This is a genomic window from Devosia sp. P3_B2, from assembly GCF_056402875.1.
The window spans coordinates 55,778-157,057 of record NZ_JBFUGO010000013.1 but is presented as its reverse complement, the minus strand read 5'-3'; the positions used below and the strand labels follow the sequence as shown (position 1 = coordinate 157,057).

105 protein-coding genes and 1 pseudogene (1 of these 106 running past the window's edge) are annotated in these 101,280 nt (G+C 65.0%); 60 read left to right on the top strand and 46 right to left on the bottom strand.

What is annotated here, in order from left to right; all coding sequences use genetic code 11:
* From AC1DV8_RS19280 to AC1DV8_RS19270, 3 genes are all read left to right on the top strand, one after another.
* The coding region (locus AC1DV8_RS19280; protein WP_477158557.1) for a low affinity iron permease family protein at positions 1-285 on the top strand (285 nt) is incomplete at its 5' end.
* 50 nt (positions 286-335) lie between these two features.
* Positions 336-1,115, top strand: coding sequence for an exodeoxyribonuclease III (gene xth / locus AC1DV8_RS19275; RefSeq protein WP_477158556.1), 780 nt, complete (start codon positions 336-338; stop codon positions 1,113-1,115).
* A gap of 142 nt (positions 1,116-1,257) precedes the next feature.
* Positions 1,258-1,872: a general stress protein gene (locus AC1DV8_RS19270; protein ID WP_477158555.1), complete on the top strand. Its 615-nt coding sequence runs from the start codon at positions 1,258-1,260 to the stop codon at positions 1,870-1,872.
* A 239-nt stretch (positions 1,873-2,111) separates the two neighbouring features.
* Here AC1DV8_RS19270 and AC1DV8_RS19265 read toward each other — a convergent pair whose 3' ends face one another.
* From AC1DV8_RS19265 to AC1DV8_RS19255, 3 genes are all read right to left on the bottom strand, one after another.
* Positions 2,112-2,342: a hypothetical protein gene (locus tag AC1DV8_RS19265; protein WP_477158554.1), complete on the bottom strand. Its 231-nt coding sequence runs from the start codon at positions 2,340-2,342 to the stop codon at positions 2,112-2,114.
* A 246-nt stretch (positions 2,343-2,588) separates the two neighbouring features.
* Positions 2,589-3,239: a hypothetical protein gene (locus AC1DV8_RS19260; protein WP_477158553.1), complete on the bottom strand. Its 651-nt coding sequence runs from the start codon at positions 3,237-3,239 to the stop codon at positions 2,589-2,591.
* Positions 3,239-3,592, bottom strand: coding sequence for a hypothetical protein (locus tag AC1DV8_RS19255; protein WP_477158552.1), 354 nt, complete (start codon positions 3,590-3,592; stop codon positions 3,239-3,241). The genes AC1DV8_RS19260 and AC1DV8_RS19255 overlap by 1 nt, the downstream gene beginning before the upstream one ends.
* Before the next feature lie 121 nt (positions 3,593-3,713).
* Here AC1DV8_RS19255 and AC1DV8_RS19250 point away from each other — a divergent pair, with 121 nt between their 5' ends.
* The gene (locus tag AC1DV8_RS19250; RefSeq protein WP_477158551.1) at positions 3,714-4,040 is read left to right on the top strand and encodes a helix-turn-helix domain-containing protein; all 327 of its coding nucleotides are present in this window, start codon (positions 3,714-3,716) and stop codon (positions 4,038-4,040) included.
* Here AC1DV8_RS19250 and AC1DV8_RS19245 read toward each other — a convergent pair.
* Entirely contained in the window at positions 4,037-4,540 is a 504-nt protein-coding gene (locus AC1DV8_RS19245) for an SH3 domain-containing protein (RefSeq protein ID WP_477158562.1), read from the bottom strand. The genes AC1DV8_RS19250 and AC1DV8_RS19245 overlap by 4 nt on opposite strands.
* 493 nt (positions 4,541-5,033) lie before the next feature.
* Here AC1DV8_RS19245 and AC1DV8_RS19240 point away from each other — a divergent pair, with 493 nt between their 5' ends.
* Entirely contained in the window at positions 5,034-5,804 is a 771-nt protein-coding gene (locus AC1DV8_RS19240; protein ID WP_477158550.1) for a hypothetical protein, read from the top strand.
* A 64-nt stretch (positions 5,805-5,868) separates the two neighbouring features.
* On the opposite strand, the gene AC1DV8_RS19235 is transcribed toward AC1DV8_RS19240, so the two are convergent.
* A complete protein-coding gene (locus AC1DV8_RS19235; protein WP_477158549.1) occupies positions 5,869-7,557 on the bottom strand; it encodes a recombinase family protein in 1,689 nt (562 codons plus the stop codon).
* A 187-nt stretch (positions 7,558-7,744) separates the two neighbouring features.
* Positions 7,745-8,752, bottom strand: coding sequence for a hypothetical protein (locus AC1DV8_RS19230; RefSeq protein ID WP_477158548.1), 1,008 nt, complete (start codon positions 8,750-8,752; stop codon positions 7,745-7,747).
* Positions 8,753-9,272: 520 nt separating this feature from the next.
* Between AC1DV8_RS19230 and AC1DV8_RS19225 the strand changes: the two are divergent.
* Positions 9,273-10,163 (top strand): annotated as a pseudogene (locus AC1DV8_RS19225) (YifB family Mg chelatase-like AAA ATPase); the annotation flags it as partial.
* A 33-nt stretch (positions 10,164-10,196) separates the two neighbouring features.
* On the opposite strand, the gene AC1DV8_RS19220 reads toward AC1DV8_RS19225, so the two are convergent.
* From AC1DV8_RS19220 to AC1DV8_RS19210, 3 genes are all read right to left on the bottom strand, one after another.
* Positions 10,197-10,721 carry a tetratricopeptide repeat protein gene (locus AC1DV8_RS19220; RefSeq protein ID WP_477151699.1) on the bottom strand — a complete coding sequence of 175 codons (525 nt, stop codon included), beginning with the start codon at positions 10,719-10,721 and terminating at the stop codon, positions 10,197-10,199.
* Between the two features lie 87 nt (positions 10,722-10,808).
* A complete protein-coding gene (gene cfa / locus AC1DV8_RS19215; protein ID WP_477151698.1) occupies positions 10,809-11,924 on the bottom strand; it encodes a cyclopropane fatty acyl phospholipid synthase in 1,116 nt (371 codons plus the stop codon).
* A gap of 101 nt (positions 11,925-12,025) precedes the next feature.
* Positions 12,026-12,940 (bottom strand): phosphotriesterase family protein, encoded by a 915-nt coding sequence (locus tag AC1DV8_RS19210; RefSeq protein WP_477151697.1) that lies wholly within the window; start codon positions 12,938-12,940, stop codon positions 12,026-12,028.
* 158 nt (positions 12,941-13,098) lie between these two features.
* Here AC1DV8_RS19210 and AC1DV8_RS19205 point away from each other — a divergent pair, with 158 nt between their 5' ends.
* Positions 13,099-14,331, top strand: a complete 1,233-nt coding sequence (locus AC1DV8_RS19205; protein ID WP_477158547.1) for a GGDEF domain-containing protein — start codon at positions 13,099-13,101, stop codon at positions 14,329-14,331.
* Positions 14,332-14,335: 4 nt separating this feature from the next.
* On the opposite strand, the gene AC1DV8_RS19200 is transcribed toward AC1DV8_RS19205, so the two are convergent.
* On the bottom strand, positions 14,336-14,554 hold the full coding sequence (locus AC1DV8_RS19200; protein ID WP_477158546.1) for a helix-turn-helix domain-containing protein: 219 nt from the start codon (positions 14,552-14,554) through the stop codon (positions 14,336-14,338).
* On the bottom strand, positions 14,554-15,090 hold the full coding sequence (locus tag AC1DV8_RS19195) for a hypothetical protein (RefSeq protein ID WP_477158545.1): 537 nt from the start codon (positions 15,088-15,090) through the stop codon (positions 14,554-14,556). The genes AC1DV8_RS19200 and AC1DV8_RS19195 overlap by 1 nt, the downstream gene beginning before the upstream one ends.
* Before the next feature lie 112 nt (positions 15,091-15,202).
* Here AC1DV8_RS19195 and AC1DV8_RS19190 point away from each other — a divergent pair, with 112 nt between their 5' ends.
* The gene (locus AC1DV8_RS19190) at positions 15,203-15,601 is read left to right on the top strand and encodes a chlorophyllide reductase (protein WP_477158544.1); all 399 of its coding nucleotides are present in this window, start codon (positions 15,203-15,205) and stop codon (positions 15,599-15,601) included.
* Between the two features lie 64 nt (positions 15,602-15,665).
* On the opposite strand, the gene AC1DV8_RS19185 is transcribed toward AC1DV8_RS19190, so the two are convergent.
* The gene (locus tag AC1DV8_RS19185; protein WP_477158561.1) at positions 15,666-16,616 is read right to left on the bottom strand and encodes a phytanoyl-CoA dioxygenase family protein; all 951 of its coding nucleotides are present in this window, start codon (positions 16,614-16,616) and stop codon (positions 15,666-15,668) included.
* A gap of 169 nt (positions 16,617-16,785) precedes the next feature.
* On the opposite strand from AC1DV8_RS19185, the gene AC1DV8_RS19180 reads away from it, so the two are divergent.
* The gene (locus AC1DV8_RS19180) at positions 16,786-17,646 is read left to right on the top strand and encodes a cupin domain-containing protein (protein WP_477158543.1); all 861 of its coding nucleotides are present in this window, start codon (positions 16,786-16,788) and stop codon (positions 17,644-17,646) included.
* Between the two features lie 35 nt (positions 17,647-17,681).
* On the opposite strand, the gene AC1DV8_RS19175 is transcribed toward AC1DV8_RS19180, so the two are convergent.
* The gene (locus AC1DV8_RS19175; RefSeq protein ID WP_477158542.1) at positions 17,682-18,272 is read right to left on the bottom strand and encodes a hypothetical protein; all 591 of its coding nucleotides are present in this window, start codon (positions 18,270-18,272) and stop codon (positions 17,682-17,684) included.
* A gap of 167 nt (positions 18,273-18,439) precedes the next feature.
* Here AC1DV8_RS19175 and AC1DV8_RS19170 point away from each other — a divergent pair, with 167 nt between their 5' ends.
* Genes AC1DV8_RS19170 through AC1DV8_RS19160 form a run of 3 tightly spaced genes read left to right on the top strand, consistent with a single transcriptional unit; the run spans position 18,440 to position 20,092 of the window.
* A complete protein-coding gene (locus tag AC1DV8_RS19170) occupies positions 18,440-18,916 on the top strand; it encodes a MarR family winged helix-turn-helix transcriptional regulator (RefSeq protein ID WP_477158541.1) in 477 nt (158 codons plus the stop codon).
* Positions 18,913-19,473 (top strand): DinB family protein, encoded by a 561-nt coding sequence (locus AC1DV8_RS19165; protein WP_477158540.1) that lies wholly within the window; start codon positions 18,913-18,915, stop codon positions 19,471-19,473. Before AC1DV8_RS19170 ends, AC1DV8_RS19165 begins: the two co-directional genes overlap by 4 nt.
* 1 nt (position 19,474) lies before the next feature.
* The gene (locus AC1DV8_RS19160) at positions 19,475-20,092 is read left to right on the top strand and encodes a DUF1294 domain-containing protein (RefSeq protein ID WP_477158539.1); all 618 of its coding nucleotides are present in this window, start codon (positions 19,475-19,477) and stop codon (positions 20,090-20,092) included.
* Here AC1DV8_RS19160 and AC1DV8_RS19155 read toward each other — a convergent pair.
* Positions 20,089-20,538: a MarR family winged helix-turn-helix transcriptional regulator gene (locus AC1DV8_RS19155; protein WP_477151687.1), complete on the bottom strand. Its 450-nt coding sequence runs from the start codon at positions 20,536-20,538 to the stop codon at positions 20,089-20,091. The two genes, AC1DV8_RS19160 and AC1DV8_RS19155, sit on opposite strands and share 4 nt — an antisense overlap.
* A 113-nt stretch (positions 20,539-20,651) precedes the next feature.
* Here AC1DV8_RS19155 and AC1DV8_RS19150 point away from each other — a divergent pair, with 113 nt between their 5' ends.
* Positions 20,652-21,095 (top strand): organic hydroperoxide resistance protein, encoded by a 444-nt coding sequence (locus AC1DV8_RS19150; protein ID WP_477158538.1) that lies wholly within the window; start codon positions 20,652-20,654, stop codon positions 21,093-21,095.
* A gap of 207 nt (positions 21,096-21,302) precedes the next feature.
* Here AC1DV8_RS19150 and AC1DV8_RS19145 read toward each other — a convergent pair whose 3' ends face one another.
* Together AC1DV8_RS19145 and AC1DV8_RS19140 are read right to left on the bottom strand one after the other, a co-directional pair.
* Complete coding sequence (locus AC1DV8_RS19145) at positions 21,303-22,532, bottom strand: epoxide hydrolase family protein (protein WP_477158537.1); 1,230 nt, start codon at positions 22,530-22,532, stop codon at positions 21,303-21,305.
* A 159-nt stretch (positions 22,533-22,691) separates the two neighbouring features.
* On the bottom strand, positions 22,692-23,405 hold the full coding sequence (locus AC1DV8_RS19140) for a helix-turn-helix transcriptional regulator (RefSeq protein WP_477158536.1): 714 nt from the start codon (positions 23,403-23,405) through the stop codon (positions 22,692-22,694).
* A 142-nt stretch (positions 23,406-23,547) separates the two neighbouring features.
* Between AC1DV8_RS19140 and AC1DV8_RS19135 the strand changes: the two genes are divergently transcribed.
* Both AC1DV8_RS19135 and AC1DV8_RS19130 read left to right on the top strand, forming a co-directional pair.
* Positions 23,548-23,898, top strand: coding sequence for a VOC family protein (locus AC1DV8_RS19135; RefSeq protein ID WP_477158535.1), 351 nt, complete (start codon positions 23,548-23,550; stop codon positions 23,896-23,898).
* Positions 23,899-23,927: 29 nt separating this feature from the next.
* Complete coding sequence (locus AC1DV8_RS19130) at positions 23,928-24,191, top strand: ArsR/SmtB family transcription factor (RefSeq protein WP_477151682.1); 264 nt, start codon at positions 23,928-23,930, stop codon at positions 24,189-24,191.
* Here the strand turns inward: AC1DV8_RS19130 and AC1DV8_RS19125 are convergent.
* Genes AC1DV8_RS19125 through AC1DV8_RS19115 form a run of 3 tightly spaced genes read right to left on the bottom strand, consistent with a single transcriptional unit; the run spans position 24,188 to position 26,913 of the window.
* Positions 24,188-25,315 (bottom strand): epoxide hydrolase family protein, encoded by a 1,128-nt coding sequence (locus tag AC1DV8_RS19125; protein WP_477158534.1) that lies wholly within the window; start codon positions 25,313-25,315, stop codon positions 24,188-24,190. The genes AC1DV8_RS19130 and AC1DV8_RS19125 overlap by 4 nt on opposite strands.
* Before the next feature lie 50 nt (positions 25,316-25,365).
* Positions 25,366-25,911, bottom strand: a complete 546-nt coding sequence (locus tag AC1DV8_RS19120) for a DUF1697 domain-containing protein (protein ID WP_477158533.1) — start codon at positions 25,909-25,911, stop codon at positions 25,366-25,368.
* Positions 25,912-26,913, bottom strand: a complete 1,002-nt coding sequence (locus tag AC1DV8_RS19115; RefSeq protein WP_477158532.1) for an aldose epimerase family protein — start codon at positions 26,911-26,913, stop codon at positions 25,912-25,914.
* A 75-nt stretch (positions 26,914-26,988) separates the two neighbouring features.
* Between AC1DV8_RS19115 and AC1DV8_RS19110 the strand changes: the two genes are divergently transcribed.
* From AC1DV8_RS19110 to murJ, 8 genes are all read left to right on the top strand, one after another.
* A complete protein-coding gene (locus AC1DV8_RS19110) occupies positions 26,989-28,023 on the top strand; it encodes a LacI family DNA-binding transcriptional regulator (RefSeq protein WP_477158531.1) in 1,035 nt (344 codons plus the stop codon).
* Between the two features lie 69 nt (positions 28,024-28,092).
* Positions 28,093-29,556, top strand: coding sequence for a xylulokinase (xylB, locus tag AC1DV8_RS19105; protein ID WP_477158530.1), 1,464 nt, complete (start codon positions 28,093-28,095; stop codon positions 29,554-29,556).
* Positions 29,553-30,857, top strand: a complete 1,305-nt coding sequence (gene xylA / locus AC1DV8_RS19100; protein WP_477151676.1) for a xylose isomerase — start codon at positions 29,553-29,555, stop codon at positions 30,855-30,857. The genes xylB and xylA overlap by 4 nt, the downstream gene beginning before the upstream one ends.
* On the top strand, positions 30,857-31,309 hold the full coding sequence (locus tag AC1DV8_RS19095; protein ID WP_477158529.1) for an N-acetyltransferase family protein: 453 nt from the start codon (positions 30,857-30,859) through the stop codon (positions 31,307-31,309). The genes xylA and AC1DV8_RS19095 overlap by 1 nt, the downstream gene beginning before the upstream one ends.
* A gap of 10 nt (positions 31,310-31,319) precedes the next feature.
* Entirely contained in the window at positions 31,320-32,948 is a 1,629-nt protein-coding gene (locus AC1DV8_RS19090) for a glycoside hydrolase family 43 protein (protein ID WP_477158528.1), read from the top strand.
* Positions 32,949-33,083: 135 nt separating this feature from the next.
* Entirely contained in the window at positions 33,084-35,759 is a 2,676-nt protein-coding gene (gene mutS, locus AC1DV8_RS19085) for a DNA mismatch repair protein MutS (protein ID WP_477158527.1), read from the top strand.
* On the top strand, positions 35,740-38,541 hold the full coding sequence (locus AC1DV8_RS19080; protein WP_477158526.1) for a [protein-PII] uridylyltransferase: 2,802 nt from the start codon (positions 35,740-35,742) through the stop codon (positions 38,539-38,541). Before mutS ends, AC1DV8_RS19080 begins: the two co-directional genes overlap by 20 nt.
* A 195-nt stretch (positions 38,542-38,736) precedes the next feature.
* A complete protein-coding gene (gene murJ / locus AC1DV8_RS19075; RefSeq protein ID WP_477158525.1) occupies positions 38,737-40,299 on the top strand; it encodes a murein biosynthesis integral membrane protein MurJ in 1,563 nt (520 codons plus the stop codon).
* A gap of 3 nt (positions 40,300-40,302) precedes the next feature.
* On the opposite strand, the gene AC1DV8_RS19070 is transcribed toward murJ, so the two are convergent.
* Positions 40,303-40,872, bottom strand: a complete 570-nt coding sequence (locus tag AC1DV8_RS19070; protein ID WP_477158524.1) for a helix-turn-helix domain-containing protein — start codon at positions 40,870-40,872, stop codon at positions 40,303-40,305.
* Between the two features lie 105 nt (positions 40,873-40,977).
* On the opposite strand from AC1DV8_RS19070, the gene AC1DV8_RS19065 reads away from it, so the two are divergent.
* The 9 genes from AC1DV8_RS19065 to AC1DV8_RS19025 all read left to right on the top strand — a co-directional run bounded on the left by AC1DV8_RS19065 (position 40,978) and on the right by AC1DV8_RS19025 (position 48,115).
* Positions 40,978-42,165 carry a glycine C-acetyltransferase gene (locus AC1DV8_RS19065; RefSeq protein WP_477158560.1) on the top strand — a complete coding sequence of 396 codons (1,188 nt, stop codon included), beginning with the start codon at positions 40,978-40,980 and terminating at the stop codon, positions 42,163-42,165.
* Complete coding sequence (gene tdh, locus AC1DV8_RS19060) at positions 42,162-43,184, top strand: L-threonine 3-dehydrogenase (protein ID WP_477151669.1); 1,023 nt, start codon at positions 42,162-42,164, stop codon at positions 43,182-43,184. The genes AC1DV8_RS19065 and tdh overlap by 4 nt, the downstream gene beginning before the upstream one ends.
* A gap of 62 nt (positions 43,185-43,246) precedes the next feature.
* Positions 43,247-44,290, top strand: a complete 1,044-nt coding sequence (trpS, locus tag AC1DV8_RS19055; protein ID WP_477158523.1) for a tryptophan--tRNA ligase — start codon at positions 43,247-43,249, stop codon at positions 44,288-44,290.
* A gap of 85 nt (positions 44,291-44,375) precedes the next feature.
* Complete coding sequence (locus tag AC1DV8_RS19050) at positions 44,376-44,852, top strand: universal stress protein (protein WP_477151667.1); 477 nt, start codon at positions 44,376-44,378, stop codon at positions 44,850-44,852.
* Between the two features lie 78 nt (positions 44,853-44,930).
* Positions 44,931-45,488 carry a NifU family protein gene (locus AC1DV8_RS19045; protein ID WP_326867316.1) on the top strand — a complete coding sequence of 186 codons (558 nt, stop codon included), beginning with the start codon at positions 44,931-44,933 and terminating at the stop codon, positions 45,486-45,488.
* Between the two features lie 229 nt (positions 45,489-45,717).
* On the top strand, positions 45,718-46,323 hold the full coding sequence (tsaB, locus tag AC1DV8_RS19040; protein ID WP_477158522.1) for a tRNA (adenosine(37)-N6)-threonylcarbamoyltransferase complex dimerization subunit type 1 TsaB: 606 nt from the start codon (positions 45,718-45,720) through the stop codon (positions 46,321-46,323).
* A complete protein-coding gene (rimI, locus tag AC1DV8_RS19035; protein WP_477151665.1) occupies positions 46,320-46,796 on the top strand; it encodes a ribosomal protein S18-alanine N-acetyltransferase in 477 nt (158 codons plus the stop codon). Before tsaB ends, rimI begins: the two co-directional genes overlap by 4 nt.
* 87 nt (positions 46,797-46,883) lie before the next feature.
* A complete protein-coding gene (locus AC1DV8_RS19030) occupies positions 46,884-47,318 on the top strand; it encodes a Fur family transcriptional regulator (RefSeq protein WP_477151664.1) in 435 nt (144 codons plus the stop codon).
* Positions 47,315-48,115 (top strand): lysophospholipid acyltransferase family protein, encoded by an 801-nt coding sequence (locus AC1DV8_RS19025; RefSeq protein WP_477151663.1) that lies wholly within the window; start codon positions 47,315-47,317, stop codon positions 48,113-48,115. Before AC1DV8_RS19030 ends, AC1DV8_RS19025 begins: the two co-directional genes overlap by 4 nt.
* Before the next feature lie 2 nt (positions 48,116-48,117).
* Here AC1DV8_RS19025 and AC1DV8_RS19020 read toward each other — a convergent pair whose 3' ends face one another.
* Together AC1DV8_RS19020 and AC1DV8_RS19015 are read right to left on the bottom strand one after the other, a co-directional pair.
* Positions 48,118-48,489 carry a VOC family protein gene (locus AC1DV8_RS19020; RefSeq protein ID WP_477158521.1) on the bottom strand — a complete coding sequence of 124 codons (372 nt, stop codon included), beginning with the start codon at positions 48,487-48,489 and terminating at the stop codon, positions 48,118-48,120.
* Positions 48,486-49,673 (bottom strand): trans-sulfuration enzyme family protein, encoded by a 1,188-nt coding sequence (locus tag AC1DV8_RS19015; protein ID WP_477158520.1) that lies wholly within the window; start codon positions 49,671-49,673, stop codon positions 48,486-48,488. The genes AC1DV8_RS19020 and AC1DV8_RS19015 overlap by 4 nt, the downstream gene beginning before the upstream one ends.
* 94 nt (positions 49,674-49,767) lie before the next feature.
* Between AC1DV8_RS19015 and miaB the strand changes: the two genes are divergently transcribed.
* The 4 genes from miaB (at position 49,768) to AC1DV8_RS18995 (ending at position 53,809) form a co-directional block, all read left to right on the top strand.
* Entirely contained in the window at positions 49,768-51,180 is a 1,413-nt protein-coding gene (gene miaB / locus AC1DV8_RS19010; protein WP_477158519.1) for a tRNA (N6-isopentenyl adenosine(37)-C2)-methylthiotransferase MiaB, read from the top strand.
* A gap of 27 nt (positions 51,181-51,207) precedes the next feature.
* Entirely contained in the window at positions 51,208-52,242 is a 1,035-nt protein-coding gene (locus AC1DV8_RS19005) for a PhoH family protein (protein ID WP_477151659.1), read from the top strand.
* Positions 52,242-52,715: an rRNA maturation RNase YbeY gene (gene ybeY, locus AC1DV8_RS19000; protein ID WP_477151658.1), complete on the top strand. Its 474-nt coding sequence runs from the start codon at positions 52,242-52,244 to the stop codon at positions 52,713-52,715. Before AC1DV8_RS19005 ends, ybeY begins: the two co-directional genes overlap by 1 nt.
* 164 nt (positions 52,716-52,879) lie before the next feature.
* Positions 52,880-53,809, top strand: coding sequence for a hemolysin family protein (locus tag AC1DV8_RS18995; protein WP_477151657.1), 930 nt, complete (start codon positions 52,880-52,882; stop codon positions 53,807-53,809).
* A gap of 141 nt (positions 53,810-53,950) precedes the next feature.
* Here the strand turns inward: AC1DV8_RS18995 and AC1DV8_RS18990 are convergent, their stop codons facing one another.
* Positions 53,951-55,003, bottom strand: coding sequence for a serine hydrolase domain-containing protein (locus AC1DV8_RS18990; protein WP_477158518.1), 1,053 nt, complete (start codon positions 55,001-55,003; stop codon positions 53,951-53,953).
* A gap of 157 nt (positions 55,004-55,160) precedes the next feature.
* Between AC1DV8_RS18990 and lnt the strand changes: the two genes are divergently transcribed.
* The 4 genes from lnt to AC1DV8_RS18970 all read left to right on the top strand — a co-directional run bounded on the left by lnt (position 55,161) and on the right by AC1DV8_RS18970 (position 59,573).
* Positions 55,161-56,774 (top strand): apolipoprotein N-acyltransferase, encoded by a 1,614-nt coding sequence (gene lnt, locus AC1DV8_RS18985; protein ID WP_477158517.1) that lies wholly within the window; start codon positions 55,161-55,163, stop codon positions 56,772-56,774.
* Between the two features lie 133 nt (positions 56,775-56,907).
* Positions 56,908-58,173, top strand: a complete 1,266-nt coding sequence (gene metK, locus AC1DV8_RS18980; protein WP_477151654.1) for a methionine adenosyltransferase — start codon at positions 56,908-56,910, stop codon at positions 58,171-58,173.
* Positions 58,174-58,299: 126 nt separating this feature from the next.
* The gene (trmB, locus tag AC1DV8_RS18975) at positions 58,300-59,010 is read left to right on the top strand and encodes a tRNA (guanosine(46)-N7)-methyltransferase TrmB (RefSeq protein WP_477158516.1); all 711 of its coding nucleotides are present in this window, start codon (positions 58,300-58,302) and stop codon (positions 59,008-59,010) included.
* Between the two features lie 158 nt (positions 59,011-59,168).
* Positions 59,169-59,573 (top strand): winged helix-turn-helix transcriptional regulator, encoded by a 405-nt coding sequence (locus AC1DV8_RS18970; RefSeq protein ID WP_477158515.1) that lies wholly within the window; start codon positions 59,169-59,171, stop codon positions 59,571-59,573.
* A gap of 125 nt (positions 59,574-59,698) precedes the next feature.
* Here the strand turns inward: AC1DV8_RS18970 and AC1DV8_RS18965 are convergent, their stop codons facing one another.
* Entirely contained in the window at positions 59,699-60,055 is a 357-nt protein-coding gene (locus AC1DV8_RS18965) for a hypothetical protein (protein WP_477158514.1), read from the bottom strand.
* 328 nt (positions 60,056-60,383) lie between these two features.
* Here AC1DV8_RS18965 and AC1DV8_RS18960 point away from each other — a divergent pair, with 328 nt between their 5' ends.
* Together AC1DV8_RS18960 and AC1DV8_RS18955 are read left to right on the top strand one after the other, a co-directional pair.
* On the top strand, positions 60,384-61,022 hold the full coding sequence (locus AC1DV8_RS18960) for a ferredoxin reductase domain-containing protein (RefSeq protein WP_477158513.1): 639 nt from the start codon (positions 60,384-60,386) through the stop codon (positions 61,020-61,022).
* Positions 61,023-61,136: 114 nt separating this feature from the next.
* The gene (locus tag AC1DV8_RS18955; RefSeq protein ID WP_477158512.1) at positions 61,137-62,732 is read left to right on the top strand and encodes a hypothetical protein; all 1,596 of its coding nucleotides are present in this window, start codon (positions 61,137-61,139) and stop codon (positions 62,730-62,732) included.
* Here the strand turns inward: AC1DV8_RS18955 and AC1DV8_RS18950 are convergent.
* A complete protein-coding gene (locus AC1DV8_RS18950) occupies positions 62,729-63,040 on the bottom strand; it encodes a hypothetical protein (RefSeq protein ID WP_477158511.1) in 312 nt (103 codons plus the stop codon). The two genes, AC1DV8_RS18955 and AC1DV8_RS18950, sit on opposite strands and share 4 nt — an antisense overlap.
* Positions 63,041-63,161: 121 nt before the next feature.
* Between AC1DV8_RS18950 and AC1DV8_RS18945 the strand changes: the two genes are divergently transcribed.
* Positions 63,162-64,682 (top strand): MFS transporter, encoded by a 1,521-nt coding sequence (locus AC1DV8_RS18945; RefSeq protein ID WP_477158510.1) that lies wholly within the window; start codon positions 63,162-63,164, stop codon positions 64,680-64,682.
* 55 nt (positions 64,683-64,737) lie between these two features.
* Here AC1DV8_RS18945 and pnp read toward each other — a convergent pair whose 3' ends face one another.
* From pnp to AC1DV8_RS18915, 6 genes are all read right to left on the bottom strand, one after another.
* Positions 64,738-66,870 carry a polyribonucleotide nucleotidyltransferase gene (pnp, locus tag AC1DV8_RS18940; protein ID WP_477158509.1) on the bottom strand — a complete coding sequence of 711 codons (2,133 nt, stop codon included), beginning with the start codon at positions 66,868-66,870 and terminating at the stop codon, positions 64,738-64,740.
* Between the two features lie 342 nt (positions 66,871-67,212).
* A complete protein-coding gene (gene rpsO / locus AC1DV8_RS18935; RefSeq protein ID WP_055874294.1) occupies positions 67,213-67,482 on the bottom strand; it encodes a 30S ribosomal protein S15 in 270 nt (89 codons plus the stop codon).
* A gap of 132 nt (positions 67,483-67,614) precedes the next feature.
* Entirely contained in the window at positions 67,615-69,351 is a 1,737-nt protein-coding gene (locus AC1DV8_RS18930; RefSeq protein ID WP_477151645.1) for a sensor histidine kinase, read from the bottom strand.
* A 105-nt stretch (positions 69,352-69,456) separates the two neighbouring features.
* Positions 69,457-70,353: a tRNA pseudouridine(55) synthase TruB gene (gene truB, locus AC1DV8_RS18925; protein ID WP_477158508.1), complete on the bottom strand. Its 897-nt coding sequence runs from the start codon at positions 70,351-70,353 to the stop codon at positions 69,457-69,459.
* The gene (gene rbfA / locus AC1DV8_RS18920) at positions 70,350-70,757 is read right to left on the bottom strand and encodes a 30S ribosome-binding factor RbfA (protein ID WP_477151643.1); all 408 of its coding nucleotides are present in this window, start codon (positions 70,755-70,757) and stop codon (positions 70,350-70,352) included. Before rbfA ends, truB begins: the two co-directional genes overlap by 4 nt.
* A gap of 9 nt (positions 70,758-70,766) precedes the next feature.
* Positions 70,767-71,549, bottom strand: coding sequence for a TetR/AcrR family transcriptional regulator (locus tag AC1DV8_RS18915; protein WP_477158507.1), 783 nt, complete (start codon positions 71,547-71,549; stop codon positions 70,767-70,769).
* Between the two features lie 200 nt (positions 71,550-71,749).
* Between AC1DV8_RS18915 and AC1DV8_RS18910 the strand changes: the two genes are divergently transcribed.
* The 4 genes from AC1DV8_RS18910 to AC1DV8_RS18895 all read left to right on the top strand — a co-directional run bounded on the left by AC1DV8_RS18910 (position 71,750) and on the right by AC1DV8_RS18895 (position 76,371).
* Positions 71,750-72,676, top strand: coding sequence for an ATP-binding cassette domain-containing protein (locus AC1DV8_RS18910; protein ID WP_477158506.1), 927 nt, complete (start codon positions 71,750-71,752; stop codon positions 72,674-72,676).
* A gap of 238 nt (positions 72,677-72,914) precedes the next feature.
* Positions 72,915-73,664 (top strand): ABC transporter permease, encoded by a 750-nt coding sequence (locus AC1DV8_RS18905; RefSeq protein ID WP_477151640.1) that lies wholly within the window; start codon positions 72,915-72,917, stop codon positions 73,662-73,664.
* Positions 73,665-73,724: 60 nt separating this feature from the next.
* On the top strand, positions 73,725-73,937 hold the full coding sequence (locus AC1DV8_RS18900) for a hypothetical protein (RefSeq protein WP_477158505.1): 213 nt from the start codon (positions 73,725-73,727) through the stop codon (positions 73,935-73,937).
* 190 nt (positions 73,938-74,127) lie between these two features.
* The gene (locus AC1DV8_RS18895) at positions 74,128-76,371 is read left to right on the top strand and encodes an ATP-binding cassette domain-containing protein (protein WP_477158504.1); all 2,244 of its coding nucleotides are present in this window, start codon (positions 74,128-74,130) and stop codon (positions 76,369-76,371) included.
* Positions 76,372-76,518: 147 nt separating this feature from the next.
* On the opposite strand, the gene AC1DV8_RS18890 is transcribed toward AC1DV8_RS18895, so the two are convergent.
* Positions 76,519-77,172, bottom strand: coding sequence for a hypothetical protein (locus AC1DV8_RS18890; protein WP_477158503.1), 654 nt, complete (start codon positions 77,170-77,172; stop codon positions 76,519-76,521).
* 100 nt (positions 77,173-77,272) lie between these two features.
* Here AC1DV8_RS18890 and AC1DV8_RS18885 point away from each other — a divergent pair, with 100 nt between their 5' ends.
* The 3 genes from AC1DV8_RS18885 to AC1DV8_RS18875 are packed head-to-tail and all read left to right on the top strand — an operon-like array spanning position 77,273 to position 78,607.
* On the top strand, positions 77,273-77,584 hold the full coding sequence (locus AC1DV8_RS18885) for an ArsR/SmtB family transcription factor (protein ID WP_055874328.1): 312 nt from the start codon (positions 77,273-77,275) through the stop codon (positions 77,582-77,584).
* Complete coding sequence (locus AC1DV8_RS18880) at positions 77,581-77,928, top strand: SRPBCC family protein (RefSeq protein ID WP_477158502.1); 348 nt, start codon at positions 77,581-77,583, stop codon at positions 77,926-77,928. The genes AC1DV8_RS18885 and AC1DV8_RS18880 overlap by 4 nt, the downstream gene beginning before the upstream one ends.
* A 40-nt stretch (positions 77,929-77,968) precedes the next feature.
* On the top strand, positions 77,969-78,607 hold the full coding sequence (locus AC1DV8_RS18875; RefSeq protein ID WP_477158501.1) for an ATP-dependent Clp protease proteolytic subunit: 639 nt from the start codon (positions 77,969-77,971) through the stop codon (positions 78,605-78,607).
* Here AC1DV8_RS18875 and AC1DV8_RS18870 read toward each other — a convergent pair.
* The 8 genes from AC1DV8_RS18870 to AC1DV8_RS18835 form a co-directional block, all read right to left on the bottom strand.
* Positions 78,598-80,502: an ABC transporter ATP-binding protein gene (locus AC1DV8_RS18870; protein WP_477158500.1), complete on the bottom strand. Its 1,905-nt coding sequence runs from the start codon at positions 80,500-80,502 to the stop codon at positions 78,598-78,600. The two genes, AC1DV8_RS18875 and AC1DV8_RS18870, sit on opposite strands and share 10 nt — an antisense overlap.
* 67 nt (positions 80,503-80,569) lie before the next feature.
* Entirely contained in the window at positions 80,570-80,815 is a 246-nt protein-coding gene (locus tag AC1DV8_RS18865) for a hypothetical protein (RefSeq protein ID WP_477158499.1), read from the bottom strand.
* A 3-nt stretch (positions 80,816-80,818) separates the two neighbouring features.
* Positions 80,819-83,506 carry a translation initiation factor IF-2 gene (gene infB, locus AC1DV8_RS18860; RefSeq protein WP_477158498.1) on the bottom strand — a complete coding sequence of 896 codons (2,688 nt, stop codon included), beginning with the start codon at positions 83,504-83,506 and terminating at the stop codon, positions 80,819-80,821.
* Positions 83,507-83,627: 121 nt separating this feature from the next.
* Positions 83,628-84,245, bottom strand: a complete 618-nt coding sequence (locus tag AC1DV8_RS18855; RefSeq protein ID WP_477151632.1) for an RNA-binding protein — start codon at positions 84,243-84,245, stop codon at positions 83,628-83,630.
* A 19-nt stretch (positions 84,246-84,264) separates the two neighbouring features.
* On the bottom strand, positions 84,265-85,863 hold the full coding sequence (nusA, locus tag AC1DV8_RS18850) for a transcription termination factor NusA (protein ID WP_477151631.1): 1,599 nt from the start codon (positions 85,861-85,863) through the stop codon (positions 84,265-84,267).
* Complete coding sequence (rimP, locus tag AC1DV8_RS18845) at positions 85,864-86,493, bottom strand: ribosome maturation factor RimP (protein WP_477151630.1); 630 nt, start codon at positions 86,491-86,493, stop codon at positions 85,864-85,866.
* Between the two features lie 125 nt (positions 86,494-86,618).
* The gene (locus AC1DV8_RS18840) at positions 86,619-87,590 is read right to left on the bottom strand and encodes a ketopantoate reductase family protein (protein WP_477158497.1); all 972 of its coding nucleotides are present in this window, start codon (positions 87,588-87,590) and stop codon (positions 86,619-86,621) included.
* 55 nt (positions 87,591-87,645) lie between these two features.
* Positions 87,646-87,777, bottom strand: coding sequence for a hypothetical protein (locus tag AC1DV8_RS18835; RefSeq protein WP_477158496.1), 132 nt, complete (start codon positions 87,775-87,777; stop codon positions 87,646-87,648).
* Here AC1DV8_RS18835 and AC1DV8_RS18830 point away from each other — a divergent pair.
* A complete protein-coding gene (locus AC1DV8_RS18830) occupies positions 87,776-88,765 on the top strand; it encodes a potassium channel beta subunit family protein (protein WP_477151628.1) in 990 nt (329 codons plus the stop codon). The genes AC1DV8_RS18835 and AC1DV8_RS18830 overlap by 2 nt on opposite strands.
* A gap of 56 nt (positions 88,766-88,821) precedes the next feature.
* On the opposite strand, the gene AC1DV8_RS18825 is transcribed toward AC1DV8_RS18830, so the two are convergent.
* The gene (locus tag AC1DV8_RS18825) at positions 88,822-90,396 is read right to left on the bottom strand and encodes an MFS transporter (RefSeq protein WP_477158495.1); all 1,575 of its coding nucleotides are present in this window, start codon (positions 90,394-90,396) and stop codon (positions 88,822-88,824) included.
* Positions 90,397-90,643: 247 nt separating this feature from the next.
* On the opposite strand from AC1DV8_RS18825, the gene AC1DV8_RS18820 reads away from it, so the two are divergent.
* Positions 90,644-91,066, top strand: coding sequence for a YciI family protein (locus AC1DV8_RS18820; RefSeq protein ID WP_477151626.1), 423 nt, complete (start codon positions 90,644-90,646; stop codon positions 91,064-91,066).
* Here the strand turns inward: AC1DV8_RS18820 and AC1DV8_RS18815 are convergent.
* Positions 91,063-91,314 (bottom strand): hypothetical protein, encoded by a 252-nt coding sequence (locus tag AC1DV8_RS18815; RefSeq protein ID WP_477151625.1) that lies wholly within the window; start codon positions 91,312-91,314, stop codon positions 91,063-91,065. The genes AC1DV8_RS18820 and AC1DV8_RS18815 overlap by 4 nt on opposite strands.
* Positions 91,315-91,510: 196 nt before the next feature.
* Between AC1DV8_RS18815 and AC1DV8_RS18810 the strand changes: the two genes are divergently transcribed.
* Both AC1DV8_RS18810 and AC1DV8_RS18805 read left to right on the top strand, forming a co-directional pair.
* Complete coding sequence (locus AC1DV8_RS18810) at positions 91,511-92,569, top strand: LacI family DNA-binding transcriptional regulator (RefSeq protein ID WP_477158494.1); 1,059 nt, start codon at positions 91,511-91,513, stop codon at positions 92,567-92,569.
* A gap of 42 nt (positions 92,570-92,611) precedes the next feature.
* A complete protein-coding gene (locus AC1DV8_RS18805) occupies positions 92,612-92,893 on the top strand; it encodes a hypothetical protein (RefSeq protein ID WP_477151623.1) in 282 nt (93 codons plus the stop codon).
* Here the strand turns inward: AC1DV8_RS18805 and AC1DV8_RS18800 are convergent.
* A complete protein-coding gene (locus AC1DV8_RS18800) occupies positions 92,890-93,471 on the bottom strand; it encodes a TetR/AcrR family transcriptional regulator (RefSeq protein ID WP_477158493.1) in 582 nt (193 codons plus the stop codon). The genes AC1DV8_RS18805 and AC1DV8_RS18800 overlap by 4 nt on opposite strands.
* Positions 93,472-93,556: 85 nt before the next feature.
* Here AC1DV8_RS18800 and AC1DV8_RS18795 point away from each other — a divergent pair, with 85 nt between their 5' ends.
* Positions 93,557-94,048, top strand: a complete 492-nt coding sequence (locus AC1DV8_RS18795) for a cupin domain-containing protein (protein WP_477151621.1) — start codon at positions 93,557-93,559, stop codon at positions 94,046-94,048.
* 2 nt (positions 94,049-94,050) lie between these two features.
* Here the strand turns inward: AC1DV8_RS18795 and AC1DV8_RS18790 are convergent, their stop codons facing one another.
* A complete protein-coding gene (locus AC1DV8_RS18790) occupies positions 94,051-95,775 on the bottom strand; it encodes a GGDEF domain-containing protein (RefSeq protein ID WP_477151620.1) in 1,725 nt (574 codons plus the stop codon).
* 248 nt (positions 95,776-96,023) lie between these two features.
* On the opposite strand from AC1DV8_RS18790, the gene AC1DV8_RS18785 reads away from it, so the two are divergent.
* Positions 96,024-96,398, top strand: a complete 375-nt coding sequence (locus AC1DV8_RS18785) for a YciI family protein (protein ID WP_477158492.1) — start codon at positions 96,024-96,026, stop codon at positions 96,396-96,398.
* An 11-nt stretch (positions 96,399-96,409) separates the two neighbouring features.
* Positions 96,410-97,639: an RNA polymerase sigma factor gene (locus tag AC1DV8_RS18780; protein ID WP_477158491.1), complete on the top strand. Its 1,230-nt coding sequence runs from the start codon at positions 96,410-96,412 to the stop codon at positions 97,637-97,639.
* A 7-nt stretch (positions 97,640-97,646) separates the two neighbouring features.
* Here the strand turns inward: AC1DV8_RS18780 and AC1DV8_RS18775 are convergent, their stop codons facing one another.
* Positions 97,647-98,600, bottom strand: a complete 954-nt coding sequence (locus AC1DV8_RS18775) for a 2-hydroxyacid dehydrogenase (RefSeq protein WP_477158490.1) — start codon at positions 98,598-98,600, stop codon at positions 97,647-97,649.
* 244 nt (positions 98,601-98,844) lie between these two features.
* On the opposite strand from AC1DV8_RS18775, the gene AC1DV8_RS18770 reads away from it, so the two are divergent.
* Positions 98,845-99,327: an SH3 domain-containing protein gene (locus AC1DV8_RS18770; protein WP_477158489.1), complete on the top strand. Its 483-nt coding sequence runs from the start codon at positions 98,845-98,847 to the stop codon at positions 99,325-99,327.
* 162 nt (positions 99,328-99,489) lie between these two features.
* On the opposite strand, the gene irrA is transcribed toward AC1DV8_RS18770, so the two are convergent.
* The gene (irrA, locus tag AC1DV8_RS18765; protein WP_477151615.1) at positions 99,490-99,936 is read right to left on the bottom strand and encodes an iron response transcriptional regulator IrrA; all 447 of its coding nucleotides are present in this window, start codon (positions 99,934-99,936) and stop codon (positions 99,490-99,492) included.
* 178 nt (positions 99,937-100,114) lie between these two features.
* Here irrA and fabA point away from each other — a divergent pair, with 178 nt between their 5' ends.
* Together fabA and fabB are read left to right on the top strand one after the other, a co-directional pair.
* Positions 100,115-100,618, top strand: coding sequence for a 3-hydroxyacyl-[acyl-carrier-protein] dehydratase FabA (gene fabA / locus AC1DV8_RS18760; RefSeq protein ID WP_477151614.1), 504 nt, complete (start codon positions 100,115-100,117; stop codon positions 100,616-100,618).
* 49 nt (positions 100,619-100,667) lie between these two features.
* A protein-coding gene (gene fabB, locus AC1DV8_RS18755) for a beta-ketoacyl-ACP synthase I (RefSeq protein ID WP_477158488.1) crosses the window boundary here: on the top strand, positions 100,668-101,280 show its 5' portion. The gene runs 611 nt beyond the window's last position; the window shows 613 of its 1,224 coding nt (coding positions 1-613); it begins with the start codon at positions 100,668-100,670; its stop codon lies off the right edge, out of view.

The following is a 101,280-nucleotide window of genomic DNA, read 5'->3' as shown; positions in this document are numbered from 1 at the left end:
GCTGCGTTGCAATTCAACGAAGGCTTCATGTTCGGCTTCAACATTTTCCTCTCGGTGGCGGCCATCGTCATCAGTGGCGTTATCCTTGTGGCCGGCGCGCGCAGTGAGGCGGCCCTGCACGTGAAGCTCGACTACCTGATCGAGCACTCGCCGGCGACGAACAAGGTTGTTGGGCTTGAGCACCTCGATGCCCGAGAGATCGAAGAAGAGCGGAGTCGGGTCGAGCGCGAAGCGGCCGAAGCGATCGAAGACGCGATCGAAGACGCTGGGCTTACGCGGCGCTGATCAGTCCGACTGCGCCCGCCACTTCGCCCCAATTGGAAAGATCCTCGCCAATGACCTCGATAGCCACCTTCAACGTCAATGGTGTCAACGGTCGACTGCCGGTCCTGCTGAAATGGCTGGCCCAAACCGACAGCGACGTAGTGTGCCTGCAAGAGCTGAAAACGTCCGACGAGAAGTTTCCTGAGCAAGCCATCGAAGAGGCTGGGTTCCATTCGATCTGGCACGGGCAGAAATCCTACAACGGTGTCGCCATCCTGGCTCGCGGGACCAAACCAATCGAGCGTCGCCGGGGGGTGCCCGGCGACCCAGATGATACCCACAGCCGCTATCTCGAGGCCGTGGTAGGCAACCTCATCGTCGGCTGCCTATACCTGCCTAACGGCAACCCGGCACCAGGGCCGAAATTCGACTACAAAATGCGCTGGTTTGAACGCCTGATCGATCATGCAGGCACGCTGCTGGCGGCCGGCGCACGGACGGTGCTCTGCGGTGACTTCAACGTTGTGCCGACGGACATCGATGCCGTGGTGCCAGCTCGATGGATCTGGGACGCCGTAACGTTCCCGGAAGCGCGAAGTGCCTACGCGACGCTACTTGAGCAAGGCTGGATCGACGCTCTCAGGGTCATCCACCCGGCGAAAGGCATCTACACTTATTGGAACTTCTCGTACCGCGGTGGCTACGACCGCAACTCAGGGTTGCGCATGGATCACGTGCTAATCAGTCCGTCGCTCGATGGCTCATTGCTCGACGCTGGCGTCGACGTAGAGACCCGCGGTTGGGACAAGCCGAGCGACCACGCGCCAGCGTGGATCAAACTTGCGATATGAGGGTCGGGATGATTCCCGGTCTCCTGGAGGCCGGGGCCATTTTCCCGAATTAGGCTGCCCTCGGATTCAAGGAACGCATGCTTCCCAGCCTCGTTGAGACCCCAGTTCCAATCCGGGACCCTCAACTAGGAGAACAAGAACAATGCGCACGATCACAGGGCTATTCGACACCCATGACCAAGCCGACCGGGCGGTCCGGTCGCTGAAGGATGCCGGCGTCAACGGCGAGGACATCTCGATCGTCGCCAACAATGCCGACGGCACCTACGACACCGACAAGGGCGACGATGTTGCCGAGGGCGTCGGCGCAGGAGCTGGCGTGGGCGCGGTTGTCGGTGGCACCGGTGGACTGCTTGCCGGGCTCGGCATGCTGGCCATACCGGGTGTAGGTCCCGTAGTGGCGGGCGGCTGGCTGCTGGCTACGGCGATAGGTGCCGCCGCTGGTGCAGCTGTTGGCGGTGCAGCGGGCGGACTGATTGGTGCTCTGACCGATGCGGGCGTCGATGAGCGCGACGCTCACGTTTACGCGGAAGGCGTGCGCCGTGGCGGCATTCTGGTGACAGTCCGCGTCGACGATAGCCGGGCTGATGCAGCCACTGCGATCCTCAAGGACTCGAGCGTTGTGGACATCGAGGCGCGCCGCCGCGACTACGAAGCAGAGGGTTGGGAGGGCTTTGACGAAACTTCCGACCCGTACCAGGCCGATCAGGTCCGCGACTATCGCGCCGGCCTAGTTCCGCCCGTGTTGCGTAGCTAAGCGATACGAAAGGCCCCGCAGGCGCTAGGTTGCGGGGCCGTTACGCTCGAAGTTGGGAGGCGGCCGGTGCGTCCCTTGCAACTTATCTCGTATGCCTCGCCTTTGATATATCGCCCCAGTCGCGGAACATCGGGATCCGCTAGGTGTGGAAGCCGTAGCCGATGGTCGGAATACCAGCGGGATCCCGGTACCAGGATAACACCCTTGTGGCCGCCGATGAGGTTGACGATGCCCTCGTCCTAGTGCTGCGGAAGAACTTCGCCCGGCGAGAAAGTGATGGGGCCGCGCGTAGTGTTGATCTCTATCAGCACGATATCGGAGCCGTTCTGAATGCAGGCCGAGCCGTCTAGGTAGAGCTCCAGCGCCTCGCCTGACCTTAAGTCAAACGGAGCGAGCACCGGAGCTGCGCTGAACAACCACGCCCTACTCGCGATGGCATCCAGATCCTCAAGCCCGTAGTCGAGTGCCATAACGATATGCTCTGGTCGCCGCGCATAGCTGTAGGTAGCCGCGACCATTTTCGCAGTCGTCGCGTCCGTTGAAACGACCGCCGGTGATTGTAAGCGTTTCGGTGCTCATGTTCCGCGCCACGAGTCTGTTGTAGACGCCCGCACCGTCCGCCAGGGTTTCGATGCGCATGCGGTCGCCAGCTTGGCTCGCTAAGGGAACGAGACAGAGTGTAGCCGTTAACGAGCCGATGGTGAGAGCTTTCATCGTCAATGTCCTGGATAGCGAGCCCAACCACCGACCGGCAGGCACTGTATAGTAAGGTAAAGGTCCCGGAAGAGCGCCTCGGCGACGGAACGAAGTTCGACGGGCATCCGTCGAGCAGCCTCGCCCGGCCCTTCGACTATTGTGCCGACGCCAAGTATCGCGGCCAGATCTCGCCGTAGGTCGTTCTCCGCTCTCCCAAGGTGACAGTGGCTCAATGGCTTGAAGACAGGCGACGGCAGTTCAACACGGCCACGCAACGACGAGGGTCGCCCGATCGAGCTTGTCGTGGCTAAGGCATCAGCGAAGCCGCTCGCCGGCTGCAGCCACTCACGCGGGTACCGGTCCACTAACCAGCCGTCCATCGGCACTTCGATTCGAGCGTGCCGGCCCCCGAGTTGAAGCCAGCGCAGCCAAGCGTTATGCACGACACTGGCCACATCGCAGATGCCTTTCTCGCGCTGCCGAACAGATGCGCGGATGAGCCCTTCAGTCATGAAGAGCATCAGCCCTGCGTGAGCTTTGGCGCTGTCCGCTGCAGCCGCGCGAGTATCGGCTTCTTCGGTGTCTGCGGTGTGGACGTAGGCGATGGGAGCGAGAGCCCGCTGTAGCGCCGTCGTAAGTTCGGCAATCATGTGGTCGCCATCACGGACCATCAGTTACCGCTGACCATCTGAAGCGCCATGACGGCCTCACCCATTTTCTCGGGCGTGTCAGCCAACCCATTTGGCGTGCAGATAAAGGTCGGGATGTCTTCTCGACCCACGCTCTCCATTGTGGCAACCCAAAGCTGACCCACCCGATAGTCACTCGAAAACAGGTACGGTTCTGTACGCTTGCCAGCCTCGACCAGTGCATCTTTCAAGCAGGTCACCGCTGCTTCGGAAAACATGGCCTCAAGCTGGGTAATCATCGACGGGCCGACCTGGTTGGCCGGCATCGGCCCGAACTGCGCAAGGGTCGGGCTCGACACGAGCACCGCAAAAACTGAACTAAGTAACGCCTTCATTTGCACCTCCAGAGTGATGATCGTGTATATCACATACACGAACAAACATCTCAAGGAGTACTAGGTATCCCTGACGCGGTTCAGCACATCGCCCTAATGTTGAGGCGAAGGGGCTGGGTGCGTGACCGATCTGAAAGAGCGTTTTGGCAATCGTCTTGCCTCAGCCAGAAAGCGACGGAATCTTACCCAAGAAGCCCTCGCAACGACGTCTGGGCTAAGCGTCGACACCATCAAGCGACTTGAAACCAGCCGCATAGGCGCGAGCTTCGACGTAGTGGCTCGCCTGTCTGAGGCTCTGGAGGTCGATCCATCAGTGCTTTTTGAACCTGATCAGCCGACCAAACCGCGAGAAGTGCTCGTACGGCTCACGGACGATCTGTCGTCGATGTCGGACCGAGAACTCGAGTGGATACGAACCGTCATCGTGGAACTTCGAAAGCGACCTTAGCGCCGGGTTACAAAGTCGGCGATCATTGCCTCGGTCACATCGCCGGGGTAGCAGATTGGGCTATATCCGCCTGGCTTGCTGTATGCGCTCCGCCCCCCGCACTGGCCACCCTTCCTCATGCGATTATACGGGCAAGGGCATGGGCCTGGGTAGGCCGCCAAGCTTGCTCGGATAATTGACTGAACGACCTCGCCGCGATCGTAGGCCTGAGTGGGCGTTGCTGCTTCCGATCTTGCGATCGCCACCGGCTCGCTGGGCCGTTTGTCGGACAGGAAGTCACTGTGCAGCCAACCCAACGAGCCATTGTCCAGGGCAACACCGACCCACTGCCCGGCTCGGTGCGTCGGGGCGACGGCGGTCCCGCGCGCAATCTTCAGCAGTACGGCACCCGAAGTAGACGGCGTCGACCTGACGTTAAGCGTGTCGGCGACAACGAAAAGTGGCCCGGGGTTGGCAATCCGTTGAAATGTGCCATCGCCCGCAGCAGGTGAGGGGCTCATAGCCGCCCGCCGAATGTTTGACGAGGTTGGTCGCGGAGCGCTGCGTTGGTCATTGTCATCCGTGATGACGCTCCAGACGAAGACGACTGCCAACAAGGACAGTATCCATCCCCATCGGGACTCACGCATAGCCATTCTGCTCGCCCCCGGGGAAGTTCAGCACTTGCTTCGGCAATAGTCGAGGCTCGAAAATGGGCGGCGGCCTTGGGCTATGTCCACGCGGCCGTTGACACCCCTAGCGGCTGCACCGTAGCAGACATTCCATTGACGCTGGCTGTCGCCAGATCCGCAAGCATACATATGAGTATGCGAGCCGGCCCTCCGCCGGATCAGCCCTCAATCTTCGTGATGAACAGCTTGCCGGCCAGTCCGCCGACCCCGAGCCGCTGCCATCGTTATTCTCAGTCGCTCAAGCAGCCACGTGAAGACTTGGCCTCACCATCATCGCCTGGCGCAGGCTTCGCCCTGCAATAGTACAATACTGGAAAATCATATGCTCTATTCGCCTGTCCGCATCAAACGAGCTCTGATCGAAAACACCGTCAACGAGATCAGCAAGTACTACACCCGAAGAAAATCTTACGATCGTAAGGTTCTAGACCGCATCGCGTCTGATTGCCTCTATACGATCACGCTGAAGTCAGACGAGCGTCGCGCACGGGCCTGGAAGGCACAGACTGGCGCTTTCCGTCCTGTGAATGAGGAGCAGTACGACCCGAAGCCGTATATCGATGTCAGCTTCGAGCTCAACGAGATCAACTACATCGTGAATGTAGCGAACTCGCTGGTATACGGGAGCGCGTGGCGGGAGTTTTCCCGAAGGGATCAGCTCCCGGTGGCCGGCTTCTTCATCGATTTTGATGGGTCACGTTACTGGAAGGAGGCCCCACCGCTAAGGGACCTTAAGGGTCCTCATGCGCACGGCTTCATGGGGTATCCAGAGAGTCACATAGACCGAGCACAAGAAGTGCTTCCGACCTTGATGAAGACCATCTCCGCCAGGAGCCGAATGCTCTTCGACAAGTACGAGATTTCTCGGTTCGACCCGGCACGGGTGACGATGGAACTCGGCAATCGGTCGGCGCTGGAGAACTACATCGGATACAGCGCCAAAGGAGTTTGCCACTTGATGAACGACCGCTATCGAAGCGGCGCGAACATGTGGTCGGGCGAGCTGTACCGCATCTATCCGAACCCGGCTGGCGGCAGCTACGGGTATCCGCGTCCACCAGTCGAGCCGCCCAAGTGCAAGGAACCGTTCTAACCAATCGGCATTGGAGCCGCCGCTCGGCTCGGAGTCTAACGCGAAGGTCGCCGCGTCCGAGACATCAGCGCTCCGACACCTTCGCGAGCTTCGCCTGACAAATCTCGTCAGACCATTCGGAGACAGACATCGTCCCATCGGACTTGTTGACGACTACCCGACGCTCGACACCACCGAGTAGTGAAACTCGAAAGCTTGCACGAGAACGGTTCTGGCGGTCGACAACCCTCATTTCAACGGGCCCAACGATTGTGTTGAGCAACGGGAGAAGGAGAGGGCTTGATGGTTCTTCTGCCTCCAGCTTCAGCGATCGAACGATTGCCTTGATTGCTGCAGAAGCCCGTATTCGAACCTCCTCGTTCTCGAGTGAGGCCGGTTGGACAGCGCTGATCAGCTCGTCGATGTTTTCGACGCGTGCCACGGACTGCAGCGAGGCGAAATGAGCGCGGAACTGGTCGAGACGAGCTTCCTCCTCCCGAATTTGGCGAAAGAGCGCGTCGGCCTTTTGACGATAGAACTCCTCGCTAAGCTCTTCGGCCGAAGCGAGGTCAAATGTTCGGTCGCGCTTGTGACGCAGCTCCGCGAGGCGGGCCTCGCTTTGACGGATCGCTTCAGCTTTCGCCAAGCTCTCCAAGGACCCTTCGCCGCCAATCAGCTCTCGCAGTCCGACCTCTCTAACGTACGAGAGGAAGGCTGTCTCGAAGTGCTGGTAGTTCCAGCTTTTCGCCCTGCACCCGGTGCCCTTTATTGCTGAGCTGCAGCGAAGGATTACTGATCCCTTAGGTTTGGGACCCTTATCGAGAAGGTGCATCGGTGATCCGCAGCGTGCGCATTTCGCCACGTGGGTGAAGAGATTTTGCTGTCCGACACCGCGCCGTCCGGCGGAGGACACACGCCGACTTATGCGAGCGCCTTGTGCCCTCTCGAACAGCTCTTCATCGACAATTTGGGGGAAGTAACCTGTTATCGGATCGTCGATCGGTTTGCGACGACCGTCGACCATCATGTGGGGTTGCATCTCGCCCAATACGGCGCGGTTACCCAGTATCTTGCTTACGGAGCTGGTGCCCCAGGAAGAAAGACCTTTGAACGAGGCCTCGCCGAGGCGGTTTAGTCGACGGGCTATGGTGAATGCTCCCGCCCCCTCAGCCGACCAGGTGAATATCTTCCGGATGGTGGCTACGCGATCATCGATCAGTAAAAAGGAGCCTTTGTCAGAGGAAAGCTGCAGCCACATGGGGCATTTGCCGGTCAGCTTTTTGCTCTTGGCGTCGGCCCGCTTAGCTTCCCATGCCTTGGCGAGGCGCATGCTCTTGATTTCAGATTCTTCGTGGGCTCGGCTCATCACGAAAATGGACATGATCAGCTGCATTTCATCAACATCAGCTCCGTACACGCGCTCATCCGCGAGTGTAACGATATTGATCCCAGCTCTGATCAGATCGAGAAAGAGGAAGAGTGACTGAACCACCGTTTGGCGGCTGAGGCGGTCCAGGGATTCAATGAGGAGGAAGGATCCCTTAGGCACCCTTCCGTCTGAGACGGCGTCTAGAAACTCCCGGAGCTTGCCACTCGTTGCGTTGTCTCCCCGGAACGCCGAGACACCTTCGTCCCTCAGTCGAAAAGCAGTATCAAGTTCTAATCCGATCTTAGATGCGTATTCAGCTGACAGCTGGAGTTGGCGGTTGAGCCCATCACCCTTTCGCTGAATGTCCGTTGAGATACGGATGTATGAATACGCTCGGGGTTTCATTGGTGACCTGCGGCAAGGGGCCGATGAGCTTGCGAAAGAAGCTGGCGGCCATCAACCAGGAAGAAGTCGGAGACTCAGTGGAGTGACGCGCTCCATTGCCGAGTCTCCAGGGTGGCCTGCCGCGAACGATTGCTAGGCAGACCACCCGAACGGTTGATGACGGTTGCGTTGTGCAGGGTGGCCAGTACTAGGCCGTTGACTTGATCGCTGCTGAAAGAGCGACGATCTGCGTCTCGTTACGCCCATCGTTGGCCTCTGAAGATGGGGCGCCGCTAGTTGGAGAGCTGCCGCTTTCGATGTCAGGACTCCACGCATCTGGATGGTAGTACAGCCCGTCGATCTTGGGATGCCGGCAGATGGCCTCGTCGGCGCGGACCCTCTGGATGATCTTGTGGAAGCGATCGGAAACCTTAGTCGCCATGCCGGCTTCTACCCGGTTTTGAATCTCGAGGTTCGTCAGGGCGCCGTTGGTGTTCCTCAAAGTGTCCACAATTGCCGCTTCCGTGGGGTTCAATGGATTCCGACCATGTGACCTCTGCCAGCCACTCTCGCCAAAGTAGAAGTTTGAGTCGTCGGAATTGTGCGGTCGAAGCTCAAGGTTCAACTGCCCTTTCTCCGATTTGAGCCACAGCAAATTGGCATAGCGCAGGAGGCGTTCTTCGCGGTTCCTAAGCGTCCTTGAGCTTGAGATCCCTTCGGGGAGCGCCACGATCAGGCTCGATTTGGGCGCGGCAGATGCCATCACTACCTCAAGCCAGTCGAGCGTTTCCTTCCGACCGCCAAAGATGCTGCCGGTGATGCCGTCGATAAGGACCAGACCGCCGTTCGGCATTGCTTCGCGGATCAACGAATGCAGCGAGTTCGGGCCAATGTACCGTGGATGATGGATCGAGAGCAGATCGCCCGCTTTCAAGCCAACCTGCTGAAGATGTTCCGCAGACGCCTCGGCGGACTTTGAATAGTTGATGTACGCGACGTTCTGGGGCTCAGCGATGCCGCCGAAGAGGGGAGTGCCATTGCTGAAGGCTGCGGCCATGTCGAGAAGAAGCTTGGTCCGATCTGATGCCGAACACTCGCCGCCCAGAACCCACCGCCCCGACTCCATTGTTCGTTCAACGAGCCAGGTCGGGGGCTCAGATTCCGCTGCACCCGGTTTCTCGATTTCGAGGTCGAGGGTGGGGATACTGTAGAGCATGATAAGGTCTTTCATGTTGATGGACAGAATTTTTCGAATATCGCGATAATCTGTCCACGCGGTTGCGATAGTCGCTACCACTGATCGTCAGTAGTCGACGAGCTCTGATGTATGCTGCAAGTATTGGAGAAGCAACCGAACACAGGAAGAAAGCAAAGAAAGTTCTCGGCGTCTCATATGTATCATGTATATGATCTGTGAATCGGTTCAACTCGTTAGATGTATGATGGATATGATCAAGCGTGGAAAAATCTTCTAATTTTGACGGTCCGCGGGAAATGCGTTGGGCTGCTCGTCCATGGATTTGACCGGGTGTCTATGACAGCGCCCGGAATGCGGGCGGAACAACCGCGACGAGCATGACCGGCCCTGTGCCGACGCTCGATACCCGCGGGGCCGAACGCGCGTAGTTGCCGACAACAAGATCACACGGCGTAGTCGCACTGATTGCTTGAGAATTGTCCACAACACGTTCACGTTGTGCGGCATTTCGCGGGCGCCGCCATGGTCGGGAATGCCACACAACAGGCTGATGATCGGGCCGCCCGGTGCCGGCAAGTCCATGCTGGCGGCCCGGCTACCCTCGATCCTGCCGCCGCTCAACCCGCGCGAGCTGCTTGATGTGTCGATGATCCAGTCGATCGCTGGCGAACTGGCCGGCGGTGCCCTGTCCGATCGCCGCCCGTTCCGCGCCCCGCACCATTCCGCCTCGATGGCAGCGCTGGTCGGCGGTGGCCTGCGGGTGCGTCCGGGCGAAGCGAGCCTCGCCCATAACGGCGTGCTGTTTCTCGATGAGCTGCCTGAATTCTCGCCATCGGTACTCGACAGTCTGCGCCAGCCGCTTGAAGCAGGCGAGACCGTGATCGCCCGCGCCAACGCGCATGTCAGTTTCCCCGCCCGCTTCCAGCTCGTGGCCGCGATGAACCCCTGCAAATGCGGGCTCGCCGGCACGCCCGGCCACACCTGCAAGCGCGGCGACCGCTGCGCGCTCGACTACCAGGGCCGCGTCTCCGGCCCCTTCCTCGATCGCATCGACCTGCGCATCGACGTCCCCGCCGTCTCCGCCGCCGACATGATCGGCCCGGCGACTGCCGAACCCTCCGCTGCCGTCGCCGCGCGCGTCGAGAAAGCCCGTGAACGCCAGCGCCAGCGCTATCTTGAAGCCGGCCATCCCGACGTCTTCACCAACGCCGCGGCCGGCCCGTCACTGATCGAAAAGCTGGTCGACCCCGACAAGGATAGCCAGACCCTCCTCCTGCAGGCCGCCGAACGTTTCAACCTTTCGGCCCGTGCCTACCACCGCGTGCTGAAGGTGGCGCGAACGCTCGCAGACCTCGCGGGCGCCGAAAAGGTCGCGCGCCCGCATTTGGCCGAAGCCCTGAGTTATCGATTGAACCTGGCCCTGGGGTAGGGCCTCCGCCTTGTCACGGCGGAGGCATGGTCGTCAGCTCTTGGCGGCGATGAATTTCGCGAGGTCCTCGTATTCCTCGCAGGTCTTGTTGCCGCACAGCTTTTCGAGTTGCGCCAGCATCTGCTGGGCCTTCTTCATCTGGCCGACCTCGACATAGAGCTCGCCCAGATATTCGTGCGCCCCCTTGTGGCCGGGGCTGAGCTTCAACGCCTTGAGATAGAAGCCCTGGGCGTTCTTGTAGTCGCCGGTCTTGCGCAGCGAGTAGCCGAGCAGGTTGTTGGCTTCGGCACTGCCTGGATCGGCGCGGACGATCTGCTTGAGCATGCTGACCGCCGATTTCCACTTCTTGGCGCGGATCAGCACCCGGGCGTCGTCGAGCGACGGAACGCGCACCACTTCCGAGGTGCCATCGCTGCCGCCACCACCGCCACCGCTGTTCCCGCCGCCGCCACTACCGCCACCATCGACGGCGTAGACCGGCGCGGCTGCCAGCATGCTGGCGACGAGCGTCGCGCCGGCCAGAATCGTCAAGCTTTTCGTCAGATATTTGAATGGCATATGGATCTCCTGGGCCATGCTCCCCTCGCCGCCGCAACCGGTCGGCTAACAGGAACAACACCCAAGATTCGAGTTTATTCCGCCGCCTCAAGAGATCCGGCGGTAGCCGCCCGGAATGCCGTCCGGGCTCAGCACCAGCTGCCACAGATGGATGTTGCGGGCCCGGAACATCGCCGCGAACACGTGCAGGTAGAACCGCCACATCCGCCAGAAGCGGTCGCCGTACTTGTCCTTGAGGCTGGGCCACGCCGCATCGAAATTGGCCCACCAGGCCATCAGCGTCCTGTCGTAGTCGGCACCGAAATTGTGCCAGTCCTCCATCACGAACACCCGCTCGCTGGCGGCCGCGATCTGCTTGATCGAGGGCAGTATGCCGTTGGGGAAGATGTATTTCTCGGTCCACGGGTCGCCGTGGGTCGAGGTGAAATTGTTGCCGATGGTGTGCAGCAGGAACAGCCCGTCGGGCACGAGCAGCGACCGCACCTTACGGAAATAGGCGTCGTAGTTCTTGTAGCCCACATGCTCGAACATGCCGATCGAGATCACCCGATCGAACTGCCCCTCGAGCGCCATGTAGTCCATCAGCCGGGTCTCGATCGGCAGGGCGCCCTTGGTCGCCTCGGCATAGGCTGCCTGCTCTTTACTGATGGTGATGCCGACGCCCTCGATGCCGTAGCGCTCGGCCGCGAATTTCAGGAACCCGCCCCAGCCTGAGCCGATATCCAGCACTTTCATGCCGGGCTGCAGCCCGACCTTCTTGCAGATCAGGTCGAGCTTGGCTTCCTGCGCCGCGTCCAGCGTCGTCGCCTCGGCCCAGTAGCCGCACGAGTAGATCATCCGCTTGTCGAGCATCGCCGCGTAGAGATCGTTGCCGATGTCGTAGTGCCGCTCGCCAACCTCGGTGACGCGGGCGCGCTGCAGGTTGAGCAGCCTCCCACGCACAAAGCTCAGTGCCAGCCCCAGGTCCGGCTTCAGGTGCGCGTAGATGTCGTATTCGAGCAGCTTGTAGATGAACTGATCCAGCGCATCGGTGTCGAACCAGCCATCCATATAGGCCTCGCCGAACCCCAGCGTGCCGTGACTGATGGCCCGGGCCCACAATCGGTCGTCATGCACCGTGACGTCGAACGGCCGGCTGCCGCCGAGCTCGATCCCCGCTTCCTTGAGAATGGAGGTGAAATAGGATTTTGGCCCGGCGCTCATCACGGAACCCCATTAGTTATGATCCTAACGAAATTGTACCGCCGCCGGGAGACCCGGACAAGGGGCAGCAGCGCTGCCCTGCTATTCGCCATCCTCGCTGCTCAGCGGGCAAACGCCTCGAACGGGTTGCTCACGGTCAGCTGCCGGACGGTGGCATCGTCGACGCCCTCCGCCTGCAGCAGCGGCAGCATCACGTCGCTCAGGTGCGTATAGGGGGTCGGCGTGCCGCCGCCGGGCAGGGCCGGGTCGTACCAGCCGCGATCGTGGCTGAGCAGCAGCCGGTGGCCCAGACCGGCCTGCAGCGCGCGGAGGATCAGCTCGCTTACCGTCGCATCGGGCGCCCGTCCGACATGGTCGTACTCGATCCAGGCGCCACGCTGCGCCACGGCGATGTTGAGCCCGAAATCCTTTTCTTCCTGGCTGTGGATCGAGATGAAACGGTCGGCGCGATAGCCTTCGGCCTCGATGATATCGAGCTGGTCCATCACCACGCTGGCCTTGATGGTGTGGCTGCCGATCACCGCACCGGTGCGCTGGGCGGCTCGCGCCGCAGCCCTGAGGATCTTCGCCTCCAGCGGCGTGATGCCTTCATCGCCTGCCGAAACCTTGATCCAGGCTGCCTTCACCCCGGTTTCACCGACACCTTCGGCGAGATCGCGATACATCCGGTTCTCGAGCTCGGCCTCGCTGGCGTCGCGCACCCAGTCGGGGATCCACGGCTCGCGATAATTGCCGGTCGGCACGACGATCGGAAAGCCGGTGGCCTGGCTGACCGCCAGGTCGATATCCACCCTGAGCCCCACTCCGCCGGTCGAGCATTCGACCAGCGCGGTGATGCCGCGCGCCCTGATCGCCTCGATCTCCGGCGCCATCACTTGCACGACGTTGGCGGGGTCCGCCTCGGCGTAGCCGGGCTGGTCGGGGGTCCTGAGGTCGACGAACACATGTTCATGCGGCAGGATCATGCCGAGTTCGTCGGCCCGCTTCGGCCCGAGCGTGGTGTGCAGCAGTTTCATCGGCTCTCTCCTCGGGTGCCAAGTCTGCGCGTGTGGCCGCGCTTGGCAAGGCGCTTCTGACAATCGGCGCTACGGCAAACGCTCAGCCATTTCCTTATTATTCCTTAACGCCACGAACCGCAGAATGCGGCCAGTAGAACTTCGGCACGAGGACCAAGGTGGCATCCGACGCCTCCACTGTCGCGGTCACTGAGGCTCTGGTCGAGCACCAGCTCGAGAGAAGCGGGCCACGCCTCGCTTTCGAACCAGCGCTCGAGGCACGTTTCGAGGCCGAAACCGGCCTGGCACGCTGCCGCATGCTCGCCTGGCAAGGCATCCTCGGCACCCTCTGCCTCATCGCCTATCTCGCTGCCGACTGGCTGGTGACCCCGGATGTTTTCGGCTTCGCCGTTGGCCTGAGGCTCGGCCTATTGCTGCCTCTCGTCGGGCTCGCGCTGCTCCTGCTCGGCCGCAACCCGCCCGCCCCGCTCCGCGAAGGGCTGGTCACCCTCATCCCGGTCCTCGCCGCGCTGACGACCTTGGTGATAGTCGAGGCGAGCGAGAGCCCGCTGCGCGAAATCCAGCACAACTCCATCATCCTGGTGGTGCTGTTCATCGCCATGGTGATGCGGGTGCGGTTCGTCTACGCCGTCGCCGGGTGCCTGTTCACCTTCGGCTTGATGCTGTCGGAAATGTTCCTGACGCGCGACCACGAGTTCGCGCAGTTCATCGCCGAGGTGGTGATCTTTTTCGCCGCGGTGGTCATGGCGCTGACCGCTTCCTGGCACCTCGAGCGCGAGTCTCGCCGCTCGTATCTCCTCGCGCTGCGCGAGCACCTCGCCAACCTGACGCTTTCAGAGCTGTCGCTCAGCGACCCGCTGACCGGGGTCGGCAACCGCCGCGCGCTCGAGCGCGAGATCGCGGCCATCGTCGAAGCTGCACAGCCCGGCGAGGACATCGCCATCGCACTCATCGATATCGACTACTTCAAGCCCTACAACGATGCGCTTGGGCATCTCGCCGGCGACCAGTGCCTCAAGCACGTCGCCTCGCTCCTCCAGTCGGGGCTGCGAAATGCCGGCGACAAGGCCTTCCGGTTCGGCGGCGAGGAGTTCCTGGTGCTGATGCGCCGCACCGAGCTGTCGCAGGCCGTCGGCGCCGCCGAGCGGCTGCGGCGCCTGGTCGAGGCTGCGGCGATCGTCCATCCGGCTCGGCCGGCCCCGCAACTGGTCACGGCCAGCTTCGGCGTCGCCTCGGCACGAGTGGCCGGCCTCGAGTTCCAGCAGCTCATCGGTGAGGCCGACGCGGCCCTCTACGACGCCAAGGACCATGGCCGCAACCGGGTCTCGCCGCCCTTCCTTACCAGCAAGGGCGACGACCTGCTCCGCTTGCGCCGGCGCAAGGCGTCGTAGGAGATCACTCCTGCGGTTCGCCGGGTACGTACTTGAGCAGGTCGCCCGGCCCGCACTCCAGGTAGCTGCAGATCGCCTCCAGCGTATCGAAGCGCATGCCCTTCACCTTGCCTTGCCTGAGCAGCGACAGGTTGGCCTCGGTGATGCCGATATGCTCGGCGAGGTCCTTCGATTTGATGCCACGCTCGGCCAGCAGCACCGCGAGATTGACCTTGATCGGCATCAGATGAACTGCGCGTTTTCTTCGGCCAGCGCCGCCGCCTCGCCGAGCGCCCAGCCCATCAGTGCCATCACCGCGCCCAGGAGCAGCATCAGCAGCATGTCCGAGCTGATGCTGATGGCAAACTGCCGCTGCCCCGCTCCATTCCAGCTCAGGAGCACGCTCAACGCCGTGCCGGCCAACACCTTCAGCACCGTGCACAAGAGGACGGCCAAGCCGAAATCACGGATGCCGCGAGCCGCCGCGGGCACGAAGGGTACGCCGGCGCCGAAATGACCGAGAGCAGTGGCGAGCCGCACCAGCCCCCAGCTCAAGGCCAACGGCGACAGCGCCGAGATGATGGCCGCACCGACCCGTTCGCCGACACCTAGCTGTACGGCCGTCGCTGCGAGGCCGGCGCTGCGGGCAATCTCGGCGTCGGTGGCAAAGCCCCAGTAGGCGGCTGCCAGCGCCGGCAGTACGCCGGCCAGCACCAGCGCTGCCATGCGCGTCACCGCGCTCAACCGGGCGACCCGCCGCCGCCTTGCATCAGTCCTCATGCTTCACCCCTACGTCATCTGGATGCACAATCTACGATAAGAAATTATCGTTGTGCAATAACAAATCGTCGTCTATCGATGTCGCCGTTCGTGAACCATTGGAGTTTTCCACATGCAGCAGCATTCCTCTCGCCTCATCCGGCGCATCATCGTCGCCGGCCTGCTTGTAGCCGTTACCTTGCCGGCGGTTGCGGCGACGTCGTCGACCTCGGGCGGTCAGATCTCCGTCGCCCAGGTGATGGATATTCTCGATCGCGCCGGAAGCGACGGCCATGCCGCGCAGCTGCTGCAGGCCTATCTGGGCGGGCTGGGCGAATCTGCCGGTGTGCTGATCTCGGCGACCGACGCGGCGGGCAGGCCCTATGTCACCTGCGAGCGCTCGATGGCGCTCGATGCCGGGCTGGTGAAAAAGGTGCTGGCCAAGGCGGCGCCCGACAAGCGCAGCTGGGGCGAGACGGCGGCCACGCCGCTGATCGTCAACGCTCTCGTCACCCGCGCCGGCTGCCACTGAAAGACGAGGGCTGGCGGCAGGATATCTTCCTGCCGCCAGCCCATCCACTGTCGATCCTCGGCGCTTAGCTCCAGCTGCGCAGACCGAGCAACTTCTCGCCCAGCTCGCTGAGCTTGGCCGTCCGGGCATTCTTCTTTTCCCACTCGCGCGGATCGCCCGGGAAGGCGTCGCGCTGCGGGTGGTCGAGTTCGCGCCACAGCCGCACCCGTTCGGCCCGCTCGATCACGTCTTCCTCGTTGGCCGGGAACATCGAGATGTACTGCGCCATGCGCACCCGGTTGCCCGAGTTGATCGAGTGGTTGGGCCTGACGCCGTGAGCGAGCAGGGTGTTGAAGATCATCAGGTCGCCCGGCTCCATCTCGATATTGGTGATCTTCAGCCCCGTGGTGTCGGGATGCATCGGATCGCGGTCGGCCGGCTGCGTCTTCACCCAGTTGTCGAAATCGTAGAACAGCTCCGGAATGCACTGGAAGCCGCCGATATCGCCGTCCTGCTTCACGAGGCTGAGCACCCCCTGCACGCCGATCGGCAGCGGATCGAGCGACGTATCGCTGTCCCAATGGATGAAGCCGTTCTGGTTCGGGCCTGGCACTTTCTTGGGCGGGTTGAGGTTGGCGCGGTCGATCGAGACCCACAGCTCCTCCATGTCCCAGATATCAACGAAGGCGTCGTAGACCCGCTGCTGCTGCCGGTTATCCCACAGGTACTGGTGGTTGTAGATCTCCACCATGCCGGTGCCGTTTAGCTCCTTCATGATGTGGTCGCGCCGCTGCGGCGTGTACCAGGTCGAGGGATCGTTGGGGTCCTTCTCCTCAAACTGCCAGAGCAAAGCCTTCAGCCGCTCGACATGATCCGCGTCGACCGCATTGCGAACAATCACATAGCCCCGCTCCTGCCAGTGCTTGAAGTCCGCCTCGCTGAGCACCCGCAGCGGCAGCGTCTTCCGGATGTCCTTGAGCTGCGTGGTGACCTTCTGCGTCGTCGGGTGCGAATCCCGCTTGACCCCAGCCGCCATGCCTTGCGGCGCCATGCCCTGAGCCATCGACATCATAGTCCTCCATCTGATGTTCCCCCTCGGGGATCGGTTTCGATGGAGAGAGGCTAGGGCCGCCACGCCCCGGCATGTTGCCGTGCACCGGCCAGTTCTGATACTATTCTGGCGCTGGTGGTGGGTGATCTGCACGATGAAGCCGCTTCTCGAGAAGGTGACGCCGCCGGAAGGCGCTTCCTGGGCGTGGCTCGACCGCCGGCTCGATGACGCCATCCCGTTCCAGTGGCACCATCACCCCGAGTTCGAGCTGACCCTCACGCTCAACTCGGTCGGCCAGCGCTTCATCGGTGACCACATCGGCGACTACGGCGATGGCGACCTGGTGCTGATCGGCCCCAACCTGCCGCACACTTGGGCGAGCCGCGACAAGCTCGATCCCGCCGCCCCGCATGTGGCGCGGGTGATGTGGTTCCACCCGGACTGGGCCGAGGGCCTTACCAAGCTGCTGGCCGAACTCCGTCCCGTCGCCGACCTGCTGGCGCGGGCGCAGCGCGGGCTGAAGTTCTCGACCGCGGCCTCCGAGGCGATCCGCCCGACGATCGACGCGCTGTTCGCCCGCCCGCCGGCCGACCGGCTCAGCGTATTGATCGACATCCTCCGCCGCCTCGCCGAGGACGGCGCCGCCACCCCGCTCGCCAGTCCGGCCGCTGCGGCGCCGCATCACTCCGCTGACCGCACCCGTATCGACCGGGTGCTCGACGTCATCCACACCCGCTACATGGAGCCGCTGTCGATCGACGCGCTCGCCGACATCGCGGCGCTGTCGCCCTCCGGCCTGCACCGGATGTTCGTCCGCCATGTGCGGAGCCCCGTCTCGGCCTATGTGACCCGGCTCCGCATCGGCGAGGCCTGCGCGCTGCTGTCGGGCACATCACGGCCGATAGCCCACGTCGCGTCCGACGTGGGCTATGACTCGCTGGCCAATTTCAACCGTCAGTTCAAGGCGGCCAAACAGATGACGCCGCGGCAGTACCGCGCGCGTTTCATGCGCTGAGGTCCCGACATCGACGGCCGGGACCTCGCCTCCGGTCAAAGGCCGATGACCTTGGCCGAGCACGCCGTGCCGGCTTCGACGCCGCCCGGCAGCACGTTGGAGAGCTTCAGCGCCTTGCCCGGCTGCAGCGTCTTGCCGAGGCTCGCAACGCCGCTGATCCCCGCCGCCTTCCACTTGAACTGTGTGCCGGCCGGCAGCGCCACCACACCGGCATTGGCGATGCGCAGATCGTCCGGGAATTCGCTCGGCGTCCCCGAGACGACGCACTTGAGCGCCGCGCCGAGCTTCACGTTGGCGCTGAGCTGGCCGCCCTTTGCCTTGCCGCCCTTGCCAGGCGCGCCGTTGCCCATGTCCATGCCCAGATCGATGACATCGAGCGGCGGATTGAGCACTTCGAAGAGGTCTTCATTGATGGTGACCTCAAGCTCGGGCTGCGGGTTGAAGATGTCGCCGAAATCCGGCGGATCGTTATCGGGCATCGCATCATGGAAGATGTCGATGGCATGCGAATCGTCGCCCGAACCCGATCCGTCGAGGCCCGGGATGTGAATACCACCCGCCGAGGCGAGGCTGGTGCTGAGGAAGATCGCCACGAGGGCGAGGCTTGCCGATTTGGTCACGTTCATTTCAGTCTCCTGTCCGGGAGGGGACGGCGCCAGTCCTCCGGTCGCCGGTCCAGCATTCCCGGTGGATGACTGGACGGCGGCCTTATGACGGGCTTCCACTGAACCGCCTTTGAGCGCACCATTTAGTGCGCGTTCATAATTGTTGTCAGATTGCAATGATTCCAGATATGCAAGTAATAGCTGCCGCCGACCCCCAAAGCCCGATGGCGCAGTTCCTGCGGCTGATGTCGGCGCAGCTGCTGTCGAGCACCGCGCGGAACCTCCGCAACGAGAACATGACGCTGGCCGAACTGGCGGCGCTCTACCTGCTCGATCGCGACAAGGCGCTGCGGATCAACAGCCTCGCCACCGCCCTGGCGCTATCGCTGCCGGCGGCGAGCCGGGTCGCCAGCACGCTGGTCGACCGCGGCTTCGTCGCCCGCGCAGAAGACCCGGATGACCGCCGCGCCAAGGTGCTCACCCTCACCGCTGAGGGCACCGAGCTGCTCAACACCCTCAGCGGCAACCTCGTGGGCGAGGTGTCGCGCGTCCTTGCCACCGCCAACACTCCAGTCAGCAACCGTCTGGCTCAGCTGTTCGGCAGCATGGTCGCCGATGGCATGGCGGCCCCGACCAAGCCCACCGAGCCGGGAGGCAAGCCATGAGCATCGCCGGCCGCATCATGCGCAAGCTCGCGCAGAACAACCGGCTCGCCAATCACCGGCTGCTCACAGCCTGTCTCGCGCTGCAGCCGGGCGAGTTCGAAGCGAGGCGCGTGAGCTTCTTTCCCTCGCTCAAATCCACCCTCAGCCATATCCTCACCGTCGACTGGTTCTATGTCGATGCGCTGGAGGGCGGCACGCTCGGGCCGAAGGCCTGGGACCCGGAGGAACCGTTCGACGCCATCGCACCGCTGGCGGCGGCGCAGTTCGCTGTCGACGAGCGCCTCCTCGCCTTCTGCACCGGCCTAACCGACGAACGCCTCGCTGCCCAAACCCATGTCCACCGCACCAACCGCATCCAGGTTGAGCGCACCGACGATCTGCTGCTGCACCTGTTCATGCACCAGACCCACCACCGCGGTCAGGTCCATGCCATGCTGTCGGGCAGCTCCGTGAAGCCGCCGCAGCTCGACGAATTCCTCACCGCCAGCGACTTTCGCGACCGCATCGAGGACGTCGCGGCGCTTGGGTGGAGCGAAGCGGATCTCGCGGGACTGTAGGATGGGGCGGCAGACCGGCGAACTTGTGCAATGGAACGACGACCGGGGCTTTGGCTTCATCGCCGCCGATGACGGCCGGCGCTGCTTCGTTCACATCAAGGCCATCGGCCGTATCGCGACGCGCCCGCGTGTCGGCGATCGGGTGTCTTTCACCCTCACCCAGGGCCGAGACGGCCGGCCGGCTGCCGACGACGTGAAGATCGCAGGCGCCAATCCGGTGAACCTGGCCGCCAGTCGGCGTGGTGCGCCATCCGTTCGGCAGCCATCCGGCAATTGGCTGTTCGCCACTGGAGCCGCTCTCATCGTGCTGCTCGCTGTCGCCGCCGTCCTTCTCGGCCGCGCCCCGGCTTGGCTGCCAGCCGCTTACCTCGCTCTCGGCGTCACCAGCATCATCGTCTACTGGTTCGACAAGCGAGCCGCCCAAGCCGATCGCTGGCGCGTGAGCGAGCGGTCGCTGCACACCATCGATCTCATTGGCGGCATCGCCGGCGGCCTCGTCGCGCAGCAGCTACTGCGTCACAAGACCAGCAAGCGAAGCTTCGCCGTCGTGACGGCCATGATCACCGTGTTGCACATGGCGGTGCTAGCCGGTCTGCTGGTCCTCGCCCCGTTCGGTTAGGCGACGGACCGGTCGAGTTTTTCGCGCAAGTCCACCAGCCGCCGCCGCAGCCCGTCGACTTCCTCGCCTGGGCTATCGGACGCATCGAGGATCTTGGCCGGAAAACCCTCCGCCACGCTCCGCAGCCCGTTGCCCTTCTCGGTCAGCCGGATCATCACCTGCCGCTCGTCGCGCTCGTCGCGGCGGCGGCTCACCAGCCCCATCGCCTCGAGCCGCTTCAGCAATGGGGTCAATGTCCCCGAATCGAGCAGCAGCCGCTCGCCAATGGCCGAGACGGTGAGCCCGTCATCCTCCCACAGCACCAGCAGCGCCAGATACTGCGGGTAGGTCAGCCCGAGCTGGCTCAGCAGCGGCTTGTAGAAGCGGTTGAACGCATGCGCCGCCGAATACACCGCGAAGCAGAGCTGCCGGTCCAGCCGTAGGTCCTTTGCCGATGCGTTTGCCACATTCGTCTCCATACGATGATAGATAGTGCACAATTGAATTGCGCACAATCTAATTGTCGTCTATGTACTCCGACGTTCCGCCTTCCTCCTCTCTTCGACAAGGACTTTTCACCATGCAGGTCAAATACACCGCCCACGCCACCACCGGTTATGCCGGCCGCACCGGCACCGCCGCGACCGATGACGGCAAGGTTGCCGTCTCGCTCTCCGTTCCCAAGGAGATGGGTGGCGACGGCGGCCCGGGCACCAATCCCGAGCAGCTGTTCGCGCTGGGCTACTCGGCCTGCTTCATGGGCGCCATGAAGGGCGCTGCCGGGCGCCTCAAGGTGAAGCTCCCCGAGGACACCACGGTCACCGGTGCGGTCAGCTTCTACGATCGCGAAGATGGCGTCGGCTACGGCATCAAGGCCGCCCTCACCGCCAGCGCGCCGGGTCTTGACCAGGCGACGCTCGAAGAAGTCATGGCGCTGGCCCATGACATCTGCCCCTATTCCAACCTCATCCGCTTCCCGCACGATGTCGAGCTGACGGCCGTCGGCGAGCTCGAGGCGGCGTAACTGAAAGGGCGGGGGCTTCCCCCACCCACCGGGTTACCTTCTCCCCTTGTGGGAGAAGGTGGCGCGCAGCGCCGGATGAGGGGTCCGCAACCTGAGGGTTGCGCGATCGGAGCGTAGCGACGAGCAATTGGAGTTCGCGGAGAGAGACCCCTCATCCGCCCTTCGGGCACCTTCTCCCACAAGGGGAGAAGGTACGCTGCCGCCCCTTTAGATTAGTCCGCCGAAGAACGTCCGGATATCGGCGACCAGCAAATCTGGTGCGTCGGTCGCCGCGAAGTGGCCGCCTGACGGCATCTCGGTCCAGTGCACGATGTTGTTGGCGCGCTCGGCAAAGCTGCGGACCGAACGGAAATCCCACGGGAACACTGCGACCCCGGTCGGCGTGTCGTTGCGCTCCTCGCGATAGCCAGAACCGGAGCGTGCATCCTCGAGGTAGATATTCCCGGCCGAGCCGCCCGACGCCGTGAACCAGTAAATCGAGACGTGCGCCAGGTAGCGGTCGCGATCGACATACTGCACCCCCTGACCCTCGAAACCGAAGAACAGCTCGGTGTTCCAGGCCAGCTGGCCGATTGGCGAATCGACGAGGCCGTAGCCCAGCGTGCCCGGGCGTTTGCTCTGTATGTCCTGGTAGCCGTTGTACTTCATGAACATGTCGAGATTGGCCCAGCCCTCCTTCTCGAACCGCGTCAGCTTCTCCATCTCGCCCGGTGCGCCGGTCGGGAAGGCGAAGATCTGCTGCAGGTGCGTGCCGACGAGGCCTTCCGGCTTCAGGATGCCGAGCTCCTTGCCGACCAGCGAGCCGACATCACCGCCCTGCGCGCCATAGCGGGTGTAGCCGAGCCGCTTCATCAGCGTGTCCCAGGTCTTCGCCACCTTTGCGGTGTCCCAGCCGGGCGCCGCCAGCGGTGTCGACCAGCCGTAACCGGGCAGCGAGGGGATGACGAGGTCGAAGGCCAGCGCCGGGTCGAGCCCATGCGCCCGCGGATCGCTCAGCGGCCCGATCACCTCGAAGAACTCGATGACGCTCGATGGCCAGCCATGTGTCAGGATCAGCGGAAAGGCATTGGGCTCCTTCGATTTGATGTGAAGGAAGTGGATGGTCTGCCCGTCGATCTCGGTGAGGAACTGCGGGTAGCTGTTGAGCTTGGCCTCCCAAGCCCGCCAGTCGAACTTGTTCAGCCACTGGTCGGCGAGTTCCTTGATGAACGCGACCGGCTGCCCGCGGCTCCAGTCGGTGCTCGTCGCATGCGGCCAGCGCGCCATGGTCAGGCGCTCCTTGAGGTCGGCAATGTCCTCCTCGGACACCTGGACCTTGAACGGGGTGATGCTCATTTCGTCTGCTCCGGTTGCGTGGGAAACGAAGGCGCCGAGCGCCGGGACGACTGCCGCCGCAGCTGCGGCCTTCAACAAGCTCCTGCGATCAAGTTCGGTCATTTTCGGCTCCTGTTCCGCGCCGGCCCACCATGGCCCGGCGTCTCCAAAAGACCTTGCATCACCCCTGCTGACAGACCGTGGCAGCATCGTTATCCCGCTGTGACGCAAACAAAAATCCCCGCGCAGGGCGGGGATCTGAAGCCAAGTCCTTCGATAGTGTCAGCCACCCGGCGACGAGGCCCAATCCGGGTGCAGCCGCGCCCACTCCTCGCGCCATTCCTTGGCGAGCTGCAACCGCCGCCGCCCATAGCGCTGCTCGGTCTCCGCCGCCGACACGATCCGGTCGGTGCGGAAATTGCGGAACGCCTCGCGCATGCAGCACCAGCCGACGACGATTTGCTTGCCCTCGTAATAGGCGAGCTGCACCGGCCAGATGTCGCGTTCCGATTGTTTGCCGCTCTCGTCGGCATAGCCGATATGCAGCGCCTTCTCGTTGCGCATGGCGGCGCGCACCAGCCCAAGCACCGGCGTCGGCTCCTGCGGACCGCGCATCAGCACTGGCCACAGCCCGGTATCCTTGATCCGGTCGCGGAGGTCATCGGGCGAGGCGGTGGCGATCTTGGCCAGTGCGTTCTTGGCCGCGCCCGCCAACCCCGCATCGGGCTGCGCCTGCACCCAGCGGCCGCCGAGCACCAGCGCCTCGAGTTCCTCGGGCGTGAACATCAGCGGCGGCAGGAAGAATCCGGGCTTCAGCATATAGCCCACCCCGGCCTCGCCATCGATCGGCGCGCCCAGCCCGATGAGCGTCTGCACGTCGCGGTAGAGCGTGCGGACGGATACGCCCTGTTCCTCGGCCAGCGCCGCCGCGGTGACCGGGCGACGGTGACGGCGGAGTGCGTCCATGACGGAAAACAGGCGTTCGGTCTTGTCCAAGCGGTCATCTCCCAAGGGTCCTTCGTTCTACCGAAATTCGGCTCGCTACACCATGTGAGGGGGCTCCTGCCAGAGGCTGTCAGCAGCGATTGACATTTCGGGATATCCCGAAATAATGTGTCCGCAACGACAGGAGATCGTGATGAGCGGCAAGCCCCACAGCCTCAACGGCATCGGTCACTTCGATATCGCCGGTCCGGATTTCGGGGCGCTGCAGAGCTTCTATTCCGGCGTGCTCGGCTGGCAGATAACGCCGCGCGGTCCCGGCTATGGCATGGTCGCGACCCCCGATGGCGGACCGGACGGCGCGCTGGTCGAGGCCGAAACCCCGTCGCTCACCCTCGGCATCGTGGTGCCCGACCTTGCCCAGGCGCTGGCCGCCGCGGAAGCCAAGGGCGGCGCCATCGCCATGCCGGTGGTCGACAATGGTTGGGTGAAGAAGGCGCAGGTCCGCGACCCCGCCGGCAACCTCCTCACCCTCATCCAGGGCTGACGGCGATCGACAGTTTCGACCTCGACGAAGTGCTGCGCGCCCTATCGCATCCCGACCGGCGCGCCTTCGTTGCTGCCTGCATGTCCGAGGCGAAGGCGGCGGGCGATCTCGCCGCCCTCTCCGAGCTGTCGCTGGCAACGGTATCCGAGCATCTCAAGGTGCTGCGGAAATCCGGCCTGCTGCTGCTCGAAAAACGCGGCCGCTTCTGGTTCTACCGCACCGATGCCGCCGTGGTGGAACGGGCGGCGAATGAGGTGGCCGAGCTGACGGCCACCCCGGCGGGCAAGCGCTAGCCGCGCCGCGCGATCTCGCGATGGAATGCCCGGATGTCCCCGGCGAGCACATCCGGCACCTCGAGAGCCGGGAAGTGCCCACCCTGCCGGGCCTCGTTCCAGTGGACCAGGTTCTGGAGGTTCCTTTCGCCCCAGGCGCGCGGCGCCGGCAGGTCGGCCTCGGCCGGCACCAGTACGCCCTGCGGCACGTCGTGCCTGGGCATCGGCAACATGATCTCGTGGTCGGCGAAGGCTTCCTTGTAGAGGCGGACCGACGAACCGATAGTCTCGGTGAACCAGTAGACCGACAGCAGTGTCGCCAGCGTTTCGAACGGGAAGACGCTCTCGATGTCCCCGCCGGTGTCGCCCCAGCGGTGGAATTTCTCGAGGATCCACGACGCCAGCCCGGCGGGCGAATCGTTGAGGCCCACCGCCAGTGACGTCGGCTTGGTGCCGTGCACCAGGGCATAGGCCCCCTCGGCGAAGCCGGTATAGGCGACCTTCTGAAAATACTCGGCCTCCTCCGACGTCGGGTCGTCCGGCTTTGGGTAACCCGAAAAGACGTTGCAATAGTGTGCGCCGAGCAGCCGCTCGGGGTGGTGTCGCACGAGGCTCAGCATCGCGCCGGTGCCGAGGTCCGAGCCCGAGGCGAGAAAGCGCGGGTAGCCGAGCCGGTCCATCAGCTTGGCCCAAAGCTGCGCCGTCCGCGTCAGGTTCATGCCCTTGTGCCGGGGCCGGCTGGAAAAGCCATAGCCCGGCAGCGAGGGGATGATCACGTTAAACGACACGCCGTCGGTGTCGGCGGTCAGCCGGTCGACCAGCGGCAAGAGCTCGACGAAATTGCTCGGCCAGCCGTTGGTGAGAAGCACCGGCACCGGGTTGCTGCCCTTGCCCCGTGCGTGGACGAAATGCACCGTCTCGCCATCAATCTCGGCAGTGAACTGCGGGTAGCGGTTGAGCCGCGCCTCGGCGGCCCGCCAGTCGAACTCATTGCCCCAGTAGTCGACGAAGCGGCGAAGGAAGGCGAGGCTGGTGCCATACTCCCAGCCGGCATCCTCGACCTCGTCAGGAAAGCGGGCGTGCTGCAGCCGGCTCCTGAGGTCGGCGATATCGGCGTCGGCAATGGCGATGGTGAAAGGGGTCAAGGATCGTCTCCACGTTGCGGTACGCGGAGATCGATGCGCGAGGCCTGCTGTCAGATGCTGTCAGCAGCTTTCGCCAGTGCCGCCGCTTTGGCCGCCAGCGCGGCAAACACTGTCCAGTTGCGCTGCGTCATCCTGGCCCCGAGCGCCTTCTCGATCTGCAGCTTCGAGCCGGTGATCCCCTTGGGGTACGCGACGATCAGGTGCGCACCCACCGTCGCCACCAGCTCCGGTCCAGCCCAACCGATCACCGGCGCCCAGTCCGGCGCCTTGTGGAAGGAAGAGACCCCGAGTTCGCTCGGTCGTTCCGTAGCCACCTCGGGAAACGGGTTGGCCTTCACCACCGCCGCCATCGCCTTCGGCGTCAGCACGAACGCCTCGTTAGCCGGACCGAGCCCGAAACCATCTACCGCGCCCTGCACGATCTTCCGCGCCTCGGCCAGCGTATGCCCCGAGCGGAAGATGATGTTGCCGGTATTGCCCACCGTCGAGACGTCGTCGAGGCCCGCCGCTGCGCAAGCGTCGCGCAGCGCGGCCATCTTCATCTTGGCGTGCGTCACCGGTCCGATTGCACGGATCAGGGCGACGTACACCGCCATTTACGCGATCTCGATGTCGACGCGGTGGCTGTAGTCGCGGTCCGGCCCGTAGATCGTCGAGGGGAAATGCGGGTGGTTCACCGAATCGGGCAGATCCTGGTCCTCGAGGCAGAAGCCGCAGTGGTTGCCGTACGTCTTGCCCTCGGCTGCAGCCTGCGTCGTCACCGAGTTGTAGACCTGCAGGCCCGGCCGATCGGTATAGAGCTTCAGTGTCAGCAGCCCGTCCGGCCCGGTCACCACCGCCACCGGATCCGCGAACTTGCGATCGCTGTTCAGCACCACGTTGCCGTCATAGTCGATCGGCTTGCCGCTGGCGTCGCGCATGTTGCGGCCCTGGCGGAAATCCCACTCCGTGCCGTCGACCGGCAGGATGGCGCCGGTCGGGATCAGCTGCGCGCCAAGCTCGGTATAGGCGCTGGCCGCGATCTTGAAGTTGTGGTCGAGCACATCCGGCCCGGTGCCGAGGTTGAAATACTGGTGCTGCACCACGTTGATCGGCGTGCGCCGGTCGGCCTTGGCCGCGATATCGAGGCGCAGCCGGTTGCCGCTGAGCGTGTAGGTCGCGGTGAACCTCACGTTCCCCGGAAAGCCCATGGCGCCATCGGGTGATTCGAGGGTGAAGCGCACGGCATTGTTGGCGCTGTCCGCCTCGCCTTCCCACACCAGCCGGCCGATGCCTTCCGGCCCGCCATGCAGCGTGTGGCCGTGGAAGTTGCCCGGCAGCGTGTAGGTCTTGCCGTCGAGGCTGAACGTCGCATCCTTGATGCGGTTGGCAACGCGCCCCGCGAGCGAGCCAAAATACGGCGAATGCGCCGGATAGCTGTCGAACTTGTCGAAGCCCAGCACCACGGAACGCAAGCCCCCGGCCACCGGCACGCGCCAGTCACGCACCAATACGCCCCACGAAATGATGTCGACTTCGACGCCGGTGTCGCTCTTGAGCTTGAACTGTTCGACCCGCTTGCCTTCGAAGCTGCCGAACTCTTCCACCGTGACGCTCATTGCCGTTATCTCCTCTTTCGTGCGACGGGTTGATAGCCGCAATCTTGAGGAAGCGGAAGCGGGGGAGGAGGCGAGATGGACGAAGTGAAGCGCCGCGCCACGGTGCATGATGTCGCTCGCGAGGCTGGCGTGTCGCTGGCAACGGTCGATCGCGTCCTCAACGGCCGCCCCGGAGTACGCACGGAAACCGCCGACAAGGTCGCCGAGGCGATCAAGACGCTCGACTTCCGCCGCGATATCTCCGCGTCACTGCTCGCGCGGGCTCGCGACCTCGGCGTCACCTTCCTCATCCCCGATGGCCGCAACGAGTTCATGCTCGGCCTGGTCGATGCCATCCACCGCCGCGCCCGTACCACCAAGGGCGAGCGCCTCTCGATCACCACCAGGCTGGTGCATGCGTTCGACCCCGCCGCCCTCGCCAGCGCGCTCAGCGGACTCGACCCCAAGACCTGCGATTGCGCCGTGGTCGTCGCCACCGAGGATGACAAGGTGCGCCGCGCCATCGACCAGGCCTCCCGCCGTGGCATCGCAGTCGTAACGTTGGTCTCCGACCTCCCCGGCTCGGCCCGCCGCCACTTCGTCGGCATCGACAACAACGCCGCCGGCCGCACGGCCGCTTCGCTCCTCGGCCGCTTCGCCGCCCCCGGACCTATCGGCCTCATTGCCGGCTCCCTCAGCCTCGCCGATCACCACCAGCGCCGCGAAGGCTTCGAGGCGGTGCTTCTCTCCGAGTTCCCCGGCCACAAGATCATCGGCCCGCTCGAGGGTTTTGACGACGACACCAAGACCGAGGCCGCGGCGCTCGAATTGCTGAGCCAGCCGCTCAGCGGTATCTACAACATGGGCGGCGGCTACTCCGGCCTGCTGCGTGCGCTCGACAAAAATGGGATGACCGGCAAGGTCCGCGTCGTCGCCCACGAACTCACCGAAGCCACCCGCGCCGGCCTCAGTTCCGGTGCCATCGACGTGGTCATCGACCAGAACCCGGATGGCGAAATCGCCGCCGCGCTCGCCGTCGCCCGAGCGCTGGCGCTGGGCCAGGATGCCGAGCGCCGTCCGGCCCCCATTGAAATCGGGCTCTATCTGCGCGACAATCTCCCCAGAGGGTAATCAATCAATAGCTACGCCCCGGGAGGACTTCAACATGTTCTGTCTGCACGGTCTTGAGGTACGTGCCTCATGACCTATCTCGGCATCGATATCGGCACCTCCGGCGTCAAGGCGCTGCTGATCGACCGGGCCGGCTCGCCGATTGGCGAAGCCACCGCCAAGGCGGTCGAACCCACCCGCCCACATCCCGGCTGGTCAGAGCAGAATCCCGCCGACTGGTGGCACGCCACGCTCGAAGCCATCGACAAGCTGTCGAAGGCCCACCCGGCCGAAATGGCCAAGGTCCGCGGCATCGGGCTCAGCGGCCACATGCATGGCGCGACCCTGCTCGACAAGGATGACAAGGTCCTCCGCCCCTGCATCCTCTGGAACGATGGCCGCTCAGCTGCCGAGTGCGCCGAGATGGAAGCGGCGCTCCCCGCGCTCCGCGATATTGCCGGCAACATCGCCATGCCCGGCTTCACTGCGCCCAAGATCGCCTGGGTCCGCAAGCACGAGCCGGAGATTTATTCGAAGCTCGCCAAGGCGCTGCTGCCCAAGGCCTATATCCGCCTGCTGCTCACCGGCGAGCGTGTCGAGGAAATGTCCGACGCCGCCGGCACACTGTGGCTCGATGTCGGCAAGCGCGACTGGTCCGATGAGCTGCTGAAGCTCACCGGCCTCAATCGCTCGCACATGCCGCGGCTCGTCGAGGGCTCCGCGCCGTCCGCCAACCTCAAGCGTGAGTTCGTCAACCGCTGGGGTATGTCCGGCGAGGTAGTCGTCGCCGGTGGGGCAGGGGATAACGCCGCTGCCGCCTGCGGCATCGGCGCCACAGAGCCTGGCGAAGGCTTCGTCTCGCTCGGCACCTCGGGCGTGCTGTTCGTCTCGAACGACCGCTTCCGCCCCAACACCAAGGGCGCCGTCCACGCTTTCTGCCACGCCATCCCGAATACGTGGCACCAGATGGGTGTCATCTTGAGCGCCACCGACAGCCTCAACTGGCTGGCCAAGATCACTGGCCAGGACCCGGCCAAACTGGCCGGTGCCGCCGAGTCCGGGTTCAAGGGTCCGGGCGAGGAAATCTTCCTCCCCTACCTCTCGGGCGAGCGCACGCCGCACAACAACGCCGCCGCCCGCGGCAGCTTCACCGGCCTCAGCCACTCCACTGATCCGGCGCTGCTCGCACAAGCGGTGATGGAGGGCGTCGCCTTCGCCTTCCGCGATTGCCAGCGCGTGTTGAACGATGCCGGCACGACGATGGGCCGGCTGCTCGCCGTCGGTGGCGGCTCGAAATCCGAACTGTGGCTGAAGCTCATCGCCACCAATCTCGACACCGAGATCGCGCTCCCCGAGGACGGCGATTTCGGCGGCGCGCTGGGCGTCGCCCGCCTCGGCCTCTGTGCCGCCGAGGGCGCCGATCCCACCGAGATCATGACCATGCCGGCGATCAAGCGGGTGATCCAACCCGACGCCAAGCTGAAGACCGCCTATTCCGATCAATATGCGCGCTACCGCGCGCTCTACCCCGCCATCGAGGAGGCCCGTAAGTGACTGATTTCTTCAAGGGAATTTCGCCCGTCAAGTTCGAAGGACCGACGTCCAGCAACCCGCTGGCGTTCCGGCACTACAACAAGGACGAGATTGTCCTCGGCAAGCGGATGGAAGATCACATCCGCCCCGCCATCGCCTACTGGCACACTTTCGCCTGGGAAGGCGGCGACCCGTTCGGCGGCCGCACTTTCGATCGTCCCTGGTACGACAAGGGCCTCGAGGGGGCCAAGATCAAGGCCGACGTCGCCTTCGAGATGTTCGACCTGATGGACGCGCCGTTCTTCTGCTTCCACGATGCCGACGTCGCCCCGGAAGGCGACAGTCTCAAGGAGAGCAACAAGAACCTCCGCACCATCACCGACATCTTCGCCAAGAAGATGCAGTCGAGCCGCACCAAGCTCCTCTGGGGCACCGCGAACCTCTTCTCCAACCGCCGCTACATGGCCGGCGCCGCCACCAACCCCGATCCGGCCGTGTTCGCCTATGCCGCCGGGCAGGTGAAGGAGATGCTTGAGATCACCCATGATCTCGGCGGGTCGAACTACGTGCTGTGGGGCGGCCGCGAAGGCTACGAGACGCTGCTCAACACCCGCATCAAGGAAGAGCAGGATCACGCCGCGCGCTTCCTCGGCCTCGTCATCGAGCACGCCAAGAAGATCGGCTTCAAGGGCCAGATCCTGATCGAACCCAAGCCGCAGGAGCCGACCAAGCACCAGTACGACTATGACGTCGCTACGGTGTACGGGTTCCTCAAGACCTACGGCTTCGAGAAGGACGTGAAGGTCAACATCGAGGTCGGTCACGCCTTCCTCGCCGGCCACAGCTTCGAGCACGAGCTTGCCGTCGCCGGCGGCCTCGGCATCCTCGGCTCGGTCGATGCCAACCGCAACGACCTGCAGTCGGGTTGGGACACCGACCAGTTCCCCAACAACCCCGGCGAAATGGCGCTGGCCTTCTACCAGATCCTTAAGGCTGGTGGCCTCGGCAAGGGCGGCTTCAACTTCGACGCCAAGGTGCGCCGCCAGTCGATCGATCCGGCCGACCTGCTGCACGGCCATGTCGGCGGCCTCGATATCCTCGCCCGCGGCCTCAAGGGCGCCGCCGGGCTGCTGGAAGACGGCACCTACGACAAGGTCATTGAGGCCCGCTATGCCGGCTGGAAGTCCGCGGAAGCACAGAAGATGCTGACCTCCGACAGCCTCGCCGATATCGCCGCCCGGGTCGAAGCGCAGGGCATCAACCCACAGCCGAAATCCGGCCAGCAGGAATACCTCGAGAACCTGGTCAACCGGTTCGTTTGATGGCGGAGACGGGTTCCATCCGGCCACTGACCCCTCATGATCGGCCCGCCTGGGCCGATCTCTGGCGGCAGTACCTGGCCTTCTACGAAACCGTCCTGCCCGAGGAGATCTATGCCTCGACCTGGTCACGCCTTCTGGCCGACGACGAGCCGGTATGGGGTGCACTCGCCCTCGCCGGCGAGCGCCCGGTGGGTCTCGTCCACTACATCTACCACCGCACCGCCTGGGCGCTGGCCGACAACTGCTACCTGCAGGATCTGTTCGTGGCGCCGGACGGGCGCGGCCTAGGTCACGGTCGCGGCCTCATCGCCTATGTCGCCGACCAGGCGAAGCAGGCGGGCAGCGGCCGGGTATACTGGCTGACCCACGAGTCCAACACCACTGCCCAGGCCCTCTACGATCGCGTCGCCTCCCGTTCGGGCTTCATCCAGTATCGCCTGCCGCTCAGCTGAAACGAGTCACATGCCCACCATCCGCAATCCCATCCTCCCCGGCTTCAACCCCGATCCCTCGATCCTGCGCGTCGGCGGGGATTACTACATCGCCACCTCCACCTTCGAGTGGTACCCGGGCGTGCAGATCCATCATTCCAATGATCTGGCCAACTGGGAGCTGGTCACCCGCCCGCTGACCCGGGCCAGCCAACTCGACATGCGTGGCGATCCGGATTCGTGCGGCATCTGGGCGCCGTGTCTCAGCCATGACGGCGAGCAGTTCTTCCTCATCTACACCGACGTGAAGCGCAAGGACGGCTCGTTCAAGGACGCGCACAACTACCTCGTCACCGCTCCCTCGATCGAAGGCCCGTGGTCCGACCCGGTCTACATGAACTCCTCCGGCTTCGACCCCTCGCTGTTCCACGACACCGACGGCAAGAAGTGGTTCGTCAACATGCTGTGGGACCATAGAACCCGCCCGCTGCTGTTCGCCGGCATCGCGCTGCAGGAATACGACCACGCGCAGAAGAAGCTCGTCGGGCCGATCAAGAACATCTACCAGGGCACCGACCTGAAGCTGGTCGAGGGCCCGCATCTCTACAAGCGCAACGGCAAGGACGGGCAGCCCTGGTACTACCTGCTGACCGCCGAGGGCGGTACGGGCTACGAGCACGCCGTCACCTTCGCCCGGTCGCGCAATATCGATGGGCCGTACGAAACCCACCCGATCCAGCACATTCTCACCGCCAAGGACGCGCCGCTCAACGCCGTGCAGCGGGCCGGCCATGGTGACATCGTCGAGACGCCGGATGGCAAGACCTTCCTCGTCCATCTGATGGGCCGCCCCACCACCCAGAAGCGCCGCTGCGTGCTCGGCCGAGAAACCGGCATCCAGGAGGCCTATTGGGGCGCCGACGACTGGCTGTGGGTGAAGAACGGCCCGGTCCCCTCGCTCGAAGTCGAAATCCCCGGCACTCGCGATGACGTCGGCTACTGGGCCGAGCAGCGCTACAGCTTCGACACGCTGCACCAGGACTTCCAGTGGCTCCGCACTCCGGAGACGGAGCGCATCTTCAAGGTCGGCGACAACAAGCTGACCCTCTTCGGCCGCGAGTCGATCGGCAGTTGGTTCGAGCAGGCGCTGGTCGCCCGCCGCCAGACCCATTTCTCCTACGACGCCGAAGTCACCCTCGACTTCTCGCCTGTCGACGAACGCCAGTTCGCCGGCCTTACCGGCTACTACGGCCGCTACAACTTCCACTACCTCACCGTCACCGCGCATTCGGACGGCAAGCGCGAGCTGCTGATCATGAGCTCGCTCGCGTCGCACCCCGACGGCCGGCTTAGCTACCCGGCCGCCCCGGTTCCGCTGCCACAGGACGGCCCGGTGCGTCTCAAGATCGAGATCCGCGGCCCAAAGCTGCAGTTCTTCTACGCCGCAGGCGACGCCAGGGCCGCCGGCAACTGGCAACCGGTCGGCGGCACGCTCGACGCCTCGCTCCTCTCCGACGAATGCGGCGGCCACGCCGAACACGGCAGCTTCACCGGCGCCTTCGTCGGCATGGCGGCATCGGACTTGAACGGGACGGCGAAGGAAGCGGTGTTCTCGGACTTCGTCTACCGGCCGGTGCGGGATCCGAGCGACCGGTACTGACGATCACCAAGTCCGGTGCGGGTACGTGTCCCGCACCGACGGTAAGTGGACTTGGGGAAGCAACCCGCGACTCAGTTGCCCGCCACCCCCAAACCCCCTAACGTCCCGGCCTCCCTGTCTCCGCCGCCGAGCCCGATGGACCAAGCGCCCTATAACGCCCCGAGTGCTGCCGACAGCGCGCCTATCACGCCAATGATGTCGCAGTTCCTCGAGATCAAGGCGGTCAATCCGGGCTACCTCCTGTTCTACCGGATGGGCGATTTCTACGAGATGTTCTTCGAGGACGCCGAGATCGCCAGCCAGGCGCTCGGCATCGTCCTCACCAAGCGCGGCAAGCACCAGGGGCAGGACATCCCGATGTGCGGTGTGCCGATCCACGCGGCGCAGGATTACCTCAAGAAGCTCATCGGCCTCGGCCATCGCGTCGCCATCTGCGAGCAGGTGGAGGACCCGGCGGAAGCCAAGAAACGTGGCTCCAAGTCGCCGGTGAAGCGCGACGTCGTGCGTCTTGTGACTAGGGGAACAATTACCGAGGACGACCTCCTCCCCACCCGCGGCTCGGCCTATCTCACCTCCCTCAGCATGGTCCGCCACGGCGAGACCGATTTCGCCCTCGCCTGGGCCGATGTTTCGACCGGCGAAACCGCGGTGCTCGACGTCTCGGTCCTCGCCCTCGCCGATGAACTCGCCCGCATTGCCCCCGCCGAACTGCTGCTCACCGAAGCAACCCGCACCGCCCTCGCGGATGCCAAGATTCCGCTCCCCGACGCGGCTCTCGTCAGTCTCGACACATCCGCCTTCGACAGCGAACTCGCAGTTAACCGGATCACCGCCGCCTTCCCCGCCGGCGAAGTCGACCCCACCGCCTACTCCCGCGCCGGCCGCGCTGCTCTCGGCGCTCTCCTCGACTACATCAGCGATAGCCAGAAGGGCGTCCCCGTCGCCCTGCGCCCACCCGCCGCGGAGCGCCTCTCCGCCCACATGGCGATCGATGCCGCGACCCGCGTCTCTCTCGAGCTGCTCGAAACCCAGCGCGGCCAGGAGAAAGGCTCGCTCCGCCACGAGATCGACCTCGCGGTCACCCCGCCCGGCTCGCGCCTCCTCGCCCGCCGCCTCGCCGCGCCGCTGCGCGATGCCAACCAGATCAACGCCCGCCTCGATGCCGTCGAAAGCCTCGTCGCCGATGGCCTCCTCACCCAGCGCCTGCGCGGCGATCTCAAGTCGGTCCCCGATCTCACCCGCGCCCTCACTCGCCTCGCGCTCGGCCGCGGCGGCCCCCGCGATCTCCGTGCCACCGGCGGCGCCATCGCCGCCGCCATCGCCCTCGCCGATCGCCTCGCCACCCTCGACCGCCCGCCCGCCGAGCTCAAATCCATCGCCGTTCGCCTAGCCGACGCCCCCGCCGCACTGGCGGCCGAGCTCACCGCCGCCATCGACGACGAACCGCCGCTGCTCGCCCGCGACGGCGGCTTCGTCAAGCGCGGCTATGACGCCCCGCTCGATGCCGAACGCGCCCTCGCCTCGGAGACCCGCGCCGTCGTCGCCGCGCTGCAGGCCCGGCTGATCGACGAGACCGACGTCCGCTCGCTGAAAATCCGCCACAACGGCGTCCTCGGCTATTTCGTCGAAGTCCCCGCCGGCCATGGCGGCAAGCTCCTCGAGCCGCCGCACCGCGACACCTTCATCCACCGCCAGACCATGGCCAACGCCATGCGTTTCACCACCGCGGAACTGGCCGAACTCGAAGGCCGCATCGCCAAGGCGCACGACGCCTCGCTCGCCATCGAATTGACCATCTTCACCCGCCTCGCCGAGGCCGTCGCCGCCGAGAACACCCGGCTGCGCGCCATCGCCGACGCGCTGGCCGAACTCGACGTCGCCGCCGCCCTCGCGCAGCTGGCGATGACCCGCAATTTCTGCCGCCCCACCATCGACGACAGCCTCGCCTTCTACATCGAGGGCGGCCGCCACCCGGTGGTCGAAACCAATGTCCGGGCCCAGCACGAAGTGTTCGTCGAAAACGGCTGCGACCTCACCGGCGGCGCGCTGTGGCTGGTCACCGGCCCCAACATGGGCGGCAAGTCCACCTTCCTGCGCCAGAACGCGCTGATCGCCATCCTCGCGCAGATGGGCAGCTATGTGCCCGCCTCCGCCGCCCACATCGGCGTCGTCGACCGCGTCTTCTCGCGCGTCGGCGCCAGCGACGATATCGGCGGCGGCCGCTCCACCTTCATGGTCGAGATGGTCGAAACCGCAGCCATCCTCAACCGCGCCACCCAGCGCTCCCTCGTCATCCTCGACGAGATCGGGCGTGGCACCGCCACCTTCGATGGTCTGAGCATAGCCTGGGCCGCCGTCGAAGCACTGCACGATCAGACCGGCTGCCGCGCCCTGTTCGCGACGCACTTTCATGAGATGACTGCGCTTTCGAAGACCCTGGCGCGCGTCACCAACCACACCATGAAGGTACGCGAGTGGGAGGGCGAAGTGGTGTTCCTGCACGAAGTCGCCGACGGCGCCGCCGATCGCAGCTACGGCATCCAGGTGGCCAAGCTCGCCGGCCTGCCTGAATCCGTGCTGAGCCGTGCACGCCAGGTATTGGGCGTCCTCGAACAGCGCTCTTCCGGCGGAAAAGCCGTCGTGCTAGACGATCTGCCGCTCTTTGCGCATCAACCGCCCACCCCGAAGGCGGCCGTTAATCCCATCCATGACATGCTCGATCAGGTGCGCCCCGACGACCTTACGCCCCGCGCGGCCATCGACCTGATCTACGAGCTTAAGAAAATCCGCGATGCAGCTCGCCGAAATTGACGTCCGACCGCGAAAACCGGCCTTCCAGCTTACGGCCGCCGACACCATCCTGGGCGATATCCGCCGGCTGACCGCCGGGCAGGACCCCAAATCCGCCGCCGCCCGCAGCCTCGTGCTGGCGCATGTACGCTCCGTCCTCGCCGCGGCGCGAGTTGGCGCCGAGGCCGAGCTGATGGCCACCGGCAAGGGTACGCGCTGCGCCATGAACTTGAGCGCCGCTGAAGACGAGATCATCCGCGCCGTCCACTATTTCGCGGTCCGCGACGTCTACCCGGTCGACAACCCCTCGGGCGCCGAGATGATCTCGATCGCCGCGGTCGGCGGCTATGGCCGCGGCACGCTGGCGCCCGGCTCCGACATCGATCTGCTGTTCATCCTGCCCTACAAGCAGACGCCCTGGGGCGAGCAGATCACCGAATACATCCTCTACATGCTGTGGGATCTCGGCCAGAAGGTCGGCCACGCCGTCCGCTCGGTTGATGATTGCATCCGCATGGCCCGCTCCGACATGACGGTGCGCACCGCCACCCTCGAAGCCCGCTATCTCACCGGCGACCGCAAGCTCTTCGAAGAACTGATCCATCGCTTCGAAACCGAGATCATGCCCAAGACCGGGCCCGAGTTCATCGCCGCCAAGATGGCTGAACGCGACGAACGCCACCGCCAGATGGGCAATACCCGCTACGTGGTCGAGCCCAACATCAAGGACGGGAAGGGCGGCCTCCGCGACCTCCACGCCCTGTTCTGGATCGGCAAGTACTTCTACCGCGTCAAATCCAGCGCCGAACTGGTCGGCAAGGGCGTGCTCAGCGGCGAGGAATACCGGCTGTTCCAGCGTGCCGAGGATTTCCTCTGGGCCATTCGCTGCAACCTGCATTTCCTCACCGGCCGGCCCGACGAGAAGCTGACCTTCGACGTGCAGCCCGATCTCGCCGCCCGCCTCGGCTACAGCGATCGCGCCGGCATGCTCGGGGTCGAGCGCTTCATGAAGCGCTACTTCCTCGTCGCCAAAGACGTCGGCGACCTCACCCGCATCTTCTGCACTTCGCTGGAGTTCGATCACGCAAAGCCCCTCGATATGGTCGGGCGCGTGCTCGCTCCGTTCAAGCGCGGCAAGGTGGCGATCAAGGGCGAGACGGATTTCGTCATCGAGGGCGGCCGGCTAAACGTTGCTGGCCCCGACGTCTTCCAGAAGGACCCGCGCAACCTCATCAAGGGCTTCATGCTGGCCGGGCGGCACGATGCGCACCTCCACCCCGACGCCATCAAGCTGATCCGCCGCTCGTTCAAGCTGATTGGCCATGACCTCCGGAACGACAAGCAGGCCAACGCCTGGTTCCTCGAGATCCTCACCGCCCCGACCTATGTCGAGCGCATCCTGCGCCAGATGAACGAAGCCGGCGTGCTCGGCCGCTTCGTGCCCGAGTTCGGCAAGATCGTCGCGCTGATGCAGTTCAACATGTACCACCACTACACGGTGGACGAGCACCTGATCCGCGCCGTCGGCGTCATGGCCGACATCGCCAACGGGGGCCTCCGTGAACAGCTGCCGCTGACCCACGAGCTGCTGCCGCATCTCAACGACACACGCCTGCTCTACGTCGCGCTGTTCCTCCATGACATCGCCAAGGGCCGCCCCGAGGACCACTCGATCGCCGGCGCCCGCATCGCCAAGAAGTTCTGTCCGCGCCTCGGGCTCGATGCGGCCGAAACCGACACCGTCTCCTGGCTGATCGAACATCACCTGTTGATGAGCGAGATCGCCCAGAGCCGCGATATCCAGGACCCCGAGACGGCCCGTTCCTTTGCCGATGTGGTGCAGTCGCCGCAGCGCCTGGCGTTGCTGATGATCCTCACCGCCTGCGACATCCGCGCCGTGGGCCCGGGTGTCTGGACCGGCTGGAAGGGCTCGCTGCTCCGCTCGCTCTACTATGCCACCGAGCCGCTGCTCTCGGGTGGCCACAGCCAGGTCACCCAGCGCGATCGCATCGAGGCGGCTAAGACCGTCTTGCGCGGCGCGCTCTCTGCCTGGCCGGCGCCGGAAGTCGAGACCTATCTCGGCCGCCATTACGACCACTATTGGCTCCGTGCCGAGCCGGAGCTGCAGGTCGAACACGCCCGGATGATCCGCGTCGCTGACCAGGCTGGCCAGATGTTCGCCGGCTCGATCCGGATCAAGTCGTTCGAGTCGATCACCGAGGTCAGCTTCTACACCCCCGACCACCCGCGGCTGCTTTCGCTGATCGCCGGCGCCTGCACCATGGCCGACGCCTCGATCATCGGCGCCCAGATCTTCGGCACCCGCGATGGCCGCGCCGTCGACACCTTCCGCCTCCGCCGCTCGTTCACCTCCGATGAGGATGAGAAAGTCCGCGCCACCCGCATCATCGATACGGTGAAGCAGTTGCTGCAGGGCAAGCGTCAGGTGCTGATCGACCTCGGCAAGGAAAGCCGCCACAACAAGCGGCTGAAACCCTTCACCCTGCCGGCGCAAGTCGCCGTCTCGAACACCATCTCGGAGAAGTTCACGGTCATCGAGGTCATGGGCCTCGACCGCACGGGCCTGCTCCACCAGCTCACCCGCCAGATCTCCGACCTCAACCTCACCATCGGCTCGGCCCATATCGGCACCTACGGCGAAAAGGCCGTCGACGTGTTCTACGTCACCGACCTCACCGGCCACAAAATCGAGTCCAAAACCCGCCAGAAAAAAATCCACGACGCGTTGCTGGCGGTGTTCCAACCCATCGAGGAAAAGGCGGGCAAGGTGGCTAATGGGTGACGTGCACCGGGATAGCCCGGCGCTCACAAACACCCCCCGCCCTGTCCCTCCCCCTCAAGGGGGGAGGAGACCCTCCGAATCTGCCTTCGCGGCCTTGCACTCAGTGCAAGTGTTGGCGTCTCCCTCCCCCTTGAGGGGAGGGGACAGGGGTGGGGGTACTCTTCCCGCACCGCCCTCTCCGCTGGAGGACTTGCGTTGAGCCTCTACCGCAACTTCCTCTCCGTCGGCGGGCTCACCCTCGTCTCGCGTGTCTTCGGCTTCGCCCGTGATGCGCTGATGGCGGCCGTGCTCGGCATCTCGCCCGTCTCCGACGCCTTCAACGCTGCATTCCGCTTCCCCAACCTGTTCCGGCGGCTGTTCGCCGAGGGCGCTTTCAACACCGCCTTCGTGCCGATGTTCTCCACCGCGCTCGAGACCGAGGGTAACGAGGGCGCGAAGGAACTCGCCGGCCGGATCATGAGCTGGCTGGTCGCGGCGATCCTCGTCGTCACCATCCTCGTCGAGATCTTCACCCCGCAGATCATGGTGTTGTTCGTTCCCGGCTTTGTCGGTGACGCGGAGAAGTTCGACCTCACGGTCTTCCTCACCCGGATCATGTTCCCCTATCTCGCCTGCATGTCGCTGATGGCGGCCTATGCGGCGATCCTCAACAGCCTCGGCCGGTTCTTCGCCGCTGCCTTCGCGCCGATCGTGCTCAACATCGTCAACATCGGCGCGCTGATCCCGCTCGCCATCCTGACGCTCGAGGCGCCCGACACCGCGTTCTGGGTGGCGATTGCCACCATGCTCGGCGGGATCGCGCAGCTGGCGCTGGTCTACTGGGCCATCCGCCGCGCCGGGTTCGTCCCGAAACTGCGCTGGCCGCGGTTCGACACTGAGGTTCGTCGCTTCTGGGTGCTGGCGGTGCCGGCGATCATCGCGGGCGGCATCACCCAGATCAACATCTTCGTCGGTACCATCATCGCCTCGGGCGCCAACGAGGTGATGTCGATCATCTACAACGCCGACCGGCTCTACCAGCTGCCGCTCGGCATCATCGGCATCGCCATCGGCACGGTGCTCTTGCCCGAATTGAGCCGCCACCTCGGCGCCGGTCGTGAGCTCGAAGCGCGCCAGAGCCAGAGCCAGTCGCTGTTCCTCTCGATGCTGCTCTCGATGCCCGCCGCCGGTGCGCTGATCGCATTGGCCCTGCCGGTGGTCCGGGTGCTGTTCGAGCGCGGCGAGTTCGGCGCAACCGACAGCGTCAACGTCTCGCACGCGCTGCTCGCCTTCGCCGTCGGGTTGCCAGCCTTCGTGCTCATCCGCGTGCTGCAGCCCGGCTTCTTCTCGCGCAAGGACACCAAGACCCCGACCTGGTTCGCCTTCGTCTCGCTGATCATCAACATCGTGCTGTCGCTGGCGCTGTTCCCGACGCTGAAGCATGTCGGCATCGCGCTCGCCACCTCGATCGCCGCCTGGGCCAATGTCGTGCTCCTGGCGATCTTCCTGGGCCGCCGCGGCCACTTCACCATCACCGCCGCCGAATGGCGCCAGCAGGGCATGATCCTGCTGCTCACGCTGGTAATGTCTGGCGCGCTCTATGGCCTTGTGGTGCTGCTGGGGCCAGTGTTCGACCCAGGTTATTCATTCCTAGCCCAGGCGCTGGCGCTGTTCGCCCTCTGCGTGTTCGGCGCGGGGCTCTACTTCGCGCTCGCGCACATTACCAGGATACAGCCTCTCGGAGGGCTGCTGCGGCGCCTGCGGCGGCACAAGGCCTGAGGCCTACTCGTACACCACCACCATCAGCGCCCGAGCCGGCTCACGCCCCTCATTGGCAATCTCGTGCTCGACATCAGCCCGATACCGAGCGGTTTCCCCCGAACCGAGCACCTGCTCCCCCAGCGCCGTCTTCACCCGCAGCCCATCGGTCTGCGCCGTCAGGTGCTCGTAGGTCCCGGCGGCGTGCGGCGCGCTATGCAGCCGGCTGCCAGGGGCGATCTCCACTTCATACCACTCGACCCGCCCGGCCATGGCCGTCGGGCTCAAGATCCGCAGCCGCCAATGCCCCTCCGGGCTGTTGATCTCAGGCGTCAGCGGCACGGTCACCACGTCCACCGGCGCCGCCCGGCGATGCGCCACGCCGCCCGCGATCAGGTCGGCGAGGTCGATCTTCAGCGCCTGGGTCAGCCCCCACAGCACCGCGAAGGTCGGGTTCGATTCGCCCCGTTCGATCTGGCTCAGCATCGAGCGCGACACGCCCGAAAGCGCCGCAAGCCGCTCCAGCGTCAGGTGCCGCGCCTTGCGTTCGCGCTGGATGATCGGGCCGATATCGGGAGCTTCGGTGCTTGCCATGCCGCCTTTATCTCCGAGCAGATTGGCCGTGCCAAGCGGAAATTCCGCGCTCACTTGACTATTCGTCCGTTATAGCGGAATTTCCTCCATATCGGAGGAATGACCATGCAAGCCGGCTATCTCGACCACCTGAACACAGTCCTCGCCGACATCGAGACCCAGGGCCTGCTGAAGCGCGAGCGGCAGATCACCTCGCCGCAGGGCGGCCGGGTCACGGTCGCCGGCCGGCAAATGGTCAACCTCTGCGCCAACAACTATCTCGGCCTCGCCGACCATCCCGCCATCGCCGACGCGGCCGCCGAGGCGCTGGAGCAGTACGGCTTCGGCATGGCCTCGGTGCGTTTCATCTGCGGCACGCTGGACCTGCATCGGGAGCTCGAAACCGCTACCGCCCGCTACCTCGGCAAGGACGACGCGATCCTCTTCGCCGCCTGCTTCGATGCCAACGGCGCGCTGTTCGAGACCCTCCTCACAGAGGACGACGCCATCATCTCCGACAGCCTCAACCACGCCTCGATCATCGACGGCGTACGGTTGTCAAAAGCCAAGCGCTACCGCTTCCAGACCTCCGACATGGACGATCTCGAGACCCAGCTGAAGCAGGCCGTCGCCGACAATGCCCGCTTCCGCCTGATCGTCACCGACGGCGTGTTCTCGATGGACGGCTATGTCGCGAAGCTCCCCGAGATCCGCGCCCTGGCCGACAAGTATGGCGCCATAGTTGCGGTCGATGATTGCCACGCCACCGGCCATCTCGGCCCTCAGGGTCGTGGCACCGGCGCCCTGACCGGCGCAGAGCCCGACATCATCACCGGCACCTATGGTAAGACCCTCGGCGGCGCCATGGGCGGCTTCATCACCGGTCCGCAGCCGGTGATCGACCTCCTCCGCCAGCGCGCCCGTCCGTACCTCTTCTCCAACGCCCTCGCCCCCGCCGTAACGGCTGGTTCGCTCAAGGCAATTGAAATTGCACGATCTGCCGACGAACTCCGCTCAAACCTGACGCGTCTAAGCCATAGATTTAGAGCCGGTTTGACCGAAGCCGGCTTCGATCTGCTCCCCGGAGTTACCCCGATCATTCCCGTCATGCTCGGCGAAGCCACCCTCGCTCAGAACCTCGCCGCCGCCCTCGATCGCCGCGGCGTCTACGTCGCCGGCTTCTTCTATCCCGTTGTTCCCAAAGGCAAAGCCCGCATCCGCACGCAGATGTCCGCAGCGCTGTCTGACGCCGACATCGACTTCGCCATCGCCGCATTCACTGAGGCCGGCCGCGAACTGGGGATCATCTCGTGAAAGCCCTCGTCAAAGCCAAACGAGAGCCCGGAATCTGGCTCGAAGACCGCCCAATCCCGGATATCGGCCCCGACGATGTGCTTGTAAAGGTTCACAAAACCGGCATCTGCGGCACCGACATCCACATCTACAACTGGGACGACTGGGCCCAGAAAACCATCCCCGTCCCGATGATCACCGGCCACGAATACTCCGGCGAAATCGTCGCTCTGGGCGCCGACGTAAGGAACCTGAGTATCGGTCAACGCGTCTCTGGCGAGGGCCACGTCGTCGGCATGAAGAGCCGCGCCAGCCGCGCTGGGAAGTTCCACCTCGACCCCGACACCAAGGGCATCGGCGTCAATCTTCCCGGGGCTTTCGCCGAGTTCGTGCGGATCCCGGCCTTCAACATCATCCCGCTCCCCGACGCCATCGACGACGAGATGGGCGCCATCCTCGATCCGCTCGGCAACGCCGTCCACACCGCCCTCGCCTTCGACATCGTCGGCGAGGACGTGTTGGTCACCGGCGCCGGCCCGATCGGCATCATGGGCGCCGCGGTCGCCCGCCATGTCGGGGCCCGCCACGTCGTCATCACCGACGTGAACCCGGAGCGCCTAGCGTTGGCTGCAGAAGTCGCCGACGTCGTGCCGGTCAACATCACGACGCAGAACCTCCGCGAGGTGATGGACAAGCTCGGCATGAAGGAAGGTTTTGACGTCGGCCTCGAGATGAGCGGCGCCCCCGCTGCACTGGACCAGATGATCGACCACATGGTGATGGGCGGCCGTATCGCGCTGCTCGGCGTACCGGCGCGGCCGTTCATCTTCGACCTCGGCAAGATCGTGTTCCGCATGATCACGCTGCGCGGCATCTACGGCCGCGAGATGTTCGAGACCTGGCACAAGATGCTGGCCATGCTCGAGTCGGGGCTCGATGTCCGCAAGGTCATCACCCGCCGGATGAGCGCCGACGACTATGCCGAGGCGTTCAAGCTGGCGGCCGGCGGCGAGAAGGGCAAGATCGTTCTCGAGTGGTAGGTGGCTTGCGCGCGGGGGCGCTCATCGGCGATAAGCCCAGCTTCACACTGGATTTATCGGTTATGGCTTTCACTCCGCGCGTCTTTTCCGGCATCAAGCCGTCCGGCGACCTGCACCTGGGCAACTATCTCGGCGCCATCCGGCGCTTCGTGCCGCTGCAGCAAACGCATGAGACGATCTACTGCGTCGTCGACATGCACGCGATCACGGTGTGGCAGGACCCCGAAGACCTGCGCCGCTGGACCTACGAGATTGCCGCGGCCTACATCGCGGCGGGGCTCGATCCGAACAAGTCGATCATCTTCAACCAGAGCCAGGTGGTCGAGCATGCCGAGCTCGCCTGGATATTCAACTGCGTGGCGCGCGTCGGCTGGATGACGCGCATGACCCAGTTCAAGGACAAGGCCGGTGCCGAGGGTGGCGAGAACTCCGAAGCCGTCTCGCTCGGGCTGTTCGCCTATCCCTCGCTGATGGCGGCCGACATCCTGCTCTACAAGGCGACAGCCGTGCCGGTGGGCGATGACCAGCGCCAGCACCTCGAGCTGACGCGCGATATCGCCAAGAAGTTCAACCACGATTTCAAAAAGCAGATCAAAGGCCTGGGGGTGAAGGACGACTTCTTCCCCTTGACCGAGACGCTCTCCACTGGCCCCGCGATGCGCGTCATGTCGCTCAAGGACGGCAAGAAGAAGATGTCGAAGTCGGACGCCTCTGACATGTCGACCATCTACATGATGGATGACGCAGACACGATCAGTAAGAAGATCAAGCGCGCCACCACCGACGCCGACGCGCTGCCGACCGAGGCCGCGGGCCTCGCCGGCCGGGCCGAGGCCGAAAACCTCGTCGCCATCTATGCGTCGCTGGCCGACAAGTCGGTGGACCAGGTGCTCGCCGAGTTCGGTGGTTCGGGCTGGGGCAAGTTCAAGCCGGCGCTGGCCGATCTCGCGGTATCGGTGCTCTCGCCGATCGCCACCGAGATGAAGCGGCTCGTCGCCGACAAGGGCGAGATGGACCAGATCCTCCGTCGCAACGCCGATCGCGCCCGCGCCATCGCCGTGCCGATCATGGACGACGTGCGCAAGATCGTCGGCTTCGTCCGCTGATCTCGCGCACCGCTTGCGGCCCCGCCGCGCATTTGGAACAATGCCGCATCTTCCGAGCTGAAGGTGCGGCGCTTTGGCTGACAGCATGAGCGAATACAAACGCAAGTTTCTCGTCGTCATCGACGAGAGCAAGGAAGCCGATCGCGCCATTACATTCGCCGCGAACCGGGTGAAGCGCACCGGCGGCACGGTGGTGCTGCTCTCGGTCATCGACAGCCAGGATTTCACCCAGTTCCTCGGCGTCGAGGAAGTGATGCGCGCCGAGGCCCGCGAGGAAGCCGAGCGCATGCTCGACGCCAAGCGCGCCCGCATCGGCCAGATCGGCGAGGGCATCCGCACCGAGACGGTGATCCGCGAGGGCGACCTCGTCAGCGAGATCGAACGGCTGGTCGCCGAAGATCCCGGTATCGCCATCCTGGTGATCGCGGCGGCCGGCGGCAAGGAAGGCCCCGGGCCGCTGGTCAGCGCCTTTGCCACCCGCGCCGGCCAGGCCGCCCTGCCGGTGATCGTCACCATCATCCCCGGCACCATGACCGACGAGCAGATCGTCGCGGTGACCTGACGCGCCGCGCCAAGGCCTTGCGTTTCGGGCTCCAAAACACTACTTTGGAATTGTTCTAACACGAGTCCAAAACGCCCGATGTTCATCCAGACCGAAGCGACGCCAAATCCGGCGACCCTGAAATTCCTGCCCGGCCGTGATGTGCTGGTCGGTGAACCGCGCGATTTCCGTCAGGCCGAATCGGCGGCGATTTCGCCGCTGGCCGCCGCCCTGTTCGACGTCCCCGGCGTCGAAGGCGTGTTCCTCGGTTCCGACTTCATCTCGGTCACCAAGGACACGGCCGAGTGGAGCCACATCAAGCCGGCGATCCTCGGCGTGATCATGGAGCACTTCCTCTCCGGCAAGCCCGTGCTCGCCGACGGCACCGCCGAAGTGGTGGCCGGCGAAGAGTTCTTCGAGGAGGGCGATGCCGAGACCGTCGAGGTGATCAAGGAACTGCTTGCCACCCGCGTGCGCCCCGCCGTCGCCATGGATGGCGGCGACATCACCTTCAAGGGCTTCAAGGAGGGCACCGTGTTCCTCCACATGCAGGGCGCCTGCTCGGGCTGCCCGTCCTCGACCGCGACGCTCAAGTCCGGCATCGAGAACCTGCTCCGCCACTTCGTCCCCGGCGTCGAGGCCGTGCAGCAGGTCTGAGCCTCGGTTCAGCGGTAGAGTTTCCGATCGCCCGGCCCCCATGCCGGGCGATTTGCTTTTAAAGCACTCGTTCTGCCACTTACCGGATGTCATCCCTGCGGAAGCAGGGACCCAACTCACGTCCTGCGTCCGCTGCCGCTTGGGTCCCAGCTTTCGCTGGGATGACATCGAGTGTGGGGAGAGGTCCGATGGTGATGACAATCCCTGCGCCAACGCCTATCTCTCCGACATGTCCAGCGTCCTTCTCGCCATCGATACCGCCGCGCCGCGCCTGCAACTGGCGCTGCTACTGGGCGAGCGCGCCGATGCGCTGGTCGAGGACATGGCGCAGGGGCAGGCCGAGCGCATCTTTCCCGCGATCGACGAACTGTTGGCGCGCAATAGCGTCGCGTACAAAGACCTCACCCGGATCGCTGTCACCACCGGCCCGGGCTCGTTCACCGGACTCCGCATCGGGCTGAGCGCCGCGCGCGGGCTTGGACTGGCGCTGAGCATCCCTGTCATCGGCGTGCCCTCACTGCTGGCGCTGTCGCTCGGCACCCAATGCGACGCCACCGCCGTGCTGCTCGATGCGCGGCGCGATGAGGCGTATTTCCAGCTCTTCAGTGGTCCCGGCATTCCAGTAGGCGAGCCACAACTGCTGCCGATGGACGACGCGCGTCGACGCGTCCCGCCCGGCGCCGCCCTCGTCACCTCGCCGCTGGTCGATATCGCAGCGCTGGCGCGTTTCGCCGCCACCGTCGATCCCGGCAACTATCCACCCGAAGCGGCCTATGTTCGCGATGCCGATGCCAAGCCGCAGGAAAAGTTCCGCGTTGCGAGGGTCGGGCAATGAACTTCTGGCTCTCGCCCACCACCCTCCATGTCGAGCCGGCCCGTGGCGGCGATGCGGAGACGATCGCGCGGCTCCATGCCGAAGGGTTCTATCGCGGCTGGACGCGGGAAGAATTCGCCGCCTATGTCGCCGGCAAGGACACGCCGGTCTACGTCGCTTGCGACAGCCGGCGCCGCATTGCCGGGTTCGCCATGCTGCGGCACCTGGGCGAGGAGGTGGAACTCATCTCCATCGCGGTTGATCGCAAGTGGCGGAACAAGGGCGTCGGCCTGATGCTGATGCGGGCCCTGTTCGACGCCGTGCTGATGAGCCCCGCCAAGCGGATGCTGCTGGAGGTGGCCGCCGACAACACACCGGCGCTGAAGCTCTACGGCAAGCTGGGCTTCAAGACCGTCGGCGAGCGCAAGGGCTACTACCCGCGGCCCGACGGCACACCGGCGACCGCTATTGTCATGGCGCGTGATCTTGGCTAACCGAGTTCAGGAGCGTGATCAGGAAAAGTTGCAGACTTTTCCGGTTCGAGAGCGCGACCAAGGAAAGACCTTAACGGGGGACGCCCGATGAGCAAACCCGGCATTCAAACTCTCGAAGAGCAGTGCGCCCAGAAGGGCATGCGGATGACCGACCAGCGTCGCGTCATTGCGCAGGTCATCGAGCAGGCGCTCGATCATCCTGATGTCGAGGAACTCTATCGTCGGGCCTCGGCGATCGACGTGCGGATTTCGCTCTCCACCGTCTACCGCACCCTCAACCTGTTCGAGGAAGCCGGGCTCGTCACCAAGCACGACTTCAAGGATGGACGGGCGCGCTTCGAGCTGATCCCCGACGAGCACCACGACCACCTGATCGATATCCGCTCGGGCAAGGTGATCGAGTTCCGCAACGAAGAGATCGAGGCCATCCAGGAAGTCATCGCCAAGCGGCTCGGCTACCGGCTGGTCGACCATCGGCTGGAGCTCTATGCTGTGCCGCTCAAGCCGGACGAGGCCAAATGATCCTCCGCAGCCTGTTTTTCATCTTCTGCTACGTGCCGTTCCTCATCGTGTTCGTGCCGCTGCAGTTCCTCGTCTCGCGCAGCCCATGGTTCAACAACCGGATTCCGCGCTGGTTTCACTGGTTCGGCTGCACCTTCCTCGGCATGAAGGTGAAGGTGATCGGCGAGCCCTCGCACGACCGTGCCACGCTGATCGTTTCCAACCACGTCTCGTGGACCGACATCATCGCGGTCGGCTCCAAGGCCGACGTCACGTTCGTTGCCAAGTCCGAGATCCAGAAATGGTTCTTTGTCGGCTTCATGGCCTCGCTGCAGCGCACGCTCTACGTCGATCGCAAGAAGCGCAGTGACGCCAAGCGGGTGAGCGAGGAGATGGGCAAGCGCATGGCCTCGGGCGGCGCCGTGCTGCTGTTCGCCGAGGGCCAGTCAGATATCGGCACCCACGTGCTGCCGTTCCGCTCGGCGCTGATCGGCGCCGCGCAGCACGCCATGGAAGATGCTGGCGCCGGCGAAGTGATGATCCAGCCGCTGACGATCGCCTATACGAAGCTCCAGGGCCTGCCGGTCGGCCGCACCGACCGCTCGTTCATCGCCTGGATCAAGTCCAAGTCGGTGAAGCAGAACATCAAGGAAATCCTGACCGGCGGCACCCGCGAGGTCACCCTCGCCTTCGGCACGCCGCGTCCGCTCAGCGCCGGCACCAACCGCAAGGAACTAGCCAAGCAGACCGAGAACGAAGTTCGCCGCATGCTCGTGGCGCTGAACCGCGGCACGCCGCTGCCGGTGGCGGCGGAGTAGGTTCAGTCCACCAAGCAGAAGTGGTTGCCCTCGGGGTCGGCCAGCACGGTGTAGCCGTCGGCTTCCCGCACCACGCCGGCACCGAGGCCAATGAGGCGGGTGCGTTCCGCGGCGGGGTCGGTCACCTTCACGTCGAGATGGATGCGGCCCTGGACCCGGCCGCGKTCGATCTCGTGGAAGCAGAGCGTCGGGCCGGGGCCGTCGACCATCACCACCGGATCGGTGTCCGGGGTGAGGCCGAGCGCCGCGAGGCGGGCGATCTCCTCGTCGTCATAGGCCCGCACCGCGTAGCCGGTCAGGACTTGAGCCCAGAACCGGGCAAGGGGCGCAGCGCGTTTGCAATCGAAGACGATCTCCTTCAGCAACCCGCTCATCCGAGTGCGCTCTCGAAATCGGCGATGATCGTATCGGCATCCTCGATGCCAACCGAGACCCGGAACACACCTTCGCCGGCCCAGTCGCGGTAACTCCGCTCGTCGGTGATGGCGAAGGACGAGCGCAGGATGTCCTCGGTGGGGATGTAGAAGCACAGCGACTTGGTCTTGCCCAGCGACACCGCGTAGCTAACGAGTTCCAATCGCTCCGCCAGTTGCCGGGCCATGCCGGCGCTATCCGACTTCACCGAAAAGCTCAGCAGCCCGGAGAAATTGCGCATCTGCCGGCGCGCCAGTTCCGCCTGCTCGTGGCTTGCGAGGCCGGGCCACAGTACCCGGCGCACCTTCGGGTGCTGCTCCAGCCACTCTGCCACCGCCCGTGCGTTTGCCTGGTGCTTCTCCATCCGGAGGCCGAGCGTCTCGATGCCGCGCAGGATCAGATAGGCCGAGAACGGCGACAGCACCGCGCCGTGGTGGATCAGCACGTCCTTGCGCAGCGCGGCGATGTCGTCGGCCCGGCCGATCAGCGCACCGCCCAGCGCATCACCGTGACCGCACAGGTACTTGGTCAGGGAGTGGCAGACGTAGTCGGCGCCGAGCGCGATCGGGTTGGTGCCGACCGGGGTGGCGATGGTCGAATCCACCGACAGTTCTGCGCCGCCGGCGTGGGCAATCTTCGCTACGGCCGCGATGTCGGTGAGCCTGAGGATCGGGTTGGCCGGCGTTTCGATATGCACCAGCCGGGTGTTGGGTCGCATCGCCGCCGCGACGTTCTGCGGGTCCGAGCTGTCGGCGAACGACACTGCAACCCCCTGTCGCGGCAGGGCGTGGCGCGCATACTCGGCGACGCCAGCGTAGCAGACGTCCGACAGCACCAGATGGTCGCCAGCCTTCAGCGTCCCGGCAAACAGCCCGGTGATTGCCGCCATGCCGGAGCCAAAGCTCAGTGCCGCTTCGCCGCCCTCGAGCAGCGCCAGGCGCTTCTCCAGCAGCTCCAGCGTCGGGTTGCTCCAGCGGGTGTAGAAATGCGGGGCGTCGGCCTGGAGGTCCGAGGCGGAGAAGCCAACGGCGTCCGGATGGGTGAAGTAGGTCGTGGACAGCACCGGCGCCGGCGCCAGCGGCTCGCCGACGACGCGGGCGCCGTCGCCGCCATGCAGGGCGAGAGTATCGAGGTTCTTGGTCATGGGCGTTCTCCAGGCCGCGGAGGTTGCCCCAATCGGGCGTCTGCTGCCACCCCGGCTTTTGCACTCCCCGCCACTTCGGTGTATTCAGCCGCCCATGACCGAGCACACGCCCAAGAAGCTGTTCATCAAGACCTACGGGTGCCAGATGAACGTCTACGATTCCGACCGCATGGCGGATGCCTTGGCGCCGCACGGCTACGAGCCGGTGCAGGTGATGGAGGACGCCGACCTGGTCGTCCTCAACACCTGCCACATCCGCGAAAAGGCCTCGGAGAAAGTGTTCTCGGAACTCGGCCGGCTGCGCGACCTGCGCGAGGAGCGCCGGGCCAACGGCCAGGACCTGATGATCGGCGTCGCCGGATGCGTGGCGCAGGCCGAGGGCGACGAGATCGTTCGCCGGGCGCCTGCCGTCGACCTGGTGTTCGGGCCGCAATCCTACCACCGCCTGCCCGAGCTGATCGCGCGTGCCCACAATGGGGCAAAGGTCGTCGACACCGACTTCCCCGAGGAGGACAAGTTCGAGCATCTGCCGGCGGCGAAGAAGGAAGTCACGCTGGCGCGCGGGCTCACCGCCTTCCTCACGGTGCAGGAAGGTTGCGATAAATTCTGCTCGTTCTGCGTGGTGCCCTACACTCGTGGCAGCGAAGTTTCGCGCCCGGTCGAGCAGGTGCTGCGCGAGGCGCAGAACCTTGCCGAAGCCGGCGTGCGCGAGCTGACGCTGCTCGGCCAGAACGTCAACGCGTATCACGGCCTCGATGCCAAGGGCCGCAGCGTCGGCCTCGGTGAGCTCTGCTATCGCTTGTCGCTGATCCCGGGTATCGCCCGCATCCGCTACACCACCTCGCACCCCCTCGACATGACCGACGAGCTGCTCGAGGCGCATCGCGACCTCGATGCACTGATGCCTTACCTGCATCTGCCGATCCAGTCCGGGTCCGACCGCATCCTCAAGGCGATGAACCGCCGCCACACCCGGGCCGAGTACATGCGCGTCATCGAGCGCATCAAGGCGGCGCGCCCCGACATGGCGCTGTCAGGCGATTTCATCGTCGGTTTCCCCGGTGAGACCGATGCCGATTTCGAGGACACGATGCAGGTCGTCAGGGATGTCGGCTATGCGTCCGCCTACACGTTCAAGTACTCGATCCGTCCCGGCACGCCCGGTGCGACGATGGAGAACCAGGTCGCCGAAGCAAAAAAGACCGAGCGCCTGCAGCGCCTCAACGACCAGATCAACACGCAGATGCACGCGTTTCATCAGTCCGTTGTCGGCCGCACCTTGCCGGTGCTGATCGAGAAGGCCGGCCGCCAGCCCGGCCAGATCGGCGGCCGCTCGCCCTACCTGCAGGCGGTGCACATGGAAGGCGCGACCCGGCTGATCGGACAGATCATTCCGGTGGAGATAGTCGCAGCCCGGAATAATTCCCTCATTGGCAAGATTGTCACAGTTGCGGAACCGAATCCTGCTAGCGTTATTGAGTCTCGAGCCACCGCGGCCCATATCTGAGGCTGCCATTACGGAGCTACCAGAGATTTGAGCAGGCATTTGCCCCCGTCTTCCGACCACGGCCCATCCTCCCAGCTTGAACTCGCCTTCGAAGACAACAAGCTCGCCGCGCAACTCTACGGCGATTTCGACCAGCATCTTGCCCTGATCGAGCAGCGCTTGTCCGTGCAGGCGACGCCGCGGGGTAACCACGTCATGCTGAAGGGCGGCGCGACCTCCGTCGATCAGGCGCGACGCGTCCTCGAGTCGCTTTACGAGCAACTCGAAGAAGGCGGGCCAATCGAGGTTTCAACCGTCGACGGCGTCATCCGGATGATCGAGACCGAGGACAGCCAGCTGAGCCTGCCCACGCTCGAGAAGAAGGGCAGGGTGCGCATGGCGCAGATCGCGACCCGCAAGGCGACCATCGTTGCCCGCACCCCGGCACAGGATGCCTACATGCGCGCCATGGACCGCTCCGAGCTGGTGTTCGGCGTCGGTCCGGCCGGTACCGGCAAGACCTATCTCGCCGTTGCTCACGCCGCGACGCTGCTCGAGCGCGGCGATATCAACCGCATCATCCTGTCACGCCCGGCCGTCGAAGCCGGCGAGCGCCTCGGGTTCCTCCCGGGCGACATGAAGGACAAGGTCGATCCGTACCTCCGTCCGCTCTACGACGCGCTTTACGACATGATGCGGCCCGAGCATGTGGAACGCTGCATCACCTCGGGCATCATCGAAGTAGCGCCGCTCGCCTTCATGCGTGGCCGCACGCTGGCCAACGCCGTGGTCATCCTCGACGAGGCGCAGAATACCACCTCGATGCAGATGAAGATGTTCCTGACCCGTCTGGGCGAGAACTCGAAGATGATCGTCACGGGCGACCCGACCCAGGTCGACCTGCCGCGTGGCGAAAAGTCGGGCCTGATCGAGGCGGTATCGCTGCTCGACGGCATCGAGGGCGTGCATATCTCGCGCTTCAACGACAAGGACGTGGTACGTCACGCGCTGGTTGGCCGGATCGTCCGCGCCTACGAGGCCGACACCGCCCGCCGGCTGGCCGAGAACAACACGAAGGCCTGATGCAAGCCCCATTATCAATCGCCTTCGCGGTCAACGCGGAGGGCTGGCCCGAAGACCTCGAGGCCATCGCTGAAACCGCTATCCGCGAAGCGCTGAAGCAGTCGGAGGCCAAGGTCGCCGGCGTGGCCGAGGTGTCGGTGGTGCTCACCGACGACGCCGAGCAGCGCGAGCTGAACCATCAGTGGCGCGGCTTCGACAAATCCACCAACGTGCTGAGCTTCCCGCAGATCGAGCCGTTCGGTCCGGTCGCTGGATTGCTCGGCGACATCACGCTGGCGCGCGAGACGGTGGAGCGAGAGGCGGCCGAGATGGGCATCACCTTCGAGGCCCACTTCACCCACCTCGTGGTGCATGGCTTCCTGCACCTTCTGGGCTACGACCATATCGAGGAAGAGGACGCCGAGGAGATGGAGGGGCTCGAAACCGAGATCCTCGCGACCCTCGGCATTGCCGATCCCTACGCCGATAGCTAAATTACACCCTCCGATGAATTGAAGGCCGCACGCGGCCATACCCGATGAACGACTCCGACAGTCCGTCCGCGCCGCCCAAAAAACCGGCGCCCGCCAAATCCAACGGCGAACCTCCTTCTAGTCCCGCCCCCGCGGCCACGTGGGGGCAACGTCTGTGGCACTCGGTGCGCGGCCTCGTCGCCATGCGCACGGTTTCGCTGCGCGACGACCTCGAGGTCGCCCTCGAATCCGAGAACAACGGCGGCACCGCCGATTTCACCCAGTCCGAGCGGACCATTCTGAAGAACGTGCTCGACCTCGCCGAAAAGCGGGTCGAAGACGTGATGATCCCCCGCGCCGACATCGAGGCGATCGAAAACACCGAAACGCTCGGCGTGCTGGTCAGCCGCTTCCGTCAGGTCGGCCACTCGCGCATGCCGGTCTATTCGGACAGCCTCGACAACATCACCGGCTTCATCCACGTGAAGGATGCGCTGCGCCGCATCACCGAACCGGTGGTCGATCCGGAGGCCGCGGTGCCGGTCAAGCTGGTTTCGCCGCCGCTCCGCTCGAAGCTCGAAAAGCTCGATATCGTGCGCCAGGTGCTGTTCGTGCCGCCGCTGATGCCGGTGGGCGACCTGCTGCAGCAGATGCAGCTGAAACGCGTCCATATGGCGGTGGTCATCGACGAATATGGCGGCACCGACGGCCTCGTCACCATCGAGGACCTGCTCGAAGCGGTTGTTGGCGAGATCGAGGACGAGCACGACGACGACGTGGCGCTGGTCCGCAAGATCAACTCCAACGTCTTCATCGCCTCGGCCCGTGCCGAACTGACCGAGGTGCGCGATGTCATCGGCCCGGATTTCGATCCGGGCGCCCACGCCGACGAGGTCGATACGCTCGGTGGTCTGGTCTTCGAACTGGCCGGCCACGTCCCGGCCAAGGGGGAGCACGTAAACGGCATCAAGGGCTTCGAGTTCGAAGTGCTGCAGGCCGATAGCCGCCAGGTCAAACGCGTCAAGATCAAGCGCACGAAGCAGCCGAAGCCACGGCCGCCGAAACCGCCGGTGACGAAAGCGCCCGAAGGCACGCAGGCTCCGGCCGCGGAGTAGCTTCGCGAGCTACCAGCCCCACCGCCGTCATTTCCGCGAAGGCGGGAACCCTAGTGCGATATCGCAGCGCCAGGTGGGACCGAGGCATCCCACTGGGTCCCCGCCTTCGCGGGGATGACGGCGGTGGGTTGGGTAGCCTGGCTAGCCGGCTCGCACCACATTCCCCACCACGATCTCGCGCCAGATCCGCGCGGGCGTCACCCAGCGCTCGAACAGGTTGTAGTCGCCGGCATTGATGACGCAGGCGATGCCCGCTTCTGGCGCCAGCCAGAGGCGTTGGCCGCCATTGCCGAAGGCGCCGATCCAGCGCAGCGGCTTGTCGTAGCCGGGCGCCGGCGCCTCGTGGACGTACCAGAGACGGCCGTAACCGAGCCCGTCCCAGGTCTGCACCGCCGGCGTCCAGGACGCCTCGATCCACGCTTCGGGCACCACCTGCCGCCCCTCGAACCGGCCGCCATCGACCAGCAGCATGCCGATCTTCAGCAGGTCCGGGGCGGTCAGCCTCAATCCGGACGCGGGCGACGCCACCCCGTCGCTCCCGGCCATCCAATAGAAATCGGTGATCCCCAGCGGCGCGAACAGCGCTTCGCGGGCGAAGTCGGGCAGTTTCATGCCGGAGCCGCGTTCGATCAGCGCGCCGATCAGCGCTACGGCGCCGCCGGAATAGATCCATTTCTCGCCGGGTGCGCCGATGATCGGTCGGTCGAGGATGAAGCGGTAACGGTCCGGCGCCATCTCCATGGCGATCTCGCTGTTGGTCGGGTCGGTGTAGGGTTTGTTCTCGTCCCACTCCATGCCCATGGTCATGTTGAGCGTGTGGGCCACCGTCACCTTGCGCCGCTCCAGGTCGACGACGAGGTCAGGGTATTCCCTGAAGGCGTCGATCACCGGCGCGTCCAACGGCGGCACCAGCCCACGCTCCAACGCTATGCCGTAGAGCAGGCCGACGATACTCTTGGTCACCGAGCGGAGGTCATGCAGCACCTCAGGGCCGAACTGCACCCGGCCGAGCGGATCGCCCCAGCTCTCGTCCTCGCCCTCGAAATACTGTTCGAGCACCAGCTCGCCGGCGCGGCTTACCAGCAGCGCGTGGATCGGCAGCAGCAGCCCCGACTCGAACCCCGCAGCGAGCTTCCGCTCCAGATTGGCGGCAAACCCTGCCGCTTCAGGCGTTACCCTGGTCCAGTTCGTCACTGCCGTCTCCCTTGTTCTTTCGCTCGCGATGCTGCGGGGCACGTCGAGCCAGTCGCTTGATCTCAGTTGCGCCGGCCTCGGCTGCGACGCCGTTGCCGTCTTGACCCCACGCTTCGACCCCGCGACCTTGCCACATGCCCTGTGATTCGAGCGCCGCATGACCTGGCTCGCCGAGACCGTGATGCTGAGCCACGGCTGGCGGCGTTTCTTGATCCTCGTTGCGGCGGGGGCGCTGGCTGCGGCGTCGGTGCCGCCATTCTTCCTGCTGCCGGCGCTGTTCCTGGCGCTGCCGGTCTGGGTCTGGGCCCTCGATGGCGCCGAACGACGCAGCGGCTGGCGACGGCTGTTCGGTCCGGCATTCCAGATCGGCTTCGGCTTCGGGCTCGGCTACTTCACAGTTGCGCTGCACTGGCTCGGCGCGGCGTTCTTTCAGGCAGGCGGCTTTTTCCTCATTCTGATGCCGTTCGCCATCGTCGGGCTCGCGGCCATCCTCTCGACCTTCTGGGGATTGGCCAGCGCGCTGGCGCACATGCTGTGGTCGGGCGGTGCGTTCCGTATCGTTACCCTCGCCAGTCTCCTGGCGCTGGCCGAGTGGGGTCGCGGCCACCTGTTCTCCGGTTTCCCCTTCGACCTCATCGGCTATGCGCTGACCGCCAATGACGAGATGCTGCAGCTCGCCTCGGTGATCGGCACCTACGGCCTCACCTTCCTTGCGGCGCTCATTGCCATGACCCCGGCGCTGATCTGGCCGGCCGACCAGCGCGGGCTGGTGCGACGGCTGATACCGTTCTTCCTCGCCGTGGGGGTGATTGCGGCGCAGGTGGCATATGGCAACTGGCGGCTTACCAGCACGACGCTTGTTGCGCGTACCGATATGAAGGTGCGCATGGTGCAGCCGATGATCCTCGATCACGCCGATTGGAGCGTGGCCGACCCCGATGCCATCATCAACCAGCTGATCAGCCTGTCGGAGACCAAGCTGACCCCTTCGGATCCCGGTCTATCTGGGGTCACGCACCTGGTGTGGCCGGAATCGGTGTTTCCGTTCTTCCTCACCAACTACCCGGACGGCATCGCCCGTATCGCTCGCATGCTCCCCGACAGCACGCTGCTGCTCACCGGCGCACCACGCGAGCCGCTGGATGAGGACGGTCTGCCGATCCCCGATAATCCGGGCTTCAACTCGATCCTTGCCATCGACACGGCCGGCGAAGTGGTCGCCAGCTACGACAAGTCGCATCTGGTGCCGTTCGGCGAATACCTGCCGTTCCAGAGCTTCTGGCGGCTGTTCGGCATCAACCAGTTCGTGCCGGGCACCAATGGCTGGGCGGCCGGTGATGGCCGCCGGCTGATGACGCCGCCGGGCACCCCGCCCTTCCTGGCGCTGGTTTGCTATGAAGCGGTGTTCCCAGGCGATATCGGCGACCCGTCCGAAGCGCAGTTCATCCTCAACGTCACCAACGATGCCTGGTTCATGGGCTCGATCGGTCCGGCGCAGCACGCCCACCATGCGCGGATGCGCGCCGTCGAGACCGGACTGCCGATGCTGCGGGCTGCCAACACCGGCGTCACGCTCAGCGTCGATCCGCTCGGCCGCATCGTCGCGCAGCTTGCGGAGAACCAGATCGGCGTCCTCGACGTGGTTCCATCCGAGCCACTGCCCGGCGGCACCATCTTCAATCGCATCGGCGACCTGCCGTTCTGGCTGGCGGTGGGGCTCGGCATTTTCGGCTCGCTTATTGCGGCGCGGCGGCCGCGCCGGGTCGCATGATTTTTCTCCGCAGCCGCTCCACGGAGACATAAAGCTTCCTTTATATCACTTGACCCAGCGAGGACCGAGTGGCAGAACACAAGCCCAACTGTGTGATTTTCGCACTTTTTGAGCACTTTTCGGGGGTTTCGCCTTGGCTCGGTCTTCCTACCTCTTCACGTCAGAATCGGTTTCCGAGGGTCATCCCGACAAGGTCTGCGACCGGATCTCCGACGAGATCGTCGATCTGGTGTTCCGTGAAGCGAAGAAAGCCGGCATGGATCCTGCCAAGGTCCGTATCGCCTGTGAGACCCTCGCCACCACCAACCGCGTCGTCATCGCGGGCGAAGTGCGCGTCCCGGAGACGCTGCTGAAGAAGGGCAAGGACGGCAAGATCCTCATCGATGCAGCCGGCCATCCGGTGGTCAATCCCGCCAAGTTCAAGTCGACCGCCCGCAAGGCGATCAAGGCAATCGGCTACGAGCAGTCGGGCTTTCACTGGAAGACCGCCAAGATCGACGTGCTGCTGCACGGCCAGTCGGCCGATATCGCGCAGGGCGTCGATGAATCCGGCAACAAGGACGTCGGCGCCGGCGACCAGGGCATCATGTTCGGCTATGCCAGCCGCGAGACCCCCGAGCTGCTGCCCGCACCGATCTACTACGCGCACAAGATCCTCGAGGCGCTGACGGTCGCCCGCAAGGCAGGCGAGGGCGCCGCCATCAAGCTCGGGCCCGACGCCAAGAGCCAGGTCACCATCCGCTACGAGAACGGCCACCCGGTCGGCGTGACGCAGATCGTGGTCTCCACCCAGCATGTCGATGCCAGCCTCTCGTCCGAGGATGTGCGCAAGATCGTCGAGCCCTATGTCCGCGCCTCGTTCCCCGATGGCTGGATCAGCGCCGACACCGTCTGGCACGTCAACCCGACCGGTAAATTCGTTGTCGGTGGGCCCGACGGCGATGCCGGCCTCACTGGCCGCAAGATCATCGTCGACACCTATGGTGGCGCAGCTCCGCATGGAGGCGGCGCCTTCTCGGGCAAGGACCCGACCAAGGTCGACCGCTCGGCCGCCTATGCGGCGCGCTATCTGGCCAAGAACGTCGTCGCCGCGGGCCTTGCCGATCGCGCCACGATCCAGCTCAGCTACGCCATCGGGGTCGCCAAGCCGCTGTCGATCTATGTCGACCTCCACGGCACCGGCAAGGTGGATGAGGGTAAGCTCGAGACCGTGCTCGGTGAGGTGTTCGACCTTAGCCCGCGCGGCATCCGCACCCATCTTGATCTCAACAAGCCGATCTACGCCAAGACCTCGGCCTATGGCCATTTCGGCCGCAAGCCGGGCCGAGACGGCAGCTTCTCATGGGAGAAGATCGACCTGGTTCCCGCGCTGAAGGCCGCGGTCAAGGCCGCTGCCTGAGGTCCTCAGGAGATCGCTACCTCCACGATGTCATCCCCGCGCAAGCGGGGATTTCTCTTTATGACCGCCCGTGCCGAACGGAGATTCCGCTTTCGCGGCAATGACTCCGTGTTAGTGGGACGCCCCATGACCTCCAAGACCCACCATCCGCTGAACGTCTCCGGCGAGCCTCGCGCCTTTTTCGGCCGCCGCTCCGGCAAGCGCCTGCATAAGGGGCAGGACCTGCTGTTCAAGGAGTTGCTGCCAGCACTCGAGATTGCGCCCGGCAATGAACTGCTCGATCCGGCGGTGCTGTTTCCCGACAGATCGCAGCGGGTGATCGAGATCGGCTATGGCGGTGGCGAGCACCTGTCGCTCGAAGCAAGCCGGCATCCCGATACCGGCTTTATCGGTTGCGAGGTGTTTTCCGGCGGCATCGCCAAGCTCCTGCAGCAGATCGACGAAGCGGGGCTGCAGAACATCCGGCTGTACACTGACGATGCGCTGAAGCTGTTGCAGAGGCTGCCGGCCGGCTCGCTCGATGGTGCCTGGCTGCTCTATCCGGATCCCTGGCCGAAGACCCGCCACCACAAGCGCCGTTTCATCTCGCCGCTGACGCTTGCAGAGCTCGCCCGCACCCTGAAGCCGGGCGCCCTGTTCCGCTTTGCGACCGACATAGCGGACTATGCCGATTGGACGCTCGCGCACATCCTGCGCGCCCCGGAATTCCGGTTCTCGCCCGAGCGGGCAGGGATCTGGCATGAGCCGTATGTCGGTTGGGAGCCGACGCGATATGAGGAAAAGGCCCGCATCGCCGGCCGCCTCAGGAGCTTTTACCTGAGCTTTGAGCGCCGCTGAGCGGGCCTCGTTAACGCGATTTAACGGAACGTTTAGGCAACGGCGAAATGAAATCCGCCGCCTGCCTCTGGAAAATCCGCTCCGAACGACGATATGGCCCCAAGGGGATCTCCGCTATCCGGCAACGGCTGGCCAAAAATACTGTGGGGAGTTGGCGTATGCGTCAGCAGAACCGTCCGCCCGTCAATCAGGCTGTGATCGAGGAACTATTGACCACTCGAAACAGCAAATGGACGCTCACTGTGGTGCTGCACCTGCGGCACGACACTTTGCGTTTTTCCGAACTGCAGCGCGACATCGGCGGCATTTCGCAGAAGGCGCTGACCGCAAGCCTAAGGGCCCTCGAGCGCGATGGCTTCGTCAGCCGCACCAGCTATGCGACCATTCCGCCGCGCGTCGACTATGCGCTGACCGATCTCGGCGCCGAGGCGCTGAAGGCCTTCGAGGCCTTCGAGGCTTTCGCCGCGCGCCATTGGCACCGTGTGGTTGAGGCGCGGCAGCTGTTCGATGCCCGCGATCTCGACCAGATCGAGCCACCGCTCCGCACTGGAACCGGCCGCTAGCCGGCATCAGGGGGGCCTGCGGGCTCTATTCTGGTCTCACACGAACGTGGGCGGCTGCCGATTTCTTCGGCACCCAGCCGGTAGCGGATCGGCCGGCAAAGCCCGGCCGATCCGGATGGCGCATATTAGTTGTCGCCGTTGTCGCCGTCATAGGTCAGCGAGTTGTTGTCAACCGGAGTGCGGTTGCCGCCGACGTCGAGCTTGCTCAGCACGCGGGTGTTGCCCTGCGCCGAAGCCTTCACCGGGGCCAGCGTATCTTCGTAGAACAGCTGGTAGGAGGTGGAGCCGTCAGCGAGCTTCACTTCGGCACGGATCACGTTGTCCGAATTCTCGTAGACGTTAACGGCGTTGATGCCCTTCTGCTGCAGCTGGGTCACGAGGAAGTCGCTGTCGAAGCTGGAGTCATCGGAGGCTGCAAAAGCCGGCACCGAGAGGCCACCGACGAGGAGCACGGCCGCAAGGCCAAGAGCGGAAGTCTTCATTTCAATGTCCCTTTCGTTTTCTGGACAACTGGGAGATCGGACTCCCCGCCCACCTTCGCAAGTGACAGAATCTGCACTTGTTGCTCTTGAAATTCGATAATGTATGCAGAGGGTTACGCGGTGGAGTGCCACCACCCGTTGAGAAACCCACCTCCCTTGAGGAGCGTTGGTTGCCTCAAGGGTACCGTAGGTCGCAGCAGGGGTTGCGCCTGATTCTCAGCAGTTGCAGGGTGTGGTTTCGCGGGAACCAAGGGCGCATTTGGCGCGTCCCACGACGACAAGGAGTCGTGTTGTGCACCAAGCCGTGAAAATCCTGAATATTCAGCAAGTGACCCATAATGTGCGGCGCTACGTGCTGGAAAAACCTGCCGGATACCGGTTCGAACCCGGCCAAGCCACCGAACTTTCACTGGACGAGGACGGCTGGCGCGACAAGAAGCACCCGTTCACCTTCACTGCGCTCAACGATTGGGATTATCTCGAGTTCACCATCAAGAGCTACTTCAACACCGGCGGCGACGGGATGACCGAGCGCCTGTTCGGCTACGTACCGGGTCAGCGCCTGGTGCTGCGCGATCCGTGGGGCACCATCACCTACAAGGGGCCCGGCACCTTCATCGCCGGCGGCGCCGGCGTCACCCCGTTCATCGCCATCCTCCGCCAGCTCAAGAAGGACGGCAAGCTGGCCGGCCACCGGCTGATCGCGTCGAACCGCAAGGCCGAAGACATCATCCTCCGCGATGAGTTCGAGCAGATGGAGGGCCTCGAGGTCACCTGGACCATCACCGACGAGCCGTCGGCCGAGGGCGTCCTGCACGAGCGCATCGATGACGCGTTCTTGAAGCGCCACGTGCACGACATCAGCCAGAACTTCTACCTCTGTGGTCCGGACCCGATGGTAGCGGACCTCAAGGCGGCGCTGGGCGGCCKCGGCGCCGAGGCGGAGGCGTTGACCTGGGAGAAGTGACAGGGCCGCCAGCGGCCGCGCTATCGCACCGGACGCGGCACCCTCGGCGATAGATCGTTCAGCAACGCTTCAGGCGCGCCGCTGGATGATGCGGCACCCTGAACGGAGGCTGGAATGATCCCTTCCACGCTGCGCGCCGCTGCGCTTGCCGTTGCCCTCGCCCTCATCGCCACCGGCCCCGGCTGGGCGCAGGTGGGCAAGACTGTCGATGCCCCGGTTATCCGCGAGAACGCCACCTATCTCAATTCTGGCGAACTGCGGACCCGCGCCCTCACGGCGCTGACCAGAAGGCTCGACCCGTTGCCACCGGTCTCGCGCATCGAGGTCGCCGGGGACCGGATCACCGTCTGGACGCAGAGCCGCGAGGCGGCGCACTACACCGACAGCTGGACGGTCTCGCGGATGAAGCTGCTGGTCTTCGACCGGGACATCGTCGACGGCCCTAAGCCGACCGACGGCGACGGCATCGTCGCCAAGCGGGAGGGCAGCTTCTTCGATCTCGCCGACGTCGGGCTCCAGCAGATCGACACCACCATCGCTGAAGCCATTGCCATGGCGAAGATGGAGCAGCGTCCGGACCTCACCTCACTGGTCATCGCCCGGCAGATCGGCATCCTGCCCGAGCCGCACTACGGCGAAGTGCGCTGGACCATCGGGCTTGCGACGCCGCGCGAGACCGCCACGGTCTATGCCGATATCGGCGGCCGGGTCATCGGCGCCGACCTCTCGGGCACCACGCGGGCCCAGCGGCTCGACCTGATTGCCGACAACGACTGGCCGATGGCCGAAGCGCAGGTGGATATCGCCGCCGTGCTGGGCACACGGCCGCTCAAGGAGCTCCGGGTCTACGACACCTACATCTATTTCAGCGCCGCCCACCCGACCGAAGCGGACACCACCACCGACTACTCGTGGAATCTCGGTGGCGTGCGGCAGGGGATCGGCACGCCGGCCTTCGATTTCGGCGACAGCGTCCCCTTCGCCATCACCGAACTCGATCTCGGCAAGCTGCCGCAGGTGAAGTCCGCCGCGCTCGAGGCCTTTGCCTCGCCCGGCGCGACGATCACCTACATCAATGCGGAAAAGCCCACCGATCGGGCGGCTGCACCGCTGCTCGTCTGGAGTGTCGACCTCAAGCAGGTCGATGGCGAGAAGGGCCAGGTGCTGCTCGACGCCAACGCCAAGGTGTTGGAGGTCGTGCTGCCGGAAAGCCGGGCGATCGCTGCCCAAGGCCCGTGGCTGGCCCCGGAAACGGTGCTCGGCACGCTCAAGCGGCTCGAAAAGGAGTTCGGACCCGACGCGCGGTTCGGCGAGATCCTGATCAACGACACGCAGGGCTCGGTATTGGTCGAGGACCCACGGGCCCCCGGCACCATGGCGAGTTTCATCATCGATCCGCAGCGCATCATGCGCTTCGGTACGCCGATGCCGTGGGAAGCCGAACTCAACGAGGCCAAGAGCTTCCGCCTCGCCGATCTCGCAGGGCTCGACGCGGCTGCCCTCGGCAAATACGCCGATACCACGCTCGAAACCATGAAGCTCGAGGGCGCAGCGGTGTTTCGTTACACGCTCTCGCGCAACACCCTGCTGCTGGCGCCCGAGGACACCCGTCTGCTGCTCGAGATCCGTGCCGGCAAGGACGATGGCTGGACCAGCGGCTGGGTGACATTCGAGCTCGACGGCAAGGTAGCGGACAAGATGCTGCCCTAGGCGGTCGCTTCGATCATTGCGCCGGTGACGAATGCCATCACCTTGTCGACCGGCATCTCGCAAGGCTTCAGCGTCGGCTCAGCACTGCTGGGCGGGCGATAGATGTTGAGGCTGATGCGGTCGGCGCCGCCGAGCTCCTCAGCATAGAGCTTGAAGCTGTTGCCGTGGGCGTGGGCGGCATTGGTGACGCCATAGCGCCGCCCGGCATAGCGGGCGGTGAAGTAGCCCAGCGGCCAGGACGAGAGGATCGACCAGACAGCGGCGGGCGAGGTGTCGGTTGGTGTCGGCATGTCCATAATATGGGGCAAGGCGCCCCATCCGCCAAATCACCGGCCATGTCGGCAGGATCGAAACAAGCCTGACAGCAGGTGGCAGCCTTACCGAGCTATCATCGTTGCGTTACGATAGAAGACTCGAAAGGAACGCCGCATGTCGGGCTCGACGCCGCTGCGCGCAACACGACGCGAATGGATCGGGCTGGCGGTCATTGCACTGCCCTGCATCCTCTATGCCATGGATCTGACGGTCCTCAACCTTGCCGTGCCGTCGCTGACGGCCACACTCAAGCCCACGGCAGCCCAGCTGCTGTGGATCGTCGACATATACGGCTTCTTCGTCGCCGGCTCGCTCCTGACCATGGGAACCCTGGGCGATCGCATCGGCCGGCGGAAGCTCTTGATGATCGGGGCCGTGGCGTTCGGCACGACCTCCATTCTCGCCGCCTTCTCCCCCACCGCCGAGACGCTGATCCTCGCCCGCGCCCTGCTCGGTGTTGCGGGCGCGACGCTGGCGCCATCGACGCTGTCGCTGATCACCAACATGTTTCGCGACGACCGGGAGCGGACCATCGCCATCAGCATCTGGGTTGCCAGCTTCTCGGCCGGCGGGGCGATCGGGCCGGTGGTCGGCGGCGTGCTGCTCAACTATTTCTGGTGGGGCTCGGTGTTCCTCGTCGCGGTGCCGATCATGGTGCTGCTGCTGATCCTCGCACCTCGCCTGCTGCCCGAGTACAAGGATCCGCAGACGGGCCGGCTCGACCTCGCGAGTGCCGGGCTGTCGATGGCAGCCGTGCTGTCGATCATCTACGGCATCAAGACGCTGGCCGAGGGCGGCGAGCTCGCCGTCAGCCTCGGCGCCATCGTCTTCGGGCTGGCGATCGGCATTGTCTTCGTGTGGCGCCAACTGCGGCTCACCCATCCGCTGCTCGACCTGAGCCTGTTCGCGCGCCCCTCGTTCACCGCGGCGCTCAGCATCAACGTGTTCGGCTTTTTTGCCATCTTCGGCATCTTCCTCGTCGTCGCCCAGTACATGCAGCTGGTGCTGGGGCTGACGCCGTTCGAGGCGGGCCTCTGGAGCCTGCCTCCGGGTCTCGGCTTCGTTGCCGGCTCCCTGCTGACGCCGATGCTGCTGAACCGGATGCGGCCGGCCTATGCGCTGGCGCTGGGGCTAGGCCTCGCGGCCGCGGGGCTGATCGTCATGGGGCTGATCGCGCCGTCGCGCGACTTGGTCACGCTGATCGCCGCCAACACCGCGATGTCGCTCGGCATGGCGCCGGTGGCGACGATCGCCGCCGACCTGGTGATGAGTTCCGCGCCGCCGGAGCGAGCCGGTGCCGCGTCGGGGCTCAACGAGACCAGTTCGGAGTTCGGCGGCGCACTCGGCATTGCTCTCCTCGGCAGCGTGCTGACCGTGCTCTATCGCAGCGGGCTCGGCGATACCCTGCCGGACGGGCTGTCGGGCGAAGCGGTGGCGATGGCGCTGCGCGGCATCGGCGGTGCCCATACGGCGGCGGAAACGCTGCCGGCGGGCGGCGCGGCGCTGCTCGAAGCGGCCCGCGTGGCCTATGCCGACGCCATGCTGGTGACAGCGCTGCTCGGTGCGGCGATCGTCCTCATTGCGGCGGTGACGACCATCGCCATGTTCCGCGGGCTCAGGCCGGCGACGGCTTAGACAAAAAAGGCCCGGGATCGCTCCCGGGCCTTCCGCATTCTATTGAGGCTGCCGATTACTCGGCGGCTTCCTCGACGATTTCCTTGCCGGTCGCCTGGTCGACGACCTTCATCGACAGGCGGACCTTGCCGCGCTCGTCGAAGCCGAGCAGCTTCACCCACACCTTGTCGCCTTCCTTGACGACGTCGGTGGTCTTGCCGACGCGCTGGGTGGCGAGCTGGGAGATGTGGACGAGGCCGTCCTTGGCGCCGAAGAAGTTCACGAACGCGCCGAAATCGGCGGTCTTGACCACGGTGCCCTGGTAGATGGCGCCGACTTCGGCTTCATCGGTGATCGACTTGATCCACTTGATGGCCGCATCGATCGAAGCACCGTCCGAGGACGAGACCTTCACGGTGCCGTCGTCGTTGATGTCGATCTTGGCGCCGGTCTTTTCGACGATCTCGCGGATCACCTTGCCGCCGGTGCCGATCACTTCGCGGATCTTGTCGGTCGGGATGGTGATGGTCTCGATGCGCGGAGCGAACTCGCCCACCGTGGCGCGCGAGGTGTCGAGCGCCTTGGCCATCTCGCCCAGGATGTGCTCGCGGCCGCCCTTGGCCTGACCGAGCGCGACCTTCATGATCTCCTCGGTGATGCCGGCGATCTTGATGTCCATCTGCAGCGAGGTGATGCCGTCGGCAGTGCCCGCCACCTTGAAGTCCATGTCGCCGAGGTGATCTTCATCACCCAGGATATCGGACAGCACGGCGAAGCGGTCGCCTTCGAGGATCAGGCCCATGGCGATACCCGCCACCGGCTTCTTCAGCGGAACGCCCGCATCCATCAGCGCCAGCGAGGTGCCGCACACGGTCGCCATCGAGGACGAGCCGTTCGACTCGGTGATCTCGGAGACGACGCGGATCGTGTAGGGGAAGTCTTCCGCCTTCGGACGCATCGGGTTGATGGCGCGCCAGGCAAGCTTGCCGTGACCGATTTCGCGACGGCCGGGCGAGCCCATGCGGCCAGCTTCACCGACCGAGTAGGGCGGGAAGTTGTAGTGCAGCATGAAGTTTACCTTCTGGGTGCCTTCGAGGCTGTCGACATACTGCTCGTCATCGCCGGTGCCGAGGGTGGCAACGACGAGGGCCTGGGTTTCACCGCGGGTGAAGATGGCCGAGCCGTGCGTACGCGGCAGCACACCGACTTCGGCAACGATCGGGCGGACCGTGGTGAGGTCACGGCCGTCGATGCGCGACTTGGTGTCGAGGATGTTCCAGCGGACGATCTTGGCCTGGAGGTTGTGGACGACTTCGCCCAGAGCTTCCGATGAGACTGTGCCGGCTTCGATCTGCGACGCGAAGTGCGCCTTGACCTTGGCATTGGCAGCGTCGACCGCAGCGTAGCGCTGGGCCTTGTCCGTGATCTTGTAGGCGGCGCGCAGATCGGCTTCAGCGACCTTGAGCACGTCGGCTTCGAGCGCCGAGTAGTCCGGCGGCGTGAAGTCGCGGGGTTCCTTGGCGGCGAGTTCGGCCAGCTTGATGATCGCGTCGATGACCTTGCGCGAGGCTTCGTGACCGAACATCACGGCGCCGAGCATGATTTCTTCGGACAGCTCCTGGGCTTCCGATTCCACCATCAGCACGGCGTCCTGGGTGCCGGCCATGACGAGGTCGAGCTTCGATTCAGCGCGACGGTTGACGTCGAGGTTGAGGACGTACTCACCGTCGATGTAGCCGACGCGGGCAGCGCCGATCGGGCCCATGAACGGGACGCCCGAGATGGTCAGGGCCGCGGAGGCGGCGACCATGGCGAGCACGTCCGGGTTGTTCTCCATGTCGTGCTGCAGAACGGTAACGACCACCTGGGTCTCGTTCTTGTAGCCATCGGGGAACAGCGGGCGGATCGGGCGATCGATCAGGCGCGAGGTCAGCGTCTCGTTCTCGGTCGGACGGCCTTCACGCTTGAAGTAGCCGCCCGGGATCTTGCCGGCGGCGAAGTACTTTTCCTGATAGTTGACCGTCAGGGGGAAGAAGTCCTGGCCGGGCTTGGCCGACTTGGCCGAAACCACGGTGGCGAGCAGCACGGTCTCGCCGAGGGTGGCGAGCACGGCGCCGTCTGCCTGGCGGGCGATCTTGCCGGTCTCGAGGGTGAGGGGCTGGCCGCCCCAGTTCAGCTCAACTTTGTGGTAGTCGAAGTTGATGGGCATATCGTTGTCTTTCCATTCTGCCGGAATGAGCGGGAACGCGGGGGCGTAGTCACCCCGCGAACTCATCCGGTGTGCCAGCCGCGCGCCGCACCCCATGTGCGACTGCAGCCCAAAATCGGCACGGTTCCGCGCTGACACCCACCTGTCGAGGTGGGGCGGAACATGGACAAGACGATGAGCCGCTCATTTTCCGGGGAGGGAAGCACCGCTGGTGCCGTGAGCGGCCGATGATCTCGCCATGCTCCGCGTAGTTCGTCAGCCTACGCTACTACCCGGCAGGTTGGCCGGGATTGGACCCGCGAGGCGTACCTCGTGGGTCCGGAGTTGCAGTCGAACCCAGCCTTAGCGGCGCAGGCCCAGACGCTCGATCAGCGCCTTGTAGCGCGCTTCGTCCGACTTCTTGACGTAGTCGAGGAGACGGCGGCGCGTCGAAACCATCTTCAAGAGGCCACGGCGGGAATGGTTGTCCTTGCCGTGCAGCTTGAAGTGTTCAGTGAGGTTGGCAATACGCTCGGAGAGGATCGCGACCTGAACTTCCGGCGAGCCGGTGTCGTCCTTCTTGGTGGCGTAGTCCTTGATGAGCGCAGTCTTCCGCTCTGCGGTAATCGACATCGGAAAGGTCCTTTCAAATAGAGGATCATCGGGACGCTGCAGCCCGGGATGTCGTCCAGGCTGAGCCATGAAAAAGCGCCGGCAGGGCCGGAACTCGCGCGCTCTATAGGGGAAAGGGGTGGCAAACGCCAGTTATTTGTCGGCGGCAGGCTTTTCGGTGGCCTTGTCGGTGCTGCCGTTGAGCGTGTCGGAGGGATCGAGCGAGGCGAGTGGAATGGTGAAGCGCCACTCGATGCCGAGGTCGTGCACGATGCGCTCGACTTCGCCGCCCAGCGACCGGCCGACCATGTTCTCAAGTACCGTAGTGCCGAAGCCGCGCCGTGGCGTGGCGGAACTGGGGGCATTGCCGCTTTCGTGCCAGACGAAGGCGACCGCGTCGTCGGCGCGCTTCCAGGTCACTTCAAGCCGGCCGCCATCCTTGGCGAAGGCCCCATACTTCACCGCATTGGTGGCGAGTTCGTGCGCCGCCATGCCGAGAATCTGCGCCGCCTGCGCGTTGAGCCGCAGCGACGGACCATCGACGACGACGCGCTCGCCGTCGACGGGGCAGAACGGATCGATCTGGCTGACCAGCAATTCCCTGAGGTCGACGCCGGCGACACCGTGCGCCAGCAGCAGGTCGGTCGAGCGCGCGAGGCCGAAGATGCGGCGCTCGAAACTCGACACGAACTCGGGAACCGTGTCGGCGCCGCGGGCGGTCTGCTTGGCCATGGCGGCGATGACGGTCATCTGGTTCTTGGAGCGGTGCGCCAGCTCGCGCATCAGGAAGCGCACCTCGGTCTCGGCCGCTTGGCGCCGCCGCGATGCATCGCCCAGCGCGCTGGAAACGGTCTCGATCTCGGCGATCGGGAACGAACGGGCCTCGACCGGTTGCCCGGCGCCCAATCGCTTGGCGTCGGCCTCGAGCCCGTGCACCGAACGCCCGATCTGCAGGCTCACGCCGTACACCACGAGCACCACCAAGGCGGCGAGCAGCACCCCGCCGGCGAGCAGCGACCAGAACGCATCGGCGAGCGGTTGAGCAACGACGTCGCGATCAGCCCAGGTGACCAGCGACCATCCGCTGAGGAGCGATTGCTGGGCCACCACCAGGTATTCCTTGCCCTCGGACTTGAGGGTGCGCCACCCGGAGGTGGAGCCAAGGTTTTTCACGGGAGCCAGGTTGAAAGAATCGCCGGTATTGCCGCCTTCGCCCGCTGACGCGATGATCACGCCCTTGCGGTCGACCAGGGCCACATGCCAGCCATCGGGCATGCGGCTCGCCAGAAGTGGCAGCGATAGCTGGCTGGCGGTGCGGCTGAAGCCGAGGACGAGCGGCGGATGTCCCGCCGGGAAGATCGGCTGCAGGATATTCACCACCCATTGCTGGGAGACCCGGCCGTAAACCGCGTCGGATATGGCCACGTCGCGGCTATCGAAGGCACGCTGCGCCGTTTCGACATCGCTGATGGCATTGTCGCCCTGATCCGAAAGTGGCCGGCGGGTCGTCAGGTCCGACGTCATGTCCGGATGGATGACATAGACATACGACCCGGTGCCCTCGAGCGCCACGCTGACGCGCGCATGGAACTCCGGATAGTCGGCCGGAGACAGCGGTGGAGTGGTCGCGAGCACGCGCAACGTGGTGATATTGGCGTTGATCTCACGGTCGACCGCCTGGACGATCGAGCGGGCGTTGCCGGTGATCAGCGTCTCGACCACCCGCTCCTGCGCCTCGTTGTTGCGCTGCAGCAGGATGGCCGAAAAAATGAAGGCTGGAACCAGGGCGACCAGTGCCAGCACGAAGAGATAGACGGCAATCGGGCGCGCGGTGCGAACGCGGCGGCGCACGGCAGCAATAGTCTCAGCCGGGCCGGGCCCGTCAGCCATTTAGCACCCCGGCGGACATGCAACCCCAGCCTCTACAAAGCGTCGAAACATGGAAACGTCCGATTCTGCTATTGAGTTCCGGCGGTTACGACAAAAATCCTGGGCTCAGGCGAGGACGCGTTGCGGTTTGAACATGCCGGCTTCGACGCGGCCCAGGGCGACGGCGGCGCCGGCGCTGCTGGCCCAGGCGCTGTCGAGCGCGATCGGCGCCGAAGCGCCGCCGAGCAGCACGGGATTGCCGTGGCGCACGGCGCTAACCTGATCTGGCGTAAGGCGAATTTCGGGCAGCAACGACAGGCCGGCGGACACCGGCAGGAGCAGGGAATCGCGGTCGGCGGCGGCTTCGAGGGCCTCCAGAGTGACCGCGCGCGCCTCGGTGAACGGGCCGACGGCGGCGCGGCGAAGTTCGACGACGTGGCCGCGGGTGCCCAGGTGCCGGGCGAGATCGCGGGCGAGGGCGCGGACATAGGTGCCCTTCTCGCAGGTCATCTCGAGGCCGCTGATTTCGCCTGTGTGCTCAAGTAGTTGCAGCGACTCGATGTGGACCGGACGGGCGGCGAGTTCGACCGTTTCGCCAGCCCGGGCGAGGTCGTAGGCGCGCTCGCCGTCGACCTTGATAGCCGAGAAGGCGGGTGGGGTCTGCATGATCTCGCCGGTAAAGGTCGGTAGAGCTGACCTAATTTCCACCTCATCCGGACGCACGGATGAACGCTCGCTGACGATTCCTTCAGCATCGTCGGTGGTGGTCTCCTCGCCCCACTTGATGGCGAAGCGATAGACCTTGGTGCCGTCCTGTACTGCGGGGACGGTCTTGGTCGCTTCGCCGAGCGCGATGGGGAGGATGCCGGTAGCAAGCGGATCGAGCGTGCCGGCGTGACCGGCTTTCTTGGCGCCGAACAGCCAGCGGACTTTGCCCACCGCCTGGGTGGACGTCATGTCGTAGGGCTTGTCGAGTATCAGCCAACCGGAGACGTCGCGCTTCTGGCGCTTCTCGGTGGTCAATCTTCGTCCTCATCCTTGTGGATGTCGCGCTGCACGCGATCGGAGCGGAGCAGGGCGTCGATCTTGCCGAACTCATCGAACGTGGTGTCGACGAAGAAGCGCACTTCGGGGGCGAACTTCAGGTCGAGCTCGGGCGCGATGCGGCCGCGCACGAAGCGTGCATGCCGGTTGAGGGCGACGACGATCTCGTCGGCACCCTCGCCGCCAAGCGGCACCACGTAGGCGCTGGCGAGCTTCAGGTCGTTGCTCATGCGCACTTCGGGCACGGTGATGACCTTGCCCTCGAGCAGGGGATCGTCGATCTCGCCGCGGGCGAATAGCCCGGCTAGGGCGTGGCGCACCAGTTCGCCGACGCGCAGCATGCGCTGGTTGGGACCGGTGGGCTTGTGATTATCGCGTTTCATCCGCCCGAGTTAGGCGCTCGGCGGGCGCGCGTCAACTTTGCCCTTGCTCTCGATCAGCCGCTCCAGCCCATCAAGGATGCGCGCGAGGCCGAAGGCGAAGGCGCGGTCGGGGTCGCCGAGCCCGTAGAGTTCGCCCACCACCGGCCCAACGCGCTGCACCACGGGATAAGGAGTATAGTCGAGCGTTGCGAGGAACGGCTCGATCTTCAGCCACCACTCGTCGTCGCTCATGCCGGTGAGTTGCTTCACCATCCGGGAGCGGGCCACGTCGCGCACCGCGCCATGCACGTAGTTGGCAACGAAGGTCAGGCTCTGGTCCATCTCGACCTCGTCGAGCCCCAGATTGTCGAAGGCGGCGAGCGCCATGTCGTAGGCCCGCAAGGTGTTGGGTCCCATCACCGGCCGGTGCGTCGCGAGCTCGAACACCCAGGGATGGGCAAGGTAGAAGTCGCGGTAGCCGGTGGCGATGAGGCTGACATTGTCCCGCCACTTGGCTGGATCGAACTTCGGCGTTTCGGGCACCGGCCAGATGACGGCATCGACCATCAGGTCGAGCAGTTCGGCCTTGCCGGGAACGTGCGTGTAGAACGACATCGGCGAAATGCCGACGGCCTCCGCTACCCGCCGCGTGCTCACCGCCTCGAGCCCCTCGGCATCGGCGATGACGATAGCGGCAGCGACGATATCGGCCAGCGCCACCTTCGGCTTCGGCCCGCGCTTGGGCGGCTGCGCGCCGCTCCACAGCAGTTGCAGCGTGCGGATCGGGTCGCCCCGCCCGGCAATGTCGTTCATTCGGCCTCCGATTAACTCTTTACACCGTACGAGATTATGCTAAACCTTGTACGCCGCACAATGTTATGACCCCTGTGCGGAAAAGTCGAGCCTCACGTCGAAATCCACCCTGCTGACACGTCATGTCAGGAGGGGTGGAACAGTTTGCCTTGAGAAACAGTCAAAGGGGAGTTCCAGCCGTGATTCATGCGCGTGGATTGATGCGGAGTTTCAAGACCAAGACCGGAGTGGTGGAGGCCGTGCGCGGCCTCGATCTCGATGTCGCGGAGGGCGAACTGGTCGCCTTTCTCGGGCCCAATGGCGCCGGCAAATCGACCAGCGTGCGGATGCTGACGACGCTGCTGCCGCCAAGCGAAGGCACCGCCAACGTGGCCGGGCACGATGTCCTCCACGCCCCGGCTGAGGTGCGAAAGCAGATCGGCTATGTCGGCCAGGGCAAGGGCACTGGCAACTACAACAAGCTGCGCGATGAACTGCTGACGCAGGGCGCTGCCCAGCAGATGAGCAAGGCCGCCGCGGCGAAGCGAGCCGACGAACTGATCGGCATGCTCGAGCTGACCGGCCTCGAGGCCCGCACCGGCATGAGCCTTTCGGGCGGGCAGAAGCGGCGCGTCGATGTGGCGCTCGGGCTGATGCACAGCCCCAAGGTGCTGTTCCTCGACGAGCCCTCCACCGGGCTCGACCCGCATAGCCGCGCCAACCTCTGGGAGCACATCGTCAGGATCCGCAAGGCGACGGGAATGACGATCTTCCTCACGACCCACTATCTCGATGAGGCCGACTCCATGGCCGAGCGGGTGATGATCATGGACAACGGCCAAGTCATCGCCAACGACACGCCGGAACGGCTGAAGGCCGACCTCGCCGGCGACCGCATCACCATCGACGCAACGGACTCGGTGGTGGCGGCCGAGGTCGCTGCCAACCTGCCCGAAGCGCGCGAAGTGACCCGCGACGGCGCCCGGGTCGGCGTGACGGTGAAGGGCGGCGAAGCGGTGCTGCCGGAGTTCATCCGCTCGCTCGATCTGCGAGGAGCACGAGTGCTGGCGGCGAATGTGCGGCGACCGACGCTGGACGACGTGTTCCTGGGTTTGACCGGCCGCTCGCTCAGGGAGAGCGCAGCATGAAGGGGCCATTTGCACCTGTGAGGCGGCGAGCCACCCTGCCTTCTCCCCTTGTGGGAGAAGGTGGCGCGCAGCGCCGGATGAGGGGTCCGCAGCCGGAGGCTGCGCGACCGGAGCAAAGCGACGGGCGATTGAGCTTGCGGAGAGAGACCCCTCATCCGCCCTTCGGGCACCTTCTCCCACAAGGGGAGAAGGCAGGTTGGTGGCCCGCCCCCATGATCGAGCTTCAGGAGATTCAACGATGACCTTCTTCCGCGATGTCGCGACCTCGTTCACCCGCGAGATGAAGCCCACCCTCGCCGATCCCTCGTGGATGGCGTTCGGCCTGGTGCAACCGGTGCTCTATCTCGCCTTCTTCGTGCCACTGCTCGACGTCGGCGGCTCCACCGCCGACGCGCTGCAGTGGTTCGTGCCGGGGATGATCGTCATGCTGACACTGTTCGGCACGGCGATGGTCGGCTGGAGCCTCACCGAGGAGCTGATGAGCGGTGTGCTCGAACGGTTCCTTGCCACCCCGATGAGCCGGCCGGCGCTGATCTTCGGCCGCTCGCTCAAGGAGATGTTCCCGCTGGCCCTGCAGGCGGTGGCGCTCATCCTCCTCGCCTGGCCATTCGGGCTGCAGCTTCATCCGATCCAGATGCTGTTCGGGCTGGCGCTGCTTGCCTTGTTCGGCGCAGGCGTCGCGGCGCTGTCCTACTCGCTCGCCATCGCCGCGCGCCACAACACCTCGCTGTTCTACATGGTGAGCCAATCCGTGGCGCTGCCGCTGATGCTGCTCGGCGGCGTGCTGCTGCCGATCGAGAACGGGCCCGGCTGGCTCTATGCGGCCAGCCGCTTCAACCCGCTGACCTACCTGGTCGAAGCCGAACGGGCGCTGTTCGCCGGCGAACTGTTCACCACCACGGTGCTGTGGGGCGTGCTGGTCGCGGCCGGCGTTGCCGTGGTTGGCCTGACCATCGGCGCCCGGGCGATCCGCAAGGCGAGCATCTAGCGCGCCACGCCGGGCACCCACGGGTGTCCGGCTTCACCTTTCAGAAAGCGAGGTCAAGCGATGAGCGAAGAGATAACCATCCCAATCCTCTCCGGAGCAGTCACCAGCGGCGGCGACGCACGAGCGCTCGCATCGCGTATCGAACTGGCAGTGGCCATGGGGCAGCACCAGGTCGCGACAGACCTTCATCGCAGGTTCCAGGCGCTGCCTCTTTCCGACGCCGAACGGCGCCGGACGCATCAGGAGTTCGCGGTGCTGGATCGGCTGCCGTGAGCATCTCCCCAAACTCGATGTCATCCCGGCGAAGCCGGGATCCATCCTGAGGTGTGTCGGCTCATGCGCTGCTACCGCGGCATCTCAGGATAGGCCCCGGCCTTCGCCGGGGTGACACCGTTGGTGGGGGAGGGGTTGCCTTTCCCCGAAAGCTTATTTAACTAACTGGTAAATTACGAAAGAGGGTAGCATGTACGGTTCGATCAAGATCCGCGGCGCGCGGGAGAACAATCTCAAGAACGTGTCGCTGGATATCCCGAAGCGGAAGATCACCGTGTTCACCGGCGTGTCTGGATCGGGCAAGAGCTCGCTGGTGTTCGGCACCATCGCGGCCGAAAGCCAACGGTTGATCAACGAGACCTACCCCGCCTTCGTCCAGCAGTTCATGCCGCATTACGGCCAGCCCGACGCCGACCAGCTCGAGAACATTTCCGCTGCAATCATCGTCGACCAGCAGCGGCTGGGCGGCAATTCTCGCTCCACCGTGGCGACGGTGACGGATGCCGCTCAGATGCTGCGCGTGATCTTTTCGCGTGCCGCCACGCCGAAGCTGGGCGCGCCGGGGCTCTACTCCTACAACGACCCGCGCGGCATGTGCCCCGATTGCGAGGGCATCGGCCAGGTCGCCGCCATGGATATGAGCGCGGTGGTCGATGAGAGCAAATCGCTCAACCAGGGCGCGCTGCTGCCCAAGGATTTCGCGGTCGATAGCTGGTACTGGGAGCTCTACAAGGCCTCCGGCTTCTTCGACATGGACAAGCCGGTCAAGGACTTCACTGCCGAAGAGCGCGAGAACCTCTTCCACCTCGACGATGGCCGCAAGGTCAAGGTCGGCAAGATCGGGCTCACCTATGACGGGATCGTCGCCAAGCTGAAGAAGGGATTGGGCGCGAAGGACCCTGAGAACCTGCAGCCGCATGTGCGCGCCGAGTACGACAGGATCTTCACCCGCAAGACCTGCCCCGCCTGCGGCGGCGCCCGGCTGAATGCGGCGGCGCTCGGCAGCAAGGTGAACGGCAAGAATATCGCCGAATGCTCGGCGATGCAGGTGTCCGACCTCGCCCCGTTCGTCCGCTCGATCGATGCGCCGGGCATCGGGCCGATGCTCGAGGCACTGGCGGCGCGGCTCGAGAACCTCGTCATCATCGGGCTCGGCTATCTCAGCCTCGATCGCGAGAGCTCCACGCTCTCGGGCGGCGAAAGCCAGCGGGTGAAGATGGTGCGGCACCTCGGCTCATCGCTGACCGACATCACCTATGTATTCGACGAGCCGAGCGTCGGGTTGCACCCGCACGATGTCGGCCCGCTAGCCGGGCTGATGCAGCAGCTGCGCGACAAGGGCAACACCGTGCTGATCGTCGAGCACAAGCCCGACATGATCGCCATTGCCGACCACGTCGTCGACATGGGGCCGTTTGCTGGTTCGAAGGGCGGCGAGATCGTCTACGAGGGCGATTTCGACGGTTTGCTGAAGTCGGGCACCCTCACCGGCAACCACATGAAGAAGTACCAGCCGATCAAGACCGACCTGCGCAAGCCCAAGGGCCAGCTGAAGATCGCGCACGCCAAGACCAACAACCTGCGCGATGTGTCGGTGGCGATCCCCGAGGGCGTGCTGACCGTGGTGACCGGCGTCGCCGGCGCCGGCAAGAGCTCGCTGATCCAAGGTTCGCTTCCGACGGCCTACCCGGACACGGTGATCATCGACCAGAACCTCAACCGCGGCTCGTCGCGCTCCAACACCGCGACCTATACCGGCATCCTCGACACGGTGAGGAAGACCTTCGCCAAGGCCAATGGCGTCGACGCGGCGCTATTCTCGGCCAACTCCAAGGGCGCCTGCCCGGACTGCAAGGGCCTGGGCGTCACCTATACCGACCTCGCCCACATGGACCCGGTGGCGAGCGTCTGCGAGACTTGCGAGGGCAAGCGCTTCACCGACGAAGTGCTGCAGCACAAGCTGCGTGGGCGTGCGATCAGCGACGTTTACGAAATGAGCGTCTCCGAGGCGACCGAGTTCTTCACCGAGCCGGCCATCGCCAAGATCCTCAAGGGGTTGGACGATGTCGGCCTCGGCTACCTAACCCTGGGCCAGCCGCTGTCGACGCTGTCGGGCGGCGAACGCCAGCGTCTGAAGCTGGCGGCGGAACTGGGTAAATCCGGCAACATCTATGTGCTCGACGAGCCGACCACCGGGCTCCACATGAACGACGTCGATACGCTGATCGGGCTGTTCGACCGGCTGGTCGATGCGGGATCGACCGTGATCGTCATCGAGCACAATCTCGATGTGATCAGCCGGGCAGACTGGGTCATCGACCTCGGGCCGGGCGCGGGTCACGAGGGTGGGAGCGTGGTGTTCGAGGGGACGCCGACGGGGTTGCGCGGGGCGAAGGGGAGTTTGACGGGGGCGGCGCTGGCGGCGCGAGGCTAGTCGCGGAGCCGGTGGCTGCGGACCCCCACCCCTGTCCCCTCCCCCTAACAGGGGAGGGAGACGCTTGCTGCGATGCCAGTATTTTGGTCTCCCTCCCCATTCTTAGGGGGAGGGGACAGGGGTGGGGGTCGGCCACCACGGGCGCGGCTATTGGGCCGCCACTTTCTCCAGCGTCACCGCGTCCTGCAATTCCTTCGCCCGAGCCTGGAACACCGCCGCATCCACCGGCCAGGTCTTCGGATCCGACGGATCGAACGCTCGGCCCTTCCACTCCTGGTAGACCATCGCGATCCCGGTATCGGTCTTTTTGAACACGGCGACCATCACCTCGCCCAACCCGCGCAGCTTGCCGTTGTCCTTGTAGGCGCCGCACACCATGCCGAGCGCCGGGAAGAAATCACCGGTCTCCTCGCCGAAATTAAAGAAGCCGATCGCCTCGGGTTTGCAGATCTGCGAGTAGCCGTACATCGTGGCGCGGCGGTAGTCGTCGAGGCTGCGGCCCGGCTGCAGCGTCAGCCGCACGGCGTAGGTCTGGGTCCACTTGTCGATGGACTCACCGAGCGGGAAGAACTCGGCGAAGGCCTGCCCGGCATCGCCATAGGTGTTGGATTCCACCAGCTTCAGCACATCAGGCGAAAGCCGCTCGGTGGGCGACAGCCAATCCGGCGTCGGCAGCACGAAACGATGCCCCAGCACCTCGAAGCTGAGGTTCACCCCGTCGCGGCCGAGGGTTGGGGCGTCCTGCGCTGTGGCGCTGCCGATGGCGAGAAGGCCGCAAAGGGCGAGGATCAGGGCACGCACGAGAAACTCCGCTGTCGGAACGGGCGCGACCCTATGCCGAGGCGGGTCATCGAGTCGAGGAGGCTTGCACGACTCATAAGTATTGGCTTATGTGTTGGTCATGGAAGCAGATATCTTCAAGGCGCTGGCCGATCCGAACCGCCGTGCCATGCTGGAGCGGCTGGCGAGCGGTGAGCTGACCGGTTCGGCGCTTGGCGAGGGCTTCGCCATCTCGCAGCCGGCGATGTCGCAGCACATCGCCGTGCTGCGCGGCGCTGGGCTGATCCGCGAACGGCGCGAGGGGCGGAGCGTGCATTACGCGGTGAACCCCGACGGCATGGCGCCGCTGCACGACTGGCTGAGCCGCTACCAGGCGTTCTGGCCGGAACGGCTGGGCCGCCTCAAGGACTTCCTCAAGGAGATGGACCAATGAGCGAGCCGCAAACCGAAGCTGAGCGCATAACGGTGGAATGCGCGCTCGATGCCGCACCGGAAAAGGTGTGGCGCGCGCTGTCCATCCCCGCCTACCGCGACGCTTGGCTGCTGCCGGACGGCGACGCCGAGCGCTTCACCGCCGAGGTGGTCGAGGCCGTGCCGCCGCACCGCCTGCGCCTCAGCTGGCGCGAGGGCGATGCCGATGGGGAACTCGTCACCTTCACGCTCACGGCGACGCCCGACGGCGGCACGTGGCTGCGGCTGGTGCACGACCGGGTGATGGAGCCCATGCGGGTGCCGATCCCCGCCAACGCCAACGTGGCGATGCTCAGGGCCGCCTAGCCCCAAGTTTCACTCAAAGCAGTTCTGAAGGAGGTTGCCGATGCGTGACATGATGCAGCTCGTCCCCATGGTCATCGAACAGTCGAGCCGGGGAGAGCGTTCGTTCGATATCTTCTCGCGGCTACTGCGCGAGCGGATCATCTTCGTCAACGGTGAGGTCGAGGACCAGATGGCGGCGCTGATCTGCGCCCAGCTGCTGTTCCTCGAATCCGAGAGCCCCGGCAAGGAGATCTCGCTCTACATCAACTCGCCCGGCGGCGTGGTGACGGCCGGCCTCGCCATCTACGACACCATGCAATTCATCAGGTCGCCGGTCTCGACGCTCTGCATGGGCACTGCCTACTCGATGGGCTCATTCCTCCTCGCCGGCGGCGCGCCGGGCCGCCGCATGGCGCTTCCCAATGCCTCGATCCTCGTGCACCAGCCCTCGGGTGGCGCCCAGGGCAAGGTCACCGACGTGCTGATCCACGCCGAGGAGAGCCAGAAGGTGAAGGCCCGGATCAACCGCATCTATTCCAAGCACTGCGGCCGCACCATCGAGGAGGTGGAGCGCACCCTCGACCGCGACCGCTATATGTCGCCGGAAGAAGCAAGGGATTGGGGCCTGATCGACTCGATCTTCACCGAACGCGGCGAACTGCCGATGCCGGTGCCCGAGTTGCCGATGACTCAGCGATAGCCCTGCGCCTGCAGTTCGAACAACTCGGCGTAGCGGCCGGCTTCGGCGATCAGTTCGTCGTGGGTGCCGGCTTCGACCACTTTGCCGTCGGCGAGGACTACGATGCGGTCGGCCATGCGGACGGTGGAGAAGCGGTGCGAGATCAGCACCGCCGTGGTGCCTTCGGCGAGCGATTTGAAGCGGGTGAAGACCTCCGCTTCGGCGCGGGCGTCGAGTGCCGCGGTGGGCTCGTCGAGGATGATGATCTCGGCGTTCCGCATATAGGCGCGGGCGATGGCGATCTTCTGCCATTCGCCGCCCGAAAGGTCCTGGCCCTTGAGGAAGGTGCGCCCGAGCATCTGGTCGTAGGCCTCGGGCAGGCGGCGGATCACTGGATCGGCAAGGCTTTGCTCCGCTGCGGCGATGATACGGTTGCGATCGTCGGCCACCTCGATGCGGCCGACGCCGATATTGTCTGAGGCCGAGAAGCTGTAGCGCAGGAAATCCTGGAAGATCACCCCGATATGGGTGCGGAGATCGGCGGTGGCGAACTCCTTCAAATCGATGCCGTCGAGGGTGATGCGGCCCTCGTCCGGGTCGTAGAGCCGGGTCATCAGCTTGACGATGGTGGTCTTGCCGGCGCCGTTCTCGCCGACCAAGGCGAGCGTTTCGCCGGCCGGCACCGTGAAGCTGAGGTTGCGCACCGCCCAGCGTTCGGAGCCCGGATAGCGGAAGCCCACATTCTCGAACACGATCCCCTGTTTCACGGGAAGCGGGAAGGGTTTTGGGTGCTTGGGATCGAGGATGGTGGGCTCGATCTCGAAGAAGCTGAACAGGTCGTCGAGATAGAGCGACTGCCCGGCGATCTGGGTGAAGCCGATGAGGATCTGCTGCAAATAGCCGTTGAGCTGGTTGAAACTGCCCGACAGGAACACCAGCGTGCCGATGGAGAACTCCCCGTGCAGCGTGCGCCAGACGATGTAGGCGTAGGCAGCATAGTAGGTGAGGGTCGAAATGGCGGCCAGCGCCCCGGTCTGCCAGGCGCGCTTGATCGAGAGGTTGCGGTTCTCGATGAGGATCTGCTGGCTCAGCGTCTCGAAGCGGCCTGACAGGAACCCGCCTAGCCCGAACAGCTTGATTTCCTTGGCGCTGTCGGCGCTGGCGCCGATCTGGCGCAGGTATTCGAGCTGCCGCCGCTCGGGCGAGCGGTTGTGTGAGATCCAGTAGGCCAGCCGGTTGAAGCGGAATTCGCCCCACACCGCCGGGATCAGCGCGAGGGCGAGGAGCCCGATGAGCAGCGGCGCATAGAGAAAGAGGCCGGCGGCGAGCGCGATGGCAGTGATCATCGCCTGTGCCTGGCCGAACACCTGTGAGATCACGGTCGAGCGGCTTGATGCCTGCCGCCGCGCCCGCTCCAGCCGGTCCTGGTATTCGGATTGCTCGAAGTGCTTCAGGTCGAGCTTGGCCGCATGCTGCATCAGCTCGAGGCTGACGGCGTTGGAATGGCTCTCGCCGAGGATGTTGTCGACGACATTGATGGCGCGGTTGAAGGCATCGCGGGCGAACACCAGCGCGAACTCGCCGGCCAGCAGCCAGAGCAGGGTGCTGAGCCTGCCGCTCGAGAGCCAGTCGGCGAGCTCGGGGCCGGGGACGCCGAGACTGGTCTGGTGCACCACCTCGTCGATGATCAGCTTGGTCAGCAGCAGCACCAGCGGCGGCTGGATGGCGACGATGAGCCGGAGCACGATGCTGAGCCCCATCAGCCACGGGCTGGTCCGCCACATCTGCGCGAACAACCGGCCGAGATGGCGGAAGGTCTTGAGGCGTTCGCCCTTGTCGAAGGGGAGCGCATCGGGGATGTCCGGGCCGTTCAGCCCTCGTCCCCCGCCACCGCTTCTGCCGCCAACTCCACGCATCGCCGATACTTAGGCGAGTTGGGGAGGGTTCTCAACCTGATCGCTTGGCGAGCAGGCGATCAGCTCTTCAAAGGCAGTTGGGAGTGACATTGAATGAGCTCGCTGCCGCTTCCAGCTTGCCAAGACTGTCGAACGTAACCGGCCGGCTGACAGGACTGAAAAGAGATCGGGGCGAGACCACCACCAAGCCAGCCAGCTGCCGAACAGCACTGCCAGCAAGGCGACGATAGCGATGATCGCCTTCGCGCCCCCCAAAAAGAAAAGAGAGCGCCGGTTTCCACCAGGCGCTCTCTTTGTGTTCGGTAGTGGCCATCGCTTACAGCGAGCGGACTACGCTCTCCACGCGGAAGCATTCGATCACATCCCCAGCGCGGATGTCTTCGTAGTTTTCGAAGGCCATGCCGCATTCCTGGCCGACTGCGACTTCCTTCACTTCGTCCTTGAAGCGCTTGAGGGTCTTCAGCTTGCCTTCGTGGATCACGACGTTGTCGCGGAGCAGGCGCACACCGGCGCCGCGTTCGACGATGCCTTCGGTGACCTGGCAGCCGGCGACCTTGCCGACCTTGGTGATCTGGAAGACTTCCTTGATCGTGGCGTAGCCGATGAAGGTCTCGCGGCGTTCCGGCTTCAACAGGCCCGACATCGCTGCCTTCACGTCATCCACGAGGTCGTAGATGATGTTGTAGTAGCGGATTTCGATGCCCTCGCGGGTGGCGAGGTCACTGGCCTGCTTGTTGGCGCGGACGTTGAAGCCGATGATGATGGCGTTCGAGGCCGAAGCCAGCGTCACGTCGGATTCGGTGATGGCGCCGACGCCGCTCATCAGGATCTGCGCCGACACTTCGTCGGTCGAGAGCTTATTGAGCGAAGCGTTGATCGCTTCGACCGAGCCCTGCACGTCACCCTTGATGATCAGCGGGAACTTGGCGACGCCCGAGGCCTTAAGCTGATTCATCATCTGCTCGAGGCTGGTGGCACCACCGCCCGCGGTCTTCTCGCGGATCAGGCGCTGACGGTATTCGGTGACTTCACGGGCCCGCGCTTCGCTCTCGACCACCGAGAAGCGGTCGCCGGCCGACGGCACGCCGGTAAAGCCCAGCACTTCCACCGGAATGGACGGGCCGGCTTCCTTCACCTGGTCGCCCTGATCGTTGATCAGCGCACGGACGCGGGCGAATTCGGTACCGGCGACGAGGATGTCGCCGATCGCCAAAGTGCCGCGCTGCACCAGCACCGTCGCCACCGCACCGCGGCCGCGATCGAGCTTGGCCTCGATGACGAGGCCCTCGGCACGCCCATCGCGGGCCACCTTGAGCTCCAGCACTTCGGCCTGCAGCAGGATGGTTTCGAGCAGCTTGTCGAGGCCGGCCTTGGTGACCGCCGAGACTTCCACGTCGAGCACATCACCGCCCATCGATTCGACGAACACTTCGTGCTGCAGCAGTTCGGTGCGAACGCGCTGCGGATTGGCACTCGGCTTGTCCATCTTGTTGATGGCCACGATGATCGGAACCCCGGCCGCCTTGGCGTGCTTGATGGATTCGATCGTCTGCGGCATGACGCCGTCATCGGCCGCCACCACCAGCACCGCGATATCCGTCGCCTGGGCGCCGCGGGCACGCATGGCGGTGAACGCCTCGTGGCCCGGGGTATCGAGGAAGGTGATCTTCTGGCCGTTCTTTTCGACCTGATAGGCACCGATATGCTGGGTGATGCCGCCCGCTTCACCGGAGACCACGTTGGTCTCGCGGATGGCGTCGAGCAGTGAGGTCTTGCCGTGGTCGACGTGGCCCATGATGGTCACGACCGGCGCGCGGTTGGTCAGGTCCTCGGCCTTGTCGTCGGCCGGGATGTCGTACAGACCCTCTTCCACGTCGGCGTCGGAGACGCGCTTGACGGTGTGGCCGAGTTCTGTGGCGATCAGTTCGGCAGTGTCGCTGTCGATGACGTCGGTGATCTTCACCATCTGGCCCTGGGCCATCAGGATCTTGATCACGTCGACGGCGCGTTCCGACATGCGGTTGGCCAGTTCCTGGACAGTGATCGCCTCGGGAATGGTCACTTCACGGCTGAGCTTGGGCGCCTGCTGCTGGTTGCGGCCCATCTTCTTGTCGCGGCGGCGGCGCATGGCGGCGAGGGACGGGCCCTTGTCGCGATCCGATTCCGAGCCGGCATTGGTGACGGTCAGGCGACCACGGGCAAAGGCTTCCTCGCCGGCGCGGCGCGTCGGACGCTCGGGCGTTGCAGCGACGCGGGCGGCGCCACCACGACGAGCGTTCTCGAGCTCTGCGGCATTGACCAGCGGACGCGCTGCCGGGGCAGTGCGGGTCTTGCGGCCATCGGCCTCGGACGGCGGGGTCGGCGGAAGCTCGGCCACCGGGGTGACCGGACGGGCACCGGGAGTGGCGGCCGCACGACGGGCCGGCGAAACGCGCGGTTCGCGAGAGACGGTTGAGATCTCGGCGACTTCCTCGAGGGCACGCTCGCCTTCGGCGGCACGAGCCTTAGCCTCTTCGGCGCGCTGAGCTTCCTCGCGGAGGGCGCGACGACGGGCGTCTTCCTCGTTGCGGCGAGCTTCCTCGGCGCGGGCGCGGGCTTCATCCTCGGCCTGGCGGCCGGCAGCTTCACGCAGCGCACGAGCGCGGGCATCGGCTTCGGTGGCGCTGAGGCCGGCACTCGGGCGCGGGCCGGAACCTGAACGGAGCGGCGGACGGCCCTGGTTGGACTGGTACGGTCGATTGCCCGACGGCGCACCGGACGAAGCCGGGCGGCCCGAACCCTGTGAAGGGGCGACGCCGCCACCACCCTGCGGCGGGCGGGGCGGATGCGGGGTGTGCACCGGCGAGCCGGGCGGCACAAAGCGGGTGCGCTTCTCGACGACCACAGTGTTCCGCGACGAACGTGCCACATTGGGGCGTGCCCCCATCGAGGGGCCTCCCTTCAATGACAGCGTCTTCTTGCCGCCGGCACCAGAATCTTCGCGCTTGTCGTCGTTATCAGCCATGTAACTCGCGTCTTCCTTCACGAAACTTGCCCGAGAAAGCGCGGCTTCGCGCTCTCTGACCAAGTCCGATTGTAGGGCTCAGGGGGCGGCATAGCGCTGCTGCGCCGCTCAAACAACCCATCTAGTTGGCGATGTAACGAGCCAATCTTTCAGCTCGTTGCACTGCCGCCTGGGCCGCGCCCCCCTTGATGAGCGCAGCATGTATCACATTTTCGATCCCGAGTGCCAAACCCATTTGGCCCGAATCGAGCAATTCGAAATGAGGGGTTAAAGCGGGCCCAAAACCTGCCTCTTCCGCCGCCATTGTGTAGCCCTTGAGCGAACCCAGGAGCTTGTTCCTGCCGTCCTCGGCCGCGTCCGTCGCGGTGAGGAGACCTTGCACTTCGCCCGCCTCGATCGCCGCCTTGACCTTCATCGAGCCGGTCACCAGCTGCCCCGCTTTCTTGGCGAGACTGAGGGCACTGAGAAAGCGCTCCTCGAGCCGGCGCCGGGTCAGTCCGGCAAGATCGTCGGGCACCTTCACCTCAGCCTTGAGGCTCTTGGCGAAGGCTTTCTTCTTCTGCGCCTCGGCCACGAACTTGTGGCCCAGGCTAATCCATACGCCACGACCTTCGGCCTTGCCGTCGGTGTCGGGCACCACCTCGCCGTCGGGAGAGACGGCGAAGCGGATGAGTTCGGCAATGGGCTTCACCTCACGGGTGAGGGCGCACTGCCTCTCGGTTTCTTCGCGACGCGGCACCGGGCTCTAAACCACCCGATTACGCGGGCGCCCCTTCCTCGAACTGCTCTTCGTCGGGCACGGCAAGATCGGCCTCGGTGATCCAGCCGGCCTTCAGGCGGGCTTGGAGGATCATCTCTTCGGCTTCTTCGCGCGACACGGGGAAATCCTTGAAGGTGCCCTCGAACCGCTTGGTCTCGCCGTCCTTGCGTTCGGTCCAGCCGACGAGATCGTCGGCGGCGCAGCCCGCAAAGTCTTCGACGCTCTTGATGTCTTCCTTGCCCAGCGCGACGAGCATCGCCGCATTCAGGCCCGGGATCTCGTACAGCTCGTCAAGGACGCCGAGCTTGATGCGCTCGTCGTCATTGGCCTTCTCGATCGCCGCCAGGTAGTCGGTGGCGCGCTGCTGGATCTCGCCGGCGGTCTCTTCGTCGAAGCCCTGGATCGAGGCGATTTCGGACGCATCGATATAGGCAAGTTCCTCGACCGAGGAGAAGCCTTCGGAAGCCAGTAGTTGGGCAACCATCTCGTCAACATCAAGGGCCTGCATGAACAAAGCAGAGCGCTCGGTGAATTCCTTCTGGCGGCGCTCCGACTCTTCCTGCTCGGTCAGGATGTCGATATCCCAGCCGATCAGCTGCGAAGCGAGGCGCACGTTCTGGCCGCGACGGCCGATGGCGAGGCTGAGCTGCTCGTCCGGCACCACGACTTCGATGCGCTCGGCCTGCTCGTCGAGCACGACCTTGGCCACATCAGCCGGCTGCAGCGCCGAAACGACGAGGTCGGCGATCGATTCGGTCCACGGGATGATGTCGATCTTTTCACCCTGGAGTTCGGCAACCACCGCCTGGACGCGCGAACCACGCATACCGACGCAGGCGCCGACCGGGTCGATCGAGGAATCCGACGAGGTCACGGCGATCTTGGCGCGGCTGCCCGGGTCGCGGGCGATCGAGCGGATGGTGATGATGCCGTCGTAGATCTCCGGCACTTCCTGCATGAACAGCTTGGCCATGAACTGCGGATGCGTGCGGGAGAGGAAAATCTGCGGGCCGCGCTGCTCGCGGCGCACGTCGTAGATATAGGCGCGGACGCGGTCGCCGTAGCGATAGAGCTCGCGGGGGATCAGTTCGTCGCGGCGGATGATGGCTTCGCCACGGCCGAGATCGACGATGACGTTGCCGTATTCGACGCGCTTGACCGTGCCGTTGACGATCTCGCCGACGCGGTTGATGTACTCTTCATACATGCGGTCACGCTCGGCATCGCGCACCTTCTGCACGATCACCTGCTTGGCCGACTGGGCGGCGATGCGGCCGAACTCGATCGGCGGCAGCGGCTCGGTGAGGAAGTCGCCGAGCTTGGCGGCGTCGTTCTTCGTCTTGGCGTACTTGAGCTCGACCTGGCGCCCGGGTTCTTCCACCGCCTCGACCACCTCGAGCAGCCGCCACAGGCGCAGCTCGCCGGTCTTGGGGTTGATCTCGGCGCGCACGTTGGTCTCGGCGCCGTAGCGGGTCTTGGCCGCCTTCTCGATCGCGTCCTGCATCGACTCGATGACGATCATGCGATCGATCGACTTCTCGCGGGCTACGGCATCAGCGATCTGGAGCAGCTCCAGGCGGTTCGCGCTAACGGCCATTTAGTTGGTCTCCTCAGTGGAAGCGTCTTCTTCGGATTCAGTAGGGATCTCGACGGTCTCGATTTCTTCGTCATCGTCGATCGGAAATTCTTCCTGGTCGACCTGCGCGATATTCATCAGCGCATCGGTCATCACCAGCTTGGCCTCAGCCAACAGCATCAGCGGCAGCTTGAAGTCGGGGTCGGTGCCCTTGGGCACATCAGGCAGCGTGACGATGACGCTGTCGCCATCGACCGCCTTGATGATGCCGCGGAAGCGGCGGCGGCCATCGAGCAGGTCGGAAAGCTCGATCTTGGCCTCATGACCCACATAAGTGGCGAAATCACGGGCCCGCACCAGCGGCCGGTCGATACCGGGCGACGACACCTCGAGATGGTACTCGCGGTCGATCGGATCCTCGACATCGAGCACCGGTGAGACGTCTTTGCTCAGCCGCTCGCAGTCGGTGATGTTGAAGCGGCCGTTGCCGTCCTCGGCCATGATCTGCAGCGTCAGGCCGTTCTCCTGCGTCATCTTCACACGCACGAGGCTATAGCCGAGATCGTTGGCGACGGGCTCGACGATGCGGGCGATCCGCTGCTCGAGACCGGTCTCTTTGATGTAGCGCTTTTCGGTCAGATCGAAGGTCATGCCGCTCTTTTGGGCCTTTGGATAACAAAAAGAGCGGGGGCCGCTTCGGCACCCCACTCTCGCTTTAAGCCAGAGATGTTGTTGGCGTTCATATAGCGCCGATGACGGATCGGTGCAAGGGCGGGCTAGACACCCAGCCGCACCCGCAACTCGGCCTCGGTCATGCTCCCGGGTTTCGCACTCTTCTCCACCAGCTCCCGACCGACGGCGACGAGCCCGGCATTGAGCGGAGTGGGCACGCCATGCAGGCGGCCGAGCAGCACGATCTCGCCGTTGAGATAGTCGGTCTCGATGGTGCCGGTGCCACGCTTCAGGCTCTGGACCGACGAACCGCCGGTGCGGGTGACGCCGTCGACGGCGCCCATCTTCATCAGGCCCTTCCGCCGCGGATCGTCGTTGCCGACGGCCACCCAATCGATTCCTGCGGCACGGTAGGCCGCCTCGGCTTCGGCCTGGATCGCGTCCATCAACGGTCCCGAGCGGCTGCTGTGTCCGAGCGCCGCCTCGACCACGTTGCCGAGGTTGTCGCGGAGCTTCCCGTATTTCGAGCGCATCACGTGCTCGAGCGGGAAGGCGGCGAAACCCGCGCTGTCGAAGGCCGTGGCGATCGCCGCCACGTTGTCGTCGAGCCCATGCGGATAGCGGCCGAGATCGACCATGCCGTATTTCGGCTGGCCGTAGCAGATGACTTCGCCGGGCGTCACGTAGTCGGCCGGCAGCATCACCGTCATGCCGTAGACATTGGGAAACAGCCGCAACGCCAGCGGCTCGTTGTTGACGCCGTTCTGGGCGCAGACCACGGCCTGTGTGGTTGCGCTGGCCGCGCGCAGCGCCGCGAGCGCCAGCGCGGTGTCCTGACCCTTCATGGTGAGAAGGATCACGTCATCGGGCCGAAACTCGAGCTCGGCGGGCGCGCCAACCACTGGAAAGTGCACCAGCTGGGACGTTGCCGTGGTGCGGAACATCAGGCCGCCATTGGCGTGGATTGCCTGCAGCATGCCGCCGCGCGCGATGCCGACTACCTCGTGACCCGCGCCGGCCAGCGCCGCGGCGAAGGTGCCGCCGATGGCGCCGACGCCATAGATGATGAATCGCATGTCGGTCTCCGATCGGGGAATGGGGACTGTGGCCGCTGCGCTCCCGCACGGCAAGTCAGACCATGGTGATGGCGAGGGTGCGGCGGAACTGTCGGTAATCCGTCATGCTGCCGTTGTATTCATCGGCAAGCGACGATAAAACGACCGCCTTCCTTCCGACGACCCCAACCACGGACATCGACATCATGGAATACCGCCGCCTCGGCAAGGCTGGCCTTCGGGTCAGTGAATTTTCATTTGGCGCCTGGGTGACCTTTGGCAAGCAGGTCGGCGAAGACGCCGCCGCCTCGATCATGGGTTACGCCTACGACAACGGCATCAACTTCTTCGACAATGCCGAAGGCTATGAGCAGGGCAACGCCGAGATCGTCATGGGCGAGGCGCTGAAGGCGCTGAACTGGAGCCGCGACAGCTATGCGGTGTCGTCCAAGGTGTTCTGGGGCGGCTCGAAGCCGACGCAGAAGGGCCTGAGCGCCAAGCACGTGACCGACGCTGCGCATGCCGCACTGAAGCGCCTGCAGGTCGACTATCTCGATCTCTATTTCTGCCACCGCCCGGACATCGATACCCCGATCGAAGAGACGGTGCGGGCGATGCACAACCTGATCACGCAGGGCAAGGTGCTCTACTGGGGCACCTCGGAATGGACGGCGCAGCAGCTGACCGAAGCCTATGCGATCGCCCGGCAGGAGCACCTGACCCCGCCGACCATGGAGCAGCCGGAATACAACCTGTTCCGCCGCGAGAAGGTCGAGGCTGAGTTCCTCCCGCTCTACAGCCTGTTCGGCTTGGGCACGACGATCTGGTCGCCACTGGCTTCGGGTATCCTGACCGGCAAGTACAATGACGGCATCCCCGCGGACAGCCGCATGAACCTGCCCGGCTATGAGTGGCTGAAGGCACGGCTCGACAGTGACAAGGGCCGCGCCGAGCTCGCGAAGGTGAAGCAGCTGGCCAAGCTCGCCGATGAGCTCGGCATGCCGATCCACCACCTGGCACTGCTCTGGTGCAACGCCAATCCGAACGTGTCGACGGTGATCCTGGGCGCCTCCAAGCTCAGCCAGCTGAAGGACAACCTCAAGGCGCTCGACTCGAAGTCGAAGATGACGCCGGACGTGCTGGCGAAGATCGAAGAGATCATGGGCAACAAGCCGGCGGCGCCGCAGCGCTACTGAGTTGATCGGCGGCGGGGTTCACGTACCCAGCGCTTCTCCCGCCGCCGATCCGACCGTCATTGGGCAGCAGCCAGACGGTCTTCCGTGTCCGCCTCGGGCGGAGTGCCGTGGGCGCCGGAAATGGCGCCGAGTGGTTTGACGCCACGCAGCGCGGTCAGCGCGACGATGGCGATGAGGACGAAGATGCCGGCCTCGACCCCTGCGACGAGCCGCATCGACAGCACGAACGCCTGGTTGGCAGCGGCAATCAGCGACGCGCCATCGGGGAGGTTCGCGGCGACGGTGAAGGCACCGGCAAGGGTCTCCGAGGCGAGGCGGGCCTGTTCGGCGCTGAGATCGGCGGGGAGCGAGCCGGCCAGCGTGCCGCGATAGATCAGCGTGCCGAGGCTGCCGAGGGCGGCGATGCCCAAAGCGAAGCCGAACTCCGACGAGGTCTCCTGCAGCGCCGCGGCGGCGCCGGCACGGGTCGGCTCGACAAAGCCCATCATGATGCCGGTGCCGAGCGTCACCATCGGCGCGCAGCCGAGGTTGAAGAGAGCGAAGCCGACGATCATCGCGGGGACGCCGAAGCTCTCGACGAACAGCACGACGATCAGCAGACCCAGGATCGAGAGGCACATGCCGCCAGCGATCAGCCGACCCGGCCGGATGGTCTGCGCCAGCTTCGGCGCCAGCATGAAGCCGACTATCATCAAGAGAATGCTGGGCAGGCCGCAGAGCCCGGCCCAGAGCGGCGAGAGGCCGGCGACCAGCTGAAAATACTGCGCCATGAACACCATGAACGCGCCGGTGACGGTGACGAGGAACATGGCGCCGATCACCGCGGTGAAGGCGACGTTCTTGAACAGCTTCAGCTCGACCAGCGGATGCGCCAGCGTCACCTGCCGGCGGATGAAGACGACGCCAAGGATGAGCCCGACCGCGATGGCGGCGAACGTCGTGAGCGACACGTCGCCCTTTGCCAGCTCCTTGAGGCCATAGACTACCGGCAGGATGGCGCCGAGCGACAGCACCACGCTGAACAGGTCGAGCTTGCCGGCATGTGGCGCCTTGTATTCGGGCAGCAGCGCCGGGGCGGTGGCGAGCAGCAGCAGCATCACCGGCACGCCGAGCAGGAACGGGGCGCCCCACCAGAAATGCTCGAGCATGACGCCGCCGACCAGCGGCCCGAGCAGCATGCCGCCCATGAAGCAGGTGAGCCAGATCGAGATGGCGAAGCCGCGCTGCCGTTCGTCGTGAAACATGTTGGTGATCAGTGCGAGGATCGATGGCGACAGCGTCGCCCCGGCAATGCCGAGGAGGCCGCGCGCCCCGATCAGCATCGGCGCGCTGGTCGAGAACGCGGCGAGCACCGAGGCAGCTGCGAAGGCAGCGCCGCCGAACATCAGCAGCTTCCGACGGCCGATCCGGTCGCCGATCGTCCCCATGGTGATGAGGAAGCCGGCCAGCATGAAACCGTAGATGTCGAGGATCCACAATTGCTGGGCGCTGTCGGCCTGCAGCGTCTCGCTGATCCGCGGCAGGGCGAGGAGGATGACTGAGACGTCGATGGAAATGAGCAGCGTGGGGAGCGCCAGCACGGCCAGGCCGGTCCATTCGCGGGCGGTGGCGCGCTTGATCTGGTCAGTCATGGCCGTTCCTTTCACTTAAGGGTGGGCTTAAGTATCAAGCGGAGATGCTTAAGTCAACGCTTTAGCGATGCGGCCAATGTCCGCCATTGGTGGCGCGGTCTTTCAACCGGCCTCGCCTGTCGCAACAGGAGGCAGGGTGACCGCGCGTTGGCGCATTGTGAGTTGGCGCAGATGGGCCCCTGTTTGACCGTGCCTTTTCTTTTGACGCAGGATTGGGGGTACAGGCCACCAAACCGGGAGACCCCACATGCGCTACATGATCATCGTCAAAGGCAAGGAACCCTCGCCGCCGCCGAGCTCAGAACTGCTCGCCGCGATGGGCAAGCTCAACAAGGAGATGATCGACGCCGGCGTGTTGCTGGCGGGTGAGGGCCTACAACCGTCGAAGACCGGCGCCAAGGTGGTCATGCAGGGGGGCAAGCTGGTGGTCAAGGATGGGCCGTTCACCGAGGCCAAGGAGCTGATCGGCGGCTTCTGGATCATCAAGGCCGACTCGCTCGACGAGGCCATCGGCTGGGTGAAGAAGATCCCGATGTGGGGCGAAGGCGAGGAGGTCGAGGTGCGCCGCGTCTCCGAGGTCGAGGACTTCGTCCACGACGAGGTCTCGGGCGAGACCCTCGATCGGGAGAAAGCGCAGCGCGAAAGCGGCACCTGGCCGGAGCAACGTTAGGCGGGCAGCGCCGGCTTGCGATCGGTCGCTTCGGGGCAGTGGTGCCCCGAAGCCGAAGTGTCGGTGGCACGCCCCGTCGATCCGGACAGGCGGGCGGCGAGGCTGGAAAGCCGGCGCCACAGCGCTGGCTTTTCCCAGAGTCCGGCGTCGCGGTGCACTTCCCAGGGCTCCTCGCCCGACCGGCGGGCGAAATCCTCGCCCCAGTGCTGCTTGTAGGCATCCTTGTAGAGATAGCTGGCGGGAATCATCACAAGTCTCCTTTCGACTTGAACCGATTCAATAGGTCGGCGGATTGATCTCTTGAATCGGTTCAATGATACTCAGGCGAGCCTTCGAGTCAAGCAGAATTTGAACCGATACAAAAGTGTGCTATATGAGAAGGACTTGGGTACGATGCGAACAAGGCCGGGCAACGCGAGGCCCCGGCAAACAGGAAAGGTTCGGATGGCACGCGATCTGGTGCGGTTGAGCGATGTGGCGAAAGCCGCGGGGGTTTCACAGGGAACGGCGTCCAACGTCTTCAGCCGGCCCGACCTGGTTCGCCCGGAAGTGCGCGAACGGGTGCAGCAGACCGCCCGCGATCTCGGCTATGCCGGTCCCGACCCACGCGGCCGCCTGTTGCGCGCCGGCAAGTCCAACGCCATCGGCGTCGCCACCGCCGAGCCGCTATCCTATTTCTTCGACGATCCGTTCGCCCGTGTGCTGATGCAGGGCATCTCGGAAGCCTGCGACGAGCGCGGCGCCGGGCTGGCGCTGGTCTCGGCCCGCAACAGCGAGCGGCTGGCCTGGAATATCCAGAGCGCGCTGGTCGATGGCTTCGTGCTGCTCTGCATCGAGAACGGCGAGAAGCTGGTGGAGCTGACCCGCGAGCGGCAGCTGCCCTTTGTGGCGCTGGCGCTCGGCAAGCCCGACGAGACCATCTCCGCCATCGGCGTCGACGACTATGCCGGCGCCCAGATGGCGGCCCGGCACCTGGCCCAGCTCGGCCACCGCCGCTTCGGCGTCCTCGCCCTCGAGCTGGACGACCAGCACGAGGGGCCGGTCGGCGGCGCCGAGATTGCGGCGGCCACCTATTCCACCTCACGCGACCGCGCCTACGGCTATTTCGAGGAACTGGCGCTCTACGGCGTCGATCGCGAGTCGATCCCGATCTACGAAACCCGCAGCACCGCTGACAGCGTGCGCCGCGGGCTCGACCACATCCTCGCGGGCCCCGAACGGCCGACCGCCATCCTCGCCATGTCCGACCGCGTGGCGATGTTCGCGCTGGAAATGCTGGCCGAACGCGGCATCAGCGTGCCCGGCGATATCTCGATCGTCGGCTTTGACGGCGTGCCGGAAGCCGCCATCGCCAAACCGCCGCTCACCACCGTCGTCCAGCCGATCGCCGAGATCGGCCGCCGCGCGGTCAAGACCATCCTCGAGCATGATGGCAGCGTGCATCGCGAAAGCCTGCCGCTCGAACTGATCGTCCGCCAAAGCACCGCCGCACCGCGCGCGTGATCGTGACTTGCGCCAGCGGCCCGGAGTCCCCAGATTCGCCCCATGCGCATCTTGCTTGCATCGCTCGTCGTCGTCGCCCTCAGTTCGGGGGCGCAGGCCTATTGCTATCCGCTGCATGACAGCGCCAAGGACGGCTATACCGGCAACGACCTGAAGCGCACCCTCTGCCTGCAGCAGGAGCTGGCGCAATCCACCGCAGAGCGGACCCTGCAGACTCAACTGGACGCTACGTTGAGCCGCATCCAGCGCGACCTGCAGCAGCAAAAGCTGGTTCAGCAGCAGTTGCAGTACGAAACCATGCTGTCGAAGCGGCTACTCCCCTAAGCGCGTTCGGCTGCGCTCACCCAGTCCATCGCCAGCGCGATCGCCGCATCGGTTCCAAGCCCGGCCTGCCGGCGCAGCACCTGCCAGGTGTGAAAGCTGGTCACGGTTCGCAGCGTTGCGTCCAGCCGCGATGTCGGGACCCGGCCCTCGGCCAAGATCTCGACCGTGCACCGGTTCTGCTCGATCCACCCCTTCACGATGAAGTCGAACGAGGGCAGGTCCGGCGCGTCGCGGACCACCCGGCTGGTCATCTCCTCGGTCTCCTCGAACCAGGCATAAAGACTGGTGAGGGCCTGATGCAGCCGCGCCTCCGGATCGAGCGTCGCCGCCCAGCCGGCACGATCGGGCGGCGGATGGAGGCCGAGCCAGTGCCCCTGGCAGGCTCGCACCATGTCGGCTTCGTCGGGAAAGTGGTTGTACACCGTAAGGCGCTCGACCCCGGCGCGGCGCGCCACCTCGGCCACGGTGGTATGCCGCGGGCCAACGGTGCGATGCAGCTCCACCGTCGCCTCGACGATCCGCCGCCGGGTTTCCGCCGCGGCTTCGGCGCGCTTGTTCTGCCGGTATGGTCTATTCATTGATCGACATGTTTATCGAAATTGACTCAGGCCCGCAAGTGTGGCAATTGAATGAGCGGGGCGTACATTGAAATGGAGATCTGCCATGACCTATTTCGATCACCTGCTCGGCCCTGAGGCCGGCGATCGCGTGCAGCTGAGAGCGCTGGGTGTTCGCTTCATGCTCGACAGCGCCACGACCGGCGGTGGTTTCTCGCTGGTCGAGCATCCGCTGCCGCCGCGTTCGCTTGGGGCGCCGCTGCATACTCACAGCCGCGAGGACGAATACTCCTTCATCCTCGAAGGCAAGATCGGGCTGCAGCTGGGCGACGAGGTGCTGGAAGCCGGCCCCGGCGACCTAGTGCTGAAGCCCCGAGCCGTGCCGCACGCTTTCTGGAACGCCGGCGACGAACCCGCCCGGCTGCTCGAGATCATCTCGCCCGGCGGCTTCGAGGACTACTTCCGCGAGATGGCGGCCGTGCTCGGCAAACCCGAACTCGACCTCGGCGCAGCGGCGGAGACCTGGAGCCGCTACGGCATCGAGATGCATTTCGAGTCGATTCCGGTGCTTGTCGGCCGCTACGGCCTGACCGGCTGAGCTTATTCCGCGGCGGCGCGAGGGAACTCTTCGAGCTGGGCCGCATCGTCGGCAGCCCGGTCCACGCGGAACGGTCGCAGCGGGGCTCTCACCACCTGGTTGCGACCTGCCTGCTTGGCCTTGTAGAGCGCCTGGTCGGCGGCAACCAGCAGGTCGCTGACGCTCTGCGAGGTGTGCGGCAACGAGGCGACGCCGAACGACGCCGAGATGTCGGTGCCGTGCGTATTGCTCAGCTCCTCGATCCTCAACCGCAGCAATTCCGCCTTGTCGGCAGCGCGTTCGAGCGGGCAATCGGGCAGGATCACCACGAGTTCCTCGCCACCGAAGCGGCAAACGATATCGGTTTCCCGCAGCGATCCAGTGAGCGCCAGCGCCGTATCGCGCAGCACCTGGTCGCCGAAGCTGTGGCCGTGCTCGTCGTTGAGCCGCTTGAAGTGGTCGAGATCGACCATGATCAGCGAGATCTCGCGGTTCTCGCGCTCGGCGAGGCGGACGAAGCGCTGCAGGCAGTCTTCCATGTAGCGGCGGTTGTAGAGCCCGGTCAGCGGGTCGCGCAGCGCCTGGTTCCTGAGCTTTTCGCGCAGCGCCATATTGGCGAGCGCCAGGCTCATGCCATCGGCGAGGGCTGAGCCGAGGCCCGTCACCTGTTCCAGCCGCTCGACCGCGCTGATGCCCGAGGCGAACAGCTGCAGCAGCCCCACGATCTCGCCGCGGGCGATCATCGGAATCTCGAGGGTGGTTTCGGACCCCACGTGATGCGCGCAGCAGAGCTTGTTGCTGTCGCCTCGGTTGAAATGCGGCTTGCCGCGCTTCAGCGCCCAGCACGTGCCGGGATTGATGGTTTCGGGCAGCGCATCATGCTCGGCCCGCGCCCAGGTGGTCGAGAGCACCAGCCGGTCGCGTGAGTTGTTGAACACGTAGAGTGCCCCCGAAAAGCCGGGCACCAGCTCGATCGCCGTGGCCTTCAGCACTGCATTGGCATCGGCATGGTCAGCGGCGCTCTGCAGCACATCCGCCATCTCGAACAGCCGCGCCACCTGCTCGCGCGAGCGATCCGCCGAGGCCACCGCCGCCGCACGGCCGTCGGCCTCCGAGGCGCTGGAGCGGAAGGCATAGAGCAGCCCGAGAATGGCCAGCAACCCGGCCCCCAGCTGCAACACCAGCACCAGCAGCGTACCCACCTGGATGCGCTCGTCATGGAGGGCGAGCCGCGCATCGGAAGCGCTCAGCACCCGGCCCACCTCGGTGCCGATGGCAGTGAGGGTCTCGCCGGTGTGGCGGCCGGTGAGCAGCGTCAACCCGGCCTGCCCGTTGCCCGCGGTCGCCAGTCCGATCGCTTCCGTCCAGTCGGCAACCAGCTGCTGCACCAGATCGGGGATCGGCTTGCCGGCGCTGACCGGCGCCACCTCGCCGAAGATATCGGCCTCGGGGCCGGCAAGGCGCGCCGCATGGGCCAGGTGCGTGCGCAGCGCCCCGGTCTCGCCGGTGAGAAAATGCATGGCATCGGCGTCGGCTTCGATGAGTGATTGGTACATCGAGCGCAGATGTTCGCCATGTACCCTCAGATCGGTGAGGATGCGCTGCTGCGTGCTGACATGGATGAAGCCGGCGATCGAGGTCACCACCAGCGTGACCACCAGCAGTACCGTTGCCAGCGACAACAGGCGCGAGCGGACACGGACGGGCAGTTCCGTCTGCTCACGCGCATGGCTCAGGCCGGCAAACATCGCTGGGAAAGCCCCCAAGGCTCCTGCATTCGGCTTCATGATGCCAAAGATCGGCGTTGTTGCGTTGTCCCATCCGGGGAAGCGCTTAGCGCGCGGTGAAGCGGTGTGGTGAAGCGGAGGGTTACGAAATCGCTAAAATGCGCTGCAGGTCGCCTGGGTTCGACAGGGGAGCAAAAATCTGGCTGAGTTTCTGTCGAAACACGGCATCGGCGTTCGATTAGCTGACAACATCCTGGGAGAACCCGAACATGCTGTACGTCTGTCTCGTCCATTTCGACGACAAGCAGGTCTTCGCCAACCTCGACGCCGCCGAGCGAAAGGCGCTCGATATCGACTCGATGGGCTATGACCAGGAACTGGCGCAGAGCGGCAACCTGGTGCGAGCCCAGGCGCTGCAGCCGCCGGAGACCGCGGTGCTGGTCAGGGTGCGGGACGGCAAGGTCTCCGCCACCGACGGGCCATTTCTCGAGACCAAGGAACAGCTGGGCGGCTTCATCCTGATCGAAGCGCGCGACCTCAATGATGCCATCCGCATTGCCGGCGGCATTCCGCTGGCCAAATACGGCACCATCGAGGTGCGGCCGATCTACCATGTGCCACGCCACGACAAGGCCGACGGCTAGGGCAGGGCGCGGTGGCCACCATCAACATCGAGACTGTCTGGCGCACCGAATCGCGCCGTGTGCTGGCGACGCTGATCCGGCTGCTGCGCGATTTCGATCGGGCCGAGGAGGCGCTGAACGACGCCTTTCTTGCCGCGGCAGAGCAATGGCCCCGCGACGGCATGCCGGCCAATCCACGGGCCTGGCTGGTGTCCGCCGGCCGTTTCAAAGCCATCGACCGGATCCGTCGCAAGGCCCGGTTCGACGTTGTCGCCGCCGAGCTGGCGCTTGAAGAGGAGGCGCAGATGGCGCCCGAGCCCGAGTCCATCGCCGATGACCAGTTGCGGCTGATCTTCGTGTGCTGCCACCCCGAGGTCCCTCCCGACGCGCAGATCGCCATGACCCTGCGCGAGACCTGCGGACTGCTGACGGAGGAGATCGCGGCGGCGTTTCTGGCCAAGCCCACCACCATCGCGCAGCGCATCGTGCGGGCGAAGAACCGCATCCGCGAGCTCGAGCTGCCCTACGAGGTGCCCGAGCCGCAGGACCTCGCAAAGCGGCTCGATGCCGTGCTGCGCACCATCTACCTCATCTTCAACGAGGGCTACGCGGCGAGCCACGGTGCACAGTTGCTGCGCACCGACCTCTGCGCCGAGGCGATTCGGCTTGGCAGGCTGCTCATCGCGCTGCTGCCGGAACCCGATTCGGAGACCGAAGGTCTGCTGGCGCTGATGCTGCTGCAGCACTCGCGGCGCGACGCTCGAACCGATGCCGCCGGCGATCTCGTGCTGATTGCCGATCAGGATCGCCGGCTCTGGGACCGGGCCGAAATCGCCGAGGGCGTCGCGCTGGTCGAGCGGGTGATGTCGCGGCCGGAGCTGACCGCCTACGCGATCGAGGCAGCAATTGCCGCCGAGCATGCGACCGCGGCGAGTGCCGAGGCGACCGATTGGGATCAGGTCGTGCGGCTCTACGACCTCCTGGTACGAGCCGATGCCTCGCCGGTGGTTGCGCTGAACCGCGCCGTGGCGGTGGCCATGCGGGACGGGCCGGAGGCCGGGCTGCGCGAAATCGAGGTGATTCTCCAGGCTGGGGCTTTGCGGGAGTTCCGCTACCTGCACGCGACACGCGCCGACCTGCTGCGCCGGCTTGGCCGGAAGGACGAGGCGCGAGCGGCCTACATCGCGGCGCTGGAGCTGACGCACCAGGCGGCCGAGCAGCGGTTTCTCGAGGGGCGGCTCAAGGAGCTTTCGGTACAATAGGGAGGAACTAGCCGCGGGCCAGCTTGCCGCGCCCTTCCGGCAGTACGCGATGCGGCGGCTGGGCGCCGTCGATGAAGGCGCGGATATTGACGATCACCGTCTCGCCCATCTCGAGCCGCGCTTCGAGCGTCGCTGATGCCATGTGGGCAGTCAGCACGACCTTGTTGTCGCGGGCCAGCTGCAGCAGCCGCGGGTCGATGCCGTTGCGGCTCTCGAACACATCGAGCGCCGCGCCCGACAGGTGTCCATTCTCGATTTCGCCGATCAGCGCCGCCTCGTCGACCAGCTCGGGGCGGGAAACGTTGACCACATAGGCGTCCTGCCGCATCCCGGCCAACCGGGCGGCATTGAGGATGTGGTGGGTGGAGCGGCTGAGCGGCGTGTGCAGGGAGACGATGTCCACCTCGCTCACCATGTCGTCGAGCGATTCCCAGTAGGTGGCGCCCAGTGTCTCCTCGATCTGCGGTGGGCGGCGGTGGCGCGAGAAATAGTGGATGTTCAGCCCGAAGCTGCGGGCCCGATGCGCCACGGCGGTGCCGATCCGCCCCATGCCGACGATGCCGAGGGCCTTGCCGCGCAGTCGGCGCCCCAGCATCCAGGTCGGCGACCAGCCCGGCCACTCGCCGGTGGTGGGCAGCACCTCGGCGCCCTCGACCAGCCGGCGCGGTAGCGCCAGCATCAGCATCACCGCCATGTCGGCAGTGTCCTCGGTCAGTACCGATGGCGTGTTGGTGACGGTGAGCCCTGCAGCATAGGCCGCTTCGATGTCGATATTGTCGAAACCGTTGCCGAACTGGGCGATGAGTTTCAGCTCCGGCGGCAGCCGGGCGATCAGCTCGGCGTCGATCCGGTCGTTGATCGAGGAGACCAGCACGTCCTTGCCCTGAACGCCCTCGATGATGGCGTCAGGGCTGAGCGCCCCATCCACCGGCTTGCAGGTCGTATCGAACAGCGTCGCCATCCGGGCCTCGACCTGCTCGGGGAGGCGCCGGGTAACGAAAATTTTGGGCCGGCTGAGGGTCAAATCAGGCGCTTTCAGCGACCATTAAGGTCTTTTGCATAAGTGTAGGAAAAAAGCACACCCCTGCAAAGTCATGTTCGGCAAAGTCAGCTCCATGCTCCTCACGAGGCGCTCCCACGGGCGGCAGAATTCCACGATTCTGCGCGCCGCCATTTTCGCAATTCTGGCCACGGCCGGGATGGGCATGCCTATTGCCCCGCTCGCTGCCGAAGGGCCGAGCGGCCTGCCGCTGCCGCGCTTCGTCACCACCCGCTCCAACCCAATCAACGTGCGGGTCGGTCCGGGCACGAAATACGACGTGGCCTGGGTCTATGTGAAGGCCGGCACTCCAGTCGAGATCATCCAGGAATTCGATACCTGGCGTAAAATCCGCGACGTCGACGGCTCCGAGGGCTGGCTGCACCAGAACCTCCTGCAGGGCAAGCGCGCCGGCCTCGTGACGCCCGCTGCCGCCGAGCCGGTGGCCCTGCGCAGCGATGCCAACGACGATGCCGTCGTCCGCGCCTGGCTGACCCCAAGCTTCCGCGTCGACATCAAGGAATGCGACGGCAAATGGTGCAAGGTGGCCGCCACCACCCACCCGCTGAACGGCAGCCCGCAGGTCTTCGACGGCTACCTGCACCAGGGCGATCTCTGGGGCGTCTACAAGGACGAAGCGTTCGACTGAGGCTGACACCGGCGGTCCGGATGAGGGGTTCTCTCCGCACACTCGGTCGCTCGTCGCTCACGCTCCGATCGCGCTACACTTCGTTTCGCGGACCCCTCATCCGGCGCTTCGCGCCACCTTCTCCCACAAGGGGAGAAGGCAAGCCGGTGGTTGAGGTGAACCCTAGCCCCGAACCTTCCGCACCCGCACCACCACGTCGACGTGCGTGATGTCCATGCCGCGCGGCGGCTCGGGCAGGTTCTGGATGACGATGGCCGACGCGGGGATATCGATCACCCGCTGCTCGTCCTCGAGATAGAAGTGGTGGTGATCCGAGGTGTCGGTGTCGAAATACGATCGCGACGCGTCCACCGCCACTTCGCGCAACAACCCCGCTTCGCGGAACTGGTGCAGGCTGTTGTAGATCGTCGCCAGCGACACATTGACCCGCGCCGCCGCCGCTTCGTCATGCAACTGCTCGGCGCTGACATGCCGATGCGCACCGCCGAACAGCAGTTCGGCCAGGGCCACGCGCTGACGTGTTGGCCGCAGTCCCGCCATGCGGAGCACCGCCGTCAGGCACGGTCGGCGCGACGGAACGGTCCGTACGTTGAGGCTGCGGTCGGTCATCGGGTCCTTTGGTGACAAGGCTTATCAGCTTGCAGCTTATAACTTTCGGGGTGGCTCTGCACAAGCGGCGGTCGGTCGCGGCAACAGGCGCGGCGGTGGGTTGCCCTTGGGCGCGCTTGACCCTCCGCCCCCCGCTCTCTAGTAACGGTCTCAACTGACCGACGGAGAAAGCCGGCCTATGACGGATCGGAAGAACGCCTACGGGTATGACGACCTGATCCTGAGCGGAAAGGGCGAGCTGTTCGGCAAGGGCTATGCCCAGCTGCCCGCCCCGCCGATGCTGATGTTCAACCGCATCACCGAGATCAGCCGCGAAGGCGGCGCGCATGGCAAGGGCCTGGTGCGCGCCGAGCTCGACGTGGATCCGAGCCTGTGGTTCTTCCAGTGCCACTTCATCGGCGACCCGGTGATGCCCGGCTGCCTCGGCGTCGATGCCGTCTGGCAGATGCTCGGCTTCTACCTCTGCTGGGACGGTTCGCCCGGCAAGGGTCGGGCGCTCGGCTGCGGCGACGTAAAATTTTCTGGCCAGATCACCAATGATGTCAAACTCGTCGAGTATGGCATCGACCTGAAGCGGGTGATGAAGTCCAAGCTCGTGCTCGGCATCGCCGACGGCTGGGTGAAGGCCGACGGCCAGATCATCTACGAGATGTCCGGCCTGCGCGTTGGTCTTTTCACCTGATTTCTGCCCGCCGGCGGACCTGAGGGTCCGCGGACCAAGAGGAGGCAATATGAGGCGCGTTGTCGTCACCGGCATGGGGATCGTCTCCTCTATCGGAAACAATCTCGATGAAGTGATCGTGAGCCTTAAGGAGGCCAAGTCTGGCATCGTCTTCGCCGAGGACTATGCCAAGTACAACTTCCGCTGCCAGGTGCATGGCGCGCCCAAGCTCGATCCGTTCGCGGTGCTCGACCGCCGCACCACCCGCTTCATGGGCAAGGGCGCGGCGTGGAATTACATCGCCATGCAAGAGGCGATCGCCAATTCCGGGCTCGAAGAAAAAGACATCAAGAACCCGCGCACCGGCATCATCATGGGCTCGGGCGGCCCCTCCACCCCCACCCTGATCGAAGCGGCAGACATCACCCGCGAGCGTGGCCCCAAGCGCATCGGGCCGCTGGCCGTGCCCAAGGCGATGAGCTCGACCGCTTCGGCGACGCTGGCGACGCCGTTCGGTATCCAGGGCGTCAACTACTCGATCACTTCGGCCTGCGCGACATCGAAGCATTGCATCGGCGCGGGCTACGAACAGATCCAGTGGGGCAAGCAGGACATCGTCTTTGCCGGTGGCCACGAGGATCTCGACTGGTCGCTCAGCAACCTGTTCGACGCCATGGGCGCCA

Coding starts and splice junctions, on each gene's coding strand:
- xth (WP_477158556.1), top strand. CDS start 336: ATGACCTCGATAGCCACCTTCAACGTCAATGGTGTCAACGGTCGACTG.
- AC1DV8_RS19270 (WP_477158555.1), top strand. CDS start 1,258: ATGCGCACGATCACAGGGCTATTCGACACCCATGACCAAGCCGACCGG.
- AC1DV8_RS19265 (WP_477158554.1), bottom strand. CDS start 2,342: ATGGCACTCGACTACGGGCTTGAGGATCTGGATGCCATCGCGAGTAGG.
- AC1DV8_RS19260 (WP_477158553.1), bottom strand. CDS start 3,239: ATGGTCCGTGATGGCGACCACATGATTGCCGAACTTACGACGGCGCTA.
- AC1DV8_RS19255 (WP_477158552.1), bottom strand. CDS start 3,592: ATGAAGGCGTTACTTAGTTCAGTTTTTGCGGTGCTCGTGTCGAGCCCG.
- AC1DV8_RS19245 (WP_477158562.1), bottom strand. CDS start 4,540: ATGAGCCCCTCACCTGCTGCGGGCGATGGCACATTTCAACGGATTGCC.
- AC1DV8_RS19240 (WP_477158550.1), top strand. CDS start 5,034: ATGCTCTATTCGCCTGTCCGCATCAAACGAGCTCTGATCGAAAACACC.
- AC1DV8_RS19235 (WP_477158549.1), bottom strand. CDS start 7,557: ATGAAACCCCGAGCGTATTCATACATCCGTATCTCAACGGACATTCAG.
- AC1DV8_RS19230 (WP_477158548.1), bottom strand. CDS start 8,752: ATGCTCTACAGTATCCCCACCCTCGACCTCGAAATCGAGAAACCGGGT.
- AC1DV8_RS19220 (WP_477151699.1), bottom strand. CDS start 10,721: ATGCCATTCAAATATCTGACGAAAAGCTTGACGATTCTGGCCGGCGCG.
- cfa (WP_477151698.1), bottom strand. CDS start 11,924: ATGAGCGCCGGGCCAAAATCCTATTTCACCTCCATTCTCAAGGAAGCG.
- AC1DV8_RS19210 (WP_477151697.1), bottom strand. CDS start 12,940: ATGAAACTGCTGCACACCACGCTCGGGCCGAAGCGGGCCGACGAACTC.
- AC1DV8_RS19200 (WP_477158546.1), bottom strand. CDS start 14,554: ATGCCGATCAAGGTCAATCTCGCGGTGCTGCTGGCCGAGCGTGGCATC.
- AC1DV8_RS19195 (WP_477158545.1), bottom strand. CDS start 15,090: ATGAGGACTGATGCAAGGCGGCGGCGGGTCGCCCGGTTGAGCGCGGTG.
- AC1DV8_RS19190 (WP_477158544.1), top strand. CDS start 15,203: ATGCAGCAGCATTCCTCTCGCCTCATCCGGCGCATCATCGTCGCCGGC.
- AC1DV8_RS19185 (WP_477158561.1), bottom strand. CDS start 16,616: ATGGCGGCTGGGGTCAAGCGGGATTCGCACCCGACGACGCAGAAGGTC.
- AC1DV8_RS19180 (WP_477158543.1), top strand. CDS start 16,786: ATGAAGCCGCTTCTCGAGAAGGTGACGCCGCCGGAAGGCGCTTCCTGG.
- AC1DV8_RS19175 (WP_477158542.1), bottom strand. CDS start 18,272: ATGAACGTGACCAAATCGGCAAGCCTCGCCCTCGTGGCGATCTTCCTC.
- AC1DV8_RS19170 (WP_477158541.1), top strand. CDS start 18,440: ATGCAAGTAATAGCTGCCGCCGACCCCCAAAGCCCGATGGCGCAGTTC.
- AC1DV8_RS19165 (WP_477158540.1), top strand. CDS start 18,913: ATGAGCATCGCCGGCCGCATCATGCGCAAGCTCGCGCAGAACAACCGG.
- AC1DV8_RS19160 (WP_477158539.1), top strand. CDS start 19,475: ATGGGGCGGCAGACCGGCGAACTTGTGCAATGGAACGACGACCGGGGC.
- AC1DV8_RS19150 (WP_477158538.1), top strand. CDS start 20,652: ATGCAGGTCAAATACACCGCCCACGCCACCACCGGTTATGCCGGCCGC.
- AC1DV8_RS19145 (WP_477158537.1), bottom strand. CDS start 22,532: ATGACCGAACTTGATCGCAGGAGCTTGTTGAAGGCCGCAGCTGCGGCG.
- AC1DV8_RS19135 (WP_477158535.1), top strand. CDS start 23,548: ATGAGCGGCAAGCCCCACAGCCTCAACGGCATCGGTCACTTCGATATC.
- AC1DV8_RS19120 (WP_477158533.1), bottom strand. CDS start 25,911: ATGGCGGTGTACGTCGCCCTGATCCGTGCAATCGGACCGGTGACGCAC.
- AC1DV8_RS19115 (WP_477158532.1), bottom strand. CDS start 26,913: ATGAGCGTCACGGTGGAAGAGTTCGGCAGCTTCGAAGGCAAGCGGGTC.
- AC1DV8_RS19110 (WP_477158531.1), top strand. CDS start 26,989: ATGGACGAAGTGAAGCGCCGCGCCACGGTGCATGATGTCGCTCGCGAG.
- xylB (WP_477158530.1), top strand. CDS start 28,093: ATGACCTATCTCGGCATCGATATCGGCACCTCCGGCGTCAAGGCGCTG.
- AC1DV8_RS19095 (WP_477158529.1), top strand. CDS start 30,857: ATGGCGGAGACGGGTTCCATCCGGCCACTGACCCCTCATGATCGGCCC.
- AC1DV8_RS19090 (WP_477158528.1), top strand. CDS start 31,320: ATGCCCACCATCCGCAATCCCATCCTCCCCGGCTTCAACCCCGATCCC.
- mutS (WP_477158527.1), top strand. CDS start 33,084: ATGGACCAAGCGCCCTATAACGCCCCGAGTGCTGCCGACAGCGCGCCT.
- AC1DV8_RS19080 (WP_477158526.1), top strand. CDS start 35,740: ATGCAGCTCGCCGAAATTGACGTCCGACCGCGAAAACCGGCCTTCCAG.
- AC1DV8_RS19070 (WP_477158524.1), bottom strand. CDS start 40,872: ATGGCAAGCACCGAAGCTCCCGATATCGGCCCGATCATCCAGCGCGAA.
- AC1DV8_RS19065 (WP_477158560.1), top strand. CDS start 40,978: ATGCAAGCCGGCTATCTCGACCACCTGAACACAGTCCTCGCCGACATC.
- trpS (WP_477158523.1), top strand. CDS start 43,247: ATGGCTTTCACTCCGCGCGTCTTTTCCGGCATCAAGCCGTCCGGCGAC.
- AC1DV8_RS19050 (WP_477151667.1), top strand. CDS start 44,376: ATGAGCGAATACAAACGCAAGTTTCTCGTCGTCATCGACGAGAGCAAG.
- AC1DV8_RS19045 (WP_326867316.1), top strand. CDS start 44,931: ATGTTCATCCAGACCGAAGCGACGCCAAATCCGGCGACCCTGAAATTC.
- tsaB (WP_477158522.1), top strand. CDS start 45,718: ATGTCCAGCGTCCTTCTCGCCATCGATACCGCCGCGCCGCGCCTGCAA.
- rimI (WP_477151665.1), top strand. CDS start 46,320: ATGAACTTCTGGCTCTCGCCCACCACCCTCCATGTCGAGCCGGCCCGT.
- AC1DV8_RS19030 (WP_477151664.1), top strand. CDS start 46,884: ATGAGCAAACCCGGCATTCAAACTCTCGAAGAGCAGTGCGCCCAGAAG.
- AC1DV8_RS19025 (WP_477151663.1), top strand. CDS start 47,315: ATGATCCTCCGCAGCCTGTTTTTCATCTTCTGCTACGTGCCGTTCCTC.
- AC1DV8_RS19015 (WP_477158520.1), bottom strand. CDS start 49,673: ATGACCAAGAACCTCGATACTCTCGCCCTGCATGGCGGCGACGGCGCC.
- miaB (WP_477158519.1), top strand. CDS start 49,768: ATGACCGAGCACACGCCCAAGAAGCTGTTCATCAAGACCTACGGGTGC.
- ybeY (WP_477151658.1), top strand. CDS start 52,242: ATGCAAGCCCCATTATCAATCGCCTTCGCGGTCAACGCGGAGGGCTGG.
- lnt (WP_477158517.1), top strand. CDS start 55,161: ATGACCTGGCTCGCCGAGACCGTGATGCTGAGCCACGGCTGGCGGCGT.
- trmB (WP_477158516.1), top strand. CDS start 58,300: ATGACCTCCAAGACCCACCATCCGCTGAACGTCTCCGGCGAGCCTCGC.
- AC1DV8_RS18970 (WP_477158515.1), top strand. CDS start 59,169: ATGCGTCAGCAGAACCGTCCGCCCGTCAATCAGGCTGTGATCGAGGAA.
- AC1DV8_RS18965 (WP_477158514.1), bottom strand. CDS start 60,055: ATGAAGACTTCCGCTCTTGGCCTTGCGGCCGTGCTCCTCGTCGGTGGC.
- AC1DV8_RS18955 (WP_477158512.1), top strand. CDS start 61,137: ATGATCCCTTCCACGCTGCGCGCCGCTGCGCTTGCCGTTGCCCTCGCC.
- AC1DV8_RS18945 (WP_477158510.1), top strand. CDS start 63,162: ATGTCGGGCTCGACGCCGCTGCGCGCAACACGACGCGAATGGATCGGG.
- pnp (WP_477158509.1), bottom strand. CDS start 66,870: ATGCCCATCAACTTCGACTACCACAAAGTTGAGCTGAACTGGGGCGGC.
- rpsO (WP_055874294.1), bottom strand. CDS start 67,482: ATGTCGATTACCGCAGAGCGGAAGACTGCGCTCATCAAGGACTACGCC.
- AC1DV8_RS18930 (WP_477151645.1), bottom strand. CDS start 69,351: ATGGCTGACGGGCCCGGCCCGGCTGAGACTATTGCTGCCGTGCGCCGC.
- rbfA (WP_477151643.1), bottom strand. CDS start 70,757: ATGAAACGCGATAATCACAAGCCCACCGGTCCCAACCAGCGCATGCTG.
- AC1DV8_RS18915 (WP_477158507.1), bottom strand. CDS start 71,549: ATGAACGACATTGCCGGGCGGGGCGACCCGATCCGCACGCTGCAACTG.
- AC1DV8_RS18910 (WP_477158506.1), top strand. CDS start 71,750: ATGCGGAGTTTCAAGACCAAGACCGGAGTGGTGGAGGCCGTGCGCGGC.
- AC1DV8_RS18905 (WP_477151640.1), top strand. CDS start 72,915: ATGACCTTCTTCCGCGATGTCGCGACCTCGTTCACCCGCGAGATGAAG.
- AC1DV8_RS18900 (WP_477158505.1), top strand. CDS start 73,725: ATGAGCGAAGAGATAACCATCCCAATCCTCTCCGGAGCAGTCACCAGC.
- AC1DV8_RS18895 (WP_477158504.1), top strand. CDS start 74,128: ATGTACGGTTCGATCAAGATCCGCGGCGCGCGGGAGAACAATCTCAAG.
- AC1DV8_RS18885 (WP_055874328.1), top strand. CDS start 77,273: ATGGAAGCAGATATCTTCAAGGCGCTGGCCGATCCGAACCGCCGTGCC.
- AC1DV8_RS18880 (WP_477158502.1), top strand. CDS start 77,581: ATGAGCGAGCCGCAAACCGAAGCTGAGCGCATAACGGTGGAATGCGCG.
- AC1DV8_RS18875 (WP_477158501.1), top strand. CDS start 77,969: ATGCGTGACATGATGCAGCTCGTCCCCATGGTCATCGAACAGTCGAGC.
- AC1DV8_RS18870 (WP_477158500.1), bottom strand. CDS start 80,502: ATGCGTGGAGTTGGCGGCAGAAGCGGTGGCGGGGGACGAGGGCTGAAC.
- AC1DV8_RS18865 (WP_477158499.1), bottom strand. CDS start 80,815: ATGGCCACTACCGAACACAAAGAGAGCGCCTGGTGGAAACCGGCGCTC.
- infB (WP_477158498.1), bottom strand. CDS start 83,506: ATGGCTGATAACGACGACAAGCGCGAAGATTCTGGTGCCGGCGGCAAG.
- nusA (WP_477151631.1), bottom strand. CDS start 85,863: ATGGCCGTTAGCGCGAACCGCCTGGAGCTGCTCCAGATCGCTGATGCC.
- rimP (WP_477151630.1), bottom strand. CDS start 86,493: ATGACCTTCGATCTGACCGAAAAGCGCTACATCAAAGAGACCGGTCTC.
- AC1DV8_RS18840 (WP_477158497.1), bottom strand. CDS start 87,590: ATGCGATTCATCATCTATGGCGTCGGCGCCATCGGCGGCACCTTCGCC.
- AC1DV8_RS18830 (WP_477151628.1), top strand. CDS start 87,776: ATGGAATACCGCCGCCTCGGCAAGGCTGGCCTTCGGGTCAGTGAATTT.
- AC1DV8_RS18835 (WP_477158496.1), bottom strand. CDS start 87,777: ATGATGTCGATGTCCGTGGTTGGGGTCGTCGGAAGGAAGGCGGTCGTT.
- AC1DV8_RS18825 (WP_477158495.1), bottom strand. CDS start 90,396: ATGACTGACCAGATCAAGCGCGCCACCGCCCGCGAATGGACCGGCCTG.
- AC1DV8_RS18820 (WP_477151626.1), top strand. CDS start 90,644: ATGCGCTACATGATCATCGTCAAAGGCAAGGAACCCTCGCCGCCGCCG.
- AC1DV8_RS18815 (WP_477151625.1), bottom strand. CDS start 91,314: ATGATTCCCGCCAGCTATCTCTACAAGGATGCCTACAAGCAGCACTGG.
- AC1DV8_RS18810 (WP_477158494.1), top strand. CDS start 91,511: ATGGCACGCGATCTGGTGCGGTTGAGCGATGTGGCGAAAGCCGCGGGG.
- AC1DV8_RS18805 (WP_477151623.1), top strand. CDS start 92,612: ATGCGCATCTTGCTTGCATCGCTCGTCGTCGTCGCCCTCAGTTCGGGG.
- AC1DV8_RS18800 (WP_477158493.1), bottom strand. CDS start 93,471: ATGAATAGACCATACCGGCAGAACAAGCGCGCCGAAGCCGCGGCGGAA.
- AC1DV8_RS18795 (WP_477151621.1), top strand. CDS start 93,557: ATGACCTATTTCGATCACCTGCTCGGCCCTGAGGCCGGCGATCGCGTG.
- AC1DV8_RS18790 (WP_477151620.1), bottom strand. CDS start 95,775: ATGTTTGCCGGCCTGAGCCATGCGCGTGAGCAGACGGAACTGCCCGTC.
- AC1DV8_RS18785 (WP_477158492.1), top strand. CDS start 96,024: ATGCTGTACGTCTGTCTCGTCCATTTCGACGACAAGCAGGTCTTCGCC.
- AC1DV8_RS18775 (WP_477158490.1), bottom strand. CDS start 98,600: ATGGCGACGCTGTTCGATACGACCTGCAAGCCGGTGGATGGGGCGCTC.
- AC1DV8_RS18770 (WP_477158489.1), top strand. CDS start 98,845: ATGCCTATTGCCCCGCTCGCTGCCGAAGGGCCGAGCGGCCTGCCGCTG.
- irrA (WP_477151615.1), bottom strand. CDS start 99,936: ATGACCGACCGCAGCCTCAACGTACGGACCGTTCCGTCGCGCCGACCG.
- fabA (WP_477151614.1), top strand. CDS start 100,115: ATGACGGATCGGAAGAACGCCTACGGGTATGACGACCTGATCCTGAGC.